This window comes from Nocardioides sp. Bht2, assembly GCF_047308515.1.
Taxonomy (GTDB): Bacteria; Actinomycetota; Actinomycetes; order Propionibacteriales; family Nocardioidaceae; genus Nocardioides.
In genome coordinates this window covers 1-114,549 of record NZ_JBLBWI010000003.1, presented here as the reverse complement: position 1 = coordinate 114,549, position 114,549 = coordinate 1, and the positions used below count along the sequence as shown (strand labels likewise).

Annotated in this window: 97 protein-coding genes and 1 pseudogene (1 of these 98 only partly in view); 69 read left to right on the top strand and 29 right to left on the bottom strand. The window is 68.3% G+C overall.

Annotation, left to right across the window (positions count from 1 at the left end; translation table 11 throughout):
- Together ACLM5J_RS07135 and ACLM5J_RS07130 are read left to right on the top strand one after the other, a co-directional pair.
- Positions 1–2,053 carry the 3' portion of a glycosyltransferase gene (locus tag ACLM5J_RS07135; protein ID WP_413655444.1) on the top strand. The gene continues 746 nt to the left of window position 1, outside the view, so the window shows 2,053 of its 2,799 coding nt (coding positions 747–2,799); its start codon lies beyond the left edge, outside the window; it ends in the stop codon at positions 2,051–2,053.
- Positions 2,050–3,447 (top strand): DUF5719 family protein, encoded by a 1,398-nt coding sequence (locus tag ACLM5J_RS07130; protein WP_413655442.1) that lies wholly within the window; start codon positions 2,050–2,052, stop codon positions 3,445–3,447. Before ACLM5J_RS07135 ends, ACLM5J_RS07130 begins: the two co-directional genes overlap by 4 nt.
- A 21-nt stretch (positions 3,448–3,468) precedes the next feature.
- On the opposite strand, the gene ACLM5J_RS07125 is transcribed toward ACLM5J_RS07130, so the two are convergent.
- Positions 3,469–3,711, bottom strand: coding sequence for a helix-turn-helix domain-containing protein (locus ACLM5J_RS07125; protein ID WP_413655440.1), 243 nt, complete (start codon positions 3,709–3,711; stop codon positions 3,469–3,471).
- 101 nt (positions 3,712–3,812) lie between these two features.
- Between ACLM5J_RS07125 and ACLM5J_RS07120 the strand changes: the two genes are divergently transcribed.
- Genes ACLM5J_RS07120 through ACLM5J_RS07110 form a run of 3 tightly spaced genes read left to right on the top strand, consistent with a single transcriptional unit; the run spans position 3,813 to position 7,180 of the window.
- Positions 3,813–4,451, top strand: a complete 639-nt coding sequence (locus tag ACLM5J_RS07120) for a hypothetical protein (RefSeq protein WP_413655438.1) — start codon at positions 3,813–3,815, stop codon at positions 4,449–4,451.
- Positions 4,452–4,454: 3 nt separating this feature from the next.
- Complete coding sequence (locus tag ACLM5J_RS07115; RefSeq protein ID WP_413655436.1) at positions 4,455–5,684, top strand: AAA family ATPase; 1,230 nt, start codon at positions 4,455–4,457, stop codon at positions 5,682–5,684.
- 59 nt (positions 5,685–5,743) lie between these two features.
- Positions 5,744–7,180 carry an SGNH/GDSL hydrolase family protein gene (locus ACLM5J_RS07110; RefSeq protein ID WP_413655435.1) on the top strand — a complete coding sequence of 479 codons (1,437 nt, stop codon included), beginning with the start codon at positions 5,744–5,746 and terminating at the stop codon, positions 7,178–7,180.
- Positions 7,181–7,183: 3 nt separating this feature from the next.
- Here the strand turns inward: ACLM5J_RS07110 and ACLM5J_RS07105 are convergent, their stop codons facing one another.
- Positions 7,184–8,503, bottom strand: a complete 1,320-nt coding sequence (locus ACLM5J_RS07105) for a hypothetical protein (protein ID WP_413655434.1) — start codon at positions 8,501–8,503, stop codon at positions 7,184–7,186.
- Positions 8,504–8,636: 133 nt separating this feature from the next.
- Between ACLM5J_RS07105 and ACLM5J_RS07100 the strand changes: the two genes are divergently transcribed.
- The 3 genes from ACLM5J_RS07100 (at position 8,637) to pruA (ending at position 12,188) form a co-directional block, all read left to right on the top strand.
- A complete protein-coding gene (locus ACLM5J_RS07100) occupies positions 8,637–10,085 on the top strand; it encodes a WS/DGAT/MGAT family O-acyltransferase (protein ID WP_413655433.1) in 1,449 nt (482 codons plus the stop codon).
- Positions 10,082–10,498 (top strand): DUF6912 family protein, encoded by a 417-nt coding sequence (locus ACLM5J_RS07095; protein ID WP_413655431.1) that lies wholly within the window; start codon positions 10,082–10,084, stop codon positions 10,496–10,498. The genes ACLM5J_RS07100 and ACLM5J_RS07095 overlap by 4 nt, the downstream gene beginning before the upstream one ends.
- A gap of 61 nt (positions 10,499–10,559) precedes the next feature.
- Complete coding sequence (gene pruA / locus ACLM5J_RS07090) at positions 10,560–12,188, top strand: L-glutamate gamma-semialdehyde dehydrogenase (protein ID WP_413655429.1); 1,629 nt, start codon at positions 10,560–10,562, stop codon at positions 12,186–12,188.
- A gap of 240 nt (positions 12,189–12,428) precedes the next feature.
- On the opposite strand, the gene ACLM5J_RS07085 is transcribed toward pruA, so the two are convergent.
- From ACLM5J_RS07085 to ACLM5J_RS07075, 3 genes are read right to left on the bottom strand one after another with little or no spacing between them, the layout of a single operon-like run.
- Entirely contained in the window at positions 12,429–12,905 is a 477-nt protein-coding gene (locus tag ACLM5J_RS07085) for a DUF2505 domain-containing protein (protein ID WP_413655427.1), read from the bottom strand.
- Positions 12,902–13,381: a DUF2505 domain-containing protein gene (locus ACLM5J_RS07080; RefSeq protein ID WP_413655425.1), complete on the bottom strand. Its 480-nt coding sequence runs from the start codon at positions 13,379–13,381 to the stop codon at positions 12,902–12,904. Before ACLM5J_RS07080 ends, ACLM5J_RS07085 begins: the two co-directional genes overlap by 4 nt.
- Positions 13,378–13,845, bottom strand: a complete 468-nt coding sequence (locus tag ACLM5J_RS07075; protein WP_413655423.1) for a DUF2505 domain-containing protein — start codon at positions 13,843–13,845, stop codon at positions 13,378–13,380. The genes ACLM5J_RS07080 and ACLM5J_RS07075 overlap by 4 nt, the downstream gene beginning before the upstream one ends.
- 129 nt (positions 13,846–13,974) lie before the next feature.
- On the opposite strand from ACLM5J_RS07075, the gene ACLM5J_RS07070 reads away from it, so the two are divergent.
- The 18 genes from ACLM5J_RS07070 (at position 13,975) to ACLM5J_RS06985 (ending at position 38,758) form a co-directional block, all read left to right on the top strand.
- Positions 13,975–14,751, top strand: coding sequence for an SDR family oxidoreductase (locus ACLM5J_RS07070; protein WP_413655422.1), 777 nt, complete (start codon positions 13,975–13,977; stop codon positions 14,749–14,751).
- Entirely contained in the window at positions 14,748–15,845 is a 1,098-nt protein-coding gene (locus ACLM5J_RS07065; protein WP_413655420.1) for an isochorismate synthase, read from the top strand. Before ACLM5J_RS07070 ends, ACLM5J_RS07065 begins: the two co-directional genes overlap by 4 nt.
- A complete protein-coding gene (locus tag ACLM5J_RS07060) occupies positions 15,842–17,533 on the top strand; it encodes a (2,3-dihydroxybenzoyl)adenylate synthase (protein WP_413655419.1) in 1,692 nt (563 codons plus the stop codon). The genes ACLM5J_RS07065 and ACLM5J_RS07060 overlap by 4 nt, the downstream gene beginning before the upstream one ends.
- Positions 17,533–18,432: an isochorismatase family protein gene (locus ACLM5J_RS07055; RefSeq protein WP_413655417.1), complete on the top strand. Its 900-nt coding sequence runs from the start codon at positions 17,533–17,535 to the stop codon at positions 18,430–18,432. The genes ACLM5J_RS07060 and ACLM5J_RS07055 overlap by 1 nt, the downstream gene beginning before the upstream one ends.
- On the top strand, positions 18,429–22,352 hold the full coding sequence (locus ACLM5J_RS07050; protein ID WP_413655415.1) for an amino acid adenylation domain-containing protein: 3,924 nt from the start codon (positions 18,429–18,431) through the stop codon (positions 22,350–22,352). Before ACLM5J_RS07055 ends, ACLM5J_RS07050 begins: the two co-directional genes overlap by 4 nt.
- Complete coding sequence (locus tag ACLM5J_RS07045; protein WP_413655413.1) at positions 22,349–22,990, top strand: 4'-phosphopantetheinyl transferase family protein; 642 nt, start codon at positions 22,349–22,351, stop codon at positions 22,988–22,990. The genes ACLM5J_RS07050 and ACLM5J_RS07045 overlap by 4 nt, the downstream gene beginning before the upstream one ends.
- A gap of 51 nt (positions 22,991–23,041) precedes the next feature.
- Positions 23,042–23,683, top strand: coding sequence for a FadR/GntR family transcriptional regulator (locus ACLM5J_RS07040; RefSeq protein WP_413655609.1), 642 nt, complete (start codon positions 23,042–23,044; stop codon positions 23,681–23,683).
- A gap of 13 nt (positions 23,684–23,696) precedes the next feature.
- Complete coding sequence (locus ACLM5J_RS07035) at positions 23,697–23,903, top strand: hypothetical protein (protein ID WP_413655412.1); 207 nt, start codon at positions 23,697–23,699, stop codon at positions 23,901–23,903.
- Positions 23,904–23,920: 17 nt separating this feature from the next.
- A complete protein-coding gene (locus ACLM5J_RS07030; RefSeq protein WP_413655410.1) occupies positions 23,921–24,931 on the top strand; it encodes an ABC transporter substrate-binding protein in 1,011 nt (336 codons plus the stop codon).
- The gene (locus ACLM5J_RS07025; protein WP_413655408.1) at positions 24,931–26,829 is read left to right on the top strand and encodes a hypothetical protein; all 1,899 of its coding nucleotides are present in this window, start codon (positions 24,931–24,933) and stop codon (positions 26,827–26,829) included. The genes ACLM5J_RS07030 and ACLM5J_RS07025 overlap by 1 nt, the downstream gene beginning before the upstream one ends.
- Positions 26,830–26,831: 2 nt before the next feature.
- Positions 26,832–27,671, top strand: coding sequence for a hypothetical protein (locus ACLM5J_RS07020; protein WP_413655407.1), 840 nt, complete (start codon positions 26,832–26,834; stop codon positions 27,669–27,671).
- Positions 27,664–28,662, top strand: coding sequence for a FecCD family ABC transporter permease (locus tag ACLM5J_RS07015; protein ID WP_413655405.1), 999 nt, complete (start codon positions 27,664–27,666; stop codon positions 28,660–28,662). Before ACLM5J_RS07020 ends, ACLM5J_RS07015 begins: the two co-directional genes overlap by 8 nt.
- A complete protein-coding gene (locus ACLM5J_RS07010) occupies positions 28,659–29,711 on the top strand; it encodes a FecCD family ABC transporter permease (protein WP_413655403.1) in 1,053 nt (350 codons plus the stop codon). Before ACLM5J_RS07015 ends, ACLM5J_RS07010 begins: the two co-directional genes overlap by 4 nt.
- Positions 29,711–30,505, top strand: a complete 795-nt coding sequence (locus tag ACLM5J_RS07005; RefSeq protein ID WP_413655401.1) for an ABC transporter ATP-binding protein — start codon at positions 29,711–29,713, stop codon at positions 30,503–30,505. Before ACLM5J_RS07010 ends, ACLM5J_RS07005 begins: the two co-directional genes overlap by 1 nt.
- Entirely contained in the window at positions 30,502–31,755 is a 1,254-nt protein-coding gene (locus ACLM5J_RS07000) for an enterochelin esterase domain-containing protein (protein ID WP_413655399.1), read from the top strand. The genes ACLM5J_RS07005 and ACLM5J_RS07000 overlap by 4 nt, the downstream gene beginning before the upstream one ends.
- Before the next feature lie 33 nt (positions 31,756–31,788).
- Positions 31,789–36,672, top strand: a complete 4,884-nt coding sequence (locus ACLM5J_RS06995; protein WP_413655398.1) for an NAD-glutamate dehydrogenase — start codon at positions 31,789–31,791, stop codon at positions 36,670–36,672.
- Positions 36,673–36,761: 89 nt separating this feature from the next.
- The gene (locus ACLM5J_RS06990) at positions 36,762–37,688 is read left to right on the top strand and encodes an ATP-binding cassette domain-containing protein (protein ID WP_413655396.1); all 927 of its coding nucleotides are present in this window, start codon (positions 36,762–36,764) and stop codon (positions 37,686–37,688) included.
- Positions 37,685–38,758, top strand: a complete 1,074-nt coding sequence (locus tag ACLM5J_RS06985; protein ID WP_413655394.1) for an ABC transporter permease — start codon at positions 37,685–37,687, stop codon at positions 38,756–38,758. The genes ACLM5J_RS06990 and ACLM5J_RS06985 overlap by 4 nt, the downstream gene beginning before the upstream one ends.
- A 97-nt stretch (positions 38,759–38,855) precedes the next feature.
- On the opposite strand, the gene ACLM5J_RS06980 is transcribed toward ACLM5J_RS06985, so the two are convergent.
- Positions 38,856–40,247, bottom strand: coding sequence for an HNH endonuclease signature motif containing protein (locus ACLM5J_RS06980; RefSeq protein WP_413655393.1), 1,392 nt, complete (start codon positions 40,245–40,247; stop codon positions 38,856–38,858).
- 541 nt (positions 40,248–40,788) lie between these two features.
- Positions 40,789–41,232: an alternative ribosome rescue aminoacyl-tRNA hydrolase ArfB gene (arfB, locus tag ACLM5J_RS06975; RefSeq protein ID WP_413655391.1), complete on the bottom strand. Its 444-nt coding sequence runs from the start codon at positions 41,230–41,232 to the stop codon at positions 40,789–40,791.
- Between the two features lie 48 nt (positions 41,233–41,280).
- Here arfB and ACLM5J_RS06970 point away from each other — a divergent pair, with 48 nt between their 5' ends.
- Complete coding sequence (locus tag ACLM5J_RS06970) at positions 41,281–42,183, top strand: SDR family NAD(P)-dependent oxidoreductase (RefSeq protein ID WP_413655389.1); 903 nt, start codon at positions 41,281–41,283, stop codon at positions 42,181–42,183.
- Here the strand turns inward: ACLM5J_RS06970 and ACLM5J_RS06965 are convergent.
- Together ACLM5J_RS06965 and ACLM5J_RS06960 are read right to left on the bottom strand one after the other, a co-directional pair.
- Positions 42,158–42,634 carry a hypothetical protein gene (locus tag ACLM5J_RS06965; RefSeq protein WP_413655387.1) on the bottom strand — a complete coding sequence of 159 codons (477 nt, stop codon included), beginning with the start codon at positions 42,632–42,634 and terminating at the stop codon, positions 42,158–42,160. The two genes, ACLM5J_RS06970 and ACLM5J_RS06965, sit on opposite strands and share 26 nt — an antisense overlap.
- A 45-nt stretch (positions 42,635–42,679) precedes the next feature.
- Positions 42,680–43,585: a Ku protein gene (locus ACLM5J_RS06960; protein ID WP_413655385.1), complete on the bottom strand. Its 906-nt coding sequence runs from the start codon at positions 43,583–43,585 to the stop codon at positions 42,680–42,682.
- A gap of 17 nt (positions 43,586–43,602) precedes the next feature.
- On the opposite strand from ACLM5J_RS06960, the gene ligD (ACLM5J_RS06955) reads away from it, so the two are divergent.
- The 7 genes from ligD (ACLM5J_RS06955) (at position 43,603) to ACLM5J_RS06925 (ending at position 51,060) form a co-directional block, all read left to right on the top strand.
- Positions 43,603–44,550: a non-homologous end-joining DNA ligase gene (ligD, locus tag ACLM5J_RS06955; RefSeq protein WP_413655384.1), complete on the top strand. Its 948-nt coding sequence runs from the start codon at positions 43,603–43,605 to the stop codon at positions 44,548–44,550.
- Entirely contained in the window at positions 44,550–45,449 is a 900-nt protein-coding gene (ligD, locus tag ACLM5J_RS06950; protein WP_413655383.1) for a non-homologous end-joining DNA ligase, read from the top strand. The genes ligD (ACLM5J_RS06955) and ligD (ACLM5J_RS06950) overlap by 1 nt, the downstream gene beginning before the upstream one ends.
- A 116-nt stretch (positions 45,450–45,565) precedes the next feature.
- Complete coding sequence (locus tag ACLM5J_RS06945; RefSeq protein ID WP_413655382.1) at positions 45,566–46,732, top strand: efflux RND transporter periplasmic adaptor subunit; 1,167 nt, start codon at positions 45,566–45,568, stop codon at positions 46,730–46,732.
- Entirely contained in the window at positions 46,729–47,418 is a 690-nt protein-coding gene (locus tag ACLM5J_RS06940) for an ABC transporter ATP-binding protein (RefSeq protein ID WP_413655381.1), read from the top strand. The genes ACLM5J_RS06945 and ACLM5J_RS06940 overlap by 4 nt, the downstream gene beginning before the upstream one ends.
- Positions 47,415–48,638 (top strand): ABC transporter permease, encoded by a 1,224-nt coding sequence (locus ACLM5J_RS06935; RefSeq protein WP_413655379.1) that lies wholly within the window; start codon positions 47,415–47,417, stop codon positions 48,636–48,638. The genes ACLM5J_RS06940 and ACLM5J_RS06935 overlap by 4 nt, the downstream gene beginning before the upstream one ends.
- Positions 48,639–48,655: 17 nt before the next feature.
- On the top strand, positions 48,656–49,345 hold the full coding sequence (locus ACLM5J_RS06930; RefSeq protein WP_413655377.1) for a hypothetical protein: 690 nt from the start codon (positions 48,656–48,658) through the stop codon (positions 49,343–49,345).
- Complete coding sequence (locus ACLM5J_RS06925) at positions 49,342–51,060, top strand: efflux RND transporter periplasmic adaptor subunit (protein WP_413655376.1); 1,719 nt, start codon at positions 49,342–49,344, stop codon at positions 51,058–51,060. The genes ACLM5J_RS06930 and ACLM5J_RS06925 overlap by 4 nt, the downstream gene beginning before the upstream one ends.
- Positions 51,061–51,062: 2 nt before the next feature.
- Here the strand turns inward: ACLM5J_RS06925 and ACLM5J_RS06920 are convergent, their stop codons facing one another.
- From ACLM5J_RS06920 to ACLM5J_RS06900, 5 genes are all read right to left on the bottom strand, one after another.
- Positions 51,063–52,442: an exopolysaccharide biosynthesis polyprenyl glycosylphosphotransferase gene (locus ACLM5J_RS06920; protein ID WP_413655375.1), complete on the bottom strand. Its 1,380-nt coding sequence runs from the start codon at positions 52,440–52,442 to the stop codon at positions 51,063–51,065.
- Entirely contained in the window at positions 52,439–52,984 is a 546-nt protein-coding gene (locus ACLM5J_RS06915; protein WP_413655374.1) for a glycosyltransferase, read from the bottom strand. Before ACLM5J_RS06915 ends, ACLM5J_RS06920 begins: the two co-directional genes overlap by 4 nt.
- Positions 52,984–53,343: a UDP-N-acetylglucosamine--LPS N-acetylglucosamine transferase gene (locus ACLM5J_RS06910; RefSeq protein ID WP_413655372.1), complete on the bottom strand. Its 360-nt coding sequence runs from the start codon at positions 53,341–53,343 to the stop codon at positions 52,984–52,986. Before ACLM5J_RS06910 ends, ACLM5J_RS06915 begins: the two co-directional genes overlap by 1 nt.
- 212 nt (positions 53,344–53,555) lie before the next feature.
- Complete coding sequence (locus tag ACLM5J_RS06905; protein WP_413655371.1) at positions 53,556–54,233, bottom strand: LuxR C-terminal-related transcriptional regulator; 678 nt, start codon at positions 54,231–54,233, stop codon at positions 53,556–53,558.
- Between the two features lies 1 nt (position 54,234).
- Complete coding sequence (locus tag ACLM5J_RS06900) at positions 54,235–55,611, bottom strand: sensor histidine kinase (protein ID WP_413655370.1); 1,377 nt, start codon at positions 55,609–55,611, stop codon at positions 54,235–54,237.
- Between the two features lie 483 nt (positions 55,612–56,094).
- Here ACLM5J_RS06900 and ACLM5J_RS06895 point away from each other — a divergent pair, with 483 nt between their 5' ends.
- Genes ACLM5J_RS06895 through ACLM5J_RS06875 form a run of 5 tightly spaced genes read left to right on the top strand, consistent with a single transcriptional unit; the run spans position 56,095 to position 62,503 of the window.
- Positions 56,095–57,561 (top strand): hypothetical protein, encoded by a 1,467-nt coding sequence (locus ACLM5J_RS06895; protein WP_413655369.1) that lies wholly within the window; start codon positions 56,095–56,097, stop codon positions 57,559–57,561.
- Positions 57,561–59,111 (top strand): polysaccharide biosynthesis C-terminal domain-containing protein, encoded by a 1,551-nt coding sequence (locus ACLM5J_RS06890; RefSeq protein ID WP_413655368.1) that lies wholly within the window; start codon positions 57,561–57,563, stop codon positions 59,109–59,111. Before ACLM5J_RS06895 ends, ACLM5J_RS06890 begins: the two co-directional genes overlap by 1 nt.
- Entirely contained in the window at positions 59,108–60,004 is an 897-nt protein-coding gene (locus ACLM5J_RS06885) for a sulfotransferase family protein (RefSeq protein WP_413655367.1), read from the top strand. The genes ACLM5J_RS06890 and ACLM5J_RS06885 overlap by 4 nt, the downstream gene beginning before the upstream one ends.
- Before the next feature lies 1 nt (position 60,005).
- On the top strand, positions 60,006–61,301 hold the full coding sequence (locus tag ACLM5J_RS06880) for a hypothetical protein (protein WP_413655366.1): 1,296 nt from the start codon (positions 60,006–60,008) through the stop codon (positions 61,299–61,301).
- Between the two features lie 14 nt (positions 61,302–61,315).
- A complete protein-coding gene (locus ACLM5J_RS06875; protein WP_413655365.1) occupies positions 61,316–62,503 on the top strand; it encodes a hypothetical protein in 1,188 nt (395 codons plus the stop codon).
- Here ACLM5J_RS06875 and ACLM5J_RS06870 read toward each other — a convergent pair whose 3' ends face one another.
- The 4 genes from ACLM5J_RS06870 to ACLM5J_RS06855 form a co-directional block, all read right to left on the bottom strand.
- Positions 62,504–63,859 carry a hypothetical protein gene (locus ACLM5J_RS06870; protein ID WP_413655364.1) on the bottom strand — a complete coding sequence of 452 codons (1,356 nt, stop codon included), beginning with the start codon at positions 63,857–63,859 and terminating at the stop codon, positions 62,504–62,506.
- Positions 63,860–64,149: 290 nt separating this feature from the next.
- Positions 64,150–65,088: a glycosyltransferase family 2 protein gene (locus ACLM5J_RS06865; RefSeq protein WP_413655363.1), complete on the bottom strand. Its 939-nt coding sequence runs from the start codon at positions 65,086–65,088 to the stop codon at positions 64,150–64,152.
- Positions 65,069–65,827, bottom strand: coding sequence for a CDP-alcohol phosphatidyltransferase family protein (locus ACLM5J_RS06860; RefSeq protein WP_413655362.1), 759 nt, complete (start codon positions 65,825–65,827; stop codon positions 65,069–65,071). Before ACLM5J_RS06860 ends, ACLM5J_RS06865 begins: the two co-directional genes overlap by 20 nt.
- Positions 65,824–67,917, bottom strand: a complete 2,094-nt coding sequence (locus ACLM5J_RS06855) for a hypothetical protein (RefSeq protein WP_413655361.1) — start codon at positions 67,915–67,917, stop codon at positions 65,824–65,826. The genes ACLM5J_RS06860 and ACLM5J_RS06855 overlap by 4 nt, the downstream gene beginning before the upstream one ends.
- A 215-nt stretch (positions 67,918–68,132) precedes the next feature.
- On the opposite strand from ACLM5J_RS06855, the gene ACLM5J_RS06850 reads away from it, so the two are divergent.
- The 5 genes from ACLM5J_RS06850 to ACLM5J_RS06830 all read left to right on the top strand — a co-directional run bounded on the left by ACLM5J_RS06850 (position 68,133) and on the right by ACLM5J_RS06830 (position 74,406).
- On the top strand, positions 68,133–68,855 hold the full coding sequence (locus ACLM5J_RS06850) for a helix-turn-helix transcriptional regulator (protein ID WP_413655360.1): 723 nt from the start codon (positions 68,133–68,135) through the stop codon (positions 68,853–68,855).
- Between the two features lie 138 nt (positions 68,856–68,993).
- Positions 68,994–72,062, top strand: coding sequence for a PKD domain-containing protein (locus ACLM5J_RS06845; RefSeq protein ID WP_413655358.1), 3,069 nt, complete (start codon positions 68,994–68,996; stop codon positions 72,060–72,062).
- A 77-nt stretch (positions 72,063–72,139) separates the two neighbouring features.
- Positions 72,140–72,922 (top strand): LamG domain-containing protein, encoded by a 783-nt coding sequence (locus ACLM5J_RS06840; protein WP_413655356.1) that lies wholly within the window; start codon positions 72,140–72,142, stop codon positions 72,920–72,922.
- Positions 72,923–72,952: 30 nt separating this feature from the next.
- Complete coding sequence (locus ACLM5J_RS06835) at positions 72,953–73,675, top strand: helix-turn-helix transcriptional regulator (protein ID WP_413655355.1); 723 nt, start codon at positions 72,953–72,955, stop codon at positions 73,673–73,675.
- Between the two features lie 176 nt (positions 73,676–73,851).
- A complete protein-coding gene (locus tag ACLM5J_RS06830) occupies positions 73,852–74,406 on the top strand; it encodes a hypothetical protein (RefSeq protein WP_413655353.1) in 555 nt (184 codons plus the stop codon).
- A gap of 91 nt (positions 74,407–74,497) precedes the next feature.
- On the opposite strand, the gene ACLM5J_RS06825 is transcribed toward ACLM5J_RS06830, so the two are convergent.
- Together ACLM5J_RS06825 and ACLM5J_RS06820 are read right to left on the bottom strand one after the other, a co-directional pair.
- A complete protein-coding gene (locus ACLM5J_RS06825) occupies positions 74,498–76,210 on the bottom strand; it encodes a hypothetical protein (protein WP_413655351.1) in 1,713 nt (570 codons plus the stop codon).
- Between the two features lie 59 nt (positions 76,211–76,269).
- Positions 76,270–77,439, bottom strand: coding sequence for a hypothetical protein (locus ACLM5J_RS06820; protein ID WP_413655349.1), 1,170 nt, complete (start codon positions 77,437–77,439; stop codon positions 76,270–76,272).
- 179 nt (positions 77,440–77,618) lie between these two features.
- Between ACLM5J_RS06820 and ACLM5J_RS06815 the strand changes: the two genes are divergently transcribed.
- From ACLM5J_RS06815 to ACLM5J_RS06805, 3 genes are all read left to right on the top strand, one after another.
- Positions 77,619–78,107: a hypothetical protein gene (locus ACLM5J_RS06815; protein ID WP_413655348.1), complete on the top strand. Its 489-nt coding sequence runs from the start codon at positions 77,619–77,621 to the stop codon at positions 78,105–78,107.
- Positions 78,108–78,440: 333 nt separating this feature from the next.
- Positions 78,441–79,115, top strand: coding sequence for a hypothetical protein (locus ACLM5J_RS06810; RefSeq protein WP_413655346.1), 675 nt, complete (start codon positions 78,441–78,443; stop codon positions 79,113–79,115).
- Positions 79,108–79,545, top strand: coding sequence for a hypothetical protein (locus tag ACLM5J_RS06805; protein ID WP_413655344.1), 438 nt, complete (start codon positions 79,108–79,110; stop codon positions 79,543–79,545). The genes ACLM5J_RS06810 and ACLM5J_RS06805 overlap by 8 nt, the downstream gene beginning before the upstream one ends.
- Positions 79,546–79,626: 81 nt before the next feature.
- On the opposite strand, the gene ACLM5J_RS06800 is transcribed toward ACLM5J_RS06805, so the two are convergent.
- Both ACLM5J_RS06800 and ACLM5J_RS06795 read right to left on the bottom strand, forming a co-directional pair.
- A complete protein-coding gene (locus ACLM5J_RS06800) occupies positions 79,627–82,128 on the bottom strand; it encodes a class I SAM-dependent DNA methyltransferase (protein WP_413655342.1) in 2,502 nt (833 codons plus the stop codon).
- A 551-nt stretch (positions 82,129–82,679) separates the two neighbouring features.
- Positions 82,680–83,068, bottom strand: a pseudogene (locus tag ACLM5J_RS06795) (transposase); the annotation flags it as partial.
- Between the two features lie 627 nt (positions 83,069–83,695).
- Between ACLM5J_RS06795 and ACLM5J_RS06790 the strand changes: the two are divergent.
- Entirely contained in the window at positions 83,696–84,028 is a 333-nt protein-coding gene (locus tag ACLM5J_RS06790; RefSeq protein ID WP_413655340.1) for a histone-like nucleoid-structuring protein Lsr2, read from the top strand.
- A 67-nt stretch (positions 84,029–84,095) separates the two neighbouring features.
- On the opposite strand, the gene ACLM5J_RS06785 is transcribed toward ACLM5J_RS06790, so the two are convergent.
- Together ACLM5J_RS06785 and ACLM5J_RS06780 are read right to left on the bottom strand one after the other, a co-directional pair.
- Complete coding sequence (locus ACLM5J_RS06785) at positions 84,096–85,166, bottom strand: ImmA/IrrE family metallo-endopeptidase (protein ID WP_413655338.1); 1,071 nt, start codon at positions 85,164–85,166, stop codon at positions 84,096–84,098.
- Complete coding sequence (locus tag ACLM5J_RS06780; protein WP_413655336.1) at positions 85,147–85,896, bottom strand: hypothetical protein; 750 nt, start codon at positions 85,894–85,896, stop codon at positions 85,147–85,149. The genes ACLM5J_RS06785 and ACLM5J_RS06780 overlap by 20 nt, the downstream gene beginning before the upstream one ends.
- 1,695 nt (positions 85,897–87,591) lie before the next feature.
- Between ACLM5J_RS06780 and ACLM5J_RS06775 the strand changes: the two genes are divergently transcribed.
- The 6 genes from ACLM5J_RS06775 to ACLM5J_RS06750 all read left to right on the top strand — a co-directional run bounded on the left by ACLM5J_RS06775 (position 87,592) and on the right by ACLM5J_RS06750 (position 93,096).
- On the top strand, positions 87,592–88,308 hold the full coding sequence (locus ACLM5J_RS06775) for a thermonuclease family protein (protein ID WP_413655335.1): 717 nt from the start codon (positions 87,592–87,594) through the stop codon (positions 88,306–88,308).
- Between the two features lie 233 nt (positions 88,309–88,541).
- On the top strand, positions 88,542–89,168 hold the full coding sequence (locus ACLM5J_RS06770; protein ID WP_413655334.1) for a hypothetical protein: 627 nt from the start codon (positions 88,542–88,544) through the stop codon (positions 89,166–89,168).
- Positions 89,169–89,188: 20 nt separating this feature from the next.
- Positions 89,189–89,965, top strand: a complete 777-nt coding sequence (locus tag ACLM5J_RS06765) for a hypothetical protein (RefSeq protein WP_413655332.1) — start codon at positions 89,189–89,191, stop codon at positions 89,963–89,965.
- A gap of 453 nt (positions 89,966–90,418) precedes the next feature.
- Positions 90,419–91,504, top strand: a complete 1,086-nt coding sequence (locus ACLM5J_RS06760) for a hypothetical protein (RefSeq protein WP_413655330.1) — start codon at positions 90,419–90,421, stop codon at positions 91,502–91,504.
- A gap of 1 nt (position 91,505) precedes the next feature.
- Positions 91,506–92,321, top strand: coding sequence for a hypothetical protein (locus ACLM5J_RS06755; protein ID WP_413655328.1), 816 nt, complete (start codon positions 91,506–91,508; stop codon positions 92,319–92,321).
- A gap of 142 nt (positions 92,322–92,463) precedes the next feature.
- Positions 92,464–93,096 (top strand): HNH endonuclease, encoded by a 633-nt coding sequence (locus ACLM5J_RS06750; protein ID WP_413655326.1) that lies wholly within the window; start codon positions 92,464–92,466, stop codon positions 93,094–93,096.
- Between the two features lie 271 nt (positions 93,097–93,367).
- Here the strand turns inward: ACLM5J_RS06750 and ACLM5J_RS06745 are convergent, their stop codons facing one another.
- A complete protein-coding gene (locus ACLM5J_RS06745; RefSeq protein ID WP_413655325.1) occupies positions 93,368–93,721 on the bottom strand; it encodes a hypothetical protein in 354 nt (117 codons plus the stop codon).
- A 591-nt stretch (positions 93,722–94,312) separates the two neighbouring features.
- On the opposite strand from ACLM5J_RS06745, the gene ACLM5J_RS06740 reads away from it, so the two are divergent.
- The 10 genes from ACLM5J_RS06740 to ACLM5J_RS06695 all read left to right on the top strand — a co-directional run bounded on the left by ACLM5J_RS06740 (position 94,313) and on the right by ACLM5J_RS06695 (position 102,423).
- Positions 94,313–95,227, top strand: coding sequence for a CpaF family protein (locus ACLM5J_RS06740; RefSeq protein WP_413655324.1), 915 nt, complete (start codon positions 94,313–94,315; stop codon positions 95,225–95,227).
- A complete protein-coding gene (locus ACLM5J_RS06735) occupies positions 95,227–96,090 on the top strand; it encodes a type II secretion system F family protein (RefSeq protein ID WP_413655322.1) in 864 nt (287 codons plus the stop codon). Before ACLM5J_RS06740 ends, ACLM5J_RS06735 begins: the two co-directional genes overlap by 1 nt.
- A complete protein-coding gene (locus ACLM5J_RS06730; protein WP_413655320.1) occupies positions 96,087–97,007 on the top strand; it encodes a type II secretion system F family protein in 921 nt (306 codons plus the stop codon). The genes ACLM5J_RS06735 and ACLM5J_RS06730 overlap by 4 nt, the downstream gene beginning before the upstream one ends.
- 25 nt (positions 97,008–97,032) lie before the next feature.
- Positions 97,033–97,215, top strand: coding sequence for a hypothetical protein (locus ACLM5J_RS06725; RefSeq protein WP_413655319.1), 183 nt, complete (start codon positions 97,033–97,035; stop codon positions 97,213–97,215).
- Positions 97,190–97,579: a TadE family protein gene (locus tag ACLM5J_RS06720; RefSeq protein ID WP_413655318.1), complete on the top strand. Its 390-nt coding sequence runs from the start codon at positions 97,190–97,192 to the stop codon at positions 97,577–97,579. Before ACLM5J_RS06725 ends, ACLM5J_RS06720 begins: the two co-directional genes overlap by 26 nt.
- On the top strand, positions 97,576–98,019 hold the full coding sequence (locus ACLM5J_RS06715; RefSeq protein WP_413655317.1) for a hypothetical protein: 444 nt from the start codon (positions 97,576–97,578) through the stop codon (positions 98,017–98,019). Before ACLM5J_RS06720 ends, ACLM5J_RS06715 begins: the two co-directional genes overlap by 4 nt.
- Positions 98,012–98,467 carry a pilus assembly protein TadG-related protein gene (locus ACLM5J_RS06710; protein WP_413655316.1) on the top strand — a complete coding sequence of 152 codons (456 nt, stop codon included), beginning with the start codon at positions 98,012–98,014 and terminating at the stop codon, positions 98,465–98,467. The genes ACLM5J_RS06715 and ACLM5J_RS06710 overlap by 8 nt, the downstream gene beginning before the upstream one ends.
- Positions 98,468–98,737: 270 nt before the next feature.
- Positions 98,738–99,754 carry a magnesium and cobalt transport protein CorA gene (locus ACLM5J_RS06705; protein WP_413655315.1) on the top strand — a complete coding sequence of 339 codons (1,017 nt, stop codon included), beginning with the start codon at positions 98,738–98,740 and terminating at the stop codon, positions 99,752–99,754.
- A 106-nt stretch (positions 99,755–99,860) separates the two neighbouring features.
- Positions 99,861–100,508: an SDR family NAD(P)-dependent oxidoreductase gene (locus tag ACLM5J_RS06700; RefSeq protein WP_413655314.1), complete on the top strand. Its 648-nt coding sequence runs from the start codon at positions 99,861–99,863 to the stop codon at positions 100,506–100,508.
- Positions 100,509–100,902: 394 nt separating this feature from the next.
- Positions 100,903–102,423 carry an acyl-CoA synthetase gene (locus ACLM5J_RS06695; protein WP_413655312.1) on the top strand — a complete coding sequence of 507 codons (1,521 nt, stop codon included), beginning with the start codon at positions 100,903–100,905 and terminating at the stop codon, positions 102,421–102,423.
- 22 nt (positions 102,424–102,445) lie between these two features.
- Here ACLM5J_RS06695 and ACLM5J_RS06690 read toward each other — a convergent pair whose 3' ends face one another.
- Positions 102,446–103,957, bottom strand: a complete 1,512-nt coding sequence (locus tag ACLM5J_RS06690; protein ID WP_413655311.1) for a YncE family protein — start codon at positions 103,955–103,957, stop codon at positions 102,446–102,448.
- A gap of 151 nt (positions 103,958–104,108) precedes the next feature.
- On the opposite strand from ACLM5J_RS06690, the gene ACLM5J_RS06685 reads away from it, so the two are divergent.
- Together ACLM5J_RS06685 and ACLM5J_RS06680 are read left to right on the top strand one after the other, a co-directional pair.
- Positions 104,109–106,154, top strand: a complete 2,046-nt coding sequence (locus ACLM5J_RS06685; RefSeq protein WP_413655309.1) for a PKD domain-containing protein — start codon at positions 104,109–104,111, stop codon at positions 106,152–106,154.
- A 244-nt stretch (positions 106,155–106,398) separates the two neighbouring features.
- Positions 106,399–108,300, top strand: coding sequence for a class F sortase (locus tag ACLM5J_RS06680; RefSeq protein ID WP_413655308.1), 1,902 nt, complete (start codon positions 106,399–106,401; stop codon positions 108,298–108,300).
- A gap of 57 nt (positions 108,301–108,357) precedes the next feature.
- On the opposite strand, the gene ACLM5J_RS06675 is transcribed toward ACLM5J_RS06680, so the two are convergent.
- Positions 108,358–109,524 (bottom strand): acyl-CoA dehydrogenase family protein, encoded by a 1,167-nt coding sequence (locus tag ACLM5J_RS06675; RefSeq protein WP_413655307.1) that lies wholly within the window; start codon positions 109,522–109,524, stop codon positions 108,358–108,360.
- 21 nt (positions 109,525–109,545) lie between these two features.
- Positions 109,546–110,397, bottom strand: a complete 852-nt coding sequence (locus ACLM5J_RS06670; protein WP_413655306.1) for a 3-hydroxybutyryl-CoA dehydrogenase — start codon at positions 110,395–110,397, stop codon at positions 109,546–109,548.
- 155 nt (positions 110,398–110,552) lie between these two features.
- Between ACLM5J_RS06670 and ACLM5J_RS06665 the strand changes: the two genes are divergently transcribed.
- A complete protein-coding gene (locus tag ACLM5J_RS06665; RefSeq protein ID WP_413655304.1) occupies positions 110,553–111,257 on the top strand; it encodes a TetR/AcrR family transcriptional regulator in 705 nt (234 codons plus the stop codon).
- Positions 111,258–111,288: 31 nt separating this feature from the next.
- Here the strand turns inward: ACLM5J_RS06665 and ACLM5J_RS06660 are convergent, their stop codons facing one another.
- Entirely contained in the window at positions 111,289–112,131 is an 843-nt protein-coding gene (locus ACLM5J_RS06660) for a TetR family transcriptional regulator (RefSeq protein ID WP_413655303.1), read from the bottom strand.
- An 87-nt stretch (positions 112,132–112,218) separates the two neighbouring features.
- Here ACLM5J_RS06660 and ACLM5J_RS06655 point away from each other — a divergent pair, with 87 nt between their 5' ends.
- Together ACLM5J_RS06655 and ACLM5J_RS06650 are read left to right on the top strand one after the other, a co-directional pair.
- Complete coding sequence (locus tag ACLM5J_RS06655; RefSeq protein WP_413655302.1) at positions 112,219–113,247, top strand: phosphotransferase family protein; 1,029 nt, start codon at positions 112,219–112,221, stop codon at positions 113,245–113,247.
- 29 nt (positions 113,248–113,276) lie between these two features.
- Positions 113,277–114,482: an acyl-CoA dehydrogenase family protein gene (locus ACLM5J_RS06650; protein ID WP_413655300.1), complete on the top strand. Its 1,206-nt coding sequence runs from the start codon at positions 113,277–113,279 to the stop codon at positions 114,480–114,482.
- Positions 114,483–114,549: the final 67 nt, after the last annotated feature.

Sequence of the window (114,549 nt, the reverse complement as noted above, 5' to 3'; positions counted from 1 at the left end):
CTGGCTGCGGCTGCTACTCAGCTCACTGCTCCGTTCGCTCGGGCTGCTGCTGGCCCGTTCGCCGCGGGCCGCCCTGGACGAGTTGGCCGCGATAGCCGCGGTTCATGGTCGTCCGGGCCGGCTGCGCCGTGCCCGCGCGGCCCGTCGGGGGCTCGGTGACGGCGACGTCGCGCTCGCCCCGTGGTGGCTGCCGCTGCGGCACGGACTCGACTTCGTCTCCGACGTCGGCTCCGCGGCGCTGGCCCATGGCCGTGATGTCGGTGAGCGGCGCCGTGCCGAGAGCACCGGCTCCGAGCACGACGATGAGGACGGCCCTGACGACGACAGCGGCCTGGTGGTGCGGCTGCTGACGAGTCCTCTGGCGCTTGCCGTGATCGCCACCGTGGTGGCGATGATCGTGGCGGCCCGGATGGCGTTCGGACCGCTCGAGGGAGGCGCGCTGTCGCCGACCCCGCCGTCGGCCGGCTACTGGTGGGATCTGCTCGGCTCCGGTTGGCACCCGTTGGGGCAGGGGACCGAGGCGCCCGCGCCCTCCTACCTGATCGGGTTCGCACTACTGGGATCGCTGCTGCTGGGCAGCGCGACCGCCGCGATCTCCTTGCTCTTCCTGCTCGGCGCGCCGCTCGCCGCCTGGGGTGCCTGGCGCTTCGTCGCGCGGGTCGCCGCGTTGAGTTCGGGCCGTGCACCGTCGCCGTGGTTGGCCGCCGGCGCGGCGTTGGCCTGGGCGATGGTGCCGATCGCCTCCGGCGCCTGGGGCCAGGGCCGGTTCGGCGTGGTGGCGGCCGCTGTGGTCCTGCCCTGGCTGGCCGGAGCCGCACTCGGCTTCCTCGACAGCGAGCCCGATCGGCGCCGCCGGGCCGGATGGCGGACCGGGCTTCTGCTCGCCCTGGTCACCGCCTTCACCCCGGGGGCCTGGGTGTTGGCCGTGGTGGTGGTGGCTGCCGTCTTCGGGATCCTGGCGGCGATCGCACCGACCCTGCTCCGGACCCGGTCGGTCTGGGGCCCGTTGCTCGTCGTTCTGGCGGTGCCGCCGGTGATCCTGCTGCCCGGTGCGGTCGGGATGCTCGGCCACGATCTCGGCGGTGTGCTGCTGGAGGCCGGACGCTCGATGCCGGGCCCCGACGGGGCGGACCTGCTCTTCGGCCGCCTGCCGGGGCCGTCTGCACCGGTCTGGCTCGGTGCCCTCCTCGTGCTTGCCGCCGTCGCGGCGCTGATCCCGGCCGCCAGCCGGATCGCGGTGATCGCCTGTTGGAGCGTGGTCGCCACGACCGCTGTGCTGGCAGCCGCGTTCAGCCGCCTCGAGGTGGAGCTGCCCTCCGGCGTCACCGGGCCCGGCCTGAGCTTCGGCCTGCTGATGATCCATGGGGCACTGATCACCGCTGTGGTGATCGCCGTCCATGCGGTGCTGGTGCCCGCTCCCGCCGGTGCACGTGGTTCTCGCGGTGCGACCCTGCCGCGACGCCTGGTCGCCGGTGGTGTCGGGGCGGCGCTCGCCGTGGTGCCGGTCGGTGCACTCGCCTGGTGGCTCTTCTCCGCCGATGACCTGTTGGCCCGTCCGGGCTCCTCGCCGGTGCCCGCCTACATGCGCCAAGCCGGTGACGAGGACCCGAACCGCGGCGTCCTGGTGGTCGCCGGCAGTGTCGCCGAGGGCCTGGACTGGACGGTGCAGCGCGGCGACGGTCCGTGGCTGGGCGAGGACGAGATCCTCGCCCTGACCGAGGTGGACACCGCCCTCGAGCAGCAGGTGACCGCGTTGCTGACCAGTCCGACCGAGCAGGTCACCACCGCGCTTCCGGGCCGTGGCGTCGAGTACATCGTGCTGCCGGCTCCCGCCGACCCCGGGCTGGTCGGTCTGTTGGACAGCGCCACCGGGCTCAGCCGCGCCAGTACCTCGGACCGGGCGACGCCGGCCTGGCAGTTCGAGACACCGGTCGCCGACGACGCCGTCACCGGTGAGGGGCCCTGGTGGTTCGGTTGGTTGCTGGGAGTCCAGGTGATCGCGTTGCTCGCGGTCCTGATCTTGTGTGGTCCGACGCGGAGGGAACAGCGATGAGTGGCGCAACCAGTGGGCGGGGCGGACGCCGTGCCGCTCCCCGCGCGAGCCGACGTCGGCCCTCGCCGCTGCTGGTCGTCGGAGCGGCCACCGTCGCCATCTCGCTGGGCGCGCTCGCGCTCCAAGCGACGCCGGCCACTCCGATCGAGGACGGCTCCCGCGCGCCCGAGAGCGCCCCGTTGCACGCCGTCGACCTGGCTTGCCCGTCGGGTCCCGGCTCGGTCCAGGTGGCCCGGTTGGGGGAGCCCGTCGACGGTGCCGCCGACGGCGCGGTGACCACCCGGTCCGGCGACGAGCAGGAGGCCGCGGCGCTCGCCCTGGCCGCCGGTGCCACCGCGACGGTGACCGGGTCCAGTCGGGTCCTGGTCCAGGGCACCGAGTCCGCGGCGCCCGGTCTGATCGCCGCGCGTACCGCCGAGAAGCCCGACCTGGGCGCGGTCGAGTGCCTGAGCCCGGCCGGGGAACAGTGGTTCGTCGGCGCCGGCGCCGGAGGGCTGCGGACCTCGGAGCTGACCCTGAGCAACCCCGACGCTCGAGCCGCCGTCGCCGACCTGGAGGTCTTCTCGGTCGATGGTCCGGTGAGCTCGGCGGCCATCCGCGGGATCAGCGTGGCCGGGAAGAAGACCACCAAGCTCGACCTGGCCGAGTTGGTGCCGCAGCGCGAGGAGATCGCGATCCGGGTGCTGCCGCGTCAAGGACGGGTGGTGCCGTCGATCCGGGACCGCGCCGGGAGCGGGAGCGCGGAGCGGACCGACTGGCTGCCGACCACCTCCGCACCGTCCCAGGTGCTGCAGATCCCCGCTGTTCCCGGCCGTTCCGGGAGCAACGTGCTGGTCCTGGTCAACCCGGGGGAGTCGGCCGGGCGGGCCAGGGTCACCGTTACCGGTGCTGCCAGCGAGTCGGCTCCGGTCGGGTTGCGCGAGATCGCGGTGCCTGCTGGTGCCGTGGTTGCGGTCGACCTGACCAAGCGGGTCGCGGAGCTGGTCAAGGCCGGTGACAGCGTCCTGACCGTGCGGGGCACCGTTCCGCTCGCCGGCTCACTGCGGGCCGAGGTGGACGGCGACCTGGTCCACCTGGCTGCCGTCGGCGGCGTCGAGGGTGCTTCGGGTCAGGTCGTGCCGAGCGCCACCCGCCGCCTACTGGTGCTCACCGCGACCGAACGGGCCGGCGCGGTCACCGTCCACTTCGTCGGGGGCGAGAGCTGGGAGGGGCGGCTCCGGCCGGGGCAGAGCACCCCCGTGCCCGTACCGAGTGACGCGGAGGCTCTCTGGGTGCAGACCAACGTGGCACACCTCGGCGCGATCCGGGCAGCCGGAAGTCGTGGCACGGCGTGGTTGCCGTTGCGTCCATTGCCCAGTGACCGGTTGATCCCGAGCGTCCGTCCGCAGCGCTGATCGTGCCTGAGTGGGCCGGGCTCACTCGCTCTCGGTGAGCTCGGCCTCCTGGTAGGGGTGCTCGGCGACGAAGGTGCGCGCCTCGTCGTACATCCGCTCGATGTACTCCTCCAAGCGTGCGGCCTCGACCCGCCACTGACCGCGCCCGCCGATCTTGATCGCCGGCAGGTCGCCCCGTCGGACCAGGGCGTAGACCTGGGCCGAGGACGTGTTGAGGACCTCGGCGACGTCGGCGAGGGTCAGGAAGCGGGGCGTGTCCTGCATGGCTCTACTCTGCCACCGCCCGTCGACACTGCCGCTCAGGGACCCGCGACTTCTGTGGAGAAGCGGCTGACGGAACCGGGAATCGGGCCGATGATGGCACGATGAATGAGCCTCTCGGGATGATCGAACCACCCAGCGCGCGACGATTAAAGACCCGCGGGTGGCGTGACCCCCGCCTCGGGGTCGGCCTCCTCCTGGTGGCCGGTTCGGTGTTGGCAGGTGCCTGGTTGGTCGCCGACGCCGACGACACCGTCGAGGTGTGGAGTGCGGCCCACGACCTGCAACCGGGCGAGCGGATCGATGCCGACGACCTGGTGGCGACCAGGGTCCGGTTCGCCGACGCGCAACGCCTGGAGCACTACCTGAAGGTCGTCGACGGGGTGCCGGACGGGGTGCTGCAGCAGGCGGCTCCCTCCGGGGCGTTGCTTCCGGCCCAGGCGCTCGGGGAGGCCGCCGACGACCAGATCGAGGTGGCGGTGTCGGCGCCGACAGCGGCGGTGCCGCCGAGCGTGGCGCCCGGTACGACCGTCGACGTCTGGGTGACCGCGGACGGCGCCGACGTCGCCGAGGCGGTCCTTCAAGGTGTCCGGGTGGTCGCGGCACCCGCCGGAGACGGTTCGTTCGCGGCGAGCACCGAGCGCCAGGTGGTGCTCGCGGTGCCGCCCGATGAGACCGGGCAGGTGGGCCGGGTGCTCGCCGCTGCGCAGGCCGGCCACGTCGCGATCACCCGAGCGGGCTGAACGGTGCGCCCGGCTCAGGGTGTCCTGCTCCTGGGACACGGTGCGGCGTGGGAGGCCGAGGCGGTGGCGACGCTCGGCGCTGCCAGCGGACTGGTGGTCCTCAAGCGGTGTCTCGACCTTGCCGACCTGGTGGCGAGTGCTGCCACCGGTCAGGCCCAGGTGGTGGTGCTCGGCGGCGAGGTGGCGATCGACGCCGCCTCCTGGCAGCAGCTGCACGTGCACGGCGTCGCCGTCGTGGTGATCGCCCCCGACGGCGACGATGCCGTGCTGGAGCGGTGGCGGCGGGCGGGGGCTCGGGTGGTGCTGGCTCAGACCGATCTCGGCCGGTTGGTCGAGGTACTGCGGGTGGCGGCTCAACCCGCGCCGACGCCGGCGCCGAGGGCCGCCGCACCTGCCGAACAGCCCCGCCGCTCACCTGGCACCGGGCGGGTCACCGTGGTCTGGGGGCCGGCCGGTTCGCCAGGGCGGACCACGGTGGCGCTCGGACTGGCCGCCGTGGCGGCGCGGCGCGGCAGCGAACCGCTGCTACTCGACCTGGATCCGTGGGGCGGGACGGTGGCTCAACAGTTGGGGCTGCTGGAGGAGGTCTCCGGCCTGTTGGCCTGCAACCGGAGTGTCGGTGAGCTGGCCACCCGGTTCGTCGGCCATCAGCGCCGGGCCGCGGGCCTGCGGGTGCTGACCGGCCTGCCCCGTGCCGAGCGGTGCGCGGAGCTGCGGCCCGAGTTGGCCGCCGACCTGATCGAGCTCGCCAAGCGGTCCGGCCCGGTACTGGTCGACACCGGCTTCTGCCTGGAGGAGGAACCGAGCGCCGCCTACCTGGGCCGGCCGGAGCGCAATGCGCTCACCTTCGACGCGTTGGCGCTGGCCGATCAGGTGGTCGTGGTCGGCACACCTGACCCGGTCGGGCTGGGGCGGTTGGCACGCGGCCTGGCCGAGCTCCGGGAACGGACCAGTGCGCCGGTGGAGGTGGTGGTCAACCGGATGCGACGCACCTTGGGGTGGCGTGAGGCGGACGTCGTCGCGATGTTGAGCGACTATCTGCCGTCGCCCGCGTTGCACTTCCTCCCCGAGGATCGCGAGACGCTGGATCGGGCGTTGGCGCTCGGCCGCACGCTGCCCGAACTGGGGGAGAGCCCACTGAGCAGGGCGATGGCGCGGCTGGCCGATGCGGTGCTCGCCGACGCCGGTGGCGCAGGTTCGGCGCCGGTCGGGAGTGCGCAAGTCGCCGGTTGAGACCGGCGTCACGTTGTAGCCTGATCCGGTTCTGAGTGACGGGGCACTGAGGAGTGAAGATGCGACAGGTCGTTCGACGGGGCACACGGGTGTTGGCGGTTGCGGTCACCACGATCGCGCTGGCGGGGTTGGGCGGCCCGGCGCTGACCGGTTCTGCGACGGCGACCGTAGCGGCGCAGGCACGGTCGGGGGCCGATGGCCGGACCCTCGACGTCGTGGTCCTCGGCGACTCCTACTCCGCCGGCAACGCGGCCGGACCGGCAGCCCGCCGCTACGGCCCGTCCGGGTGTGTGCGGAGCAAAGACGTCTGGTCCGAGCGGTACGCCGCCACCCTCCGGGCCCGCGGGATGAAGGTCCGGGTCGCCAACCATGCCTGCAGCGGAGGAGTCGCTGCCGACCTGACCGTGCCACGCGCGATGGGCTCGGCGAGCACGGGCAGTCACACCGTGCCGGCGACCGACTCCGACACCGGCGCGGCCGCACGGCTGCGCAGGGCCGACCCGTGCAACACCCGGCAGTTCCCCGCCGAGGAGTTCTGGCGCTACCAGGTGACCTCGCGTAACGGGACGACCCTCAACTACAGCTGCCAGCGCTACCTGCGCCCGCAGACCGACTTCGTCGACTCCAGTACCGACCTGGTGGTCTTCACGATGGGCGGCAACGACGCGGGCTTCACCAACATCGTGATGCAGTGCTTCCTGTGGAAGGCCGAAGGCGCCTGCCGAACCGCGATCGAGTCGGCCCAGGCCAAGCTGCCGGCGATCCGGGCCAAGGTGGCCAAGGGGATCGCGCAGTTGCAGCGTCGTGGCCTGCGCCGCGACGCGCGCGTGGTGCAGTTGGGCTATCCGCACCTGCAGGCCGACAACGGCTTCTCCGTCGGGCTCCTGACCAGCTACCCGGCCGGAGAGGCCGTGCGTGGGCTGGTCACCACCGGCAACCGGGAGCTGGCGAAGGTCGCCGCCGACGTCAACAAGCGCAGCGGGGTGCGCGGCCAGATGCGGTTCATCGCCGGTGTGCCGGCGAAGTTCGCCGGGCACGAGCCGGATGCGGGCGGCGGCAATCCGGACCGGTGGCTGATGCAGATCCTGGACCCGACCGCCGTCGATCTCAGCGACTACTACCATCCCAATCGGCACGGCCAGCAGGCGTACGCCGATCTGCTCTCGGTCCACGGTGACTTCGGGGCCGCGCATGGTCCGCGCCGGACCACCGTGACCATCAAGCGGCCCGGGGACCGGGTCGGCGCCCACCGCCGGTTCGCCGTGGTGGCGAAGGTCCGGGTCAGCGACACCGCCCGTCCGCGCGGTGTGGTCAGGGTCCGAGTGGCGAGGAGCGGCCGGCTCCTGGCGACGTCGAAGCTGACCCGGGCCGACGATGGCCGGGTGGTCCTCCGGGTCCGTGGACTCAAGCCCGGCAAGCACCGGCTGGTGGTCCGTTACCGCGGGGCCGACGGTGCCCGCGGTGCGGCCCGGATCACCGTCCGGGCCAAGCGGTGACGACTAGGCGCTGAAGAGCAGGGTCAGGCCGCCGACCGTGAAGGCGACCATCACCAGCAGCATCGACAGCTGACCGGTGAGCTGGTGCCGCTTGGGCAGCAGCGCCACCGCTCGGTCGTGCGCGGCGACGACGGCGACCACGTGACCGACCACCACACCGAGCACCTTGAGGGTGGCCAGCGTGGTCGGGTGCTCGGAGAGCCAGTAGTTGGTGGACCTGTTCGCCAGGCCGAACAGGTCGGAGCCGTTGGCGAACGGGTCGTTGAGCTGGAGCAGCGTGGTCTGCCCGTACTCGACGAAGTAGCTCAGGTAGTGGGCGAAGAAGTAGCCCGCGATGATCGGCACCAGGGAGTGGGCGAAGGCAGCCGGCAGGGTCCAGCGGTGCTCGGGACGCTCCACACCGGTCAGCATGCTGGCCACCACGAAGAGCACGCCGGCCAGCAGGATCAGGCCGATCAGACCACCGAGGTTGAGCAGGTTCTCCGAGATCCCGGGGTGGTCGAGGACGAAGGTGACCCAGAGCCGCGAGCCACGGAAGGAGTCGAAGGCGGTGCTGCCCAGCAGCACTGAGCAGACCGCGACCAGGCCTGCCGTCTGCGGAGTGGTGGCCAGGTTGGCCAGTGGCGAGCGGAGGACCAACCGGTCCTCCTCATCGCGGCCCCAGATCGAGAGCCGGCCGACCAGGGTGGAGAAGACCTCGAACGGGTCGGCGTTCTCGTAGAACTTGTTGCCGTAGATCGCGCCGCCGACCAGCATCACCGCCACGTAGATGCCGATCCAGAGCCGGACCGGGCCGAGTTCGTTGGAGAACGGGTAGACCAGCTCGAACCAGGTGAAGGCGAAGAGGCCGAGCGCAGCCGGCCACATCCCCAACCGTGCCGGGTAGTCGCGGAGCCCGTGCTCGACGTCGGAGCCGGCCACCTTCGCCAATGCGGAGTTGATCGCCCGGACCGGGCTGACCGCCTTGTAGAACGAGCCGAACGCCAACGAGGCCGGGACGATGCCGACCCAGAGCAGCACGAAGAAGACACCGAAGACGACGTTGAACTGGACGTCGCGCCCGAAGACGGCGGCGGCGCCGACGTAGCAGAAGAAGGCGAACCCGAGCAGGCGCAGCAGCGAGCGGAACCAGGGGTTGTCGACCAGGGCGGCTAGCCACTGCGGCGCGGGCCGCTCCTTCGGCTGCTCGAACTTCGCCTTGCGCCACGCCAGGGCCAGCACCGAGAAGGAGATGGCGAGTGCGGCGCAGGCGCCCGCCAGGGCGTACTCGAAGGGAATCGGCAGATCTTCGCCGCCACCCACACCGTGCGCCAAGAAGTTCATCGCGCGCCTTCCTCATTCCTCGGTTCGGTCTCCCCGAGCAGGGCGGAATCCTGCTGGAGTCGCCTCGACTCTGACACAATCCCTGTAAGGGACGCCTGTTGGGTCACCTGGGGGAAACGAGAGAGGTACGCGCATGAGTGAACGGCTTCGTCCCCGCGACCTTGCCTTCGTGGCCACGGATACAGCGGCAACGCCGATGCACAACGCCACCCTGGAGATCTTCGATCCGGGCGACTCCGGCTTCGACTACGTGGCGCTGACCCAGCTGATCACCGACCGGATCGCCTTCGTCCCGCGCTACCGGAAGGTGATCCGCGGCGTCCCGGGGTCGCTGGCCAATCCGGTCTGGATCGACGACGCCAGCTTCGACATCAGCTTCCACGTCCGCCGTTCGGGGCTGCCCCGTCCCGGCACGATGGAACAGCTCCGCGAGCTCTCCGCGCGGATCATGTCGCGCCGGCTCGACCCGAACCGTCCGCTCTGGGAGGTCTACCTGATCGAGGGGCTGGCCGATGGCAAGGTGGCGCTGCTCTCCAAGTCGCACCAGATCCTGGTCGACGGCGTCGAGACGGTCGACCTCGGCCAGGTCCTGTTGGACACTTCGCCGGAGCCCAAGCAGCTGATCCACGAGGACTGGGAGCCGCAGCGCGAGCCGTCACCGTTGGGGTTGGCGTTGGGGGCCGTGGCTGAGTCGTTGCGTGAACCAGCCACGGTCTTGGCCACCACCCAGAGCGCTGCCGAGCGGACCCTGCGCCGGATGGAGGAGGGGCGCACTCGCCTCGGCGCGGTGATGGGGGTCTTGGCGAACCGCCGGCCGACACCGGACTCGCCGATCTCGGCGGAGCTCTCCGAACAGCGACGCCTGGTCACCGTCCGGACCGATTTCGAGGACTATCGCGCACTGCGGTTGGCCCACAACACCTCGGTCAACGACGTCGTGTTGGCCACCTTGACCGGCGCGCTGCGGAGTTGGCTGCTGGCCCGCGGCACCTCGTCGTCGGCGATGCGGAACCTGCGCGCGATGGTGCCGATGTCGGTGATCGACGACGAGCTCGAGGCCACTTCGCTGGGCAGCCAGGTCACGCCGCACCTGGTCCAGTTGCCGATCGCCGAGTCCAGCCCGCTGGTTCGGCTGCATCAGGTCAGCTACGCCTTCCAGGCCCACCGCGAGGCGGGGCAGGCGGTCGCTGCCAACCGACTGGCCGGGATCGCCGGCTTCGCGCCGACCACCTTCCACGCCCTGGGTTCGCGGGTGGCTGCGGAGTCGCAGCGGCGGCACTTCCACCTGACCGTGACCAACGTCCCCGGTCCCCAGTTCCCGCTGTACGCCGCTGGGGCCCGGATGGTGGAGACCTATCCGGTCCAGCCGTTGCTGCCGGGGCAGGCGCTGGCCATCGGTGTCACCTCCTACGACGGCGGCGTCTTCTACGGGATCACCGGGGACCGCGACGCGCTGCCCGACCTGGCGGTGCTGGGACAATGCATCACCGAGGCGCTCGAAGAACTCGTCGACCACACCACCGGTGGTCGGACGCGAGCCCCTCGTGGCCGTACCGAGACCGCAAAGAAGCCGAGGACATGAGTCACCGCGTCTACCTCCCGCTCGACCTCGATCGCCTTGCGGTGTTGGTCTCTGAGCGTCACCTGCCCGGCCCGCTGGCTGCGCACGCCGTCACCGACGCGTTGGTCGAGGCCTGGCCGGACGGCGACCAGGAGGGGTGGGAGTACGCCGCACTGGCCGCGGCCGGTGACGAGTCGTTGGCTGCTCTGATCGCCGGCGACTCCCTGCGGCGCCGGGTGGTGATCGCCGCCGACGTCGACGAGGTGACGCCGCGCGACGGTGAGCCGACGGCTGTCTCCATCACCGGTCTCCAATGGCGCCAGGTCGCCGCCGGCCATGTCGATGTCGAGACGTTGGCGTCGTCGATCACCGACAGTGACGACGGCCCGGAACTGGCCTGGTTCGCCCGCCAGGAGCTCGCCGAACTGAGCTGACCCCGTCGTCCGCGCGCTTCGTCGCGTGATCGGCGTCACGATCCGTGCCACGATGCAAGGCATGGATGCCAACACGTACCCACCGGCTCCCATCAACGAGCCGAACCTCAGCTATGCCCCGGGCAGCCCCGAACGGGAGGCCCTGCTGGCGGAGATCGATACCCAGCAACGCCGTCCCCGATCGCTACGCGCGCATATCGGCGGACGTCGTCGCCCCGGCGGCGGCGAGGAACGCGCCGTGGTGCAACCCCACGACCACGCGCATGTCCTCGGGACCTACCGCAACGCCACCACGAAGGACGCCGAGGCCGCGATCAAGGCGGCCGGCGCGGCCGCTCCCGGCTGGCGGGCGTTGCCGTTCGATGAGCGGGCCGCGGTGCTGCTCCGGGCCGCCGAGCTGCTGGCCGGCCCGTGGCGGCAGAGGCTCAACGCCGCCACCATGCTCGGCCAGTCGAAGACCGCGTTCCAGGCCGAGATCGACGCCGCCTGTGAACTGATCGACTTCTGGCGCTTCAACGTCCACTACGCGGCTCAGATCCTCGGAGAGCAGCCGATCGCGAACAGCCCGGGGGTGTGGAACCGGAGCGACCATCGGCCGTTGGAGGGTTTCGTCTACGCGATCACGCCGTTCAACTTCACCGCCATCGCCGGCAACCTGCCGACGGCACCTGCGCTGATGGGGAACACCGTGCTCTGGAAGCCGTCGCCGACCCAGCAGTTCGCGGCGTCGTTGACGATGGAGCTGTTGGAGGAGGCCGGGATGCCGCCGGGGGTGATCAACATGCTGCCCGGCGACGGGCTGGCCGTCTCCGAGGTGGCGCTCGCGCACCCGGACCTGGCGGGCATCCATTTCACCGGCTCGACCGGGACCTTCCAAGGGTTGTGGCGCGAGGTCGGCGCGAACATCGGTGGCTACCGGAGCTACCCGCGGATCGTGGGGGAGACCGGCGGCAAGGACTTCGTGATCGCGCACCCCTCCGCCGACCCCGACGTGGTCCGGGTCGCCTTGCTGCGTGGGGCTTTCGAGTACCAGGGGCAGAAGTGTTCGGCTGCCTCGCGGGCCTACGTCGCCCGCTCGGTCTGGGAGCAGATGGGTGAGCAACTGCTGGCGGACGTCGAGGCGCTGCCGATGGGCGACGTCCGGGACCTGTCGAACTTCATGGGCGCGGTGATCGACGAGCGCGCCTTCGCCAAGCACAAGGCGGCGATCCGACGGGCCCGGCGGACCCGCTCCCTCCAGGTGGTCGCCGGCGGCCAGAGCGACGACTCGGTGGGCTGGTTCGTGCGGCCGACCGTGGTGCTCGGCACCGACCCGCGCGACGCCATGTTCAGTACCGAGTACTTCGGTCCGATCCTGGTGGTCCACGTCTACGACGATGCCCAGTTCGAGAAGGTGGTCCGCCAGGCCGAGAGCGCGGCACCCTATGCGCTCACCGGCGCGGTGATCGCCCGGGACCGGACCGCGATCACCTGGGCCAGCGAGGAGTTGCGGTTCGCGGCCGGGAACTTCTACGTCAACGACAAGCCGACCGGCGCCGTCGTCGGACAGCAGCCGTTCGGCGGGGGCCGGGCCTCGGGAACCAACGACAAGGCGGGCGCCGCCAGCAACCTGCTGCGCTGGACCTCACCGCGTTCGATCAAGGAGACGCTGGTCCCGCCGACCGACCACCGTTACCCACACATGGGGTGAGACGCTGGCCGGGAACTGGCTGCCGACCTGATGGCCGTGAGCCATGCCCGGAAGGCTCGTTGGTCGAGCTTGTCGAGACCGGCTTGGTGATCTCGGCAGGCTCGATCACCGGAAGGCTCGTTGGTCGAGCTTGTCGAGACCGGCTTGGTGATCTCGACAGGCTCGATCACCGGATGGCTCGATCACCGGAAGGCTCGATCACCGGTGGCTCGATCACCGGTGGCTCGATCACCGGTGGAGTCAGTTGCCGGCCAACCAGGCGGCGCCGACCCGTCCCTGCAGCTTGAGCAGGTTGCCCATCACCTGTCCGATCAGCTTCTCGATCTTGCCGCCGACCAGCGGGATCGAGACCTTCACCTCGGCGTTCACCGTCTGCACCGTCTCGGCGCCGTCGGCGGCGAGGGTGATCTGGCCGGTCAGGCTGCCGGGCTTGCCGGGCAACGTGACGTTGAGCGTCCCGGCCTGCCCGCGGTAGGTCTCCTCCTGGCGGATCGACAGCTGCGAGCCGACGACGCTGCGGGCGAAGCCGGGGAGGCCGGTCGTCGGTGCGGTGCTCTGCACCAGCGAGCGGACGCCGTCCGGGGTCTCGGTGACCTGGACGTCCCAGCTGGTGGCGCCTGCCTCTGCGGCCACCCGCTCCCGGAACTCAGGGGAGACCAGCATCGCGTAGACCTCGTCGACGGGCGCTGCGAACCGGATCTGCTTGTGGAACTTCATCGCTGCTCACCTTCCAGCCATTGGCGGCCGAGCCGCTGCTCGTTGGTCAGGACGTCGCGCAACTGGTCGCCGATCAGGGTGGCGATCTTGCCGCCGACCAAGGGGATCTTCACCTCGACGTCGAGTTCGACCTGCTCGACGACGGTGTCGCCGTCCTGGCGCAGGTTCGCGGTGCCGCGGATCTGGCCGGGCTTGCCGGGGATGGTGACGTCGACGTCGGCCCGGGCGCCGTTCCACCGTTCCACCTGGACGATCCGCAGTTCGTCGCCGACGAACTTCTTCGCGAATCCGGGGATGTTGCCGACCGACTGACGCTGGTCGATGGTGATCGTCGTCCCGGCGAGGCCGACCTCGGCGCCGAGCGCATGCTTGTCGGCGGCACAGACCGACTCTCGGAAGGACGGGGTCAGCAGCATGGCGGCGACCTTGTCGACGGTGGCGCCGGGGTAGGTCAGGGTGACCGAGACGCGGCTCATCGCTCACCCGCCAGCCAGGCTCGGGCGACGGTCTCCTCGGTGCGCAGGCCTTCGACCACCTTGGCGGCGATCAGCTTCTCGATCTTGCCGCCGATCAGCGGAACCTTGGCCTTGGCGTCCGCCTCGAAGACGTCGCGGGTGCCGTCGCCGTCGGCGACCAGGCTCCGGGTCCCGGTGATCCCGGCGGGCTTGCCCGGGGTCTCGATCGTCACCTGGGCGCTGGTGTCGCGCCAGACCTCGGTGATCACGGTGCGGGTGGTCTCGCCGGCGAAGGCGCGGGCGAAGGCGGGGATGTCGTTGTTCGGCTGCTCCATCTCCAGGCGGAGCGTGGCGCCGTCGATGGCGACGTTGATTCCGCTGGCCTGCTGGGCTTGCGACGACTTCGTCCGGAAGGCGGGATCGGTGAGCATCGCGAGGACGTCGGCGGGGGAGGCGTCGTAGCGCGTGGAGTGGGTGAACTGCATGGGGCACATCATCGCCGAGATCGGTGCTCGTGCGGGCGACTCGGGGAGGAAAGCGCGGAGCCGGGCGTGTCGGAGTTCGTCGGACGGACGGGGTTCGAAGTTAGGTTAGGGATGCCTTAGCATCATCGTATGTTTGCAAGGCGAGACTTCCTTCCGGGCTCGGTGGCGGTGGTGACCGGCGCCGGATCAGGTATCGGCGCCACCGTGGCGGCGGCCCTGATCCAGCGCGGACTGGCGGTGGCCCTGCTGGACCGTGACGTCGCCGCGCTGGCCGAGACGGTCGCCCGCTGCGCCCCGGGACAGACCCTGGCCGTGCCGACCGACATCACCGATCCGGAAGCGGTTGCGGCCGCGTTCGCGGCGGCGACCGAGCAGCTCGGGCCGGTCCGGCACGTGGTCGCTGCCGCCGGCGTGCTCCGGCCCGCGCCGTTGACCGAGATCGATCCGCTCGACTGGGCGATCAGCTGGCAGGTCAACGTGGGCGGCGTTCTGCACGTGCTCCAGGAGTCGGCCCGGCGCCTGCCGGAAGGCGGCTCGGTGGTCGTGGTCAGCTCGAACGCCGCCGTCGTGCCGCGGATCGGGATGGCGAGCTATGCGGCCTCCAAGGCAGCTGCGGCCGCGTTGACCCGGGTGGCCGGGCTGGAGCTCGCCGAGCACGGCATCCGCTGCAACCTGGTCGCTCCCGGCACCACGGCGACGCCGATGCTTGCCGCGCTCTGGCCCGACCCGGCCGCCGCCGAGGCGCAGGCCCTGGCCGGTGAACCGGCCAAACATCGCCTCGGTATCCCGTTGGGTCGGATCGCCGACCCCGAAGACATCGCCGACTCCGTGCTCTACCTGCTCTCGGACCAGGCCCGCCACATCACCCTGCAACAGCTCGTCGTCGACGGAGGAGCAACTCTGTGAACATCTTCACCAGTGGTCACCAGGCCGTGATCGGGCATGGGATCCGCGAGGTCTATCCGACCGGATCCGCGCGCGACGCCGGTTGGGCCGAGGCAGTACTCGAGGCAGCCGCCTACTCCCAGGTCCGCGCACACTGCGCGCTGAGCTTCGTCCCGGGGGGCGAGGGGGTGGCGGTGCTGCCCGAGCTCAGTGAAGTGGTGCCCTACGACCAGATCGAGATCGCCGACGTCGCCGGACTGGCCGGGGTCGAGGTGACGCCGGTCCCGGCGCCCGCCGACTATGCCGCGATGGTCCGGGCGGCCCTGGAGCGGATCGAGGCGGGCGAGGTCGAGAAGGTCGTGCTGGGGCGTCAGCTCCAGGTCCGAGCGCCCGGTCTGCGGCCCGAGCACCTGCTCCGTCCGCTGCTGGACGATCGGCCAGGCGAGTACGTCTTCTCGCAGACGGTGACCGGGGGCGAGGTCGCGGTCGGGGCCAGTCCTGAGCTCCTGGTCCGCCGCGTCGGCACGGCGGTCTCCTCGGTGCCGTTGGCCGGTTCGGTGCCCCGCGCGGCCGATCCGGACGAGGACCGGCGGCGAGCCGAGGAACTCCTCCGGTCGGCGAAGGACCTGGCCGAGCACGCCCACGTCGTCGAGGCGATCACGGCGGCACTTGCGCCGCTCTGCGGCGAGCTCGACTGGCCACGCACCCCGATCCTGCACCGGACCGACACGCTGTGGCACCTGGCCACGCCGATCCACGGCCGCCTGCTGGCCGACCGGCCACTGCCGTCGGCTCTGGAACTCGCTCAGTTGCTGCACCCGACCCCGGCGGTCGGCGGCGTCCCGGCGGCGCGGGCAGCGGCGTTGATCGCCGAACTGGAGCCCACGCCCCGTGGCTACCTGGCCGGTTGCGTCGGCTGGCTCGACGGGGCCGGTGACGGCGAGTTCGCGGTCACGATCCGGGCCGGGATCGTCGGCCACGACGAGCTCCAGCTCTTCGCGGGGGCGGGCATCGTCGCCGGTTCGGTGCCGGACTCCGAGGTCCGCGAGACCGGCGCGAAGCTCTCGACGATGCTCCGTGCCCTCGAGCGCAGCCCCGCCGGAGCACTGCGATGACCCGCGCCGCTCTGCCCACGAGCACCACCTGGCCCGAGGAGTTCCGCCGGCGCTACCGCGACGCCGGATACTGGACCGACGAGACCCTGGCCTCCTTCGTCAGCGAGAGGGTCCAGCGGTTCGCCGAACGGCCCGCGGTCCAAGGGATCGACGGCACCGGCAGCTGGCAGCGGTGGAGCTACCGCGAGCTCGGTGCCGCGGCCGAGAGCGCTGCCACCTGGCTCCGGGCTCACGGGGTGGAGCCCGGCGACCGGGTGGTACTTCACCTGCCCAACACGGTGGAGCTGATCGCGGTTCTCTGCGGCAGCTTCACCCTGGGTGCGGTGCCGGTACTGGGCCTGCCCAGCCATCGCGAGCTGGAGCTGGCCCAGTTCACCCGGCTCGCCGACGCCGCTGCGGTCATCGGGATGCCGGGAGGTCAGCAGGGTGTCGCTGACGCGGGCGAGCTGGCCGAACTGCACTCCCGCGTCGGCGCACGACTGCGGGCCGACGGCGCTGTGCTCCCGGTCTTCCTCGACGCCGCCGAACTGCCGCTCGGCCGCCCGGTGGGGGAGCTTTCACCGGTGCTGTCGGATGCCGAGCAGGTCGGCCTGTTGCAGCTCTCCGGTGGCACCACGGGGGTCCCGAAGTTGATCCCGCGGACGCACGCCGACTATCTGTACTCGGTCCGGGAGTCGGCCACCATCTGTGAGTTGAACAGCGAATCGGTGCTGCTGGTGGCGCTCCCGGCGGTCCACAATTTCGCGCTCAGCTCGCCCGGCATCCTCGGAGCGTTCCAGGTGGGGGCCAGCGTCGTGCTGGCCCCAGACCCCAGCCCACGTACGGCTTTCGGCCTGATCGCACGGGAGCGGATCACCTTCGCCTCCCTGGTCCCGCCGTTGGCCCAGGCCTGGGTGGCTGCCCAGCGACGACGTCCGGCCGATCTGACCAGCCTGGCCGTCGTCCAGGTGGGTGGTGCCAAGTTGGCACCAAGTGTCGCCGAGGAGATCGAGCCGGTGCTCGGCGTCCGGTTGCAACAGGTCTTCGGGATGGCCGAGGGGCTGGTCAACTACACGCGCTTCACCGACGACGAGGCCACCCGTCACACCAGCCAGGGCAGACCGATCAGCGCGGCGGACGAGATCCTGATCGTCGACGCCGACGACCAGCCGGTGCCACCCGGCGCCGAGGGCGCGCTGCTGACTCGGGGCCCGTACACGATCCGGGGCTACCTGCGACCGACGCCGGAGGCCGAGGCGTCCTTCACCACCGACGGCTTCTACCGGACCGGGGACCGGGTCCGGCAGTTGCCGAGCGGGCACCTGATCGTGACCGGCCGGGACAAGGACCAGATCAACCGGGCCGGCGAGAAGATCGCCGTCGACGAGATCGAAGAGGCCGCGCTCGTCCACCCGGCCATCCACGATGCGTTGGCGATCGGGGAAGCAGACCCCTATCTGGGCGAGCGGATCTGCCTGTTGGTGGTCCTCGTCCCCGGCGCCGCCGAGCCCGCCGACCTGCGCGACCACCTCCGTTCGCGGGGGCTTGCCGAGTTCAAGCTGCCCGACCGCGTCGTCTGCTGTGCCACCTTCCCCACCACCGCGGTCGGCAAGAACAGCCGCCGCGCGCTGCGCAGGTTCCTTGCGGAGCAGGGCGTCGAGCCTGCTGCCGCCCCACCCGTTCTCTCCACCACCGCTTCGGAGGCGTGATGCTGCCCCAGACCGTCGAGTACACCTTCACCCTGCCCACCCACTCCGCCCCCGAGGCGCGGGTCGGCTGGCACCTGGAACCCACGCGTTCCGCCTTGCTGGTGCACGACATGCAGGCCTACTTCGCCCGGATCTACGGCACCGGATGCCCGGCGTTCAACCAGGCGATCGACCGGACCGCCGCGCTGATCGCGGCCGCGCGCAGCGCTGGGGTTCCGGTCTTCTACACCGCACAGCCGGGCGACCAGGACCCGCAAGACCGTGGTCTGTTGACCGATATGTGGGGGACCGGCATCCAGGACCGTGCCGAGCAGACCCAGATCCTGGCGCCGCTCGCGCCGCGCGACGGCGACCAGGTGCTGGTCAAGCACCGCTACAGCGCCTTCGCCCGCAGCGACTTCGCGCAGCGGCTCGCCGACGCCGGACGCAACCAGCTGGTGATCGTCGGCATCTACGCCCACATCGGTGTCGCCACCACCGCGACCGATGCGTTCATGCAGGACATCGCCCCGTTCGTGGTCGCCGATGCCGTCGCCGACTTCAGCCTCGCCGACCATCAGCGGGCCCTGCACACGGTGGCCCGCACCAGCGGCATGGTGCTCAGCACCGATGAGGTGCTGGCCCGGTGGCGCGACGCATCGGCTGCGACGGGGGCGCTCGAGGCGAGCGCCGAGCTGCGCCTCGACCTTGCCGAGCTGCTCGGCGACGTCGAGCTGGTCGAGCGCGCCGTCACCGACCCGGCCAGCGACCTCTTCGAGTTGGGGCTCGACTCGTTGCGGGCCTTCGAACTCCTCGACCGGTTGGCCGATCGCGGCGTCGAGATCGACTACGCCGACTTCGTTCAACAGGCGACGGTGGAGCACCTGATCGCGGCCTCATCGTTGGTGACGGCGAGGTGACCAGCGCCCCCGAGGACGCGGGCTGGCTCCCGCTGACGGCGGCGCAGCGCGGCCTCTGGTTCGCCCATTCGCTCCGACCCGAGAACCCGAGCCTGACCACCGCCGAGGTGGTCGAGGTGGAGGGTGAGATCGACGTTGCCGCCTTGCAGCGTTCGCATCTGCGCGCCTACGCCGAGTTCGAGCAGCTCCGCGTCGAGGTCGGTCTCGGGCCGGACGGCCCGCAGCAGCGGGTCCGCACCGTGCTGCCTCAGCCGCCGGCCCTGGTCGATCTCAGCGCGCAGCAGGATCCCGCTGCCGCGGCACGGAGTTGGTTGGCGCAGCGGATGGCGGTGCCGTTCGGGCTCGAGGGTGAGTTGGTCGGCTCCGCGGTGCTCAGACTGGGCGCGGATCGACACTGGTGGTTCCATGCCGCGCACCACCTGGTCATCGACGGCACCGGTGCCCAGCACCTGCTCCGCCGGATCGCCGAGCTCTATGCCGCCGAGGTCGCCGGCCTGGCCGCGGCACCGAGCGCGGCACCGAGCCTGGCTGCGCTGGTCGCCGACGAGGCGCTCCAGGACGACGAACTGCTGGACGGGCAGCGGGCGCAGTGGCGCGCGCTACTCGGTGGCGGTGACGAGGCGACCGCGCCGGGTGGTGTCGCCGGCGAGCCGGCGCCGGCTGCGCGGCGGGTTCAGGTCGACCTCGATCCCGAGCTGGTGCGGGCCCTGGTCGTCCGGGCTCGTGAGCTGCGGATGCCTTGGCCGGACCTGGCGACGGTCGCTGTCGGTACCTACCTGGCCAGGATGGGCGGAGGTACCGGGACGCGGATCGGCGTGCCGCTGATGAACCGGACCCGCCCGGGCCGGGCACCGGGGCCGGCAGCGCGGACCGTCTGCACGGCGGTCAACGTCCTGCCGGTACGGGTGTTGGCACGTGGCCGGGTCGCCGAGGTGGTGGGCACCGTCAGCGCGGAGCTGGCCTTCGCCCGGGCCAACTCCCGGCTCCGGTTCGAGGAGCTGACCCGGATGGTCGGCGAGAACGGTGAACGGCTCTACGGCGCCCAGGTGAATGTGCTGCCGTTCGCGGACGCGTTGCCCCTCGGCGAAAGCGCCGGCCGGGTGCGGAACCTCAGCGCCGGACCGGTCGACGACCTGACCGTCTGCCTGCGCGGCAACGCGGCGCGCGGCCGCGTCTCTCTGGAGATCGACGCCCACCCCCGGCTCTGGGACGAGCGGGCCGTGGCCGGCCACCTGGCCCGGCTGCCGAGGTGGCTCGCCACTTTCCTACACGCCGACGACGAGGTCGAGGTCGCCACCCTGGAGCTGCTGACCCCGGCCGAACGCGCTGAGCTCGACGGATTCAACGACACCTCTCGCGCGCTGCCCTATCGGAGCCTCCCGCAAGCGTTCGCCGACCAGGTCGCGCTGACCCCCGAGGCGACCGCGCTGCGGTTCGGCGAGGAGGAGCGGAGCTATCGCGAGCTGGCCCAGCGGGCCGGGGAGCTCGCCGACGCGCTGCGTGCTGGGGGAGTCGAGGCCGGTGAGCCGGTCGGGATCGCGTTGCATCGTGGGTTCGCGCTCTACGAGGCGCTCTACGCCGTCCAGGCGCTGGGGGCGGTCTATCTGCCGATCGAGCCGGGGCTGCCCCCGGCCCGGGTCGAGGGGATGGTGGCCGATGCGGGTGCCCGCTGGGTGCTGAGCGACGCCGAGATCGCGCCCACCCTCCCACCAGGGTTGGCGGTCCTCGACGTCGATCAGGTCCCGACCGGAGACTCGGCACCGGTCGGTGCCGTCCGGGAGCTGGCCGAGGAGGCTCCCGCCTACGTGCTCTTCACCTCCGGGTCGACCGGACGGCCCAAGGGCGTCGAGGTCGGGCATGCGGCGATCGACAACCGGCTGGCGTGGATGCAGCACCAGATCGAGCTGACGCCGGGCAGCCGGGTGCTGCACAAGACTCCGATCTCGTTCGACGTCTCGATCTGGGAGCTCTTCTGGCCGCTCCAGGTCGGTGCCAGCGTCGTGATCGCGGCGCCCGACGACCATCGCGATCCACGAGCCCTCGCCCGGACCCTGGTGGAGCAGCGGATCGACGTCGTCCACTTCGTCCCCTCGATGCTCCGCGCCCTGTTGGCCGACCCGGTCGCCCGCCGGATCGCGACCGGCGCGCGGTTGCAGGCGTTGGTCTGTAGCGGTGAGGCGCTGGCGCCGGACCTCGCCGCCGACGCTGCCGCCGTCTTCGGGGTCGGGGTCACCAACCTCTACGGCCCGACCGAGGCCGCGGTCGACGTGACCTGCTGGGAGTGCCCGGCCACCGCCGACGAGGTGCCGATCGGTGGACCGATCTGGAACACCCGCTGCTACGTGCTGGACGCCGAACAGCGGCCGGTACCGATCGGCGTCCCCGGCGAGCTCTACCTGGCCGGGGTGCAGTTGGCGACCCGTTACGTCGGCGCACCGGAGCTCACCGCACGCGCCTTCGTGACCGATCCGGTGACCGGCGAACGGATGTACCGCACGGGGGACCTGGCCAGCTGGCGCGCCGACGGCGTCCTCCGCTACCTCGGCCGGATCGACCACCAGGTGAAGGTGCGCGGCCAACGGATCGAACTGGCCGAGGTGGAGGCCACGTTGCTGGACCACCCGGAGGTCGTCGATGCGGTGGCGGCTGCGGTCGGTGAGCCAGAGCGCCTGGTGGCCTGGATCGTGCCGGCGGCGCCCCTTGCTGATCCCGCGGCTTTCTCCCAAGCACTCCGAGAGGAGTTGCGGAAACGGCTCACCTCGGCGATGGTGCCGACCCAGATCGGGACGGTCGACGTGCTTCCGTTGACCGTCAGCGGGAAGACCGACCGCAAGGCGGTGGCCCGCTGGGCCTTGCCTGTCGGCGACGGTCGGGGCGCTGCGCCGCAGAGCCTGCTGGCCGAGCAGTTCGCTGCCTTGATGGGCGAGGTGCTCGGGGGCGGCCCGCTGGCGGCAGACGCCGACTTCTTCGACCACGGTGGCGACTCGCTGCGTGCGCTGCAGGTGGTCGCCCTCGCCGAGGATCGGTGGGGAGCTGAGCTCGGGGTCGCCGACCTCTTCACGGCACCGACACCCGCTGCATTGGCGGAACGGATCTCGGCCGGAGCGGCCGGAGGCAGCGACGTCGGCGACCTGCTGGCGCTGCGTGGCGGGGACGGCGTCCCGCTCTTCGCCTTGCCACCGGCGGGCGGCCTGGGCTGGTGCTACAGCGGTCTGCTCCGATCACTGCCCAGCGATCAGCCGCTCTGGGCGGTGCAGACGCCGGGGCTTGCCGACGGCGCCCCGGAACCGGTCGCGGACCTGCAGGCCCTCGCTCGTCGGCAGCTGGCCGCGATCCGTTCGGTGGTCGGCTCCGGCCCGTTCCACCTGGTGGGGTGGTCGGTCGGCGGGATGGCCGCCCATGAGGTGGCGACGCTGGCTCGGGCCGAGGGCCAGGAGGTCGGGGTGGTCGCCCTGCTGGACGCCTACCCGGCCGACCAGTGGCACGCCTTGGGCGAGCCGGACGAACAGGAGGCACTTCGCGGCCTGCTCCGGATGGCCGGGGCCGAGGACCGGGTCGCCGACGACGTCGAGCTGAGTCGTGCCGAGCTGGTCGAGATCCTGGCGGGCACCGGCAGTGCGCTGGCTGCCCTGCCCGAGCAGGTGCTGGCCGGCTGCCTGGCCTCGGTGATCGACTCCGCGCGGCTGGTGCGTACCTCACAGCAGAGTGTGGGCAGCCACCGCGTGCTGCTCTTCGCCGCGACCGCGCCGCGTCCCGAGAGCTGGTTGGAGCCCACCGGGTGGCGGCGGTTGGCGGGTGAGCTGCAGGTGCACGAGATCGCGACCACGCACGGGGAGTTGGTCCGCGCGCCCGCGATCGACGAGGTGGGCCGGGTGCTGGCCGAGCTGTTGACGGCGAGCCCGGTCCTGGCGGTGCGGTGAGGCTGCTCGGCGCCTGGGGCGGCTCGCAATGGCTGCTCCGGTTGGGCTGGGCGGAGCCGGGCGACGCCGCTCGGCGCGACGAACTCTCCGCCAGTGAGCAGGAGCGTGCGGCGGCGCTGGTCTCCGCGGCGGATCGCGCCGCCTACGTGGCGGCGCACCTGCTGGCGCGCGACTGCGCGCGGGCGTTCCTCGGATCGGCGGAGTTGGGGGAGTGGCAGCAACGGTGCGCCACCTGTACCGGCGATCGCGGCCGACTCCATGGACGTCCATCGTTCTCGGCCCGGCCGGAGCTCGCGGTGAGCCTGGCCCACAGCGGCCACGCGGTCGCGGCCCTGGTCGGCACCGCGCCATGCGGGGTCGACGTCGAGGTGGACCGGCGGATCGCCCTGCCTCGGCGGATGCTGAGCGACGCCGAGAACGCCTGGCTGGCGCAGAGCCCCGCGCCACAACGAGATCTGCTCCGGCTCTGGTGTCGCAAGGAGGCGCTTCTCAAGGCCGCGGGTGGTGACGACCCGGCCGGGATCGGAGTGCTCGACCCCACCGGGCCGCTCGACGTCATCGGTGACTACCGCCTGGTCGAATTCCCTTGGCCGGACGGCGTGCTGGTGGCGGCGCTCGGTGACTCAGGTCGACGCTGAGCGCCGGGTAGGCTCGCGCCGGGCCGACTGAGGAGACGAGACGTGCGGGCAATGGGCAGTGACCGGGCGCGGGAGACCGTGCGCCGGCTGAGGTTCAACATCAGTAGCGGCGCCTGGCCGGTGAACAGCAAGATCCCGAACGAGGCGGAGCTGGCCGCCGAGTTCAACGTCGGGCGGAGCACGATCCGGGAGGCGGTGCGGTCGCTCGCCAATCTCGGCATGTTGGAGCCGGCTCCGGGGCGGGGCACCTTCGTCCGGTCGCGGACGCCGGTCAGCAGGGTGCTGGCCGACTTCGCGGCGGACCATGAACTCGCCGATCTGCTTCAGGTCCGCCGGGCGATCGAGGTCGAGGCGGCGCGCTCGGCGGCCGCAGCGGGGGCCGACGTCAGCAAGCTCCGCGAGGCCCATGAGCGCGATCTGGCCGGCTCCGATGTCGAGCGCGGCCATATGCCGGGCCAGTTCCATGCGCTGTTGGTGTCGCTGGCCGGCAACTCGTTGCTCGACGATCTCTATGTGGGGCTGATGGTTCCGGTCCGGGCCGCGATCGTCAGCGGTCGGCTGGTCGGGATCGCCGACGACGCCGCGCGCCAGCACGATCACTCGGCCGTCCTGGACGCGATCGAGGCCGGTGACGCCGACGCGGCGGCTGCCGCTGCGGGCAAGCACGCGGACCGGGACCTCACCTCTCCCTGATCACCGGGCTTCGTTGGTCGAGCTTGTCGAGACCTCGTTCGTTGATCTCGACAGGCTCGATCGCCGGGTTTCGTTGGTCGAGCTTGTCGAGACCTCGTTCGTTGATCTCGGCAGGCTCGATCGCCGGGTTTCGTTGATCTCGGCAGGCTCGATCGTCGGCACGCCCGAGGTATGGGAAGGCTTGGCTACGGAACATCCGCTGAATGTTAGGATCACCTAAGTCCTGACCTTCCGCCGATGATCCGAGGTCCCTTCACCATGCACGCGAAGCTCCGGGTGGCGCTCAGCATCACCCTCGCCGGCCTCTGTCTCCTGGCGGGCTGTGGCAACTCCGAGACCACCGCCACCGTCGACGGCGCCAGCCGCACCGTGACCGATGTCGAGGGCAGGTCGGTCGAGGTTCCCGCGGAACCGAAGCGGATCGTGGTGCTCAGCGAGCCGACCCTCGACGGCGTCCTGGCGCTCGGTGTCACGCCGATCGGCGCGGTGACCGGTCGTGGCCAGAGCACCCTGCCGCACTACATCAACGACCTGGCCGGGGAGATCCCGCTGCTCGGCGGCATCGCCGCGCCCAACTTCGAGTTGATCGGCAAGGCGGACCCCGACCTGATCCTGGTCGACGGCACCTCGATCAACAACAACGCCGAGCAGTTGAAGCTGCTGGCCGCGATCGCGCCGACCGTCAACGTCGGTCTGGCCGGCGGCGACTGGCGCGACACCTTCACCCGGGTCGCCGACGCACTGAACAGGGTGGATCAGGGCGCCGAGGTGATCGCCGCCTATGACCAGCAGGTCGCCGACGCCGCGGCGTCGCTGAAGGGCTACGACGAGCAGACCTTCTCCGTGGTCCGCTGGCAGGGCGGATCCGCGGCGATGATCCTCAACGAGCTTCCGGCGGGCCAGGCGCTTACCGATCTCGGGTTGCGACGCCCTGCCGCCCAGGACCGGCGCGGCCGGGGCCACAGCGAGCCGGTGCCGCTGGAACGGCTCGCCGAGATCGACGGCGACTGGATGTTCTTCGGCACCCTGGGTGGATCGTCGGTCGGCAACCAGAACGCCGGCGGGACGGCCGACACCTCGGGAGCGGAGAAGGCGTACCGCGAGGCGGTGGAGGTGCCAGGTTTCGAGAAGCTCTCCGCCTACCGCTCCGGCCAGGTGGTCCTGGTCGACGGCTCCCTGTGGACCAGCACCGGCGGTCCGGTGCTGATGCAGCGCCTGGTCGCTGACATCGTCAAGGCGCTCGGCTGATGCGCCGCCTGAGTGCAGCACCGTTCCTCGCGCTGACGCTGCTGCTGGTCACCGTTTCCCTCGGGGCCTGGACGAGCACCGCCACGGCCGCCGTCGACGAGCCCGCCTGGGCACACGAGACCGTCCGGGCCGGTGAGGCGGTGGCGTGGGTCGAGCAGGCGGTCTCCACCGACTCCGGCGCCACCTTGCGGCTCCGCGGCACCGGCTGGACGACGACCACCGGGTCGTCGTCCACGGTGGCGATCAAGCTGAACAAGGCGCCCACCGCACAGCACGCCCGGAGCGGCGCCGGTGTGGTGGCACATCCGAGCGCCAGCGGCGACACCACGATCTGGGTGCTGCTGGCACCCGGTGGCGGCGCCCACCCCAACGTGCGGGCGATGCAGCAGGGCGGCGAGTTCGACATCTCGATCGACCTGCCGGCCGGGCTCAGCGCCGGTGACTACCTCGCAGTGCAGTTCCAGAGCGGGCGGTTCGACGACACCGACCGGCAGCGTTCGGTCGCCAGCGCTCCGTTGGTGGTCGGCGGTACGCCGTGGACCGGCGGCGGTGAGCCGGAGCCCGGTGTGGTCTGCGATCCCCAGGGCGCGGCGGCGTCGGTGACGATCGTCGACGACCAGGTCCAGATCGGCGGTTCGCTGCAGCTCCGCGGAGCCGGCTGGTGCCACCCGACCAACGGCGGCAGCGTGATCGGCGTCAAGATCGACGAGGGCGCCTACGAGCACCTGACCACCGGACTGCACACCAACAAGACGATCTGGGCGATCATCGAAGCCGAGGACGACGGCACCTTCGACATCGCCATGCCGCTGCCGGACGGTACCGCCGCCACTTCGAAGCCGGCGATGGTCAGCGGCGCCCATTCGCTGCGGTTGCTGACCGGTTCGTTGAAGGCCGGCGACACCGGCCGCACCTTGAAGAGCGCCGACTTCACCGTCGGTGCCTACCGGCCGACCGTGGCCCCCGACCCGGTCGAGGCGACCGAGCAGTTGACCTCGGCGACCCGCGGTGGCCTGGTGGTCCGGCAGAGCACGAGCGGCATCAGCGTGCAGCTTCCGGCGGCCGACCGCCCCCAATGGGCCTTCCTCACGGTCTACGCGGCCGATGGATCGCCGCGCTACCCCTGGGCGTCATGGATCCAGGTCCCGGCCTCGGGCACCCTGCAGGCGAGCCTGAAGGGCGTCACCCTGCCGGAAGGGCGTCCGCGCCTGGTGGTGCAGCGGGGCGACCGGGGCCGGGTCGGTGAACTGGTCGGCTGGGCCCGGCTGGTCGGGCCGAAGCCGACGAGCGAGAAGCCCGGCAAGGAGAAGGACCCGGAGTCGAAGAACGGCACCGACACTCCGGTGAAGCCGAGCCCGTCGGCTCCCGCCTCGCCCACCGTGGCATCGGTTCCGCAGGTCGTCGATGCGCCGCAGCAGCCCGTCGCCCCGGCCCCGGCGCTGCCCAGTGAGGATCAGGTGCTGGCCGCCCTGGCCGAGCCGGTCGCCTCCAGCCGCTCCGGCTCCGCCCTGCGACTCACCGTCCCCGACGGCAAGCCGGGCGAGCAGTACTTCGTCGCCGTCTACAACCCGCCGACGGCGATCGGTTGGGTAGAGCTCGACGCCGATGGCCGGTTCCGGATCGACGTCTCCGCGCTCCAGGGCGCCTCGCACCGGATCGTGGTGCTCGACGCCACCGGCAAGCCGGTGTCCTGGACCTGGAGTTCGATCCCGCCGCGGACCTCGGTGATCGCCGAGGAACTCACCGCCGCGCCCGCGCCGGTGGCCGGACCGGCCCAGGCGTCGGCAGCCGACGAGCGCGACCCGATCGGCGAATCCGATCTCTGGTTGGTGATCGCCGGCCTGGTCGGCCTGCTCGGAGCTGTGCTGTGGACCCGTCGTGGTGTGAAGGGAGCTTGAGGATGAACGCATTCGGACGAGCCGTGGTGATCGGGGTCCTCGGGCTCCTGCTCGGCCTCTTCGCCGCACCTCTCGGCGCTGTTCAAGCGATCCCGGACGACGGCGCCGGGGCGAACACGCCGGGCACCGCGTCGTCGGTCGCACCGCGGGCCGTGCGCGCCGGTGACACCCTGAGCTTCACCCTCTCCGGCTTTCCGGCCGGCGAGACGGTCTACCTCAAGATCGACGACGGCCAGAGTTGCAGCGCCGCCGCCGTACACGGCGCCTGCGTCCAGCACCTGCAACGGATCTCGGCCCGCGGCACGGTCAGCGGCTCCTTCACGTTGCCTGCCGATCTCAAGCCGGGCAAGCACTGGCTGCGGTTCCTGGCCAGTGCCGAGGTCCGCGACGCGGCCGGTGGCTACCAGGGCATCAAGGGCTACACCAACCGGAGCCCCGACTTCACAGTGACGGCGGGCGCGGCGTCCCAGCCCGGGACGACCACCTCGCCGGGCAGCAACCAGTCCAGCACCGATCCGGGGGCCACGGGCACCGACGACGGCACGTCGACAGGGACCTCGACGGGTACCTCCACGGGGACCGACACGGGTGTGCAGAGCGCCGGCAGGGAGAAAGCCCTGATCGCGCCGTCGATGCCGGTCGTCGGATCCGGGGCGACGCCGGACGACAACCCGGCCGAGACGACCAGCGACTCCGCGGCTGTTCCCCAACAGGCCGCGGCGGCGTCGGTCGAGCCAGCGGCGGGACGCTTCCCCTACCTGGGGGCCGGGGTCCTGGCGCTCTGCCTGCTCGCTGCGGCGTGGCTGCTGGTCCGCGGTCGCCGGGTAACCGTCGGTGGCTGAACGCGCCCGTACCCCGCTGGTCCTCACCCTCGCTCTGCTGGCGCTGCTGGTCGCTGTCCTGGTCAGCCTCAGTTTCGGCTCCAGTCAGCTGCCGCTCAGCCGGGTGTGGACGCTGCTGCTCTCCGGTGACGACAGCCTGGACTCCGACATCCTGCGCAACGAGCGGTTGCCACGGACGCTGTTGGCGATCGTGGTCGGGATCGGTCTCGCACTCGGTGGCCTGCTGATGCAGACGCTGACCCGGAACCCGTTGGCCGACCCCGGCATCCTCGGCGTCAACGCCGGCGCCTCGTTCGCGGTGGTGCTGGGGGTGGCGCTCTTCGGAGTGGTCTCGATCTGGGGCTACGTCTGGTTCGCGCTGCTCGGCGCCGCTCTCGCCGCGGTGGTGGTCCACCTGATCGGGGCCAGCGGCGGCCCCGGTATGGCGACGCGGGTGGTGCTGGCCGGAGTCGCGGTCAGCGCCGTGCTGACCTCCTTCACCCAGGGCGTGGTGCTCGCCGACCGCGAGGCCTTCAACGAGTTCCGGTTCTGGGTGGCCGGTTCGCTGGAAGGACGCGGCTGGCCGGTGCTCGCCTGCGTCAGCGCCTTCATCGCGGTCGGTGTCGTCCTGGCCCGGATCGCCGCGCCGGGGTTGGACGCCTTGGCGCTGGGGGAGGAGACCGGCCGTGGGCTGGGGGTCGACGTCCGCCGGACCCGGGCCCTGGGGATGGTGGCGATCACCGTGCTCTGTGGCGCTGCGACCGCTGCTGTGGGGCCGATCCTCTTCGTGGGACTGGCAGTGCCCTTCGCGGCCCGGGCGCTGGTCGGCCATGACCAGCGTCGGCTGATCGCGCTCTGCGCGCTGCTCGGTCCGATCTGGATGTTGAGCGCCGACGTGTTGGCCCGGTTGATCGTGCCCGGCCAGGAGATCCAGACCGGCGTGGTGGCCGCGCTGGCAGGGGCGCCGGTCTTCGTCGCCCTGGTCCGTCGTCGAAGGATCCCCGCGCTATGAGTGGTCTCGCCCCCGACCGTCGTTTCGTCGTCCTCGGCCCGGCGACGCGCCAGTTCCGGCTGCCGCGTCGCGGCCTGACGGTGAGCCTGCTGTTGCTGCTCGGGATCGCCGGCCTGAGTGCCTGGGCCCTGCTCACCGGCGACTATCCGGTCAGCTTCTCGCAGGTACTTGCGTCGTTCGCCGGGACCGCTGAGGACCCGCTGGGCGCCTACTTCGTGACCGAGGTGCGGGCGCCGCGGGTGGTCGCCGCCCTGGTGGTCGGTGCCGCGCTCGGCCTCTCCGGCTCGATCTTCCAGGTGGTCTCCGGCAACCCGCTCGGCAGCCCCGACATCATCGGCTTCACCACCGGTGCCGCCAGCGGCGCGCTGCTCAGCATCGTCATCCTCGACGGCGGCCCGGCGGTGATCGCGACCGGCGCGATCCTCGGTGGGCTCGGCACCGCCGTCCTGGTCTACGGCCTGGCCAGCCATCACCGCACGGTGGCGCCGTACCGGTTGGTGTTGGTCGGAATCGGCATCGGAGCCGGGCTGGCTGCGCTGAACGCGCTGCTTCTGGTCCGTGCCTCGTTGACCGCCGCCCAGACCGCGGCGCAGTGGCTGGCCGGCTCGTTGAACGCGATGACCTGGCCGCGGGTCGAGTTGATGATCGGCGCGCTGGTGCTGCTCTCGATCGCCACCCTCGCGATCGCCAGACCCCTGCACCTGTTGGCGATCGGCGACGACGTCGCGCGCGGCAACGGCGTCGAGGTGCACCGGGTCCGGCTGCTCGCCGTGCTGATCGGCGTCGCGCTGATGGCGACCGCCACGGCCACCGCCGGGCCGATCGCGTTCGTCGCCCTGGCAGCACCGCAGATCGCTCGTCGGCTGACCGGTGTCGCGGTGCCGCCGCTGATCGCCTCCGCGCTGACCGGTGCCTTCCTGGTCCTGGTGAGCGACCGGGTCGCGGTCACCGTGATCGCGCCCGACGAGTTGGCGGTCGGCGTCGTCACCGGCGCGGTGGGCGGTGCGTATCTCGTGGTCCTGCTGGTCTCGCAGTGGAGGAGGAAGTGATGGGTGTGACGGCTGCGTTGTCGGCGCATGGCCTGGCGGTCGGCTACCCGGGCCGCCGGGTGATCGAGGGGCTCGATGTGGAGATCGTGCCCGGCCAGTTGACGGTGATCGTGGGACCGAACGCGTGCGGCAAGTCGACCCTGTTGCGGACGATGGCCCGGATGCTGAACCCGGAGCAGGGCGAGGTCCGCCTGCACGGCACGCCGGTGACCTCGATGGGGTCGCGGCAGGTGGCTCGCCAGTTGGCGGTGCTGCCGCAGAGCCCGTCGGCGCCCGACGGCATGGTGGTTCGGGACCTGGTCGCCCGCGGACGGTATCCGCACCAGCGGCTGCTCAAGCCCTGGTCACGCGACGACGACGCCGCCGTCGAAGCGGCGATGCGGGCCACCGACGTGGTCGCCTTGGCCGACGCCGATGTCAACGAGCTCTCCGGTGGCCAGCGGCAACGGGTCTGGCTGGCAATGGCGCTGGCCCAGGAGACCGAGGTGCTGCTGCTCGACGAGCCGACCAGCTTCCTCGACATCGCCCACCAGATCGAGGTGCTGGACCTGGGGCGGGCGCTGCAGCGCCAGGGCCGCACCGTGGTGATGGTGCTGCACGAACTCCACCTCGCGTTCCGTTACGCCGACCAGTTGGTGGTGATGAAGGGCGGCCGGATCATGGCGCAGGGGAGCCCCGGCGAGGTGGTCACCGCGGAGCTGATCGAAGAGGTCTACGACCTGCCGTGCCGGATCATCGCCGACCCGGAGACCGGGAGCCCGATGGTCATCCCGTTGGCGGGACGCGGCCGATGATCAGGCGTACCCCGCCCAAGGTGCCCCGGCCGACCCCGGTCCGCCGAGTCACCCATCCCGAGATCGCCGCCCTCGGCGACCCGGCCGCGGCGCAGGCGTTCTACCAGGCGACGGCCGGCCGGCTGCCGCTGGTGGAGACCGTGGACGACGCCACGGTCCGGGTCACCTTCTGCTGGTGGGACCCCGACGCGGTGCGGGTACTGCTCTTCGTCAATCGGCTGACCGACGAGACCCGGTTGGACGACAGTCTGCTCAGTCGGGTCCCGGGCACCGCGCTGTGGCACGCCAGCTATCTGGTGGAGCCGGACTGGCGGGCCTCCTACTGCTTCCTGGCCGAACGTCCGGGCGGCGAGTCGCCGCTGCCCTCGCCCCCCGAACCGTCAGGCATACGCGCCGAACCGTCAGGCATACGCGCCGAACCGTCAGGCATACGCGCCGATCAGATCCGGATCAGGGAGCTGCTGGACCGTGGCGAGGCGGACCCGCACAATCCCGACCACAGTGTGAATCGGGCGGGCATCGAGCAGTCGGTGGCCAGCGGTCCGCACGCGCCTGCGCAGCCCTGGCACCGTAGCCGGGACGGCGTCCGGCCCGGAACCTTCGAGGCCGGTGAGGTCGATGGTCGGCGGGTCTGGTGGTACGCACCGGCGACGCCGGCCGAGCACCCGACGCCGTTGGTGGTGGCGCTCGACGGCGAGGTGTGGACCAGCAGCCACAGCCTGCCGACGATCCTGGACAACCTGATCGCGGACGGGCTGCTGCCTCCGACCCACGCGGTCCTGGTCGACTCCGGTGGTCGCGACCAGCGCTGGCAGGAGTTGGCCGGTGACGACGTCGCGGAGTACGACGCATGGCTGGCCGGGCCGCTGCTGGACGCCGCCCGGGCCCGGCTCCCGGTGAGCGAAAGCGCAGACGAGACCGTGATCGTCGGGCAGAGCCTCGGTGGACTGACCGCGCTCCGGGTCGGTCTCGGCTTCGGTGACCGGTTCGGCCTGGTGGCCAGTCAGTCGGCGTCGTTGTGGCAGGACGACCTCAGCGAGGTTCCGCACCGCGGTCGAGCTCGGATCCATCTGGCGCACGGTGCCCAGGAGTGGGTGCTGGCCCCGGACCACGAGCTGCTCGCCGTCCGATTGCGCGCGGCAGGGCACGAGGTCCTTGCGCCGCGTTACAACGGCGGCCACGACTACGCCTGGTGGCGGGGCGCGGTCGGTGACGCAATCGTTGCCTTGTTGTCGCCTCGCGATGGTTGAATCGGTCGTCGCGACCGGCCTAGTGTCAGGAGCGTGCCGAACACACTGGACGACACCAAGTCCGAGCTGATCGCCAAGGCCGCCGAGGCGGCCGTGCACGGGCGCGGAACCGGAGGACCACCGATCGAACAGGTCGGTGGACTGCTGCGGGCCTACTACCGCCACGTGCCGAGCGAGGATGTCGCGGCGCGGGAGCCGGTCGATATCTACGGGGCCTTCGCCGCCCACTACAAGATGGCCCAGCAACGACCTCAGGGCACGACGACGGTGCGGGTCTTCACCCCGACGGTGGCCGAACACGGCTGGTCGGCGAACGGTCACAGCGTGGTCGAGGTGATCACCGACGACATGCCGTTCCTGGTGGACTCGGTGACGATGGAGCTGGTCCGGCAGGGCCACAACCCGTCGTTGGTGATCCACCCGCAGTTCGAGGTGGTCCGTGACATCACCGGTGCGCTGCGCACCGTGGCGGTGGCCGATGAGCGGATCGCCGACACCCGGGAGGCGGAGGCGACCCGGGAGTCCTGGATGCACGTCGAGGTCGACCCGGTGATCGACCCGGCCGACACCGCCGGGATCGAGGACCGGTTGCGCGAGGTGTTGCGCGACGTCCGGGAGGCGGTCGAGGACTGGAGCCGGATGCAGGCCCGGATCCTGGAGATCGTGGCCGAGCTGAACGACGACCCGCCGCCGCTCGCGCCCGGCGAGGTGGAGCGTGGCGCCGCCTTCCTGAGTTGGCTGGCCGACGACCACTTCACCTTCCTCGGCTGCCGCGACTACCGGTTGGAGGCGGCGGACGGCGGCGACCAGGCTGACGTCGCGGCCGACGAGTTGGTGCTGCGTGCGGTACCGGGCAGCGGCCTCGGCATCCTCCGTTCCGACCCCGACCTCTCCGAGGCGTTCAGCCGGTTGCCGGAGATCGTCCGGGAGAAGGCACGGGAGAAGACCCTGCTGGTGTTGGCGAAAGCCAACTCGCGGGCCACCGTGCACCGGGCAACCTACCTCGACTATGTCGGCGTCAAGGTCTTCGACGCAGCCGGCGAGGTGGTCGGTGAACGGCGTTTCCTGGGTCTCTTCTCCTCGGCCGCCTACACCGAGTCGCTGACCCGGATCCCGTTGCTACGCGAGAAGGCGGCGGAGGTGATGGCCCGGATCGGGTTCGACTCGACCAGCCACGCCGGCAAGGCGTTGATGGACACCTTGGAGAACTATCCGCGCGACGAGCTCTTCCACACCCCGGTCGAGGAGTTGGCCGACATCGCCGAGGCGGTGATGTTCACCCAGGAGCGGCGGCTGCTGCGGCTCTTCGTCCGCCGTGACACCTACGGGCGCTACCTCTCCTGCCTGGTCTACCTGCCGAGGGACCGTTACAACACGACGGTTCGGCAGCGGATCGCCACCATCCTGGGGCAGCGGTTCGGCGGCGAGGTGGAGTTCACCGCGCGGGTCACCGAGTCCAACATGGCACAGTTGCACTTCGTGGTCCGTCCCTCGAACGGCCGCCGCGTCGAACAGGTCGACGTGCCGGAGTTGGAGCGTCGGCTGGTCGAGGCGACCCGCTCCTGGCAGGACGACTTCGCGGCCGCGGTCCGTGCCGAGTTCGGGGAACAACACGGTGCGGCGTTGGCGCGCACCTATGGCGGTTCGTTCCCCGAGGCGTACAAGGAGGAGTACGCGGCCCGGACCGGCGCGGTCGACCTCGGCCGGCTGGAGGCGATCACCGGCGACGAGGGTCTCGACCTGGCGCTGAGTGAGGAGCTCGATGCAGCCGGTGGTGAGGCGCGGCTCAAGGTCTACCGGGTCGGCGAGCCGCTCTCGCTGAGCCACGTGCTGCCGATGCTCTCCTCGATGGGTGTCGAGGTGGTCGACGAACGGCCCTATGAGTTGGAGGGTCTGGACCGCCGGACCTTGATCTACGACTTCGGGCTCCGCTATCCGCAGGCGTTGCCGACCGATGTGCGCGGGCCGTTCCAGGACGCCGTCCGGGCGATCTGGAACGGGCAGAACGAGGTCGACGGCTTCAATCGGTTGGTGCTCGGCGCCCGATTGACCTGGCGTCAGGCATCGCTGTTGCGGGCCTACGCCAAGTACCTGCGCCAGGGCGGCAGCCCGTTCGCGCAGGACTACATCGAGGAGGCGTTGGCTGCCAACGTCGAGATCACCCGGGGGCTGGTGGCGCTTTTCGAGGCCAGGTTCCGGCCCGGGGCCGCCGCCGACGACGAGACACGGGTCGCCGACATCGAGCGGATCGAGGAGGGGCTGGCCAAGGCGCTCGACGACGTCGCCTCGCTGGACCACGACCGGATCCTGCGCTCGTACCGCACCGTGCTGCGGGCGACGTTGCGAACCAACTACTTCCAAGCTGCCGCAGACGGCGGGCCGAAGAGCTACATCGCCCTCAAGCTCGACCCGGGGGCGATCCCGGAGCTGCCGGAGCCGCGGCCGAAGTTCGAGATCTTCGTCTACTCGCCGCGGGTCGAGGGCGTCCATCTGCGCTTCGGTTCGGTGGCCCGTGGCGGCCTGCGTTGGTCGGACCGCCGCGACGACTTCCGGACCGAGGTGCTGGGTCTGGTCAAGGCGCAGATGGTGAAGAACACCGTGATCGTGCCGGTGGGCGCGAAGGGCGGCTTCTTCGCCAAGCTGTTGCCGGATCCGAGCATCGATCGTGAAGCCTGGTTGGCGGAAGGGGTCCGCGCCTACACCACCTTCATCTCCGGGATGCTCGACGTCACCGACAACCTCCTCGACGGCGTCACCGTGCCGCCGGCCGATGTGGTCCGCCACGACGCCGACGACTCCTACCTGGTGGTGGCCGCCGACAAGGGCACCGCGAGCTTCTCCGACATCGCCAACCAGATCGCGATCGACTACGGCTTCTGGTTGGGCGACGCCTTCGCGTCGGGTGGCTCGGTGGGCTACGACCACAAGGGGATGGGGATCACCGCGCGTGGCGCCTGGGTCTCGGTGCAGCGGCACTTCCGCGAGCTGGGGGTGGACTGCCAGCGCGAGGAGTTCACCTGCGTGGGGATCGGGGACATGTCCGGCGACGTCTTCGGCAACGGGATGCTCTGCTCGCCGACGACCCGCCTGGTGGCGGCCTTCGATCACCGCGACATCTTCCTCGACCCGGACCCGGACGCCGCGGCCTCCTATGCCGAACGGCGGCGCCTCTTCGAGCTGCCGCGTTCGTCGTGGAAGGATTACGACGCCTCGCTGATCTCGGCCGGTGGTGGTGTCTTCTCCCGTGGGGCCAAGTCGATCCCGTTGACTCCGCAGATCTGCGAGCGGCTCGACATCGACGCCGAGATCACCTCGATGACGCCGGCCGAGCTGATCCGCGCCATCCTGACCGCACCGGTGGATCTGTTGTGGAACGGCGGGATCGGCACCTACGTGAAGGGCAGCGCCGAGTCCCATGCGGAGGTCGGCGACAAGGCCAACGACGCGATCCGGATCGACGGCGAGGAACTGCGCGTGCGCTGCGTCGGTGAGGGCGGCAACCTGGGCTTCACCCAGCGGGGTCGGATCGAGTACGCGGCGGCGGGTGGACGGATCAACACCGACTTCATCGACAACTCCGCAGGTGTCGACACCTCCGACCACGAGGTGAACCTGAAGATCCTGTTGGACCGGGTGGTCGCGGCCGGCGACCTGACCGGCAAGCAGCGCAACGAGCTGCTGGCCGCGATGACCGATCAGGTGGCGGCGCTGGTGCTGCGGGACAACTACGAACAGAACCTCGCGCTGGCCAACGCTGAGGCCAGCGCCTCGATCCTGATCCCGGTCCACGAGGAGCAGATGAAGGCGCTGGAGCACCGAGGGGTGTTGAACCGCGAACTCGAGGCGTTGCCCGATTCGCGGCGCGTGCATCGGCGGATGGAGCGCGGCGAAGGTCTGCACACGCCGGAGCTGGCGGTGCTGATGTCGTGGACCAAGATCGTTCTCGCCGAGGAGCTGCTGGACTCCGACCTGCCCGACGACCCGTGGCTGCGTCGGCATCTGCTGACCTACTTCCCGGAGCAGATCCGGGACGGGTTCGCGCAGCAGGCCGCCGACCATCCGCTGCACCGCGAGATCATCGTGACCCAGGCCGTCAACGACCTGGTCAACGGTGCCGGGATCACCTTCTGGACCAGGCTCGCGGCGGAGACGGGGGCCAACGCCGAGGAGTTGACCCGGACCAACTTCATGGCCCGCGAGATCTTCGGCTACCAGGCGTTGTCGCAGGAGTTCTCCTCGTGGGACAACAAGATCCCGGCCAAGGCCCAGACCCAGATGCGGCTGGAGTTGCGGAATCTGATCGAGCGCTCGACCCGGTGGTTGGTGACCAATCTCCGGCACCCGTTGGAGATTGAGAGCACCGTCGACAGGTTCGGCGAGGTCTGCCGGAGCGTCCTGGCGGAGTTGCCGGAGATCCTGACCGGCCGCGAGGAGAGCGAGGCGGGGCGCCGGCGTGACCTGTTGATCGCGCAAGGGGTGCCGCGGGAGTTGGCGACCCGGGTCAGCGTGCTGGCCTCGGCCCATGCGTTGTTGGGGATCGCGGAGACGGCGGAGCGTGAGGGGCTGCAACCCACGTCGGTGGCGCGGGTCCATGTGGAGCTGGGGGAGCGGCTCGGGCTCTCGGTGCTGGCCGCCCGGGTGCTGGGCCTCAAACGCAGCGACCGGTGGCAGACGATGGCGCGGGCCGCGTTGCGCGACGACCTCGACGACGTCCACCGTCGGCTGACCGCGCAGGTGTTGCAGGGCGCGGAGCCGGGGTCGTCGATCCAGGAACGGATCGAGGCGTGGGTGGCGGACAACGCGTTGCCGATCGAACGCGCGGTGGCGGCTCTCGACGACATCACCTCCGACGAGGACGCGGACCTGGCCCGGGTCTCGGTGGGGTTGCGGGTGGTCCGCGGGCTGCTGGTCTCCTGAACTCGTTGGTCGAGCGCTGTTCCGTTGGTCGAGCTTGTCGAGACCGTCGCTGGGCTGCGGTCATTGCCTGGCCTGGATAGCGTTGGCCCATGCCAGCGATCGAGGTCAGCGGCCTGTCCATGCAGTACGGCGATCTACGCGCCGTCGACGATGTCAGCTTCACCGTGGCGGAGGGCGAGTTCTTCGGGATCCTCGGGCCGAACGGCGCGGGGAAGACCACCACATTGGAGATCATCGAGGGGCTGCGCCGTCCCACGTCGGGATCGGTCCGGCTGCTCGGGGCTGCACCGTGGCCGCGCAACGCGGAGTTGTTGCCGCGGATCGGCGTCCAGTTGCAGGCGTCGGCGTTCTTCGAACGGTTGACGGCGCGCGAACAGTTGCACACCTTCGCGGCCCTGTACGGCGTGGCGGCGCGGGCGGCCGACGACTGGTTGGAACGGGTCGGGTTGGGGGACAAGGCCGAGACCCGGGCGGAGCAGTTGTCGGGTGGTCAGGCGCAGCGGCTCTCGATCGCGTGTGCGTTGGTGCATGATCCGGAGTTGGTCTTCCTCGACGAGCCGACCGCGGCGCTGGATCCCCAGGCGCGGCGGAATCTCTGGGATCTCTTGTCGTCGTTGAACGATTCGGGCCGCACGGTGGTGCTGACGACGCACTACATGGATGAGGCCGAGGAGCTGTGCGACCGGGTCGGGATCATGGATCACGGCCGGATCCTGCGGTTGGACGCGCCGTCGGCGTTGGTCCGCGGGTTGGCGGCGCCGACCCGGGTCTTCCTGGGTCATGGTGCGGCGGAGGTGTCGGCACGCGCGGAGTCAGCGGGCGACGGCGGGGTGGCCGGGGTGCCAGGGGTGGCTGCGGTGGAGTCCGAGGCGTCGGGGGTGGTGGTGACGACGTCGCAACCGGCGGCGCTGTTGGCGTGGTTGGCGCGGCACGATGCGTTGGAGGGGATTCAGGTGCGTGGTGCCACGTTGGAGGACGTCTTCCTCGACCTGACCGGGCGGGAGTACCGGGCATGAGCGCGGAGCGGAGTTCGTTCAAGGCGCTCTCGGTGGCGATGGCGAAGGGGTTCTGGCGCGACAAGTCGTCGGTCTTCTTCGCGGTGATCTTCCCGTTGATGTTCTTGGTGCTCTTCGGAGCGATCTTCGACGTGGACGAGCGTTCGCCGGCGGAGGTGATCCAGGTCGGTGCGGTGCCGTTGATCGACGACCTGCCGAAGGAGGCGCGGAAGGATTTCGACGCGGCGTTCGACGTCACCAAGACCGAGAATCGCGAGGCGGCGTTGGAGAAGGTCCGCAAGGGCGATGCCGACGCGGTGATCGAGATGGACGGCAACACACTGATCGCGCACTACACGGTGACCGATCAGGCAGCAGCGGCGATGACAGCGGGCACCCTGGGTGCGTTCGTGGACGGTGCGAACGTGGCGGCGTCGGGGAGTCCGCCGAAGTTCACCTTCCAGGCCGAGGCGGTGGAGGACGATTCGCTGGAGGTGATCGACCTTATGACGCCCGGCCTGTTGGGGTGGGCGGTGGCGATGAGTGCCGCGTTCGGTGCGGCGGCCACGTTGCAGGGCTGGCGTCAGAGCAAGTTGCTGCGGCGGCTCCAATTGGCGCCGGTGAGGCCGCGGACGATCGTGGGGGCGCGGATCTTCGTGACGGTGATGATCGCCTTCGTGCAGACGGCGATCTTCTTGGGTCTCGGCACCCTGGGCTTCGGGTTGAACCTGACCGGGTCGTGGTGGATGGCGGTGCCGCTGGTGGTGGCGGGCACGTTGTGTTTCATGGCCTTGGGCCTGTTGGCGGGGGCGTTGGCCAAGACCACGGAGGGCGCGGTCAACCTGGCGAACCTCTTCGTGTTGCCGATGGCGTTCCTGTCCGGATCGTTCTTCCCGTTGGACGACGCACCGAAGTGGCTGCAGATCGTGTCGCAGGCGATGCCGTTGCGACACCTGAACGACGGCATGCTCGACGTGATGGTGCGCGGCGAGGGCCCGTCGGCCGCGTTGCTGCCGATCGGGATCCTGTTGGCGTTCGCGGCGGTGGTCTGTCTGGTGGCGGCGAAGCTGTTCCGGTGGGAGAGCGTGTAGGCACGTTGGTCGAGCTTGTAGACACGTTGGTCGAGCTTGTCGAGACCCTTGGGAGTGATCTCGACAAGCTCGATCACCGGCAACCATGTTTTGTCGTTCAGTCGAGTTGGATGGTGCTGAGAGCGGTGACCAACCACGCGTTCTGGTGCGGGTCGGTCCAGAAGTAGTTGCCGTCTCGGGTGCGTTGATACTTCCAACGACCGTGGGTCTTGGCGAGGTGGTGGCGTCTGCAGAGCGGGGCTAGGTTCTCGGGCGTGGTTTGGCCCGGTGGGCCACGTAGTTCAGAGGTACCGGCGTCGTACGCGGTGATGTGGTCGAGATCTGCGTCGGCTGAGCTGCGGGCGCAGTGTGGGAAGACGCAGTGCGGATCGCGCTGACGTACCTGCTCAGCCATCCAGGCCGGCGGGTCATGCCGGTCGACGGCACCGGTGCGGTTCAGGTCGATCACCGGGGTGATCGACGCGATGGAGCCGTGGCACTTGAGCCAGTCGGTGAGCTGCTCCACGAGCACCGGGCCGAGGCGATCAGCGTCCGCGATCGCGAGGTCGTCAGTGCCGAAGAGATCCGCCAGCGTGGTGTGCACGAAGACCCGCAACCCGCGCCGCGGTGGTCGAGCCGTCGAAGCCGGGGAGTGATCTCGACAAGCTCGATCAACGGAACCCCGGTGGTCGAGCTTGTCGAGACCTCCCAAGTCGAGGGTGTCCTGCGCCTCCGCGATCGAGCCAAGGGCCTTCGCCTTCCGCTGCCCGAGCGTGTCGGCATCTCCAGCGCGGCGGAGCTTTTCGGCTTCTTCGCAGACCAGGTCGTGGAACCGGGCCAGGTCGAGCGAATCGCCGACCACGTCCAACGTGGAGGTGCCCCAGGCGGTGCCTTCCGGGCCGTACTTGTGGGTGAGCGTGACGTCCCAGTCGGCCTTGGAGAGCGGGCCGGTCTTGTCGCGGATCAACTCGGGGTGGAACTTGGCGACCGCCATCGCCAGCGTGCGTTCGATGGTCGGCCAGCCGTACCGTTCTCCGGCAGCGAGCTGGGTATCGAACCAGGCAGCGGCTTCAGCGGAGAGCTTCCTGGTCAGCTCCGCGACCCGGCGCGCTTTCCACCCCGGCACCTCCAACAGCTCGACCTTCGCCCAGAGCCGCGGGAGCCGGTGGTGCAGATCCAGGGCATCCGCGAGCAGGGACATCGTGCCCTGGCGGGTGAGGTTGGCGGCGACTGCAAACTCTTCCGCTGCGAACGCCGCAACCGCTGGCGTCCCAGGGCCGCCGAGGACGTCGTCGAGCTCCAGTGACGCCAACGCGGGGTCGTCCGACCACGAAGCCGCAGCGCCGCCGTCCACCACCGGGTTCAACACGCACCACTGGTGCGCCAACCGCAGCTGGCGCCGCATGGCTTTCAACGCGCGAACGTGATCCTGAGAGACCGTGCCCAGCAAGCAGCCCGCATCGAGGTCAGTGACCTCATACGGGGTATGCGTGGCGTCGATCTCGATCATGCAAACAGTCCACCACGAGGGTCCGACACAATCGTCGAGGTGGAAGAAGCTCCCGCCTCGACGCAGGGCCGTCGCCGCTACTCGCACTCGCTGGCCCTCGCGCTCCGATGTGGGCCGGACGCTGGTTGCGGTCCGTAGAGTGAGCCAAGCAACCACTTCCAGGCGGCGACACTTACAAGGCGGGTAGTTGGTCGACCGACGACGACGGCGTCATCAACGCTTCCCCGGTGAATGCGAGGTGATCAGGATGAAGATGTCCTACGACCACCTGAACACGGACGCACTCCGAGGAACCACGCAAGCCGACTACCTGATTGCCTTCGACGCCGTACTGCGCTCGTCATTGGCGATCAGACCGTTTACGCCGAACCAGGTTCCCCTTTTTCGAGTTCGCTCGAAGCTTGAGAATCTGGCTTGGCAACCCGGGCCGAGGTCGAGCAGTGTTGCCGTGGCCTGGTCTCCTGCATCGAAGCTGATCTGACGGCGCTGGCCTCGATCCCGACGGGGTGCTCAAGCAGTGAAGCGGTGGCGACACCGCAGGTCAGCCGTCGCGTCCCGGTCGCTGCCGGTTCCGCTTGGTCTCGGAGCGCTGACTTTTGGCCTCCAGACGCCGACGCTGGGAGCCGCGGGTGGGGCGGGTCGGGCGGCGTACCGGTTCGGGGGCGAGGGCCTGGCGGAGCAGGGCGGCCAGGCGTTCGCGTGCGGCGGCACGGTTGCGGAGCTGGGAGCGGTTCTCGGAGGCGCTGATGGTCAGCACGGTGCCGACCAGGCGCGCGGCGAGGCGTTCGATCGCCCGTGCCCGCTGAGCCGAGGTGAGCGCCGAGGTCGTGGCCAGGTCGAGGCTCAGCTGGACTCGCGAGTCGGTCGTGTTGACGCCTTGACCGCCAGGGCCGGAGGCGTGGGTGAAGGTCTCGACCAACTCTCCGGCCGGGATCAGCAGTCCTGTCGGGATGCCCGGCCCCGGCGGCACCCTGACGTCGTCCATGACCGTGAGTCTGCCCCACCGCGTTGACGACGGTCATAGGGTCACCCCATGAGCCTGCTCTTCCAGACCCCACGCGCGCTGGCCGGGCGTGCGCTCCGCCTGGTCCGACCGGATGCGCGCAGCCCGCTGGCGGGGCGCACCGTGCTGATCACCGGGGCGTCGTCGGGGATCGGGGAGGCGACCGCGTATGCGGTGGCTCGGCTCGGGGCCCGGCTGATCCTGGTCGCACGCCGTTCGGACGAACTGGCCCGCGTGGCCACCGAAGCCGCAGCGCTCGGCGCCGAGGTCGACACCTTCACTCTCGACCTCACCGACGCGGACGCCGTCGAGGCCGCCCTCGCTCAGATCACCGAGAAGCACGGTGCCGTCGACTACCTGGTCAACAACGCGGGCCGCTCGATCCGCCGCTCCCTCGACCTCAGCTACGACCGGATGCATGACTTCGAGCGGACGATGGCGATCAACTACTTCGGGCCGGTCCGGCTGATCCTCGGGGTGCTCCCCGAGATGCGTGCCCAACGCTTCGGCCACGTGGTCAACGTGGTCACCTGGGGCGTCCAGATGAAGGCACCCAAGTTCTCCGCCTACATCGCCTCCAAGGCCGCGCTCGACACCTTCTCCCGGATCGCCGGCCGTGAGACGTTCGGCGACAACGTCACCTTCACCAACCTCCGTCTGCCGTTGGTCCGGACCGGCATGATCACCGCCACCGAGGCGTACCGCAGCGCCCCGGCGCTCACTGTCGACCAGGCCGCGGCCAAGGTGGTCCGCGCCCTCGAGGACCGCCCGCTGACGCTCTCGGTCCCGGTCGCGGTGGTGGGGGAGATCGCCAACTTCGCGCTGCCACGGCTCACCGACGCGCTGGCCTGGCTCGGCTCCAGCCGGTACCCCGACTCCACCGCGGCCCGCGGCGCCAACGACCGGGCTACTTCGCCAACGTCAACCCGGTAGGTACCGCCCAGACCTGCACCTGCAGCGGCGCCCAGACGCACTGGATGTCCTTGGCGGTGCGAACGACGAAGCTCACCGTCTCGCCGTCCACCCGTGCCTCGCCCTGCTTCCCACAGTTGGCGAACCCCGCCACCAGCAACGCCTCCGTGGTCGCATCGACGTCCTGCAACGGCATCGCCGACTCGAGGAACTCCTCCGGGAGACCCGCGACGAACTGGTCGATCTCGCTGGTCCCCTCCAGCAGTTTCGGCTCGGTGTGAGCCTCCAACCAGGCGCTCTGGTCGCGCCACTTGCCCTCGCCCCACTCGATCACCAACCGCGGTTCGCTCAGCGTCGTCTCGGTGCTCGACGGCGTCTGCGCGGGCGGGTCCGAACCGGTCGAGTCGTCGTCGCCACACGCCACCAGGCTGAACACCAGCCCGACCGCGAGCACTCCCGAGATGATCCTCATAACGGTTCGACGGCTCCGATCGTTGCTGGGTTCCGGCTCAGCGGCTCAGCTGGCCTTCTTCTTCGCAGGTGCCTTCTTGGCGGTCTTCTTCGCGGCGGTCTTCTTGGCCGGGGCCTTCTTCGCCGCCTTCTTCGGCTTCTCCTCGACGTCGTCGCTCTCGTCGGCGTCCGAGGCCTCGCCCCGCGCATGTTTGGCGGCAGCCACCGACTTCTGCAGCGCGGCCAGCAGGTCGACCACCTCACCGGCGCTCTTCGTCGCGGTCGGCGTCTGCTTCACCTCACCGCCCTCGATCTTCGCCTTCACGACAGCCTCCACGGCGTCGGCGTAGTCGTCGGTGAACTCCTCGGGATCGAAGTCGCCGGCCAGGGTCTCGACCAGCATGTTGGCCATCTTGACCTCAGACTCCTTGATCTCCCCGGTCTCCACCGAGAAGTCGGGAGTGCGGATCTCGTCGGGCCACATCATCGTCTGCAGCACGATCACGTCGTCGCGGACCCGCAGCACCGCCACCGAGGTCCGCTGACGCAGCGCCACCGTGACCACGGCCATCCGGTCCGCGTCGAGCAACGCCTGGCGGAGCAGGGCGTACGGCTTGGCGCCGGTCTTCTCCGGCTCCAGGTAGTACGACTTCTCGAACAGCATCGGGTCGATCTGGTCGCTCGGCACGAACTTCTCGACCGCGATTTCGCGGCTCGACGACGACGGCAGCTCGGCGAGGTCGCGGTCGGTGAGGATCACCATCTCGCCGTCCTCGGTCTCGTACCCCTTCGCGATGTCGGCGTAGGCGACCTCTTCACCGTCGATGGCACAGACCCGCTGGTACTTGATCCGACCGCCATCGGCCGCGTGCACCTGGCGGAAGGAGACGTCGTGGCTCTCGGTCGCTGAGTACAGCTTGACCGGCACCGAGACCAGACCGAACGACACCGCGCCCTTCCAGATAGCCCTCATGGCTCTAGCATGCCTTCATGCGCCCCATGCTCGCCACCCGCGGTCACCACGTGCCGCAGGGCGCGGAGTGGACGCATGAGGTGAAGTGGGACGGAATGCGGATCCTGGCCGAGCTGCCGCAGCTCGGCACCCTCCGGCTCACCTCCCGCAACGAGAACGTTGTCACCGACGCGTTCCCCGAGCTCGCGGAGCTGCCCTCGCCGTTGCGCCGCCGCGACCTGCTGCTCGACGGTGAGGTCGTCGCCCTGGTCGACGGACGCCCCGACTTCGGTGCGTTGGCGTCACGGATCCACGTACGTGGACGGCGCAGCACCGCACTCTCCGCCGCGACCCCGGTGACCTTCCTGGTCTTCGACCTGCTCCGGCTCGACGGGCGCGACCTGACGGGCGAGCCGCTCAGCGTGCGCCGCGAACTCCTCGACGGGATCGGGATCAACGACGTGCACTGGCAGGTCCCCGGCACCTGGGACGACGGCGACGCGCTCTGGCATGCCACCGAGCAACAGCAGCTCGAAGGGATCGTCTCCAAGCGGCTCGACTCCACCTACCAGGCGGGGGCACGGAGCCCGCACTGGTTGAAGTTCCCGCACCGGCGGCGCTCCTCGTGGGTGATCGGCGGCTGGCGTCCGGAGACCGGCGCGGCGCAACGGATGGGCGCCGTCCTGGTCGGTGAGCCGACCCCGGACGGCGTGCTCTACCGCGGCCGGGTCGGCAGCGGCCTGACCGGGAAGGCGGCGGTCGCGTTGAAGCAGGCGCTGGCCGAGCATCCGCGCAGTAGCTCGCCGTTCGCCGACGAGGTGCCGCGGATCGACGCCGACGGCACCCACTGGGTCGAGCCGACCATTGTGATCGATGTCGAGGCGTTGGGGATCAGCGACGGCGGCCGGTTGCGGCAGCCCTCGTTCCGCGGCGTCCGCGCCGACCTGACGCCGGAGGATCTGCTCGACGCCGAGGACGAAGCCTGATGACCGAGATCCGCGCGGAGTTGGAGGGTCGCACCCTCAAGATCACCAACCTGGACAAGGTTCTCTACCCGGTCACCGGCACCACCAAAGCCGAGGTACTCGACTACTACCTGCGGATCGCGCCGGTGCTCCTGCCCCACCTCGCGGACCGGGCGGTGACCCGAATCCGTTGGCCCCACGGAGTCGGCGGGGAGTCGTTCTTCGAGAAGAACCGGCCCGCCGGGGCACCCCGTTGGATGCGGACCGCGAAGGTGCCGACCACCGGTTCGCGGACCGTCGAAGGCAAGGCGGGGGAGTTGGTCTTCCCGATCGTCGACGGCGCGCCAGCCCTTGCCTACTTGGTGAATCTCGCCAGTCTGGAGTTGCACGTCCACCAATGGTGGGTCGACGACGACGGCGAGGTGCAGCCGCCGAATCGGTTGGTGATCGACCTCGACCCGGGACCCGAGATCGGCCTGATGCAGTGCGCCGAGGTCGCCCTGTTGGTCCGCGACGCGCTGGCCGGTCACGACCTGGACAGTTGGCCGGTGACCAGTGGCAGCAAAGGATTGCACCTCTACGCACCCCTCGACGGGTCGCTCTCCTCGGACGACGCCAGCGACCTGGCCCGCGAGGTCGCCGAGGCGTTGCAGAGCAGCCACCCCAAGCTGGTCACCGCCACGATGACCAAGGCCCGCCGGCACGGGAAGGTCTTCTTGGACTGGTCCCAGAACGCCGGCTCCAAGACCACCGTCTCGCCGTACTCGCTGCGCGGCACCGAACGTCCCTGGGTGGCGACACCGCGGACCTGGGCCGAGATCGAGGCCGGCGCCGACGACGAGTTCGGCCTGGAGCAGTGCACCTTCACCGAGGTCTTGGACCGGGTCGCCGAACACGGCGACCTCTTCGGTATCGCCTGAGGTCAGCTCACAGGCTGCGCACAGGTTCTCCCGGGGTCGGGCACAGTCGCGCCCCGTTGACTGCTCGACGTCGCCCACTCCGGGCGACCTCGAGCAGGAGGTACCAGGTGCAGGCTGTGGCCAGACGGATCACCGCCATCCCCAGACGGTGGTGGATCGCCACTCTCGTGCTGGCGGTGGCTCTCGGTGCAGGGGCGTGGTGGATCAGCACCGACGACGAAGCCACCGCCGCACCGACGACCGCGACCGCGGCGCTCACCACGATGCGGACCACCGTCAGCGGTGACGGCTCCCTGGTCGCGCGCCGTCAGCAGGAGTTGAGCTTCGGCTCCTCCGGCGAGGTGACGGCGGTGAAGGTCGAGGCGGGTGACACGGTGACCAAGGGCCAGGTGCTCGCCCGGATCGACACCAGCGCGCTGGAGGCCGACCGGAGCGCCGCCCTGGCCCGGCTCGAAGCAGCCCGCGCAGCCTTGGTGGAGAGTGTGGCGGCCGGTGCGGAGAGCACCAGGGTCACCGCCGACCAGGCCGCGCTCAGCGCCGCGAGCAGTGCGTTGACGGCGGCCCGTGCGGCGGTCGCGGATGCCACCTTGCGGGCACCCTTCGCGGGCACGGTGCACAGCGTCGGCTTCGCCGTCGGTGACCGGGTCGGCAACGGCAGCAGTTCAGCCTCACCGGGCGCAGCCGCGACCGGTACCGATACGTCCACGAGCGGGATCAGCCTGGTCAGCACCGGGCGCTACGACGTGGAGTTCACCGTGGCCAGCAGCGACGTCGAGCAACTGGCGGTCGGCCAGCAGGCCGAGGTCACCGTCACCGGCGCCGACGAGACGGTCTTCGGCACCGTGCGGTCGGTGGCCAGGGTCGCCACCACCGACAGCACGGGTGCGGCCAGCTTCCCGGTCGTCGTCCGGGTGACCGGAAGCCCGAGTGGGCTCAACGTCGGGGCCAGCGCTCAGGCGACGGTGATCGTCGCGGAGCTCGGCGACGTCCTTACCGTGCCCACCAACGCGGTGCGCAGCGACGACGACGGCAACTACGTGCTGTTGGTGACCGCGAAGGGCAGCACCCGTCGGGCGGTCACCACCGGAACCGCCTACGGCATGCAGACCGAGATCACCGAGGGGCTCAGCGAGGGCGACAGCGTCGAGCTGGTCACCCAGCAGCGCGGCGGTCGGGGCGGCGGCGGGCAGGGCCAGCTGCCGGAAGGGTTCAGCCCGCCCGACGGCATGCAACCGCCGGCCGGCTTCAACCCGGGCAGTGGCTTCCCGGGTGGTGCCCAGTGAGCAGCCATCCGGTCATCCACCTCGACGACGTCCGCAAGGTCTATGCCACCGGTGCCGGTGAGGTGGCCGCAGTGGCCGGGATCAGCGCCCGCATCGAGCAGGGCGAGTTCGTGGCGATCATCGGCCCGAGTGGTTCCGGCAAGTCCACCCTGATGAACATCCTCGGCTGCCTCGACGTGCCCAGCTCCGGCACCTGCTTGATCGACGGCCAGGACGTGACCCAGCTCGACGAGCCGGAGTTGGCGCATCTCCGCAACCGGGTGATCGGCTTCGTCTTCCAACAGTTCCATCTCCTGCCGCAGTTGAGCGCGGTGCGCAACGTCGAGCTGCCGTTGGTCTACGCGGGTGTTCCGGCGTCCGAGCGACGGGAACGGGCGGAGCGCGCGCTGGCACGGGTCGGGCTCGAGGCCCGGGGCGGACACCGGCCGGGTGAGCTCTCCGGCGGCCAGCAGCAGCGGGTCGCGGTGGCCCGCGCGCTGGTCACCGATCCGGCTCTGTTGTTGGCCGATGAGCCCACCGGCAACCTCGACTCCACCTCGACGGCCGACGTTCTTGCCCTCTTCCGCGAGCTCCATGCGCAGGGCCGGACCATCGTCCTGATCACCCACGAGCCCGACGTGGCGGCCAAGGCGGACCGGGTGTTGACCATTCGCGACGGCCGGCTCAGCGAGGTGGCCGCGCGATGAGTTGGGCAGAGACCCTGCGGACCGCACTCGACGCCGTCCGCGCCCACCGCCTGCGATCCGCGCTGACCATGCTCGGAATCGTGATCGGGATCAGCTCGGTGATCGTCACCGTCGGACTCGGTCAGGGGGCGCAGCAGCAGGTCCGCGACCAGATCGACGCGCTCGGCTCGAACCTGTTGATCGTCTCGCCGGGCAGTAGTACCGACAGTTCGGGAACCAGAGCCGGCTTCGGCTCGGCCACCACGCTCACTCTGGCCGACGCCGAGGCACTGGCCGACCCCGAGGTCGCTCCGGATGTCGCCGCTGTCGCCCCGGTCAGCAGCAGCAACGCCTCGCTGACGGCGGGCAGTACCAACTGGAGCACGCGTCTGGTGGGGGCGACCCCGTCATGGCGCTCGGTACGAGCCCGCGAACTGAGCGCTGGACGGTTCTTCACCGCGGCCGAGTTGGCCGAGGCCGCGCCGGTCGTGGTCCTCGCCCCGGACACCGCTGCCGAACTCTTCACGGTCGGCTCGCCGGTGGGCCAGGAGGTCACGGTCAACGGCCGCACACTCACCGTGATCGGTCTCCTGGCGGGCTCCGGTGCCACCGACCTCGCGGCCAGTGAGGACGACCAGGCGCTGGTCCCGATGACCACGGCACAACAGCTCACCGGAGCTGCCGCCGACACCGTCAGCACCATCTACGTCGAGGCGACGTCGGCTGAGACCCTCAGCGCCGCCTACCAGGAGGTGACCGGCGCACTTAACGTCCGGCACCAGATCACCGACGAGGCGGACTTCTCCGTCAGTACTCAGGAGTCGTTGGTCAAGACGGCCAACGCCACCAACCGAACGATGACGGTCCTGCTCGCCGGGGTTGCTGCGATCTCCTTGCTGGTCGGGGGAATCGGCGTCATGAACATCATGCTCGTCTCGGTCTCCGAGCGGGTCCGTGAGATCGGTCTGCGCAAGGCGCTGGGGGCGACGCCTGCGTTGATCAGGCGGCAGTTCCTGACCGAGGCCAGCATCCTCGGACTGACCGGTGGCGCCGTCGGCGTGCTGCTCGGTGCACTCGTGGCGCGCCTGTTGCCCGACCTGATCGACCAACCGGTCGCGATCTCTCCGAGCGCCACGGTGCTCGCCCTCGTCGTCGCTCTCGCCATCGGCGTCGGCTTCGGCGTCCACCCCGCCAGTAGGGCCGCAGCGCTGGCCCCGATCGACGCGCTACGCAGCGAATGACCGTCAAGGAGTATGAGATGAAGCTGATCCGAACCACCCTGATCGCCGCCGCCCTCTGTGTGGCTGTTGCCGGCTGCGGCAACGACGACGAACTGACCGACGTGACCAGTCAGCTGGGCAGTTCCAGCAGTCAGAGCAGCACGGAGTCAGAGCAGGCCGACGGCCTCAACCGCGCCTCGGGCCAGGTCGCCGAGGTCGCCGGGACCACTGCCCAGGTGCAGGGCGACGGGACGCAGGTCGCGGTGACGTGGAACGAGGCGACCACCTTCACCGCTGAGAAGGCCGGCACCGTGGCGGACGTCGAAGTGGGCGCCTGCGTGATGGTCTCGAGCAGCGGTGACGCCGCTGACCCCGTCGCCGCAACCACGGTCCGGGTCCTGAGCCTGGACGGCGACTGCGCCATGCCGGGCGGCATGGGTGGTCCCGGCGGCGCAACCGGTCCGGGGGCGGGGGAGCGCCCGAGCGACCTGCCGAGTGACTTGCCGCAGCCCGGTGACGGCGAGGCTCCGGACGGCCAGCGACCCGGTGGAGGGCCTGGTCAGTGCGGTGAGGTGACGGCCGGCAGTTGCCTGCAGGCGAACGGTGAGCGGAGCAGCACCGGCACCCTGACGGCGACGACGGTGGCGATCAGCCAGCCGGTCGACGGCGTCTGCGAGCGCGGCTTCGGGGGCCGACGTCCTGGCGCGGACGACGAGGACGCATCGTGAGGCGGCTACCGGCCAAGCGTCTCGCCGCCCTCGGCGCGACGGTGATCGTGCTCGGTGGCGGGGCCGGGTTCTATGCGGCGACCAACGCCGACCCGGTGGCCTACCGGACGGTCGCGGTGGGCACCGGGGACGTCGAGGAGCTGTTGGCCACCAGCGGCACCGTCGATTCCGCCAGCCGGGCCGAAGCCACTGCGCAACTCACCGGAACCGTGGCTGCGGTGAAGGTCGCCGAGGGCGACAAGGTCGCGCCCGGGCAGGTGGTAGCGGTGCTGGATCGCACCGGCCTCAAGGCGACCCTGGTCGAGGCCCGGTCGACCTTGGCCGAAGCCCGGGCGAGGTTGGTCGAGGATCGGCAGGCGCAGGCAGCCGCGGTAACCGCGAGCACTGCCAGCGAGACGCGCGCCGATACCGATAACGCTGCCCCGAGCAGCCAGCCGAGCAGCCAGCCGAGCGCGGCCAACACCGACCAAGCGAGTACCGGTACCAAGCCGGACCAGGCCGCCGCGGCGGCGGAGACGGCCAAGCTCAAGAAGCTGCTCGCCCAGCTCGCGGCTCAGCAGGACGCCGTCACCTCGGCGGCGAGCGCGGCGAGCGCAGCGCTTACGGCGGCACACGACGCCCTGGAGACCCAGACGACGCTCTGCACTGAGGAAGAGACTGTCTCGGCAGCCTGCACCCAGGCGCTCCAGGACGTGCAGACCGCTCAGGGTGCGGCCGCTGAGGCCCAGGACGCCCTCCAGGCGGCGATCTCCACCCTGGCCGGGACCGTCTCCGCGGCGGCGTCGAACGTCACTCAGTCTGCGTCGAGTTCGACCGGCTCAAGCCAGTCGACCAGTACGAGTGGACAGTCCCCGAGCTCCCCGAGCAGCCAGAGCAGCCAGAGCGGCCCAGCCGCATCACCCGGTCAGAGCGCCACCACCGACAGCGATGCCACGGGCACTGAGTCCGCCGCTCCGGCAGGCAGCCAGGGATCCGCGGGCACCGTCACCGCCGCGCAGTTGGCCCAGGACCAGGCCGGGATCGACGAGGCGCGGGCGGCGGTGCTGCGCGCCGAGCAGGAGCTCGCCGCGGCCGTGGTCAGGGCTCCGCGCGCGGGCCGTGTGGTCGCGCTCTCCGCAGCCAACGGGAGCGAGGTCGACGCCGGTGACTCGGTGGCCGTGATCTTCTCCGGCAAGGCGCTCGCCGTCGAGGTGTCGTTGAGTGAGGAGGAGGTCAGCCGGGTGGCGGCCGGACAGCGGGCCACCGTCCGTGCGCCCGGCGCGAGCACCGCGAGCGAGGGAGAGGTGACAGCCGTCGGCTCGGTCTCGACCTCGACGTCGGGTGCCGCGACCTTCCCGGCCACGATCCTCCTCGACCACATCGACGGCGCCCTGCCCAGCGGCTCCAGCGTCCGGGTGGAGATCGTCACCGGATCGGTCGACGACGTCGTCCGGGTCCCCGTCTCCGCGCTCTCCCGGACGACCACCGGCGGCACCGTTCAGGTGCTCAGAGCAGGCGAACCGCAACGGCGGCGGGTGAGCGTCGGCAGCAGCGGTGAGCGATGGGTCGAGATCACCGACGGTCTCAACCCCGGGGAACGTGTCGTGCTCGCCGACCTGGACGCCGAGATCACCGGTGCTGCGACCTCACTGCAGTCCGATCGCGGCACGTCGGGACCGCCCGGCGGGTTCCGTGGCGCTCAGCCGCCGACGGGATCGGGGACCCGAAGTCGGTAGCGCTAGTAGGCGCCGCGGTGGCCGAGCACGGCCGGCACGGTCCGCAGCGCGATCTTCAGGTCCTGGGTCGGCGACCAGTTGTCGACGTACTCCAGGTCGAGCCGCACGGTGTCGTCCCAGCTGAGGTCGGAGCGGCCGGAGACCTGCCAGAGTCCGGTCATCCCGGGACGTACCGCGAGCCTGCGGTGTGCGTCGTCGGCGAACCGTTCCACCTCGTGCGGTAGCGCCGGCCGCGGTCCGATCAGGGCCATCTCGCCGCGGACCACGTTGATCAACTGGGGCACCTCGTCGATCGAGTACCGACGCAGCAGCCCACCGAGCCGAGTGATCCGCGGATCGCAGCGGAGCTTGAACAGGATCGTGTCGGGATCGATCTGGGGGTGCTCGGCGTCGGTCACCATCGTTCGGAACTTCAGCATCGCGAAGCGACGTCCGTGTTGGCCGATCCGGTCCTGGCGGTAGAACGCGGGGCCGGGGGAGTCGAGCCGTACGGCGATCGCGACCGCGACCAGGAGCGGGGTCAGCACGAGCAGCAGGAGCGCGGCGAGCAGGCGGCCGCCGACGTAGCAGAGGCCACGGCGCAGACCGCCGGTCTCGCTGGGCCGGACACCGACCAGGCTGAGCGTGCCGCTGGACTCCACGGTGGTTCGGGTCGCGCCGACCCCGAGCAGTCCGCTGGCGACGTGCAGATGTTGATGACGTTGTTCCAGCTGCCAGCCGAGGCGTCGCAGCTCGGCCCCGGAGAGGTGCTCACAGGCCAGCACCACCACGTCGTCGATGTCGTCCTGGCCGGCCCGCTCGGCGACGGCGGCGGCGTCGGGCTTGGTGCGGTCGACGAGGACGACGTCGTCGCCGTGCAGGTCGAGCAGCAGGTTGCTGAACCGGTCGGCGCGGGCGCGGTGTCCGACCACCAGGACCCGTCGTGGGGCTCGGGTACTCAACCACGCACCCCGTCCGAGGCCGGTCAGCGCGGCGGTGGTCAGGAGCACGCCGAGGATCTGGTCGGCGCTGACCGCGGCGGCCAGGAACCATGCCATGAACCCGAGTACGATGCCGGCGCGCAGCATCGCCCGCAACAACTGCCGGACGCCGACCTTGCGGTAACTGAGCAGGTCGGCGTGGCCGCGGTGTCCTTGGTACATCACGACCGGCCAGATCCCGACCAGGGTGGCCAGAACGGCGGTCGCTGCGTTGCTCGCGGTGGCGCCGAAGAAGACGACCACGAAGACCCCGACCGCAGCGGCTGCCGCGTCGATCCCGGCGAGCACCCGGATCGGTTCTGCCTTGGTCCGCGGCAGCGGAGTGTGCAGCGAGGTCAACCGTCGTGCCGACGCATCGACCGGATGCAGATGGGCGGCAGCACGCAGACTGACGATGCTCATCGGCGACCGGCCTTCTGACGGCGGAGCACGGTCGCGTCGACCAAGGTGCCGAACCGGGCGACGGTCTCGGCGTTGTCGAGGCCACGCAACGGCCGGTCACGCCGGAAGGCGGAGGCGCGCTGGACCTGGCTGCGCAAGGCATCCAACGTGTCGGCGGGCAGGATCCGGTCGCTGGTAGCCAGGTGTTGCACGAACCGCTGCTGATGGTTGTCGACGTGTTCGCCCAGCGCGGGATCGCGCGGCACCACGACCGGCGTGTGGCCGGCCAGCTGGGCGTCCATCAGCAGGCCCGGCCCGGCATGGGTGATCACGCAGGAAGCCTTGCTCAGCAGAGGATTGAGGCGATCGATGCCGAGGATGGCGTCGCCGTCGACTCCGGGTGGAAGGGTGCTCGGCCAGTGGCTGGTCCCGTACTGGATGAACCAGTCGGACCACCCTTCGGAGGCCAGTTGCAAGCTCCAGTCGACGAGGCGATCAAAGCGATGGTGGTCGGTGCCGACCAGCACCACCACCAACGATTTCGGAGCGTCGGAGTACCCCATCACCACACCGGCCCTAGCAGGACGGACGAGGCGTACATCGATCGTTGCTCAGCCCATTGGACGAGGAAGAGGTCGCTGACGGGACGGCAGAGCCGACCGGTCAGCGTCGGGGTGTCGACCCGGTCGTACACCTCGAGATAGACGGTGGTCGTCGACTTGTTCCGGGTGAGCCAGAAGAAGGGGACCGCGACCGCGGCGCCGGTCGAGACGATCACGTCCGGCTTCAGTTCACGGAGCAGACGATGGGCCAACCGTGTGTTGCGGATCAGGTTCCGCGCGTTGCGCGTCGTCGGATAGTGCGCCCACGTGACGGACTCTCCGGCCAGCTTGCTCGTGGCATCGGGTGTTTCAAAGGTCACCCAGTGCCTTTCGTGCTCACGCCACCAGGGTTCCAAACACATCAACTGAGCCAAATGGCCACCGGATGAGCCGACCAGAAGAACGCGCATATCCATTCCCCCCTTGGTCGCTCTTCGGCAAAGTCCCCGTACTTTGCCGTCACTAGACCCTAAGGAATGGGACAGATGGAATGCATACCCGAAATCAGCGAAATGCCTATCTGGGCAAGGGATTACTGGCTGGGCGGGCTCCATCGGGCCTGTCGAGCGACGCCCACTGCGGCGAGTTGTGAGGAGACGCCGAGTTTCGCCAGGATCGCCTTCACCTGGGTCCGCACGGTCGCTTCTGAGACCACGCTGAGGCTGGCGATCTCCTTGACCTGACGGCCTTCCAGGAAGTGTCCCAGCACCTCGCTCTCGCGCCGGGTGAGGCGCTCCAGTTTGGCGCGGGCTTCGCGGACCGTGGCCTGCTCGGCATGCCAGGCCCGGAGTAGTTCGGTCCGCTCCTCGATCGAGGTGACCGGCAGTCCCTGGCTGACCTTGCGGATGGTGGCCGCGATGTCGTTGAGCGGTGAACTCTTCGGCATCACCTTGCGGGCACCGTGGGCCAACGCCTCGCCCCACCGGCTGCGTTCGATGTTGCCCGTCACCACGATCACCGCGACGCCGGATCGGGTCAGCGGTTCGACCAGCCGGGCACCGTTCCCGTGGCTGCCGAGATCCAGGTCGAGCAGCACGATCCGTGGATTCGTCCGCAGGATCGACGGGAGCAGGGTGCTGACGCTGCGACCGGGATCACCCAGTCCGATCTGACGGACGTCGTAGCCCTCGAGGTTCAGGGCGATCACCAACGACTCGGCGAAGAGTGCGTGGTCCTCGACGATCGCGACCCGGGTCCCGGCGCGGTGCATCTCAGGCCGCCTTCGGGAGGATGACGACGAACTGTGCGCCCCGGGCCGACTCTTCACGGCGGAGCTCGCCGCCGGTGCGCCGGAGCCCCCGACGTGCCGCATAGAGGCCGATACCTTCACCTGGCGACTTCTCGCCGCGCTCACCGCGAGTGAACAAAGTCTCCTCCAAGCTGTCGGGAATGCCGGGACCGTCGTCCGAGACGTGCAGGGCGACCTGGTCGTGGTTCGTGGTGGACCAGAGGCTCAGGTGAGCGCCCGGTGCGTGCCGTTCGGCGTTGCCGACCAGCGCCAGCACTGCGCTGACCAGCGCTTCGGGCTGGACGAGGACGGCGCTCGAGCTGGGACGGTAGTCGACCTGCACACCGCGGGCGAGGGCCGAGAGGACCAGCGGTTCGACCACCTCGTCCAGGGCGACAGACTCGCGCAGCGGAGCCGGGTCCGGCGTGATGGTGGGGTCGAGAAGAGTCTGTAACCGTGCCATCTCCGAGTTCAGCAGTTCACGGAGCCGCACCGTCTGTTCCTCAGCCAATGCCTGGGGCTCGGTGATCAGCAACTGCGACGCCGAGCTGATCCCGGCCAGGGTCGAGCGGCACTCGTGGAGCCGCTCGGCGTCGTCGTTGACCAAGGTCTCGGCCTGGCTGGCGCGGTCGGCCAGCTGGGCGAGTCGCCGGGATTGAGTGGCGAACGCCTCCTGGACCAGGGCGATCGAGGCGGTCAAGGTGGTGATCGCGGTGGCCGCGCAGACCGTCGTGACCATGACGGAGACGTAGCCGAGCGGGTCGATGGTGGCCGGCACGAAGTGGTAGAAGCCGATCCCCAGCGCGAGCGGCAGGACCAATTGCCAGCGGTACTCGTCGGGGAAGGCGCGCGAGGCGAGGATCCGCTGGGCGCAGATGAAGGCGGCGACCGGGAAGGCCAACGAGACCAGTAGAGCGAGCAGCCGCTCGTAGGTGTCGAGATCCAGGGTGAACCAGGCGCTACGCAACACGGTCAGCGCGAGACCGAATCCGACTCCGACCAGGATCGGGTGACGCAGACCGGTCGGTGGCCGCTCCTTGGCCGCGCACCCCGTCACCCAGACCAGCACCAGCATGCAGGCGACGTCGGTCGGGGCGACGATCAGCTCCGACGGGCGCGGATGGGTGGAGAGATAGAGCTCCGGACGTAGATAGATGGCCAGGATGATCATTGCGGCTGCGATCCAGCCCGACGCGGCCTGGTTCAGCAGGTACCAGCGACAGAGGAGCAGGATCGCGGACGAGATCAGGACCAGGGCGAAGCAGAGTTGTGTCGCCTGGGCGATCAGGGCCAGGGCGTCGGCCTGGTCGGCGCGGCGTAGGACCAGCAGGGTGGAAGCGACGACGACCGTCGTCGCCACCAGGGCCAGCGCGAATCGCCAAGTGTGGGGAGTTGGCGACCGCTCTTCCGGTTGATCGTGCAGGACAGGCGCGAACTCTTTCGGGTCCGAACCCACGAACACAGGATCAGCACGAAAGGACTTCACCGCTCCCCGTGGCGGTTGGGTTCCTTCCACCTCTGCAGGATACGTGCGATTCGGAAACTCGTCACCAGTTGTGGGGAGCTTACCCAGTCTTGGGGGTGCATTTTGCAAATAAATCACTTCGCGTTACCGAGGAGTTCACGGATTGACGCTCCGGTCTAGATAGCTGAGGGACCCCTTCGTCATTACTTCCGAGTAATCGGCGACTCCGTGTGCTTCTCCCCAAATGTGGGGTTCTCTGCGGCTCTCGTGGGCAAATCCCGACGTCACGGCGTCACGATGGTGGCGAACGAGGTACACGCAACGCGCCAGCCGTCCGGGCGGTGCGCGCACGAGCAGGGGGAGTGCAAGAGCGTGGGTATGGGTGGACGCCGATGGGGTGCCTTGCTGAGACGAGGCCTGTTGCTGGCTGTCGTCTTCGCTGTGGTGCTGGGCGCCGCCGGAGCCTGGGCGGGCGCCAAGCGTGACGCCTTGCATCAGGCGACCGCGACGATCCTGGTCAACCCGTTGGAGGGCAACCCGTTCAGTCCGGACGGGCGCGACGGCCTGGTGAATCTCGAGACCGAGGCCCGGCTGGTGACTGCGGATGCGGTGGCCCGCGCGGTCGCCAAGAACGTCGGTCTCACCGAGCCCGGCAGCGCCCTGCAGGGCGTGAGCGTCGAGGTCCCGCCCAATACGCAACTGCTCAAGATCAGCGTCGAGCGCCGCGACGCCGGTCTGGCCCGGCGCCTCGCCAACGCCTACGCGCAGGAGTACCTCAAGTACCGCGAAGCACGGACCGCATCGACGGTCTTCACCCGTCAGGCCCACCTCAGTGAGGAACTGCGGTCGATGAAGGCGCAGCTGACCGGTCTCACCAAGGAACGCGCCGGCGTCGGGATCAGCGCGCAGCGCAAGGCCCTTCTCGATCAGCAGATCTCCGGCCTGGTCGCGCAGGTCGCTCAGATCCAGGCCGAGCAGACCACACTCGGCTACGTCTCCCAGGATCCCGGCCAGGTGGTCACACCTGCCGCCGAGGAGTCCACCGGGCCGTTGCCGACGGTGGTCCTCGGCGGAGTGGCCGGAGCTGGTCTGGGACTGGCCCTCGCCCTCGGCGTCCTCTACGTCCGGGCCCGCCGGGCCGACAAGGTGGGCTCGGTCCGCGACCTCGTCGCGGCCGGGTACGAGGTGATCGGGGCGGCCGACGACGTCGACGCGCTGCGGGCCCGCCTCCTCGTCGACCTGCCGCACCGCCCGAGTGTGGTCCTGCTCGCCGACGCAGGTGGATCGGGGATCGCCTCCAGCGAGACCGGTCGCGCCCTGGCCGACTCGTTGGCCCGGGCCCGGCTGCGCAGCGTGTTGGTGGTGTTGGAGGAGGAGAACCATGGCGACGCGGGACGGGACGCAGCAGGTCGCCTGATCCATCCGATGGCCGGCTCCGGAAAGCCGGTACGGGGCCTGGCCGAGGTGATCGCCGGAGAGGTCAACCTGGACAAGGCTCTGGTCCAGGTCGACGATTTCGGCTACCGGTTGCCGCCCGGAGGCAGCGCGCCGGTGGCGGCGTGGGGCGACCTGTTGGCGTCGCCGGAGTTCGCCGGATTGGTGAGTGAGCTGCGGGAGCGCGGCGAGGTGATCGTCTTCGCCGGCGTCACACTGCCCAGCGCGGACGGCCAACTTCTCGCCGGTCACGCCGATGCGGTGATGGTGCAGGCGACCACCGGGGCAAGCACGAACGCCGAGTTGGAGGCCGCCCTCCGAGAGGTTGGCGAGGGCCCGGCCCGGGCACTCGGGGTGGTGCACCGGAAGGCGGGCACAGCCGCTCAACACGTTGCGTCGAAGGACGCCTGATGGCGGGTCTGGACGTCAGTAACGCCACCCGTCAACATCTCGGCCAGATCGCCCGAGGTGGTGCCGCGGGTCTGGCCGGCGCGTTGGTCGCCGGCGTCGCGGGCTTCGTCCTGGTGGTCGTCGTCGCCCGTGGGCTACCCGCCGACCAGGCCGGTGTCTTCTTCGCAGTCACCGCGCTCTTCCTGATCGTGGAAGGGCTGGCGGTGCTGGGTACCGACACCGGACTCGCCCGCTTCCTGCTCCGGTTGGAGGCGACCAGGAGCTCGAAGGTGATCGTCTCGCTGATCCGGGCCACCATGCGGACCACCCTGGCCGGCGCCACCATCCTCGCGGTGATCATGGGTCTGCTCGCCGCGCCGTTGAGCCAGGCGTTCGGTTGGGACGACGACGCCGCCCGGGCACTGATGGTCCTGGCAGTCGCGCTCCCGGCGGCGGTGCTCGCCGACCTCTCGTTGGCGGCGACCCGCGCCTTCGGGGAGATGCGGAGCACGGTGCTCGTCGACCGACTGCTCCGGGCTGGAAGTCAACCGATCCTGGTCGGGGTGACCCTCTACGCCGGGGCTGGGCTGACCGGGGCCGTCGTCGCCTGGGCGGCGACCCACTTCCTCGGCGCCGGACTCGCGGTGCTCGCCCTGCAACGGCGGCTGCGCCAGCGCGGCCACGGCTCGATGCGGCGCTGCGGACCGTTGGCACCGGGGCTGCTCGGGGAGTTCTGGTCCTTCACCTGGCTCCGCGGACTGGCCCGGGTGGCCCAGCTGGGCATGCAGAAGCTCGACATCATCCTGGTCGCGGCGTTGGTCTCGCCGACGGCGGCCGCGGCCTACACGGTGGCCACCCGGTTCGTGCCGCTGGGCCAGATGGCGACCCAGGCGATCCAACAGGTGTTGCAGCCGCGGATGACCGCGATCCTGGTCCACGACGACCCGCGGACCTTGGGCGAGGTCTACCAGGTCTCGACGGCCTGGAACATGTTGGTGGCCTGGCCGCTCTACCTCGGCGTCGGGGCGTTGGCGACCACCTACCTCGACCTCTTCGGGGCGCAGGTGCTCCAGGTCGAGCACACCGAGCTGGTGGTCATGGTGATGGCGGCGACCATGCTGTTCGCGGTCGCCTCCGGACCGGTCGACACGCTGCTGTTGATGGCGGGGCGCAGCGGGATCAGTGCGTTCAACACCCTGCTGGCGTTGGTGATCGACGTCGTCGGGTGTCTGCTCCTGGTGCCGCCGTTGGGCATCCTGGGCGCGGCGTTCGCGTGGGCCGCCGCCGTGGTCACACGTTGTTCGTTGGCGTTCTGGCAGGTCCGGCGCGACCTCGGCGTCCATGCCCTCTCGCGGGTCACCCTGCGGGCGGCCTGGCTCCCGGCTCTGTGGGTCGGCCTACCGGCGGTCGTGATCGCCGTCCTCGACCCGGGCACTCCGTTGGTCTTCACCGCAGTCGCGGTGATCGTGGCCGGTTACGGCCTCGCGTTGTGGCGCCGTCGGCAGAGCCTGGGACTGGACGGGATGGCCCAGGCGATCCGTCGTCGTCACGTGGCAGGAGCACACCGATGATCACCCGCACGGTTCGCAACTACACCCGGCTCGTCCGCCAACATCTGCCGGCGTCAGCGGTCTCCGTCGTGCGCCGGCTGGCCCTGTACTGGGGGATGGCGACCGCGCGTTGGCGACGGCTGCCCGACATCGTCGTGGTGGGCGCGCAGCGCAGCGGCACGACCACCCTCTTCCGGATGTTGGAAGAACACCCACAGTTGGTCAGGCCGACGCTGAGCAAGGGGACCGGGTACTTCGACGACTCCTACCGACGTGGACCGCGGTGGTACGCCGCGCACTTCCCGCTTCGGCTCAGTACCCGCTGGCTGGCCGGAGGTGACGTCAGAACCTTCGAGTGCAGCGGCTACTACCTGTTCCATCCATTGGCCGCCGAGCGGATCGCCCGCGACCTGCCTGGCGCTCAGGTGGTGGTGATGCTCCGTGACCCGGTCGCGCGGGCCTACTCCGCACACCGTCATGAGAAGGCCCGCGGCTTCGAGAACCTGGAGTTCGCCGAGGCGCTCGCGGTCGAGGAGTCGCGGATCGCTGCCGAGACACCGCGCCTTGAACAGGACCCGAACGCGACCAGCTACGAGCACCGGCACCATGCCTATCTGGGACGCAGCTCCTACCAACCGCAACTCGAGCGGTTGGTCAAGGCGCTGGGCAGCGATCGGGTCCATGTGGTGGAGGCGGAACGGCTCTTCGCCGACCCGGTCACCGAGTTCGACACCCTGCAACGGCGCCTCGGCCTGCGCCGCCACCGAACCACCGTGCTGGAGGCGTGGAACGCGCGGCCCGGCGCGGATCTCGACCCCGCACTCGCCCAGCATTTGCGGCAGCGGTTCGCCCCCGACGACGACTACCTGGCCGGCTTGCTCGGCCATCAGCCTGCCTGGAGAGAGGAACACTGAGATGGCACTCGCGGTGATCAATCACCATCCCAAGTTCAAGCGGATGCGCCGGGTCACCCGGCTGCGCGCGCACCAAGTGGCGGCGGCCGCCTACGCCACCGCACAGCGCACCCCGATGCCAGCCGGCGTCCGCGATGCGCTGCGCGACCGGCTGGCGTGGCAGCCCGAACTGCGGATCGTCGGCGTCGAGCAGTTGCTGCTCGGCGGCCAGAACCGGTTGGACGCCGCCGAGTTCGCGGACGTGGTCAGCGACCCGCTCTGGCCCTCGACGCGGGTGGCCGACGGACCGCATGCCGATCTGCTGCGCAGGGCTGGTCGTGGTGACCTCAGCGATGATGAGATCCTCGGTTCGCGCTACGCCACGATGGCGCGGGCGTCGATCGCCGCGAGCGGCCAGTACTTCACCGCCACCGACGAGGCCGGGATCGTCGCGGTCGCCCGCGACTTCATCGCCGCCGACCGGTTGCAGGAGGCGACCCGCAAGCCGCACCAGAGCCACGCCGGCGCCCCGATCGAGGTGGCTCCGATCCGCGACTCCGAGTGCTACCAGGTGATCGACGGCCACCACCGGGTGGCGCGCGCCGCGGTCGACGGGATCGACCAGATCGCCGTCCGGGTGAAGCGGATCGGGGTCTACACCCCGTTGCAGGAGATGCTCGATGCGATGTCGTGGATCGGCGGGGAGCCGGAGCTCTACCAGCCGTTGACAGCACCCGAGGTGGCTGGCTGGCCGACGGTGCGTGGGTGCCAGGACCGGTTCGAGTCGATGGTCGCGGTGCTCGACGACCTGGGGCTGGAGCAGGGCAGCTACCTCGACGTCGCGAGCTGCTACGGCTGGTTCGTCGCAGCGATGGGGGAGCACGGTCTGGAGGCCTCCGGGATCGAGCAGGATCCGATCGCGCCGCGGCTCGGCGAGATCGCCTTCGGGCTGCGGCCCGGCGCGATCACCACCGGCGAGGCGGTCAGCTTCTTGGCGCAGTCGGGGCGGAGTTGGGACGTGGTCAGCTGCTTCAGCCTGCTGCACCACTTCGTGCTCGGCCGTAGCGAGGATTCGGCCCAGAGCCTGGTCCAGGCGCTGGACCGGGCGACGGGGCGGGTGCTCTTCCTGGACACCGGTCAGGAGCACGAGGCCTGGTTCACCGACTCGTTGGCGGGATGGGACACCGCGCGGGTCCAGGAGTTCCTGGAGACCGAGACCAGTTTCGATCGGGTGATCGACCTGGGCCCGGACCAGGACGACCGGCCGCCGTATCAGGGCAACTACGCACGCCACCTCTTCGCCTGCATCCGCGACTGAGTGCGGAGCCGGAGATGAGTGTCGATCGAGATCCGGCGACCGAACTGGTCGCGGCTGTCGCCGACCTGTGGCCGGCCGCCGACGTAGCCGGCGGGGCGGTCCAGGCGCGATTCTGCGTGGTGCCGACGGCCGGTGGTGTGGGTACCGCGCTGCCGCTCGACTCGCCGCGGGCCAGCGCCCGGGCGGTCCGCCGGTTCAACGCGGCGGCGACCACGCCGGCGGTGGCCAAGCGGTTGATCCTCGCCGCCGCGCTGCGGGTGGGGGTCGGACGGATGTTGCCGGCGTCATTCGCCGTCACCGGGGCGGACACCGATTCGCTGGCGACCCTGCTCGGCACCGTCTTCGGTGAACCGGTCACCTTCTCGGTGGCGATCGGAACCGCGCGGGTCAACCGCAAGCGGGTGCTGGAGATCTTCGGTGCCGATGGCCGGACCCTGGGCTTCGCGAAGCTCGGCGGCACCGCCGTCTCGGACGCCGACGTCGCGGCCGAGGCCGCTGCGCTGCCGCAATTGGCCGAGCACTCGTTGCCCGGTCTGAGCCTGCCGCGGGTGCTCTGGAGCGGGAGTTGGCAGGACGCTCGGATGGTGGTGATCAGCGCGGTCCCGCAGAGTCCACGGCAACGGCGTCACGATCGTCGCGACCCACCGCTGCCGGAGATCGCGGCACTGACCGACACCTTCGCCGAAGGGCCGGCGACGATCGTGGAGAGCGACTGGTGGAAGCGGACCGCGGAGACGTTCGACTCCCTCGCCGATCCCGGACGCCGCGGCCGGGCGTCGGCTTGTCTGGCACGGCTCGGCGAGCGGGCCGGGGCTCCGGTGCCGTTCTCGGCCTGGCATGGGGATTGGACGCCGTGGAACATGGCCCGGCACCCGAACGGGTTGAGCCTGTGGGACTGGGAGCGCTTCGACACCGGTGTTCCGGCCGGGCTCGACGTCCTGCACTACCTGCTCAACGCCCGACTGAGCGGCGGACTGGAGCCGGATCGCGCACTCGGTGTGCTCCGCGACGGTGAGTCGTACTGGCGAGCACTGGGGGAGCGCGTGGCGGGTGACCCGGAGGTCGGGATCGGGATGTACCTGGCCGAGATCCTGGCTCGGTACCTCCCGTTGTGCGAAGGCGCCGGTGGCGACATTCTGCTGCCGCGCACCGACGCCTTGCTCACTACGTTCGAGCTGTGGGCAGAGCTGCCCTCGCTCTGATCAGCTCAGGGGGATTCGCGGGGTGCCCTGCTGAGCAGCCCGGTAGCCGTCCTTCTTGATCTTGGTGCCCAGGTGCCACGGGGCGATGCTGTTCAACGTGGTGTTGAAGTAGGCCATCGCGACACCGTCCCGAGCGTCCAACTGCTGGTGCGTACGCCGGATCCAGTCCGGGTCCGCCTTCGCGGCGGCGTCGGTGAAGCCGGTCTCGGCCAGGCCCCAGGCGACTCCCTTGCTGGCGGCCCAAGGCTGGATCTTGGCGAAGTACGACTTGTCCATGTCGGTGGCCTTCATGGTCTTGCCGTTCTTGACCACGCCGAGCGAGTTGTAGATGTCGAAGCCGGCGACGTCGATCTTGGTGCGCGGCCACATGTTGGCCAGCGAGTATTCGCTGGGCCCGTAGAACTGGTGCCATCCGGTCAGCACGACCGTGTAGGCGACGTTCGAGGCGGTGCTCCGCACGATCGGAGCGAGTCGCTCCTGGGCGGCGCGCCAGTCGAGGATGTTGCCGTCGGTCTCGGGCTCGTGGTGGAACGCGACCCAGACCGGACCGTTGAGCGCCGAGAGCTGGGTGGCGATGTCGCGGGCCCAGTTGTCGCCGGCGCCGGAGGCCATCTTCTTCCAGTCGTGCGGGAACTTGAAGCTGATCCAGGGCAGACGGCCCTTGGCGAGGTCCGCGCGGGCGGTCTTGACCGCACCGGCGACCTGGTCGGCGCGGTAGTAGGTGCGGCGGACGCCGAGGCGGCCACCCAACTCGGCCTCGACCGTGCTCGGCTCGGTGTTGGAGCCGTAGGCCTGGCCGAGGTAGCTACCGCAGTTCGGCAGGCCACGCACGGTGTACTTGCAGCCGTTGGTGAGGGTGCCGGCGCTCGGGTCGACGGACGCGCTCGGGGCTGCGGTCGTCGACTCGGTGCGGCTGGCGGCGATCTTGACCTGCTCACCCTTGCGCACGGCAGGCACGCTGACCTGGAGCCGGGTGCGCTGGCCGGTGGCGGCCAGGGTCTTGGTCAAGGTGACCTTCTTCCAGGTGCCGGCAGGCACCCGGACGGTACGGCTGGCCAGGGTGGTGGCACCCGATCCGGTGAGCCGGACGGCGTTCACCTTCACCTGGTGGGTGCGGGCGACCCGGACCCAGACGCTCCAGCGGTGTCCGCGGGCGTTGGCCGAGGTCGGCTTGGTGTGCAGTCGGAGCGTGGTGGCGCTCACGGACTTGGCCTTGTGCACCACGGCGTTGTGGCGGACCTTGGCGGTGCGGGCGACGCGGGCCTTGTTGGCCGACGTGGCACGCCAGCCCAGCGAGGCTGCGGCCTGGGGGCTACTCTTCGTCTTCTGCGCGCTGGTCGGGCTGGTTGGCAGCACACTGTGTGCCGGCGCGGTTTGGATCAGCGCAGCGGTGATCGCGCTGGTTAGGACAACTCGGACAATAGATCGTGCAACTGCCACGAACTCACTACCTTCATCTTTGGCGGCGCCACCGGCTGAACCTTCTCGGTTCCGCACGGCGCACGGCGTTTGCTCCGTCTCGATGAAGGTATCGGCGCAGACGGATGCAGGCGATCAGTCATCGCCAAGATGAGGCATGTTTGGCGGACGATGTCCGCTTTTGTCCCTTAGGTACCCCCTCCTAAAGTGGGTAGCAGGTAGCTGGTCTAGATCCCGTGGCCCCGTCGATGGGCGAGATCGAGCAGTCGCTCGGCGGAGACCAGACGCAACGCCACCGCCGCGGCGAGGTAGGCACGACGCTCGCTGGGAGCGGTCCGGGCGGTCTGGCAGGCGGCCCGCAGCGCGCCGGGACGGCGGAGGGCGGCCAACGCGAACGCGCGCCGTCCCTGCAGGCGGGCCAGCGCTCGGCGGTCGGTGTGGAAGACCTGGTGCTTGACCAGGCCGTAGTCGATGGCCCGGACGATCACGTCCCAGTTCTGCGAGAACTGGGAGCCGCCCCAGCGGACCCGGACCAACGGCGCCGCCGCCAGCACGATCGGTCCGTGCTGGGCGGCCCTGATGATCCAGTCGAAATCCTCGCCGTAGCTGCCGGGGATCTCCTCGTCGACGAGGCCGATCCCGTCGAGGAGCGCGCTGCGGCGCACGATGACCGTGGACGGATGCGCCTCCATCACCCGGTTCCGGACCAGGGCGGCGAGGGCGAGGTCGGTCGCGGCGGGCACCCGCTCGGTCCGCTCGCCGTCGTACTCGACGACGATCCCGGAGACCACCGTGTCGGCGCCGCTACGGAGTAGTTCGGCGATCTGTCGCTCCGCCTTCTGCGGCAGCCAGACGTCGTCGTCGTCGCAGAACGCCACCCAGGGTGCGGAACCGGCGAGGATGCCGGAGTTCCGGGCGCCGGCCAGGCCGGGGGTCCGGTCGTTGCCGAGGGTGACCACCCGGCGGTTGGTCAGGCCGTCGGCGGCCGCGGCGAGGCTCTCATCGATGGGGGACTGGTCGAAGACGACGTGGACCGTGATCTGGCCCGGGTAACTCTGTCCGAGGACCGCCGTCAGCGCCTCGCGGAGTAACTCCGGGCGGTTCCGGGTGGCGATCACCACGTCGAGTGCGGGTAGGGCAGGCGGCTCAGGCTGCATCTCGGACATGGCGGCCGACCTCCCCACGGAGGGCTCGGCGCTGGTCCAGTTCGGCGGCGAGCCGAGCGATCCGGCGCAGATTGACCGCGACCACGAGCACGTAGCCGACGGCACCCGCGACCACGACGACCGGCAACCAACGCGCGGGGAGTACCAACGGCAGCAGGCCGAAGACGGCGATCTCCACCTCCAGCACCCAGGGGAAGGCCGCCATATTGATCTTGCGGCACCAGGCCAGCCAGGACCGGAGTACCGGCACCCGCGAGGTCAGGGCGTGGTCGGATCCGCCGTCACCGGCGCCGGCCGCTGCGGCCAGGTACTTGCGGTGGCTGAGCGCCCAGTTGTGGACACCGAGGATCGCCAGCAGGGCCAGGGCACCCGCGATCGCGAGCCCTTCCTCGCGGACGAGGTACCAGCAGAGCGCGGCGGCCACCAGGTGCAGGCCGAGCACATCGGCGCTGATGTCCAGGGCAGCACCGCGTGCCGAGCCGGTGCCCTGGCGCCGGGCCACCATGCCGTCCACGCAGTCGAAGAAGTAGCGTGCCAGGAAGAGCGCGCCACCGACCCGCAGCTGTCCGCTGGCGAAGCAGGCCGCCGCGCCGGTGGCCAGGGCGAGCGCTAGAACCGTGATCCGGTTCGGAGTGATCCAGGAACGGACGGCGAGCTTCCGGGCCAGCGGCTCGGCCACCGGGTCGACGGCGAGCCGCGCCCAGATCATCCGCGGTGGAGCGGTGCCGGTAGTGGTCATTGCTTCCTCCTTGCGAAGCGCCCGAGCCACGGCCGGCGGCGGGTGCTGGGTCGAGCGGCGCCGAACGCGCCGGTGGCCACCCCGACGAGGAGCCCGAGCGCGCCGCCGCTGGTGGTCCGCAGGGCGGTGGTGCGGGCGACCTCCTGCGGGGTGCTGACGTTGACCACCCGCCCGACGGTCCGGGTGTCGGCGCGGAGCTTGCGGTCCGCGGCGTTGAGCCTCAGCACCAGGGTCGCGGTGGTGGGGTCGGTGGGCAGCACCTTGCGAAGGTCCTGATTGAGCCGGGTCAACAGGTCGGTGCGGCGTTCATCGACGTACTTCTGTCGTGCGGTCAGATAGGTGTTCGCGATCGCCAGGCCACGGAGTCGGGACTGCTCGGCGCTCGGTGCTGTGACGTCGAGGACCAGGATCTGGGTGTTCGGCTCGGCACTGAGCCGGACCCCGTCGCGGAGTTGGGCCGGGGTGACGGTGGCCGCGGACGGATCGGAGCTCTGGAGCTCCTGGACGGCGTTGGCGAGGGTCTCCTCGGAGAGCAGGATCGCGGCCTCGGTGTCGATCGTGATCCGGATATCGCGCCGGTTCAACTCGGTGTCGCCCAGGACGTCGCCGATCACGGCCGGCGAGTACGGGTCCGGCGGACTGGTCAGCACCAGCCGGACCTCGGTGGTCCAGGTACGTGTCTCCTGTTGGAAGGTCGAGGCCAGCCCGACACCGGCGCCGAGGATCGCCAGCGCTAGCGCCAGCGGCGCCCCGCGACGGATCCGTTCGGCCAGCTGGGGCGTGGTCCAGGCATTGGCGCGCGGTCTCAGTTCCCGCTGCTCGCGCCAGACCAGGGCGATCGCGATGAAGACCAGCATCAACGGCAGGCCGAGGGTGTCGTAGACGAAGATCTGGACCAGGAAGAAGCCCAGGATGAAGGTCGCCAGGGTCTCGTTGCGGGTGCGACATCGCCAGCTCCGGGAGAGGGCGACGGCGAGGAAGGCGCCGAAGAGCGCGATCCCGATCCACCCCTGGGAGAAGAGCACCAGCCAGAAGTGCCCTTGGGTGCCCAGGGGCGGTACCCCGCAGGCCGGGCAGTCGGGGGTCGAGCCGCCGGAGATCGAGGCGAAGCTGCCCTGGACGTCTCGGGTGGTGCCGAAGCCGACCAACGGGGAGCCGGCGCTGACCGACTCGACGGTGGCGCTGGCCAGGCTGCCCCGGCGCGCGTTGCTGTGCTGATTGGCGAGCCGCTCGTTGACCAAGGTGATCAGCGGCCCCGCGGCGAGGACCAGCGCGACGAGGATCGCCGATGCCCCGGCGATGAGTCTTCCCGCCTGGCCGCGGCGGAGCGCCAGCACCACGACGCCGCCCAGGCCGAGCAGGACGCAGGCCCAGAGTCCCCGGTTGAGGGAGAAGACCACCGGAACCGTGGCGACGGCCAGCGCCAGCGCTACCAGCACCTTGGCGCGGAGCGATCCGGTGGCGGCCCAAGCGATCGCGAAGACCGCGGAGAGTGCCATCACGCTGCCCCAGGTGTTGGTGAACGCGAACGGCGCCTTGGGTCTGGCTTCGGGGCGGCCCAGGACCAGTTGCACATCCGCGGCCTGGGGATGGACCAGCGAGGCGACGAACGAGTTGGCCCGTAGCCCGCGGGGCAGGCCGGCCTCCAGCAGCGAGGTGAACTCCAGGTTCGGTGCGAGCAGACCCACCAGCCCACCGGCGATGCTGGTGGCGAAGAGGAAGGCGACGAAACCGTAGACGGTCCGGTCGCTGAGCCTGCTGCGGCTGGTGTTCCCCAGCCACAGCAGAACCGCGGTGCAGGCCAGGTACCAGGCCAACCGGTAGCCGAAGACCATCGCCCGGCCGGCGCCGTCGCCGCCGGGCGCTGCGCCGGGTGCGTCGATGCCGAGCACGAAGGCCCCGAGTAGTACCCAGGCCAGGAAGAGCAGCCAGAGGCTGGTCCCGCCAGGCAGGTGGAGCGGCTCGCGGCGACGGAGCAGCGAGACCGCGAGCAGCGCAGCGATCCCCAACGGCAGCAGGGCGGTGACGCCGAGCACCCACCAGAGCGGGAAGCCCAAGAAGATCACGGCAAACGGGAGGCGTGGATCCACGCCAACCACCGTCTGCCCCCGCATGTCCTTAGCCAACAGCGATCTGAGGTCCGGAACGTCACCGATATGAGGGATCTTGTGGTTCTGAGTAGTTCGACACCCTCAACGGCGACTTAACGTCGGGCTTGCCGGAGGTTCGGGCTCAGCGCGCGGAGGGGACGGGACGGGATCGCCATGCCGAATACAGCAATGGCCGCCGAGGGGGAGGTGACGCGATGTCACGGGTGACTCAGGCGGCACGGGAGAAGCAGAAGGGGTCGGCGGAGCCGACCCGGTCCCGGGTGGTGCTGCTCTCCGACCAATTGCTGACCCGGGAGGCGATGAAGGCGGCGATCTCCTCGCGAGGGGTGAGCGTGCTCGACCTGGGAATCCCCAGGGGGCGCCAGGAGCTCCGGGACCTGGCCCATGACGTCGACCAGTTCGGAGCGCAGATGGGCGTCCTGGTCCAGGAACAGTTCGACCCGTTCGTGGTCCGTGACGCCGAGCGGCTGATCAAACGTGGCCCAGCCCTGCACTGGATGGTGCTCACCTCCTGCGTGCCGGGCCCGTTCTGGGCCGCGTTGTTGGAGGCGGGCGCCGACGGCGTGCTGCCGTTGGACATCGGGGTCGATGCGCTGATCGCGGCCCTTCCCGCGCTCGCGGAGGGCGAGCCGGTGATGGACCCTGCGGATCGCGCGTTGCTGAGCCGCCACGACGTCGAGGATCAGCTGGTTCTGGAACGTCTGGCGCAGCTCAGCCCGCGTGAGGTCCAGGTCCTCAAGCAGTTGAGCCGGGGGCGGACAGTGGCGCAGTTGGCGGTCCTCGAAGAGGTCTCGGAAGACACGGTGCGCAGCCATGTTCGGGCGATCCTGCGCAAGCTCAAGGTCTCCTCGCAGCTGGCTGCGGTCGCGGAGTGGAATCGGGCTCTCAAAGGCTGGCCGTCGTCACGTAGTTGGTGACAGCAACCAAGCCGCGAGCGCTCACCGATATGAGGGAAGTTTTGGGTTCACGACCCAATGGCGCACAGGGGCGGGAATAGCCTCCCAGAAGCGTGATGAGGACTCGGGACCTCTGTGCCATTCACAAGGGGGAAGAGCATGCGCGGAATGAAGGTCTCGGCGGTCGTAGCGATCGGTCTGGCGGTGGTTCTGGGTTGGACGCCCGCCACCATGGCGGACTCCTCGCCGGGCGGTCGCTTGGTCAGTGAGGTGGCGGCCAGTGGCACGCCGCACGTGCTCGATGGTCGAGTGCTCTCGGTGACCCAGGTCGGCAACACGATCTTGCTGGGCGGCAGTTTCGACACCGCCCGTAACGACAGCTCCACCACGGTGCTCACCCGGAGCAACCTGCTGGCGTTCGACGCCACCACCGGGCAGATCTCCACCACGTTCGTACCGAACCCGAACGGGGCGGTCCAGAAGATCGTCGACGCCGGTGACGGCCAGACCGTCTACGTCGGCGGCAACTTCACCTCGATCAACGGTGTCTCGCGGAACCGGGTCGCCCGGATCCGGATCGACACCGGCGCGGTGGTCACCGGGTTCAACGCCGGCACGGTGAGCGGCCAGATCCGCGACATGGCGCTGAAGGACGGCCGACTCTGGATCGGCGGCGCCTTCACCCATGTGGCCAACGGCGCGCAGCGTGCGCTCGCCACCTTGAACCCGCAGACCGGAGCCCGGCTGCCGTTCATGACCCGGGTCCTGGACGGCACCCACAACGGCGGTGTGACCCAGGTGCTGAAGTTCGACCTGACCCCGGCCGGGGACCGGCTGGTCGCCGTCGGCAACTTCACCACCCTCGACGGGGTGGCCAACCGCCAGCTGCTGATGCTCGACACCAGCGGAGCCACCGCGGTGGCCTCGACCTTCCAGACCGGCTTCTACACCCAGGCCTGCTCGTCGTCCTTCGACTCCTACATGCGTGACGTCGACTTCTCACCCGACGGCCGGTTCTTCGTGGTCTCCACGACCGGTGCCTACGGCGGCAGCAGTGCACCGTGCGACACCACCGCCCGCTTCGAGACGAAGGCGGTGGGCACGAACGTGGCGCCGTCCTGGGTGAACTACACCGGCGGCGACACCACCTACGGTGTGGAGGTCACCGACGCGGTGGTCTACGTGGGTGGCCACTTCCGCTGGCAGAACAACGCCTTCCGCGGCGACAACGCGGGCCAGGGCGCGGTGCCGCGCGAAGGGATCGCGGCGCTCGACCCGATCAACGGCCTCCCGTACTCGTGGAACCCCGGCCGGACCAAGGGCGTCGGCGTCTTCGACTTCCTGGCCGGTCCCAACGGACTCTGGGTCGCCTCCGACACCGACCGGATCGGCAACTTCCAGTTGAAGAGCCGGATCGCCCGAATGCGTCCCGACGGTGTGGTCTTCCCCGAGGTCAGCACGCCGCAGATCCCCAACGACCTCTACCTGATCGGCAGCAGCATCGCGAAGCGGCCGATCACCGCCACCACCATCGGTGCCCAGGCGACGGTGCCCAACGGCGGGATCAACTGGTCCGCGGTCCGTGGCTCGTTCATGATCAACGGCTGGCTCTACACCGCCAACTCCGACGGCAGCTTCGTGCGCCGGACCTTCGACGGCACCAACTACGGCCCCGTCGAGGCGGTCAACGGGTCGGAGCAGGTGGTCACGTTCAGTGACTGGCGTTCGGATGTCGCCAACGCGACCGCGATGTTCTACGACAGTGGACGGATCTATTTCACCCGTTCCGGTTCGACCCAGCTGTTCTACCGCTACTTCACCGCCGAGAGCGGCATGGTCGGCGCGAAGCGTCTGGTCGCCGCCAACAGCATGGCCGGGATCAACTTCAGTTCGGTGCGCGGCATGGTCGGCACCGGTACCCAGCTCTACTGGACCGACAACCTCGGCCGGTTGAACCGGATGGCCTGGCAGCAGGGCGACCAGGCCGGTACTCCGGTCGGCGCCTCGACGGCGATCTCCGGGCTACTGATCGACGGGATCAGTTGGTCGGCGCGTTCCTACTTCCTCTTCCAGGACGCTGATGGTCACGGCTCGGGGCCGAACCAGTCGCCGACGGCCGAGTTCAGCAACAGCTGCGCGAACCTGGTCTGCTCGTTCGATGCCGGAGCCTCCGACGATATCGACGGCGACGTCGTCGACTACGCGTGGGACTTCGGCGACGGGACCACCGGCAGCGGAGCCACGGTGAACCACACCTACACCGCGTTGGGTTCGCGCACCGTCACGCTGACGGTGACCGACGACGACGGCGCTACCGCGCAGCGGGTCCGCACGATCGCCCCGAATGCTGCTCCGACGGCATCGTTCACGACCTCGTGCTCGGGTCTGGTCTGTGACTTCAACGCTGGAGCCTCGAATGATCCGGACGGCCCGATCGCCAGTTACAGCTGGGACTTCGGCGACGGTGCGAACGGAACCGGGGCGACTCCGCAGCACACCTATCCAGGTGCCGGGGCGCGGACCGTCACGCTGACGGTGACCGACGGTGCCGGTGCGACAGCGTCGACGACCGGTCAGGCCGATCCGGTCGCGCTGCCGGATGCCCAGATGCAGTTCGTCGGGGCAGCGTCGACCAACGCCAACTCGACGACCCAGCGGGTGACCATCCCGGCGTCGGTGCAGGCGGGCGACACGCTGGTGCTGCAGACGGCGATCAACTCGACGACACCGACGGTGACCGACCCGGCAGGCTGGACCCTGCTGCGGCAGGCTGGGGAAGGCAATGTCCAAGGACGGCTGTGGACCCGGACCGCAACTGCCGGTGATGCCGGCAGCGTGGTGACGGTGGCACTCTCCAGCATCGCGAAGGCGGACCTCTCGGTCGCCGCGTACCGCGCCGACCATGGCGGCAGTGCGGTGACGGATTCGGCGGTCCAGATCGTCCAGGGTGGCGGGCCCTTGTTCCAGGCGCCTGGGGTGACGGTCGCTCCGCGGGGTTGGGTCAGCACCTACTTCGCCGCCAAGGCGAGTGCCGGCGTCAGCTGGCAGGTCCCGGGAGGCACGACGTCCCGGGCGACGACGACGGGGAGCGGTGGAGGCGCCGTCTCGGCGTTGCTCGTCGATTCGAACGGACCGGTTTCGGCCGGTGCGCGAGCTGGGGAGAGCTCGGTGGGTGACCCGGTACCGGGTCGAGTGGTGATGTTCAGCGTGGTGGTCGCGCCGCAATAGGGGCGCGACATGTGAAGTCGAAGTGAGGGAAGCGAGCGGCGAGGGCAGTGACGAACCGAACCTGGTGGAGAGGACCGGTGGCTGTGGTGATGATGCTCAGCGCGTGCAGTGGTCCGTCCTCGGGTGCGAAGGACGCCGAGGAGTCGGCGACCGAATCCGACCGTCCGGAAGCTCTCTTCTTGAACTTCGACGAACTCACCGCGGAGTTCGATTCGGTGGTGCCATCGGTGCAGAACCTCGGGTCTGCACCGGTGCGCATCACCATCACGACCGCCTCCGGCGGTCGGGTCAGGTTGGCGCCGAGCCCGAGCGGGGTCGGCGTCAGGTTCCCAGAACGGGACGACAGCTCCTCGGGGGCAGCGGCGATCACGGTGTGGGACCGTGAGGGCGAGCTGTCGCCAGGTGCCCGTGACTTCCGGTTCGGCGCGCAGGTGATGCTGGATCAGGAGTCCGAAGGTAGTAGTAACGACAACGGTGACAACGTGATGCAGCGTGGCCTGTTCACCGATCCGTTGCAGGTCAAGATCCAGTTGGACCATGGCGTTGCTTCGTGTCGAGTGGCTGGCGACGAGGGCGATCTGCTGGCCAAGGCCAAGCGGCCCGTCGAACGCGGACGTTGGTACTCCGTGGACTGTGCACGGCGCGGAAGCCTGCTTCGACTGCGGGTGAAGTCGCTGGAACAAGGCGGTGGCGAGGATCAGGTCGCCAACGTCCGTGGAAACACAGGACAGGTTCAGTTCCCGGCCAATGTGCCGCTCTCGGTGGGAGCGAAGGTGGGTCCCGACGGCGACCTCATGCCTTCAACGACTGACCAGTTCAACGGTGCCGTCGATGACGTCTTCTTCGACGTCGCGCAGTAACTGTGCAGGGGAGTGACAGGGGAAATGAGTATGAGCGAGACGAGTGAGGTCACCACTACGCGGGTGCCGAGTCCGCGCGTGGGTCGGTGGCCGAAGATTGCCGTGGTCGCGGACCAGTCGTTGACCGGACAGGCAGTCGGTGAGGCGTTGACGTCGTTGGGGTTCAACTCCAGCACGTTCGCGGTGCCGCAACAGGGTTCGGGTGTGCGCGACCTTCGCGCCCGGCTCTCGCGGCAACGGGTTGAGGTAGCACTGCTGCTGCACGAGCGGCTGGACTGGGCGCACACCCTGGAGGCGATGCGCATCATCCGGGAGATCGGCGACGTGCCGTGGGTGTTGTTGTCCGAGAGTGACGACGACGCTCGATGGGGCGCGGCCCTGGACGCTGGTGCGGCAGCAGTGCTGTCGATCTCGGTCGGTGTCGACCAGTTGATCAACACCGTCGGCGTGATCTCCGCGGGGGGAGAGATCACGCCGGCTGATGAACGCCGTCGTCTGGTCGCGGTCTGGGAGGAGGTCGGCGAGGAGGAACGCCGGTTGACCCAGCGTCTCGATCGGCTCAGCTGCCGGGAACGGCAGGTGCTCGACGACCTGAGCCGCGGTCAGACGGTGGCGGAGATTGCCGCCGACTCCTTCGTCTCGATCGGCACCGTGCGCAGTCAGGTGCGCGCCGTGCTGACCAAGCTGGAGGTCCAGTCGCAGATCGCCGCGGTCGCGTTGTTGGAGCGGGTGAGTACGGTGCCCGCCGCTTAGGCGATTTGCTGGGACGGTGCAGGTAACACCCGCGGATTTTGCTCACTCAGGAGCCAACTTTCCGCGGGTGTTCCCCAGCTTTGCGGCCTGGGGTTCCCGAAGCGACGGATGCGGCATATAACTGCTGACACTCATACCGCCGCCTCGGGAGCGAAAGTTGATGTCAGCCGCGCAAATTGGAGACCCCTGCTGGGGTACTCGATGCTTTGGACGCCCGGGTACGGGATCTGGTCCGCCGCGATCGGCTCGACCCTCAGGTGCAGGGTGCGCTGGTGCGTTCCCTGGTCGAGACGGTCGTGCGCGAGCACGATCAGTTGAGTCTGACGGGTCGGGTCGCTGCCCTCGCCGACCCCCAAGCGATGGTCGCCGAACTGATGGCGCGGGTCGCCGGTTTCGGCCTGCTCCAGCCGTACCTCGACGACCCGAGTGTCGAGGAGGTCTGGATCAACGAGCCGAGTCAGGTCTTCGTGGCGCGGGCCGGGCGTCACGAGCTGACCACCACGGTGCTGACCAGCGCCCAGGTCGACGAGTTGGTGGAGCGGATGCTCAAGGCGAGCGGACGCCGGGGTACATCGCGATTCCTCTCAAAAATGATCGCGATTGCTCTGGCGAGGCAGCCGTCCCGCTTCCTGAGCCCTACAGATGAGGCTGGAACGCCCCTTCCGGGGCGTGAGTTGAGGGCCCAGACGCCGTGCGGATCTTCTGATCTTCGATCCACGCTGGAAACGTGAACCCCTGAACTCAGCGGCACGCTGTGTGCGCTGGCTTCAGGGGGTGACGGTTATCTATGAAGTTGCTGACTCGGTGTCTTGGTCGGCGATGTTAGTCGTCGGGCGGGGAGTCCTCCACGCTTAGGCGCACCCCTGTACGCGGTTCCTTTCGGACAAAGTCGGGGTCATCGCCTGGCGTCGGCGTAGTTTCGAGGTCGTCGGTCCAACCCGACTTGCGTCGGGAACGGGAACGGCTCGCGGCGCGGGAACGGCGGCCTTCGGCCTCCTCCGTCTTGCGTGCCACGAAGGTGTTGATGCGCTGCACATTCACCGAGGCAACGCAAAGTGCGCTTACCAGCGCGACGGCGGCGAAGCCTCGCAGCCGGATGCCGTTGCGACTACCAAGCGCGCTGTTCTTCAGGTCGTTGTTGAACGACTCGACCTGGCTGCGCTGCCCGTATGCCTCGAACCACTCGTCGGTCAGATATCGGTACTCCTGCTCGAACTTCGATGGTGTGCCGAACGTCGTTGAGTGCTTGTTGTCGCAGATTGCCCCGGCTGATGCGACTGGGAAGATGGGTAGACCAAGACGGTCGTTTGCCGCGGATAGGTCTTGTCGAAGGGAGCAGTCGAGTGTCCCTCGCTTGGCGGGGCACATCATGACCCGCTTGTCGCCGAACGGGGTCTTGTGCTTGTTCTTGAGCAGGTACGGCTCTCGCGCGGCGATGCGCTCGCGAACCTTGTCGCGGTCGATTCGCCCGGACATGTAGTCGTCGCCGACGTTGACGAGGTTGGGTGCGTCCAGGATGGAGGGGCAGTAGAGGTCGCCGTCGATGCGGACGGCGCCGTGCTGTGCTTCGCCCTGCAGGCCGCGTTGTCCTGACCGATACGAGGTCACGGGCTTGAAGCCCATGGTCCACAGTGGCTGGTGGAACTTGTCGATGTTCTGGCCAGCCCAGTACTGGTTGTCCGCGCGTAGGGTGCTGACCTTCGCGTTGTTTTCGAACAGGGTGCGTGCGGCTCGCACGACAATCTCGCTTGCTGCCTTGGCTGGCGGGTTGTGGGCCATGGCGTCTACGAGGAACGGGTACTCGTCGGGGTCGTTGGTGAACTCCTTAGTCCAGATGAAGAGCGTTGCCTCGTACCCATGGAACTTGGGCTTCGTGTTGTCGAGCTTCTTGTCCTTGGAGTTGCGGTTGTACCACCAAGCGTTCGGCTCGACGGACATGCGGTTGCTCTTTTCGCTGGTCCCTCGACAAGACGTCCGGTAGGACGTCCCGTCAACCGCGCGGGCACCTTGGAACTTTTCTCGGTACTTGGCGGGTAGGAGTTCCGTGGTCGCACGCAAGATTGCGTTGTTGAAGTCGTAGAGCCGCTCCATCTTGCGTTCGACAATGTCGGGGTCACGCGCCTGCATGTGGGCGTTCCAGTCGGCCTTGAGCCACCGGTTGCGTCGGTTCGGATTCCAGTGGGGGTCGATGAGGCGGAAGAGCGCGTCGAGGCTGGCATGGATGCGGTCTCGCCACCTCTTATGGGCTGCGCTGGAGCGCTTCTCGAAGACGGTCGGAACTTGGATGCCGAGTGCGGTGCACTGCTCGGGCGAGAGCCGTTGAAGCACATTGGTGGCTGCCGTGGTCACGTGACAGGCGCGGTCACCTTCCAGCGCTTGAATGAGCAGCAGAGTCACGGCGACGTGGCTCGGGATGCTCAATTTGCGCCCGCCGGTGTTGACGGGGCGGTCGGCAGTTTTGTAGCGCTCGATGCGGCTTGCGAGTTGTGCTCGTTCGACGATGTTCAGCGCGACGTTAAACATCGGGTCGCTCACGGGGCCGCGACCAAGGTAGGACCCGTCGAGGTGAAACTGGGGTGCGTGCTTCGGGCGCATCATCGGCTTGCTTCCTTGCCGTGCGGTCCGCGCAACCAGAGCCTGGACTCGTCCCAGTCTGGTTCCGGAACAAAGTCCATGTACCGATGCAGCGACTCTGCCGAGTTCAAGCCGGAAGCCAGAAGGAGTACTGAGGTAGGTGTTCCCCAGGTGAGGTGGCGAACAATCCATGTCGTCCGCAGGCGCGAGATGACAGGTCGGGTGCGTGCGTCCTCGAAGGTGCGCTTGAGGCCTTGGGTGAGTGCCTGGAGGTTCTCGCGAGACGCGACGACGTTCTCCCACACAACGAAGGCCTCAGGGTCCAAGCCGGGAGCGCTCAGAAGACCACGGATGGTGGGTTCGTACTGCCTCAAGAGCATGACCCGACGTGCCTTCAGGCTGGTTCGAGCGGTCCCGGCGCCTTGAGGAACATGGACAGTGATTCCCGAGTCCGGCCCGACGGCGTCGATGCTGACGTGCCGGTTACGTAGCCGTACGTAGTCAGAGGGGTTGAGCCCCGCACCCGCCGACAACGCGACGACGAGTTGCGCACTACGACGGCCGTAGGGACGTCCGAAGCCCGCTGCGTGCATCAAAAAACGGGAGATGTCGCCATCGGTGTACGGCGGATTGTTGGTCCCACGTCGCTGCCGGGTGGGCATGCTGACCACGCTGCGCGGGTTCACCGCCTTGGCGACGCCCAAGAGGCGTGACCTATATGTCGACACGTATCCCGCACTCTTGCCGGACAACACGCGTTCGGTGAAGTTCAAGATGAGCGGGACGTTGAAGATGGCCTCGCGCTCCAGGGGGCGACCGTGGAGATTGTGTGCCCAGTGAACGAACGAAGCCACAGCGTGGACGTGAGCGAGAGGGTCCTTGTGGCGCAGGTCGGTTGTGTCAGCGATGACGCCCTGGACAAAGAACTCGATGGCGGCGTAATCCGCAGGCGCCATGTCGCGCGGTCGGTAGTTCGCAATCTGGCGAACCATCTTGCCTCCGAGCCGTTCGGTGTGTGTCGCCAGGAAGTTGGCGAGGAACTCAGCCTGGGAGAGGGCGTGCTTGGCCGCTGGGCTGCGGCCGCGCAGCGGGGGTGTCGTGCAGACGAGTGCACCCTCGATGAGGCGGGCCTCGCGCAGCCCGATGGCAGCGTCGATGAGGGGCTCTGGAGCGAGTTGGTTGGCGTTCATGGGTTCCAGGTCTGCGGACAGGCCTTGAACGCTCCTCATGCATCACGCCCAGGGGTTCACAGCACACCTGAACATGGCACATCATGTATACGTGACATGTAATCACCAATATGTTGAGTATCGGCGGGCGTCTGCGCGTCGGTGCTTGTCGGCGTTCAGACGCTCCTACGGTGCCCTTCATGCGCAAACCGGAGGTGCCGAAAGACTGGTTGGTGTTCGGCATTCGTTGGGGCGTTCAGGTACCCGGCATGCAGCCGGAAGACCGCTGGCTTGGAGTCGGCCAGATGGATGGCGCTTCCGAGGCCACAGCGAGCACGCTCGCGCAGTGGCGGGCGTTGAGACGGTCGAGCCAAATCCAGGACGCCATCTGCGAGGAGATCAATCGCCGCCTTCCGCTCCACGGCTACCGCACGCGCAGCGAACTTGCCTGGAAGGGCGATGCGACGGCCGCTCAGGCGAAGCGCCGAACGCAGATCGGGCTCGGCACTCTCCGCAACATTTTGAGTGGCCAGCGGTTCATGACGCTCCGCGAGATCGCCGAGTTCGAAGCGTTGCTAGGCGGCAACCTGCTGACCATCGCACGGTTGGACTCCAGTCGTGATCGGCAGGAAACCGACCGCGTTCGGGAGCAGGCCCAGCAGAGGTACGGCACCCCGCCCGCCCTCTAGCGATTTCTGTCCACCGAGGCGGCTCAGAGCAGCTCGACAACACGATCGGGCCGACCTCCGCAGAGCCCCTGTCTGGTTTGGTAGCCGATGCTGGCAATCCTTACGCGTTGCAGATGGAGACGGTGTTCGGTGCGCATTCTGTCGCGGCGCCGCACTCGACCGGCGTCGACCGCGCTCGCGCGACCGGATCCGAGGGGCTGGAATCCGGTCTGCCGATGCGGCCACGCCTGTTCCGTGCGGTGACCCGCGTGCGGCTCGGCTTGCCGTGGCGCGCACCACGGGTGTCGCCGAGGGCCTTGCAGTAGACGACGCCGGTACAAGGAGAGCGTTCACATGATCAATGAGCCCCGTTTCATTGAAGTACCAAACCTGCCGCTGATCCCGTCGCATGCTCCCGCAGGATGGGCAGACCTGATCCAAGACGCCATTGAATTGCTGGACCGCGAGTTTCCCTCGGGGTGGCGGCTAGAACAGATCAAGCAGAAGTTCGGTGGCCTCCGCATTTATTACGAGCCCGGCGCGACAAACCAGGAGCACCGCGAAGGCGTGCGTGAGGCGATCAGCGCGATTGAAGCCCGCTCCTACCAGCAATGCGACATCTGCGGTGCCCCCGCGCGAGTCATCACCGACGGCTACGACCGCCGCGTACGCTGCGGCGACCATGAACATGCGACGGACATCGACATCGACATCGTCGAAAGCGCAGTGACTCAACTGAAGCCAGGGATGAGGGGTGTCTGGTTAGTCGAGACCCAGGGCTCTAGCCACATCTGGGACCTGGACAACATGACCTACACGCGGCGTCCGGGCCCCAGTAGCCACGCCGGTGGCATGAGGTTCGACGGGAACGCTATGCCAATCACTCGGGTTGAGGCATGGCCCAAGGTCGGTGAGTCGTTCTTCGTCTGGTTCGACGACCCCGACGAGCCTCAACTTGTCGAGCACTACCGGATCTCGTCTACGGTCTCCGGAATCATGCGCCATCACGGGTCCGAGTCCGATGGATGAGCCTGCCGCCTTGGCGCGCGCAACGCTGGCCGCTGAGCGCTACTGGCGTCGTATCGAGGAAGAGTTCGGGATGCTTACCGCAACCCAGGCGGGCTCGTTGCTCGGCGCAACTTCAGCGGCAGCAGGCCTGAGTCTGATTGCTGGCAAGCGGCGCGGAAGGCACGTGCTTGGCATCGAGCGCCGTCAAGGCGTCCTGTACCCCGGATTCCAATTTGACCATGCTTGCGGCGCAGTCCTGCCTGTCATCGCCGACCTGCGGTGCATCGGCGAGGAACACGGCTACAACGAGGCGAGCCTCATCCAATGGTTGTGTGCCCCCACCACGTATCTCGATGACGGCCGTGGGGTTCGGCGACCCGTGGACTTGCTCGCGACCGACCCAGACCGCGTGTCAGCGGTCGCGGCGAACGACTGGGGTGTCCAGTGGTGATTGCGCCAACGCGTGTTTCCGTGCGTCGGCGTTACCGGCCCGCCTAACTCTTTCGTCGGATTGGTCAGGCGGGCCCCGACGCTAGGAGAGACGCGTCGTCTTGATCCAGCGAGCGGCCTCGTCGATTCGCTCGCGCACGTCGTCAATGCGTCTCGAAACCTTGGCGATTGCGCGCTGGCGATCGAGATCAGGCCGCCCGGCTTCGTCAACGGGGACCTCGATGCTCAACTGCTGGACCCTGCGTACGTACAACTTCGCCTCGTACATGTAACCGCCCTGGGTGATAGAACGTGCCAACGCCACCGTGAGGTACTCGAGATCAATATCGTGCTTGGGAAGATCCCGCCCAGGGGCTGCGAACGGACCAGGGAGAGGGACTGAAGGCCACGGTTGAACGATTACAACGTCGTCGGTCATTACTGCCCCAGCCTCGCGTAGGTGGACAAGACCTACTGCCGACGCGCCAGTTGCCATCACGGTGGCTGAAGGGTACCTCTCAGGCAGGGCTCCCTTACTAGCAAATAGCCATTCTGGATCGACGTAACCCTTCACAGCGTTGGCTTTCGTGAAGACAGAGTACACAGGAACCGTGCCAGGGAAGTCCCGGAGATCAGTGTTTCTGACCCTTGTTCCCGAACGGACTTGGAAGCGATCGGAGTCAGCGAGACTAAAACGCTCCATTGGGCCCGCTTCGAGAGCGTCCAGTTCCGCGCGTGCGGTCCCCATCTCTTCTAGTAGGTCAGAAAAAGTGTTGGTTACCTGTTCGAGAAACTCGCGCCGGTCAATTGCTTCTGCACGCTGCCCCAGTGCCACTTGTTCAGATTCAGACCAATGCCGTAAGACGTCCCATCGATCGTCAGCGGAAAATAGTTCGGCGGGGACAAGTTTTGCAATCGATGAATCTGCATAAGGGCGAGCATTACTAACGGGATTCTGTAGATCATTCTCCACGTATTGAACAAAGAGTTCAGCAATGTCCATCAAGTCATTTTGGTCAGGTGTCGCGACACGCTCATAGTCAAGGGTTTCGCCAATGCTCCTAGCGATTCCGCAGAAGACGGGAGGTCGGGATTGGCTGGGTGTCCGACGTTTCTCAAGCGCGAGGATGTAAGTCGGCTGGGCAGTGTTAAAGAACGCGTTTCGCGGAAGTGCGATGCTCGCCAGGATGTTGCACTCTGCGATAATGTTCGCCTTCATGCGTGCGGCGGTTCGGTTGAGCAAGCCGAGAGGAACGATAATGAAGGCACGCCCGCCAGGCTTAAGTGCGCCTGTGACATAACGAAGGAATAGTGCTTCAACGCCGAGGCCGCCAGTGTCGTAATACTCCGAAAGTAAGACGCCGTTGCGAGGTCCCTCGACTTGCTCCAATTCCCGCCTATAGATCGATGATCCTTGAGTTACATAGGGAGGGTTTGTCAGGATTACATCGATCGAATTTCGTGGCGGCTGGAGGAGTGCGCCCAGTGTCTCATTCTGATTCATGAGCAAGAATGTGTTGACCAATGCCTGGTTGAGCGCTGACGGAGTCGTTTCAGGATCCCGGACCGACTCCGCCAGGTGAAGTAGCATGTTAGCCTTCGCCAGGATATTAGTGTGTTCGTCGACATCGACGCCAACGAGACGCACTTTCTGTTCGGCGAGACCGTCTCGGAAGTTTACATTTCCCGGTAGAGCATCGGAGAACAAGAGCGTCTCCAAAAGGAACCCGCCGACGCCTGCTGCGGGATCGAGTACGATACTCCCTTCTTCGAGGCCATTCAATCGCGCCATTCGAATCATCGGGCGTACTAAATTTCGTGGGGTAAAGAACTGCCCCAAGCGTTGTTGCCTGGCACTTTTTCGAAGAAAAGTCTCATAGAGACGAAGCTTAAATTCCGGCTCAATTGCGGTGAGTGTTCCGAAGTTCTTAAACTCCTGGAGGATTTCACAGAAGATCCGATTATATGTTGCTCCGCTTGTGGATCTAGGCGACTTGAGGAAGGCGAACCCGTTGATTACCGATGTAGTTGATGGTATGTCGTCGAGGCCGAATGCCGCGCTAATGACCTGGTCATTGACCTTGGTGTTCTCTGTGAAAATGCCCTTGATGCGAGGCCGGATAAGATCAACGTAGTACTCGATTTGGGTCTGCCCCTTCGAGGCAAGGAACTCGTTCGGATCGGCGAGTAAGACATCGAATCGATAATCTTGGGGAAGTAAATTGGTACTGAGGTTGTCCGAGAGAAATTTCAACATGAAGATCTCTACGAAAGTAAGCAAACACTCCTTGGGCTCGGCTTTGGTGGCGTGCCAGATGAGTTGCCATACTGACTCGGCTAGAGGCTTCGGATCACGCATAACGACACCGCCGTGCAGCAGGTCCGCCAGCACCGCTGGACTCAAGTCGCGTGGTTCGGCAAAGGGGACGATCTCCCCGTTGTTCGCGGACGCTGAGGCGTCGAGGAAGGTGCAGTGTGTGCCATCTGTCACGATGGCAACATTCACCCCCAACGCTAGAGCGTGCCAGACAGCTTGTTCTTGCGCCTTCAGGACTTGTCGCGGCGTTCGCAGCGCACTCGGATCCTTGAACTCTGCGACAGCCACCGGAACCAGACGTCCAGCGGTTCGCTGGCAGTAGACACGGTCGGGTTTGGCGCTGGTCGGCGTCCGTGGTGGCCGATACGACTGGCACGGGAAGGTAACGCTGGCTGAGGGCGTGCAACTCAGGCCCGACTGTACGAGCGCCTTGATGGAGGTGTCGCTTAGGTTGAGGATCTCGTAGGCCCCCCACGGGTCCCCTCGAAGTGCTCCGTCGACCAGGTAAGGAGACTGGTGCAACTGCTCTCGACTCAAAGTGCTCCGTTCGTATGTGCCCTGCACGCGAGCGGTCCGTCGCGTCGTTCTCCCCATCTATCTTGTACGACGGGGATCCGACACTTGCGCATTGGGGTTGCGGGTCGCGAAGGTGTGGTTCGGAAACTGAAGGAGTCATCTGGGCCTCTTGGGAAGGGCTCGGTGTGTGGTCCTGGCACCAGCTAGGTGTGCGGCGAGCGTGGGAACTCTCCCCACCCACCGCAACGGCGCACCAAGCTGGCAGAATTGCTCACGGCCCCGCCCCTTGCTCGATCCTTGAAGCCGATGGCCGCGCGAAGGGTGAACGCGGCTATTTCTTGTGCTGGCGGTCGAGCTCCGCCCCGAAGAAAGACGCGGCCCGCTTCAAGATTTCGTTGGCTCGCTTCAGTTCGCGGTTCTCTTGCTCGAGGGCCTTCAACCGTTCGGCGTCGCTTGTGCTGGTGCCCGGGGCGTGGCCCTCGTCGATGTCGGCCTGGCGTACCCACGAGCGGACCGACTCGGTGCCGTAGCCCAGTTGGGAGGCGACGCGTTGGACCGTGCCGTGCTCGGTGCCGAGTTCGGCTCGCAGGGTCCTGACCATCCGTGCCGCGGCGGCCTTCTCATCAGGGCTGTACCGACGCGTGGTCGGCTTCGCCGGGGTGGCGTCCTTCGGCGCAAGTACATCCTCGTTTCCAAACGATGGAGACTCCAACCAACCCAGTGCGGTTCAGATGAGTTCTGGTTCTTTGATAGGGGCCTGCGCCGTCCAAGCCTCGTCGGCGCAGGCCCAGGGACCAAGGGATCGTCTCCGTGCGACTTCGAATAGCCTTCGCCCCCTTTGCACGGTTAAGGACAAGCACCGGGCGATCGGTCATTGTCTAGCCCGGCGATCTCGAAGGCCGCGAAGGCACCCCTGCTCGTGCGCGGGTAGGGGGTGTACTTCCTCGCGACCTAGCGTCTCGTCGCGCACCGCCTTCACTCACCAGTGGAGCGCACGTGTGTCGAGGACGACCAGTCTGCCGGTGTCGAAGGGACCTCAGCGAAGAACCGCGACGCCGGGGCTACGGGGTGCTTGCTAGCCCGTTCTGTAGCATTCCCCGCATCCGGCCCGCGGAATCTGGGCGGTTGAGTGACTACTCACTAAGGGCGAAGGGCGACGCGAGTGAGAACGTAGCCCAACGCGACAATGAACTAGTAACCCTCAAGTTCCAAACCGGCAGGTGGCGCTTGGGCTTTGCTGTTTGTGTTCGTAGCGGGGGCGCGCACTGCCTATGGATCCAACGGGCGAGCACCCGATAACGTTGGCGATGCCTTACCCCTACCCGAAAGGCGTACAACGATGGCGCAGCGTGTAGTAACTCAGATGGTCAGCGATATCTCCGGTGTAGACATTGAGGAAGGAAGCGGTCAGACCATCGAGTTTGCCTACCGTGGGGTCACGTACCGGATCGACCTGACAAACCAGGAAGCCAACGAGTTCGACCAGGCGATTGCCCAGTTCGTGGAAAACGCGACCAGAGCGGGTGGCCGCCGCAAGGCCGCTGTCTTCGCAGCCAAGTCTGGTTACGTCGCTAAAGATGTCCGCGCCTGGGCTTTGGCCAACGGTTTGGATGTGCCCCAGCGTGGTCGGATTCCATCCGAAATCCTGGAGCGATACCAGCGCGAGCACTGAGAGAAGCGTTTCGCGCTTTGACCTTGCAGGTGTGCGGCGGCCGACCGGGCGCTTCTCAGGATACCGTTCACTCACAGTCGAGGTGCACCGTTCTCCCCGCACTGAGTTCGGCTGGCAGGAGTACCTGAAAGCAACAGGTGCACGCCGTGACCTTCGCTGGCTCACAGTCGCAAGAGGCGCAAGTCGGACAGCGCGCGGCCTTGCACGACCTACAGGTCGCAATCAACTCTGTGACGTCGAACGGATCGCAAGTTTCGTTGGAGCACTCTCGGGTGGCGCGCGACCACTGAGGGGTTCCATAGCGGTGCTCGCGGGTGCCGACTACGTAGACGTACGTGTCATCCAGTGGATGGAGGTCTAGGCGCACGTCATGTCGCGCGGCGCCGGAACCGTAGGAGATCCCGTGGGAGGTCACAGCATGCGTGGCACTGCCTGAGGAGCGTGCCGCGATCGCCGCGATATCGGGTTGATGGCTACCACGCGAGGGTGGGTAGATCTCGTCGCCAACGAGTTGGCTGAAAACGACTTCGCCGTCATAAGTGGCGAGCAGCAGGAACCCATGCTCGCGTGGGATGCCTTCGCGTGTCGTGAGGCGCCGAGCGGTCTTGGCCGCCCGAACCAGTACCGCTTGTCGGCTGGCCTGTGTGCTGAGGTAGAGGTCTGCGAGTTGGGTTGCGGTCGGCAAGCCGGTGATGACGCTGCCGAGTGTGGGATCCGGGATGAGAACACTGGAAGCGAACTCGTCTGCGATGGCCTCGTTCAACGGTCCATAGGTTGCTTTGGGCATGCACGACCAGATGTCCACCCAATCGGGGTCATGCTGCTGCAAATGGTGGGCGTACTCGTGCAGGAGCGTGAACTCGTCGCGCCCGACGGTCGAGGTCGCCCTCACAGTGATTGTTGGTGTCGGCGTTGAGCTGTAGTGGCCAAATACCGAGCAGCCTTCCCCGCTCATGGCTTGATCCACTTTGACCCGCACCGCGGGATTCTCACCCATGACTGCGAACGGGTTTGCCGATAGCGCATCAATATCAATTGATTCGGCTGACTGCGCAAACGCACGAAGGTGTGCGACGACTGCCTCGATGTTGTCAGCCTGCCGCCAGTCAGCGTGCGACTCAGGGCTCGGAAGGGTCATCGTTGAGAAGTCTCCTCAGCGCGGCGTCCATCAGATCTGCCGCTCCTCCGACGGAGCGGGTCGCCAGCGCGAACTGGCTCCGCGCTAGGCCACGGGCTCCCGATTCGTCGGTATTTCGCGCTTCCATGATCTGTCGAAGAAGCGGCTTGACGCGTGGGTTCAGCAAGGCGGCGATTCCGTCGTCGGCGGCAACCGTCAGGAATTCCGCCGGTTCGAGACCCCAGGAGTTAGCGAGAGCAATGACGTCGGCCGCGGTCGGGGCCCGATTGCCCGAGCGGAGCGCCGCTGCGTCAGGAACCGATAGGCCGAGGATTGCAACGAGATCGCTCGCCCTCAGGTGGCGTGCCTCCATGACGTCGGCATTGAGCACGACATCTCCGGTAGTTTCGGTAGGCCATTCGTGAAAGCAGAGGGACTGCATCCACTCAAGCAGGCCGTCGACGAAGTCCTGGTGCTCAAAGTAGTCGCCGGTCGCTATGTCGAGAGGCGGTTCGCCTCTGCCCTGGCCATAGAGTCGACAGAGTTCGACGGTTCTGGCCGAGATCAGGTTGCCTAACCGGCGATCGAGAAGGTGCAGGCCCAGGCCGGTTTCGGCGAACGTCCACACGGTGAGGGGAACACCCAGCGGGGTGTCCTGCCGAACAAGCGAGGGGCCACACGACGGGTCGCTAAGAGTCGTGACAGGAAACGCGAGTATGTGGTCGTGAACGACCTTGGTGATCACCACCATAGCTAACGCCTCGGCGTTCCAAGAGAGAAGCCACAGGTCACCTACCGCTGGGGCGCCAACGGTGCCATTGAGCCACGTCTGTGTGGCTTCTGGGGCGAGTCCGGGCGGGGCCTCGGTCAGGCTCAGCGTGGTCATTTCGTGTGCTCCGGGGGAGTGGCGAGTTGGTCAGTGTACTGCTGTCGGCGTGGTCAGGAAGACCCGTCGAACCATTCGAGGAGATTCATACAGGCCTCCACCGACAGTTCGCCTGCGTACTCGCAGGCTGGGGTGTTGAAGCGATCCGCGTTGAGAGTGTGCTGGAAACGCGTCGACCACCACCCATCCTTGTCGAGTTTGACGCCGGGCTCCTTGGGATGGAACAGGTCTCCGGGCCGGTGATCGGTCGTGCTACGCCCCACCGTGACCCAACCTGCCGGAGGCCCTTGGATCGGCCTGATGCACCCGATCCGCCTCTTTCTCCTGAGGTGTGCATCGCCACCAATAACGAGAAACGGCTCTACAAGGTAGACCGATCCGGGGTTCGGCGGGCCCGCCTCTATCGGTTCTGCCCTGGTCTGCGTGCGCCTTCGACGGGACGACACTCGTCACCATCCGCTTCCGGACACGCGATGCGGCGGAAGAGAGGCCGTGCAGGGACGGCGCGCTGCCGAACGCTGGCCAATCTCAGGTTTTCCTTTCCTTTCCACCACACCCGACCGCAGGGTCGTACGCGGTGAAGTCCGCCGGATCGATAGCGCCTCACAATGCAATGGTTGCCCTCCAGAATCATGCTTCGGTTTCGTGCGTAGCCACCGCACCCCGTTGGTCGGCTGTCTGGCCCCTATCTTGACGGACCATTCCGATTTTGGCGGCGCTTCGGTATATCTATGCCGCGCTATCGGGTATCGGGCGCAGCAGGCATCAGCGGCAGGGCGAGTGGATCACAGAACCCCGTTGAGGGTCGACCCTGGCCTGGGCTGCCCGAAAGGGCACATGAGTGGCGCCGCTGCCGAGCACTCGGGGCGTCGGGGGCGAGCCTGTGCCTGTCTCTGAGAGGTCTCTCACGCACCCAAGATGGGTCTTAGCAGCCCTTTCGTCGGCTCAGTGATTAGCTTCCTATCTTGACCGGGCGAAGCCCCCCTAAAGCCCGCGGCCGCGGTGCTCGACCCCGCGGAGGTGGACCACTCAGACCTGCCGACCTCGCGTGCCCGAAGCGCAGTCGATCCGACAACATTGTTGCTTGTCGCACCTCCGCCGGGGGTAGGAGCACGCTTACCGCATCGTGCGACGGCAGCAGACAACAGTGGTGTGGCAGTCCGACCCAGGCACGACCCGGTGATCGAAGGTGAGGATCTGTCGCGATCGGCTCGTAGAGATGGCAGAAGCCCTGGGACGGCCCGACTCGACGAGCGTGAGCCTCCGCGTGTGGTTCGTTTCCACGGGTTAGCCAGCCTGCCCGGTGCCCTACATGGGAGGCATCCAGGCCAACAGCCCAGAGACGATCCCCTCATGCGGGACGTACAGGTGTTTCGCGGCGTCTGTTTGCCCTCGGCAGGTCAAGGACTCATGTAGACGACTGGAAAACTTGTCACGCGCGTGACAAGTACGCGCTCCGACTGCTGGACATCTGAGTTGCTTTCTGCAATCCCGGGGCGGTCCAACGCTTCCTTGTCTAGCGTGTTCGGTTCTGGACAAGACCCGACACCTGGACAAGACATGCGTAGAACCACCATCCTCACAGCCCTCCTCGGCCTGCTCGCAACCGCGCTCACCGCGTTCGGCGTCGGGGCCATGACGGCACCAGCCAGCGCCTACGACCGTGACTGTGGCGACTTCGCCAACCAGCGCGACGCCCAGATCTTCTTCCTCAACGCCGGCGGACCGCACTCCGACCCGCACCGCCTCGACGCCGACGGTGACGGCGTGGCCTGCGACTCCAACCCGTGCCCCTGCTACTACGGCACCACCAAGCCCGGCGACCCGCCCAAGGGTGACGGCAAGAAGCCCAAGAAGAAGACCGTCGTGCAGTACGGACGCATCATTAGGGTCACCGACGGCGACACCGTGAAGGTGAGGTTGAACGGTGGCGGCACGAAGAACGTCCGACTGATCGGCATCGATACCCCCGAGGTCTACGGCGGCACCGAATGCTGGGGACCGCAGGCGTCACATTGGCTCAAGAAGCGACTCCCCAAGGGCACCAGGGTCAAGCTCACCTCCGACCCCACGCAAGAGCTCAAGGACCGCTACGGCCGCCTGCTGCGCTACGTCACCAAGCGCTCCAGCGGCAAGGACCTGAACTACGCCCAGGTCCGGGCAGGCAACGCCAGGGTGTATGTCTACGGCGGGAAGCCGTTCAAGCGAACCAAGGCATACAAGAAAGCCCAGTCGTCGGCGAAGAGCCGCGACGCGGGTCTGTGGGGTGCCTGCTGACTCGGGGCGCCATGAGCACACTGGAACGCTCCGGAGCCAGGGTGCTCCTAACGGACGGTGTCCTGGTCACAGCGGCGGGAATTGACGGCATGCGGGAACCAACTCCCGGGTCACGGAAGCCAGGGTGAACTGGGTGCACGTCTTGGAAAACGGCTCCGAACTGCAAGTATCGCCGTTATGCTTTTCAAAGGACAGTCAAATCTTTCAATGGTCGAAACGAAGGGTTGCAAGAATTGAAGCGTAGTTACATAGGACTTGCTGCTGCGATGATGAGCGCTTTTGGGCTCTCGTTCGGGATTGGTGCTGCCTCCGCAGCACCCGATAATCTTGTGCCAACCGGGAATCCAATCAGTGGCTGCGGCCAAGGATTCTCGGTGGGCGGTGCCTGCCAGACCGACAATAAGAACGTCTATTGGCACATGGCGGACGGCGGGGCGAAGGCCCTAGAGACGAATGACCGTGTTGCGCTTAAGGCCATGCTTGACGATCAGTTCCAAGGCCCTATGAATCTCACCTACGACTCGACTCCCGCCTTTACTGGTAGCGCTGAAACTGACTGGATATTCCAGGAGGATTCACCAGGGCCAGGTCTCGCTGGATATGTTTGGTGCAATGACAAAATTGGCACTTGGCGATGTGACCAGCACTACATCATGATCGATACTGGGGCGTACCTAAATCCGAAGATCACGTGTCATGAGACTGGGCACGCCGTGGGTCTTACTCACGGCGACTGGGCGACCCCGTCGACTGCAAATAATGCATCCTCACTTGGCTGCCTCCGCGGACCCTATTCGGCGATCACTTCTAATGCTTTGGGGGCTAACAACAAAGCCCAGATTGCTGCTGTCTACAACTGATTTTTGCTTAAGGAGCATGCATGAAGAAGATCATTAGCCTTGCATCTGGGTTTTCTCTAGTTCTGGCTGCGGTGGCTGGCGGTGCATACCTTGGAGGTAATTCGTCTTCGAAGCCGACGGCGAGTGATAGTCGCCTTGAGTCAGTTGTCTTGGGCTCCAGTCTGTCGTTATTGCCCAGCGAGTCTGCTGAGGACTGGGCTGCTTATGCGGATCTTGTCGCTGTAGTTTCGGTGACTAGCGAGCGTGCGGAGGCGATTCCTGAAGACGAATTGGAGCGCGGTGAGGGCAACATCAAGCGCTACGTTGGGCTTAGGATTGACGAATTGATCTGGTCGCGAAATGAATCGGCGGGGATTGAATCTCTGACGATGCAGACTCCCGGGTGGGTTTGGAAGGACCATGACCCGACCAGGCGTCAGAAGTTCGCCCTTGGGGAGAGGTCTCGGTTTGAGGTCGGGAATCAGTACCTGGTAGCCCTCGCAAAATTTCCTGGGATCACCGAAGCTCAAGCGGCCATTTGTGGCGACAGTGCCCGCCCGGCTCTTTGGGGGCCGGTCGGCGACGAAGCAATGCTGCCAATTGAGAACGGCATCTTGGGGCAAGGTGAGATGGAGGGAGTTGAGGTCTCTCAGAAGGAACTCCAGGCTTTCCTGGCGGCCCATGGTGACGGTGGCGGTACCTCCTTCAGGTCGCTTATCGTTGGACGGGATGTTGGCGACCTTGCCCCGCTTCTTGAGGTAGCGGCCAAGAATGCAGGGCAGAAAGAGATCCCAACATTTGATTGCGCGGCGAAATGAATCGCGCCTCTAGTGCCAGATGAAGCTTCTGTGAGTTCTCTGTCTCAATAGAGTGACTTCGTTTGGTTGCCTTTTCTTCGGAAGTATCGATTGGCGGGACGGTCGAGATTTGACCCTCCCGTCAATCGTTATTTGTTTCGCGAGACACCTGGTCCGGTGCCGCGTTCTGGGCGAGGAAACTCATGCTCGGAGTCGTGTCGCTGTTTGGGGAATCCTGATTTAGACCGGGCGTGCGCCAGGGAGACAAAATCTGCCACGGGCGAGACCGGGCCTACGCCACGGCAAAGTCACCACTTCCCAGGAGGAACTCATCCGTTGCGGTCACGTCTGGTAGGTGCGTGCGACGAGGAGGGGGTCGACCAACGCAATCCGCAGCGGAGCCTGACGCCTTAGCCTAAGTTCTGCATCAGGGTCAGGGAGTGGGCAGTCGCCCCACAGCGCAAGGAGCACTACGTGGCACTGGAGATGGGCCTGTGGAGGGCCGATGGTGACAAGCTGAGCCGGATCACGCCGAGCGCGGTCGGTCTGGAGTCGCAGTTGGAGGCCTACATCGAGTCCGACCCGACCCTCCTTGGGCAGCCATTACTGATCGTCGGTCGCCAGGTGCCCACGGCACACGGTGGGTTCGTGGACCTTCTTGCGATCGACGGCGAAGGGGTAGTTCACGTCCTTGAACTGAAGCGCGACAAGACACCGCGAGACGTCGTCGCCCAGGCGCTCGACTACGGCTCGTGGGTCTCGACGCTGAGCCGCTCGGACATCGTCGGCATTTTTGAGAAGTACAAGCCGGGACTTGCCTTCGAGGAGGCATTCGCCGAATCGTTTGGAGAGGCGCCTCCCGAAGACCTGAACGAGGCTCAAGTGCTAACGATCGTCGCAGCAAGCGTCGACCCCGCGACTGAGCGCATCGTCCGGTTCCTCAATGAGACCTTCGAGGTCCCCGTCAACGTCGTCTTCTTCCGGCACTTCGAAGACCAAAACACCTCCTACCTCGCCCGCACCTGGCTGGTCGACAACGAGACCCAGGTCGAGAGCAAGGCAGCCTCGCGCACCAAGAAGTCGAAGGAACCTTGGAACGGCCACGACTGGTACGTGTCCTTCGGTGAGTTCCCCGACGGCCGCCAATGGTCCGACGCGATGAAGTACGGCTTCGTCTCTGCGGGTGGAGACAAGTGGTTCTCGCGGACTCTGAAGAACCTTCCGGTGGGCGCACGGGTTTTCGCCTGCATTCCGAAGGTTGGCTACGTCGGCGTCGGCACCGTTCTCGCCGAAGCACGACGCTTCGATGACACGACGGTCGAGGTAGACGGTGCCGAGCAGCGGATAACGGACCTCCCGCTAGCAGGCAATTACGCCCGCCCGGGGGATGAGTCGGACGACGTTGCCGAGTGGGCCGTTGCCATCGAGTGGGACCATGTCGTGCCGCGGGAGCAGGGCTTCTGGAAGACGGGCATGTTTGCCAACCAGAACAGCGCCGCACGCATGCGAAACGCCTTCACCATCGAGCAGGTCACCGCAGCGTTCGGCATCGAAGACTGACATGGCCCTCGTCATGTGCCCGTTGTGCACCGATGAGGAAGACGTCGACTTGGTGAAACGGCTACCGGATGGCCGAAAGCGCGTGGTCTGCCGCCGCTGCGACTACACGTGGGAGCATGGAGAGCCGGAGACGGCAGTCCCACCGGCGGTGACCTCGTCGGCGTTGCTTCGCCAGCGCTTCCCGAAGCCAGAAGACGTCGAGCGCGAAGCGCGGGTGCGTGCAGAGAGGCTGAAAGATCAGTTCCTCTCCGACGTGCGCACTCAGCCGGACCCGAAGGTCGCACTGTACTGGGCCAAGTACCAGGAGATCTTCGGTGCTGCGGGACTGGCGCATGCCGATCCGGTGGACCTGAAGGCGTTCGCCAACGACCCCACCGGCGTCTACTCGGGGATCATGACCGAGTTCAACAAGGCGTGGAACGCGAACCCCGAGCGGGGCGCCGATCGCGTCCAGCAAGTGGTCGAATACCTCCTCCGTGGCCCCGACCCGTCGCTAGAGAACCGGCTCACCGACCTGATCCGCGGCAAGTTCTCCTTCTCGATGCCAGGCTTCAAGGAAGCGTTGCTCACGAAGGTCCTCGCGGTGGTCTATCCGGAGCGCTTCCTCACGATCGTCACCTACGATCAAAAAGCGATCATGGCCAAGTCCGTCTACGGTCTCGCTCTACCGAGGCCAGACAGCGTCAACTGGACGATTGGCCGCCTCATCGTGTGGAGCAACGACCTGCTCAACGAGTTGACCGGCGACGGTTTCGTGGACCGGCCGCACACAGGAGAGTTCCTCTGGTGGGCGAAAGATCAGCCGTGGGATCTCTGAACGAAGACCGCGGGATGCCGGTGTGCCGAGGCACGGCCGAGTCGCTCCTTGGCCAACAACGCGGCCCCGCGAGGGTGGCATGTTCCCGCGGTACCGTCGCGGGATGCACCGATGCAGCAGCGCTGAAAGGTTATGACGTGCCATGACCATCGGTTGGACGACTGTTCCCATCCCTCAGCGAGCGAAGAAGTCTTCCACTGCACGGCAGCGGAAGACCCGTCCACCACGAACACCCAAGGTCTACGCCTGCGTGTGCCCGAACTGTGGCGAAACGTTCGAAGCAACGAGAAGCAAGACCTACTGCACGAACCGTTGCAGGCTGGAAGCCGAAGTTGTGCGGTACACCCGCAAGAAGTTGACCGAGCACCCGGACGGTTGGCCAGAAGACATTGACGCTGTGGTCCGCACCAAGATGGCACATGCGGTAACGGGTACCTACAACAAGAACGCCCGGAGGCTGAGCCCCAAACGCCGTGCAGAGGTGATCGCCAGGGACGGTGGACGTTGTGTCCGGTGTAACGGCGAAGGAACCGAAATCGACCATATCGCCGGGGACTCAACCGACCTTGAGAACCTGCAACTGCTGTGCAACGCCTGCCACCGACACAAGACCAACAGTTGCATCACGGAGGCCACTGACCCCGAGAGCCGTGCTACAAGTAAGCGACTGTGGCTTCGGGTCTACGCCCGGGAACCGTTGCGCGTCTGCGACGCCAGCGACTGGGCCCAGAACCGCGTCACGTGGTTAGCCCAACATCGCGCTCAGGTGTTTTGATTCGTCGCACCACACCGCGAGGACAGGTGGTTCGCGCAGAAGGCGCGGCTACGGCGCTCGCGGCCCACTACGTCATGTACTCCAACCCGCCCTGCGGCTTCCTGCCCAGGCCACTCCGTGACAGGTGGCCTCCTACTTCATGGCAGCGCTATCTCTGTGCTCAACCTCGACTGTTGCACCTGCTCCTACCTGACGTAGACCTTCTCGGCGGCGTGGGTGTCAGCGAAGAATTCAAAGTCCTCACTGACACCCACGTTGGAGAGATCCTCCGTCAGTCAGCCCAGCCTGGAAACTCCGCCTCGCAGGACATGAACACCGGGCCATCGCCCTCGTCGCCGACGCCGTAGGAATTCATGCATTCGCGCACGTTGTTCGCGAGACGCGCTGCGTACAACGTGTGGACTTCGCACTCAAGGTAGATGTCCTGAGCGTGCTCGTTACTGATGACAGCCGAGGAAAGGCCACAGTCCGTGCAGACAACAGCGTCATCGCCGGAGTAGGTCATCCCGACGATCATGTAGTGGTCGCAGGGAGCTTCGATACGACGCTTCGCTTCGGAGTACGGGATGCCCGCTTCCTCCATCAGGAGGCGGATGAACTTCTTGTTGCTTGCGTTTTTAGTCATTACGCGTCTTCCCAAGGTCGACCCCGCGTCTCAACCCTGATTGGTTCGTGAAGGGTGAGTCCGATATCAAGTGCGATCTCGCGACCTTGTCCTCGACACCGTGGGCCACGCGGGGACCTGTCGGCTCGGAGACGGGCAAGCACGGTTGCCTCTGAGTGTGAGTCTAGCCGATGCTCTGGACTGCGTGAAGCGGTTCCGGCAGTTAGGTCATGCCGCAACGTCGCGCGCGGCCCCGCACGTTTGAAGGGAACCTGAGGCCTTGCGCTCGGAGTCGGATTCTCGCGTTCTTGCCGGTCGGGCCGTCGCGCCGGGTTCCGACTAGACCCGCATCGGGGCACTCGATTGCTTTGGTTGCCAGCACACTGACGGCGGCTGCCGGTCGTGCGAGGTGGTGATCCGGGGTCCGTCAGAGAGCGGCGGACGCCCTTCCGCAGTTCCGTTGGCTCGGCCGTGACCCTGCTCGACCACATGATGCATGCCCTTCGCCCCTGTCCGGGGCTCACCACCGACCTGTTCGTGCCCGGCACAGCTTGCCGGAATACCTTTCCGGTTGCCGCTTGAGCATGGGCATGGGATTTTGCCGTCCTGGCGATGGGATTGGCCCCAGTTGGGATCGCGAGTGCCCGCAGGTCAACCCGGTTTCGCGATCTACCCCGCCGACTCGATCTTTCGCAGCCCTTCGTCGATGCGCTCCTGCCCGAGGGGCACCGGCTCCATGTGGTGCTGCAGGGAATCGCGCACGGCTTCACCGCGGTCAACATCCGTAAGCACACGATGCGGGCCGCGCGAATCGACGACCTCGTCGAGCTGGGCACCCTGACTCCGGCTGCCGCGCGCTTCTTGGAGGCCGCCGTCCGCGCGGGGTTGAACATCCTGGTGAGCGGCGGAACCCAATGTGGCAAGACGACTCTGCTCAACACCTTGGCCGGCGCGATCGCCGGTGGGGAGCGGGTGATCTCAGCCGAGGAGGTCTTCGAACTCCGCTTCGCGCATCCGGACTGGGTCGCGCTGCAGACGCGGCAAGCCGGGTTGGAGGGGACCGGCGAGGTGCGACTGCGCGACCTGGTCAAGGAGTCGCTGCGGATGCGGCCGAGCAGGATCATCGTCGGCGAGGTCCGGGCGGCCGAATGCCTGGACCTGTTGCTGGCGTTGAACGCCGGCGTCCCCGGCATGTGCACGCTGCATGCGAACTCCGCTCGCGAAGCACTGGTGAAGATGTGCACGTTGCCATTGCTGGCGGGCGAGAACATCTCGGCGGGCTTCGTGGTGCCGACGGTCGCGGCCAGTGTCGACCTGGTGGTTCAGGTCGGGCTCACTCCTTCGGGGAGACGAGAGGTCGTGGAGATCCTCGGTGTACCCGGGCGGGTCGAGGGCAGCGTGATCGAGACCGAATCCATCTTTCTGCGCGACGGCGCTGGGCTGCGTCCGACCGGGGGCCAACCACCCCGCCGCGAGAACTTCACCCGGCTCGGCTTCGACCTGACCACGTTGACGGCGACGAACTGATGGGCGCCGCGCTGGGGCTCGCCGCCGGGATCGGCCTCTGGCTGATCTGGATCGCTCTGGTGACGCCGCGCGACGTGGCGGAGAAGGCGGCCCGAACCCGGCGTCCTTCGCCGGTGGGTCTGCTCCTGGAACGGGCCGGTGCCACGGGTGTCTCGGCACGGTCGGTGGTCCTGCTCTGTCTCGCCTGCGCACTCGCGGCCGGTCTGGTGCTCCAGATCGTCGCCCGGACGGTGCCGATCTCGCTCGCCTTCGCTGCGATCGCCGGTTGGCTCCCCGTCGCCGTGCTCCGGGGGCGGGCCCGTCGTCGGCAACGGGAGTTCGCGCTGGTCTGGCCCGAGGCCGTCGACCACCTGTCGTCCGGGGTTCGGGCCGGGTTGTCGTTGCCCGAAGCCCTTGCCGGCTTGGCGATCCGTGGTCCGGAGCCGCTGCGCCCGGCCTTCGAGAGCTTCGGGCGCGACTACCAGTCGACGGGGCGGTTCGGTCCCTGCCTGGATCGGCTCAAGGAGACGCTGGCCGACCCGGTCGGCGACCGGGTGGTGGAGGCGTTGCGGATCGCCCGTGAGGTCGGTGGTACCGAGTTGGGGCGGCTGCTGCGGAGCCTGTCGGGGCATCTGCGTGACGACGAACGGGTCCGTTCCGAGCTGGAAGCGCGCCAGGCCTGGACGGTCAACGGTGCTCGGATCGCGGTCGCGGCACCCTGGCTGGTACTCCTGGTGATGAGCTTCTCCAGCGACGCTGCGACAGCGTTCGCCTCCGGAGCCGGGGTGCTGGTGCTGCTCTTCGGAGCAGGCTGCTGCGTGCTCGCCTACCAGATCATGGTCCGGATCGGGCGGCTCCCTACCGAGCAGAGGATCCTGCGGTGAGCGGCTGGGGCGCCGTGGTCGGTGGCGCGGGCGGCCTCGGCATCTGGTTGCTCTGCTGGGGTCTGTGGAACCTGCGCCGGGTCGACGTCCGTGATCGGGTGCTGCCCTACGTGCGTGACGTGGCCACGCGCCACCCGTCGGCGCCGTTGCGCCAGACCAATGTCGTGGTTGGTGTCTTCGGGCCGTTGCTGACCGGCGCAGCCGGGTGGATCGACCGAATCCTGGGTGGCTCGGCCTCCGTTCGAAGTCGGCTCCGTGATGCCGGAACTGCGAAGACCGTGCAGGAGTTCAGGATCGAGCAGGTGCAATGGGGACTGGTGCCGCTGGCGGTGGTCGCGGTCTACGCGGTGTTGCGGGCGATCAGCGATCCGTCGCGGACGCTCGGCCTGGCGTTGCTCTGTGCGGCGGCATTCGTGGCGGGTGTGGTGGCGCGAGACAGTTGGCTGACCAGCCAGGTAAGGCGGCGCGAGCGTCAGATCATGGTCGAGTTCCCGGTCATCGCCGAACTCTTGGCGCTGGCAGTGGTGGCGGGGGAGTCACCGACCTCAGCGCTGGACCGGGTGGTGCGCCGGACTCGTGGTGCGTTGGCCACGGAGCTGAGTTCGGTGCTGGCCCAGATCCGGACCGGGACCCCGGTCGCGCTGGCTTTCGATGCGTTGGCAGCCCGTACCGGGCTGGCGGCGGTGAGCCGGTTCGCGGAGGGAGTTGCGGTCGCCGTCGAACGCGGCACCCCGTTGGCGGAGGTGCTGCACGCGCAGGCCGGTGACGTGCGTGAAGGCGCACGTCGGCAGTTGATCGAGGTGGGCGCCCGGAAGGAGGTGGCGATGATGGTGCCGGTGGTCTTCTTCGTACTGCCGGTCACGATCCTCTTCGCCTTCTGGCCAGGTGCCGTCGGGTTGTCGATGGTCACGCCGTGACCGCACAGGTGAAGGGAATCTCGGGATGGGTACAGGTGGACGGGGGACGTCGCGGACCAAGGACAGCTGGGGCAGTGAGCGTGGGGACGTTCCGGGCTGGGTCCTCCTGGCCGTGATGACAGCCGGCATCGTGGCCGGGTTGTGGGAGTTCGCCGGTGGCGAACTGCAGGCGATGTTGCGCGATGCGCTCGGCTCGGTCCGAGGCTGAGGGCGGCGCCGCCGTCGTCGACTTCGTGCTGATCTGTGTGATCTTGATGCCGCTGGTGCTCGGGATCATTCAGGTCGCCGTGGTGCTGCATGTTCGCAACACGCTGACCTCGGCCGCGACCGAAGGGGCTCGCTACGCGGGGCGTTCCGACGTCGGCCTGGAGGCGGGGGAGCGGTACGCGCGGGAACGGGCCGAGGCGGTGGTCGCGGATCGCTTTCTCCACGGCGTCGAAGCGCGCTCGCTGCGCCTCGATGGCGCCGAGGTGATCGAGGTCCGGATCACTGCTGAGGTCCCCGCGTTAGGGCTGTTCGGTCCCAGCGTGCGTCTCGAGGTCGAGGGCCACGGACTCAAGGAGCCACGGTGATCCGGGCGATGCCGCTTCGCGATGAGGACGGCAGCGCGATGGTGGAGTTCGTCTGGTTGGCGATCCTGCTCCTGGTGCCGTTGGTCTACCTGTTGCTCTCCACCTTCGAGGTGCAGCGCGGGGCGTTCGGTGTCAGCGCCGCCTCCCGGGCCGCGGGACGCGCCTTCACCCTCGCCGACTCCCCGGAGGAGGGGCGCCGCCGCGCGCGAACTGCCGCTGCGATCGCCCTGCGGGACCAGGGGATCAGTGACTTCGAGCTGGAGATCAGCTGTCGGCCACAGCCGTGCCTCTCGCCCGGGTCGGTGGCCAGCGTGGTGGTGCGTGCCCAGGTCCAGTTGCCGTTGCTGCCCGACGCACTGGGCGGCGGCTCGCCGAGCTTCGCGGTGACCTCGACGCACCGGGTGCCGAGTGGCAGGTACATCGAGGCGTCTCGTGAGTGAGCGACGGACACCGAGTCCGGAGACCGGCACCGTGATGGTGCTGATCATCGGCTTCGCGGTGGTGCTGGTCCTCCTAGTGGGGGTGGTCGTCGACGCCTCGGCCGGCTACCTGCAACGCCAAGCCCTCGACAATCTCGCCGACGGTGCGGCTCTCAGCGGTGCCAACGAGGTCCGGAACGCGGCGATCTTCACCGGAGGTCTGGACGGTGTTGGCAACGGTGACCGGGTGCCGCTGGCGACCGGGCTGGCCACCGACGCCGTCCACGCCTATCTCCGCGAGACCGGCGCCTTCACCGACCACCCCGGTCTCAGGGTCGCGGTCCGGGTCCGCGCCGACGCCGTCGAGGTCTCCCTGCGCGCACCCCTGGACCTGCCGATCACCGTCTCGGGGTTGACCGACGGTGAGGTCGGTGCGACGGCCGCTGCTGCGTTGCGAGTAGCCGGATAGCGGTACCGACCAGCGACACCGATGGCTCGCGCCTGCGGCCGACATGCGACACTCGAGGTCCATGCCCCTGGGCATGGCTCTCAGACCGAGGTGGAGGAGGTGGTAGCGGTGAGTACCGGTGGTGATAGTCCCCAACGCGTTTCGCCGCTGCCCTGATCCGCACTTCGTGGTTCTGCTGGCCCCGGCGTGACGAGTGCGCGTGTGTCGACCGCGCCGTCCTCTTCTGCACGCCCGCCAGGTCGGGGTGCTCCGGCCTGTCTAGGAGCCATCATGGGAACCATCGAGAACGCCGTCTACGTCGACGGATGCCGCCACGCGCTGTCCTCTTCGCACGAGGTCACCAACGAACTGGTGCGCGAGGTCAACGGGATGGATTGGATCGGCCTCTATCGCCCCACCCGCGAGGAGCTGGACACGGTCGCGGCCGAGTTCTCCTTCCATCCCTTGGCCCTCGAGGACACGATCAAGGCGCACCAACGGCCCAAGCTGGAGCGGTACGACGACCTGCTCTTCACGGTGCTCCGGCCGGCCCGCTACCTGGACGCCGAGGAGCGGGTCGAGTTCGGCGAACTCCACGTCTTCACCGGCCCCGACTTCGTGGTCACCGTGCGGCACGCCGAGTCGCCGAACCTGGCCAAGGTACGGCGCCGGATGGAGGCACACCCCGAACTGCTGCGGCTCGGTCCCGAGGCGGTTCTCTACGCGATCTTCGACGAGGTCGTCGACGCCTACGAGCCGGTCTGCGACGGCCTGGAGAACGACATCGACGAGATCGAGTACCAGGTCTTCGAAGGAGACCCGACGGTCTCCCGACGGATCTATGAACTGACCCGTGAGGTGATCGAGTTCCAGCGGGCCACCCGGCCGTTGCTCGGCATGCTGCGCAGCCTCAACCTGGGCTTCGACAAGTACCGGGTCGAGCCGGAGCTACAGCGGAACCTGCGCGACGTCGAGGACCACGTGATCAAGCTGATCGAGCGGATCGACTCCTTCCGAGCGCTGCTGCAGAACATCCTGACCGTGAACTCGACCCTGGTCGGGCAACGGCAGAACGAAGAGATGCAGCGGCTCACCGAAGCCAGCATCGCCCAGAACGAGGAGGTGAAGCTGATCTCGGCCTGGGCAGCCATCCTCTTCGCGCCCACCCTGATCGGCACGATCTACGGGATGAACTTCGACCTGATGCCGGAGCTGCACTGGCGCTACGGCTACGGCTTCGCGTTGGCGCTGATGGCGGGCGTCTGTGGTGGGCTCTTCCTGGTCTTCCGCCGTCGCGGCTGGCTCTGAGCCGCCGTCTCCGCCACAGACAGCAGCACCCCCGCCCAACAAGACCGGGTGGTTTTGGGCTGATGGCCGATGCTCGCGGCCCGGAGCTCGACCTAGCGTCACGGACATGTCGTCAACCACAGCAGTCGTCACCGGAGCCGCCCGCGGGATCGGGTTCGAGTTCGCTCGCCAACTCGCCGATCGAGGACACCGGGTGGTGCTCACCGACATCGACCAGGAGGCGGTGGCCTCCGCGGCTGCCACCATCGGTCGAGGCGCGGTGGGAATGGTCCAGGACGTCCGTGAGATCGCCTCCCACGACGAGGTCGCTCGACAGGCCGGGAAACTCGCGCCTCTCGGGATCTGGGTCAACAACGCGGGGGTGCTCGTCGCGGGCAACAGTTGGGAACACCGCGACGAGGAGTTGGCGACGATCCTCGACGTCAACGTCCGGGGGGTGATGGCCGGCTCGGCAGCAGCGGTCCGCGCGATGGGCACGCGAGGCGGCACCATCTTGAACGTCGCCTCGCTCTCGGCGCTGACCCCTGTGCCGGGACTGGCGCTCTACGCCGCGACCAAGGCGGCGACACTGTCGTACACGACGTCGCTGGCCGGGGACCTGCGCCAGGCAGGCCTGCCGATCCGGGTCCGGGCACTGTGCCCGGACGTCGTCGGCACCCAGATGGTGACTTCGCACGCCGCCGACCCCGCTGCGGCGACCCCTTCTCCAGCCCCAAGTTGCTCACCGAGGAGCAGGTGGCGCGCAAGGGGCTAGCCCTCGTCGACAGCCGACAGCTCTTCCGGGTGGTGCCGCGGTGGCGCGGCCTCCTGGTGCGTGGCCTCGATGTGATGCCGTCGGTAGGGCTCGGCGCACTGGAACTGATGCGCAGAGTAGGCGCATCTCGGCAAAGCAAGGCCCGGTGATTCGAAGGGGTGAACAGCGCCCGGAACGCCGCAGCGGGCCGTCTGATCGGTCGGAGCACGACCGGACCCCGCCAGCATTGGGTGGAGGTCGCAAACCCCCGGAGCACGCGCGGCAGGGTCGGTGTTAACACCGCGCCGTCGGCGCCCCCGCCCATCTCAGTTGAGCGGTCGTCGGTTCGGCTGAGGTGTTGACGAGGGCGCAACGGTGCCTGTGGTGGCCATCACAACTTGGCTACTCTCGGGCCATGAGCGATCCCCGAGGAAACACTGTCGACTCCGTCCTCCGGCGCAGCGCCGGTCGCCAACCGAACCGGGTGGCCCTGACCTTCGCTGACCGGAGTTGGACCTACGCCGAACTCGACGCAGCGACCAGCCGCGCCGCCGCCTATCTGCTCGGACTCGGCCTACGGGCCGGGGAGCGGGTGGCGACTGTCGGTGCCAACTCGGACGCCTACCTGCTGGCCTACCTGGGCTGTGCCCGGGCCGGTCTGGTCCACGTACCGGTCAACTATGCGCTCACCGGACGCGAGCTCACCTATCTGCTCAAGGACTCGGGGGCCAGGATCGCCCTGGTCGACGTCGAGCTCCAAGGGCCGGTCGAGGCGGTCCAGGCGGAGACCGATCTGGAGCAGATCCTGTTGCTGCACGGCACCGAGGACAGCGTCCTGGAGGCGTGGCGCACGGGTGATGTACCCGAGCTCGACGTCGAGACCGACGACCGGGACCTCGTCCAACTGCTGTACACCTCGGGCACCACCTCGGCGCCGAAGGGCGCGATGATGACCCACCGGGCGTTGATGCACGAGTATCTCTCGTCGGTGATCGCCCTCGACTTCGCCGAGGACGACGCCCCGCTGCACTGCATGCCGCTCTACCACTCGGCGCAGATGCACGTCTTCTTGTTGCCGTACCTGATGGTCGGCGCGACCAACCACCTGTTGCCCCGCCCGGATGTTCCGGAACTGCTTCGCCTGGTCGAGGTGAACCAGCACCGCGCGCTCTTCCTCGCGCCGACGGTCTGGGTGCCGTTGGCCAACCACCCGGCCTACGACCCGGCGAACCTCTCGTCGCTGCGCAAGGCCTACTACGGCGCGTCGATCATGCCGGTGCCGGTCCGGGAGCGGCTGGCTCAGGAGCTCCCGGACCTTGGCTTCTACAACTGCTTCGGCCAGTCCGAGATCGGTCCGCTGGCGACCGTACTGCGGCCCGAGGAGCACGCGCAGCGTCCGGACTCCTGTGGTAGGTCGATCACCTTCGTCGAGATGCGCGTGGTCGACGAGGAGGGCAACGACGTCGAGGACGGTACCTCCGGTGAGCTGCTCTACCGCTCGCCCCAGCTCTGCCTCGGCTACTGGAACAAGGACGAGGCCACCGAGGAGGCGTTCCGCGGCGGCTGGTTCCACTCCGGAGACATGGTGGTCCGCGACGCGGAGGGCTACATCACCGTGGTCGACCGGATCAAGGACGTGATCAACACCGGCGGCGTCCTGGTCGCCTCGCGTGAGGTCGAGGACGTCCTCTACACCCACGAAGCAGTGGCAGAGGTCGCCGTGATCGCCACCCCGGACCCCAAGTGGATCGAGGCGGTCACCGCCGTCGTCGTGCTCAAGGACGGCCAGCAGGTCACCGAGGAGGCGCTGATCGCGCACGCCCGGTTGAACCTCGCGCCGTTCAAGATCCCCAAGCGGGTGATCACCGTCGCCGAACTGCCCCGGAACCAGAGCGGCAAGCTGCTCAAGCGGGAGCTGCGCGACCAGTTCAGCTGAGCCGGTCGCGCCAGCGTCGTGCTCAGCGCCAGGCGCGCTGCACCCGGGCGCTGACGTGGCCCTCGCGGACGCGTTGCGGGTGGTCGCCGGTCTTCACCTTGGCGACCACCTTCTCGCGCTTGTAGTTGTAGACGACGACCTGGTCGGTGCCGCTCATCGACATCCAGCAGGTGTTCGAGTAGGGGCTGGTGGTGGCCCAGTACGGCTTCAGGCCGGCGTTGAAGATCTTCTGCTTCCATGCGCCGCTGGTCAGGTTGCCGATCCGCACGATCGCGCCGTAGTCCGACATCGTGCCCGCGACGCAGAGCTTGGTGCCCGCCTTGTTGATCGCCATTCCATGGTGCGCGGAGTCGAGGACGTACTCCTCGCGCGGCATCGTCTTCACCGACTCCTTGATGGGCAGGTGGACCAACCGGAGCACCCGGCCGGTCCGCGGCTCCGGCACCCCGCCGAGCGTGTAGTCGACGGTGTTGTTGAGGTCCTTGGCCTGGGTGTCGAAGACGACGACGCCGTGGAAGAAGGAGACCTGGAGGTAGAGGTAACGCTCGTCCGGCGAGATCGCCATCGGACGCACCGCGGAGCTCATCTGCGGATAGCCCGCCTCGGCGAGCTCCTTGCCGATGTCCCAGCGCTGCAGGATCTTGAAGTCCGAGTTACGCACGATCTGCAGCCACCGGTCGGCCTTGATCACGTTGCCGAGCTCGCCCAACTCGCCGGCGTCCAGTGGCGTGTAGACCCGGCCGATGCTGGCGTGCACGATCCGTTTGCCGCCGGCGATGAAGTTCGACTCGTGCGGCGTCTCGCCGGAGGGGAAGGTGCGCAGCTTCTTGCCGGTGTCGGGGTTCCCGCGTCCGCCGAGCACGTACTCGTGCACCTTCTTGGCGGTCGAGTCGGAGACCAGGAGTCGGGTGCCGTCGGGGGAGACCTCCATGTGGTCGGTACGGAAGCCCTCCATCTGCTGCTCGGCGACGATCCTGTTGGTGGCCATGTCGATCCAGACGACGTCGCCGAAGCTGGGCCGGGAGACGGCGACCAGGTTTCCGTCGCGGGTGGTGAAGAGATCGTCGACCAGTTGGTCGTGGCCCTGTCCGATCACCTGCTGGATCACCAGGTAGAGCGCGAGTCGGAGCGGGTTGGTCCAGATCTCCTGCATCTCCTGCGCCTTGTCCGGCACGATGTTGAGGGTGCGCAGGGTCCGGTAGGTGCGGGCGTCCACGATGCTCGCAGTACCGCCCCAGTTCGCGCCGATCACCATCACGTCGCGCTTGCGCAGCTTCTTCTTTTTCTTCTTCGCCACGACGGGCGTCAACCGGGCCGACCCGGGAGCGGCACTGAGGGGAGCCGACCGAGCGGCGTTCGACACGGCGTTGGCGGCGGCACCGGTTGCGGCACCGGTTGCGGCGGCGTTGGAAACGGCGCTGGAGATGGTGGCGCTCGCCGCAGCGCGCTCCGGGACGGCGGCGTCACCGATCGTCCAGGCGGCACCGACGGCGGCAGCGGTCAACAGAGCACAGAGTCCAGCAGTCCTTCGCATGGACTCATCAACGAGAAACGCCCTGCCCAGTCACGCTCAATGTGACGTGACGGCGCCAAAACGCCGGGAAATCGGACTGTGAGGTCACATTGAGCGGATTTCCTCACATTCCGGGGATGCTCGCGCCAAGGGTGCGACTTAGCGTGCGGAGATGGTCAAGGTTCGCGTGGGGCTGGGCTGCATGCTGGCCTGCTTGCTGACGATGCTCTTCCTCGTCGCCACCGACGGCGCCGCGCGGGCGGCGAGCGCGCCCTCGACGCCGTGGACCTGGGGCGGCAACTCCTACGGGGAGCTGGGGACCGGCGGCACCGCGCCCCGGTTGACGGCGGCCGCGGTCGGGCTCGACAACGTGATCGACCTGCACGGCGGGCGGGAACACGTGGTCGCGCTCCGTGGCGACGGCACGGTCTGGACCTGGGGGAGCAATCAGCACGGCCAGCTCGGTACCGGCGGCACCGCCAACCGGAGCACTCCGGCGCAGGTGCCGGGGCTGAGCAACATCGTGGCGGTGGAGACCGGCCACAACCATTCGATGGCGTTGGGGGCGGACGGCCGGGCCTGGAGTTGGGGCTACAACGCGGACGGACAGCTCGGCGACGGCACCACCATTCTGCGCCGGACCCCGGTCCTGGTCAGCGGCGTGAACGATGCGATCGCGATCGTCGCCGGCCGGGACATGGCCTATGCGATCCGGGCCAACCACACGGTCGTCGGCTGGGGCCGCAACGACGAGGGCCAGGTGGGGGATGGCACCACCGCTCGTCGCTTGACGCCGGTAGCGGTGCAAGGTCTCACCGGGGTCGTTCAGATCTCCGGTGGCAGGGACCACGCCCTGGCGGTGCGCACCGATGGCAGCGTCTGGGCGTGGGGGTCGAACGACTACGGCCAACTGGGGTTGGGCAACGCCGGGGCGAGCACTGATCGGCTCCTGCCCGCACAGGTGCTCGCCTCCGGGGTGGCCGAGGTCGCCGCCGGCGCGCACCACTCGTACGCCCGGAACGTCGATGGCACGGTCTCCTCCTGGGGCCGTAACTATCGATCGAACCTCGGCGACGGCACCACCACCCAACGGACCCGCCCGGTGGCGGTCCGTGGAGTTGCCGGCGCGGTCTCGATCGGTTCCGGCCGTGACCACGGGCTGGCCGTGCTCGGCGACGGTCGGGTGATGGCCTGGGGCGAGAACGGTGCGGGTCAACTGGGTGACGGAACGACCGTCGACCGTCCGCTGGCGATCGTGGTCCCGGGGGTGCAGAACGCGGTGCTGGCCGGGGGTGGCGGTGCCGAATACTCCGTGGTCCTGGTCGCCGACGCGCAGGTGCCCAATGCGCCCCCGGTCGCGCGCGCCTCGGCGGCCTGTGACGGTACCGACTGCACCTTCTCCGGAGCGATGTCGACCGACTCCGATGGCCAGATCGTCAACTGGGCTTGGGCTTTCGACGACGGCGGCAGCGCTAGCGGGGTGCAGGTCCAGCGACAACTCGCCCTCGGTCCGCATCAAGCGACTCTCACAGTCACCGACAACGACGGAGCCACTGCCAGCACCACGATCGACTTCGAGGTCGACCCGCCGACGACCGGAACCGAGGTGTCGTTCGTCGGCGCTTCAAGTCAGAACGCGAACACCACGCAGACGGCGGTGGTGGTGCCTGCGGCAGTGCAGGTCGGTGATCGCCTGCTGATGGTGGTCACCGTCAACCGGGCCGGCACGATCACGGTGCCGACCGGCTGGAGCAACCTCGGTGAGGTCTCCGACGGCACCGACGTGCGCTCCTGGGTGTTGACCCGCGCGGCGCAGGCGGGGGTAGCGGGCAGCACGGTTCGGGTCGGCCTCGACGCCTACTCCAAGGTGGTCACCCACCTGGTGGCCTACCGCGACGCCGGATTGCCGGTGGTCACCGGGCGCGCCGAGCCGGGCAGCACGGCTGTCCACGCCGCACCGGCCGCGAGCGTGTCGACTGCTGGCAGCGCTGCCCTCTGGTTCTGGGCCGACAAGGTCTCCGCTCCTCATGGCTGGACCCTGCCGGTGCCGTTGACCAGCCGCGGTGCCACTCAAGGCAGCGGCGGTGGCCTGCTGACCTCGGTCGCCGGCGACCGGTTGGCGCTGCCCGCGGGCCCACTCGCCGCCGTCAGTGCGGACGCCGGGATCGTTGCCAGCAAGGCGATCAGCTGGACGATCGTCGTCCCGCCGACGCCCTGAACGGGCTGGCTCGGGGCGAGCCCGGGTTGCCGGACCAGCGCCGGACCCGACTCGAAAGGCACCGTCACCCATCGCGCCCATGAGTGAGTTGCGTCACGTTCGGGGTATTCGTTCGTTACTTCTCAAAGCTATCGAACGGGGCACCCGGGGCGCCCAGGAAGGTACGGCGCGAATGAGGCAGGTAAGAAGCAGAACACGCTCAAGACGGCTGGGCATCGTGGCGGCCGCTCTTCTGATTGTGCCGGTGCTTGCGCTGGTGTCCCAGCAGTCGGCGCGCGCGGGGGATGCGCCGCCAGTGCCGGTGGCAGCCTTCAACGCGCCGCAATGTGATGGCACCACGCTGGACGATCCGGCCGATGCGGACCCCGCGTTGAACGCTGGCTACACCGATCTGACGCACGTATTCGGGGCGCGCCTCGACTCCTACAACGCAGGCAATGTCGTCCCGCTCTACGACAGCTATGGCGGCGCCTGGGACACCTATCCACCGCTGTGCGGCGCCTACTACGACGCGGAGTCAGGCGGCCCGGAGTCGGTCTGGATGTTCTGCACCGACATCACGAAGAAGGCCTGCGGCGACATCGGGGCAGGGGGCACGCTGAACAATGGCGCCACCGTGGTGGGCGACATGGTCGACCGGGCGAGCAACCCCCGACTGAACTCGGACCAGGAGCGAGTGATCGCCTGGTTGCTCACCCATGGCTATGACTACACGCCGACGGGGCTCAACGACGCGGGAGCCACCCGCGCAGATCAGACGACCACTCCGAACCGGTCGGCACTCCAGAACTTGGTCTGGTGTGTCTCCGATCCCACGTACGTGCAAGCGGCCTTCGAGGCGAACTGTGCGGAGAACTTCCCTCCCGCGGAGCAGGCGGCAGTGCTGGCCAAGGTGCCCGGCACCGCACTCGTCGACCTGAACCTCAGCGCGGGCTCGGCCGACGTGCTCGTGGGCCAGAAGCGGGTACTGCGACTGCGGACGAACGTGTTCAACCAGCCGATCACGCTCACCGCGACCGGTACCGCTGTCGGCTCGCTGCAGGTCTGCAGTGGCCCCGGCACGTTGAGCGGCAACGAGCTCACCGTTGCCGGCACGGACGTCAACACCCCACGCGTCGTCGAGCTGTGCCTGACCCCGAGTGCATCGGGGTCGTACGGGCTGAACGCTGCAGTGCGGGTCGCGCAGGCGGATCACCTGCAGTGGGCCAAGGCCGATGATGACGACTGCCAGGTGTTCGCGCGCTTCAGCCGAAGCGCAGCGGTTGACGTCGAATCCGCTGTCGCCTTCCGCGTCGTCGCGCGGCCGATCCTGACCACCAAGGCCTCGGCGCAGGTGGTCAAGCCCGGCGCCAAGCTCTTCGACACGGTGCAGCTCTCCGGCTTCGTGCCCGGGCACGGTGCGAAGGGGCGAGCCACGCTGTACGGTCCGTTCGCCCGGGTGACGAAGAACGTGTGTCGGCCGGCCAACGCGGTTGCCACGGTGGAGTTCACGCCACGCAACGGCAGCGTGCGGACGCCGGCAGTCAAGGTCACCGAGCCCGGCCACTACACGTGGGTCGCGCAGACCAGCAAGGACAGCCACAACAAGGCCGCGAGACACCGATGCGGTCTGGCAGCTGAAACGACGTTGGTGCGCAAGTCCACCTACACGGTGACGACTGTGGACAGTGGATTCAGCGGTGTCGCTCCGTCGACCGGTGCTCGCCGATCGGTGGAGACCCTGACCGCGGCAGCCGCGGACATCCAGGGTTCGGTCCGCGTGGTCGGCCACCGGAAGGGCAGGATGCTGTTGCCGGGGGTGGCACAGGTCGGCCGCCTGGGAAGTTCAGCGGATATCGGCGACGCGATCGGGACGACGGTGTTGGCCGGTCACGTCTCGGATCCTGCCGACCGCCCAGGCGCACTGTGGAACCTGCGGAAGGTGCGTCGTGGACAGGTGCTCAGCTACCGCATCGACGGCAAGGTGCATCGCTACCGGGTTACCGGCGTGGCGCGCTACTCACGCAGCAAGCCGCTGCCGTCCCAGTTGTTCCGGACCACCGGAGCGCATCGTCTGGTCGTGATCAGTTGTTCGGACAAGGTCGTCCGTAACGGTCGCTTCCACTACGCCAACAACCTGGTGATCACCGCCAAGCCGATCGGCTGAGAAGGACGAGGAAGCAGTCGGCCCCCGCCATCTGGCGGGGGCCGACTGCTTCCTACCTCAGCGAGCCAGGACGGCGCGCCCCATCACCAGACGCTGGATCTGGTTGGTGCCTTCGTAGATCTGGGTGATCTTCGCGTCGCGCATCATCCGCTCCACCGGGAAGTCGGAGGTGTAGCCGTAGCCGCCGAGCAGCTGCACGGCGTCGGTGGTCACCTCCATCGCGATGTCCGAGGCGTAGCACTTGGCGGCGGCACCGTAGAAGCCGAGGTCGTCGTCCTCGCGCTCCGACTTGGCGGCAGCCACGTAGACCATCTGGCGGGCGGTCTCCACCTTCATCGCCATGTCGGCGAGCATGAACTGCAGGGCCTGGAAGTCGGCGATCCGCTTGCCGAACGCCTGGCGCTCCTTGACGTAGTTGGTCGCGAACTCCAGGGCACCCTGGGCGATACCGACGGCCTGGGCACCGATGGTGACCCGGGTGTGGTCGAGAGTGCGCAGCGCGAGCTGAAGGCCGGTGCCGGGCTCGCCGATCATCCGGTCGGCGGGGATCCGCACGTTGTCGAAGAGGAGCTCGCGGGTCGGGGATCCCTTGATCCCCATCTTCTTCTCCTTCTCGCCGAAGGTGAAGCCCTCGTCGGACTTCTCCACGATGAAGGCGGAGATGTTGCGCCCGCGCGGGCCGTCGGGGTCGGTGACCGCGAGCACGGTGTAGTACTCGGAGATGCCGGCGTTGGTGATCCACGACTTCTGGCCGTTGAGGATGTAGTGGTCGCCGTCGAGCTTCGCCTTGGTCTTCATCGCGGCGGTGTCCGAGCCGGCGTGCGCCTCGGAGAGGCCGTAGGAGAAGCCGCCCTCGCCCTTGGCCAGCGGAGTCAGGTACTTCTTCTTCAGCTCCTCGGAGCCGCCGAGGATCAGCGGCATCGAGCCGAGCTTGTTGACGGCGGGGATCAGCGACGACGAGCCACAGACTCGGGCGACCTCTTCGATCACGATGCAGGTGGCGAGCGCGTCGGCGCCGACGCCGTCGTACTCCTCTGCCACGTGCGGGGCGAAGAAGTCGGTCTCGATCAGGGCGTCGTGGGCCTCTTGCGGGTACCGCGCGTTCTCGTCGACGTCGGCCGCGTGCGGCGCGATCCGGGCCTCGCAGACGGCGCGGACCGCGTCGCGGAGTTCGTCGTGGAACTCAGAGGTGCGGTAGAGGTCGAAGTCCTTGTTTCCAGCCATGATGAAGCGTTTCCCCGTTTCTCAGCGTGCGTCGTAGGTGTAGAAGCCCCGGCCGGTCTTGCGGCCGAGCAACCCGGCGTCGACCATCCGGTTGAGCAGTGGGGGAGCGGCGTAGAGCTGCTCCTTGAACTCGTCGTAGAGCGACTCCGCGACCGCCTTGGTGGTGTCGAGGCCGATCAGGTCGGCGAGGGCGAGCGGCCCCTGCGGGTGGGCGGCGCCGAGCACCAGCCCGTTGTCGATGTCCTCGGCGCTGGCGAAACCGGACTCGTACATCCGGATCGCGGAGAGGATGAAGGGGATCAGCAGGGCGTTGACCACGAAGCCGGCCCGGTCCTGGCAGTCGATCGCAGACTTGCCGAGGTCGTTCTCGACGAAGGCGCGCGCCTGCTCGGTCGCCTCCTTGGCGGTAACGATCGAGGGCACCAGCTCGACGAGCTTGAGCACCGGCACCGGGTTGAAGAAGTGGATGCCCAGCACCCGCTCGGGGCGTGAGGTGACCACGCCGAGCTTCATGATCGGGATCGAGGAGGTGTTGGACGCGAGGATCGCATCGGGGGAGGTGACGATGGCGTCGAGCTTGCGGAACAGGTCGGTCTTCGCGGCCTCGTCCTCGACGATCGCCTCGATCACCAGGTCGCGGTCGGCGAGCTGGTTCAGGTCGTCGACGACGCGGATCCGCGCCATCACGTCGGCGGCGGAGTCGATCTTGCCGCGGGACTCGGCACGCTGTAGCGACTTCTCGAGGCGAGCGTGCCCGGCGGCGACCGCCTGGGGCGAGGACTCGGCGACGATGACGTCCTTGCCCGCACGTGCACACACCTCAGCGATACCGGCTCCCATGAGCCCGCATCCGACTACGCCGATCCGCTCCATGCTCAGTCCCTCCTCGTGCTCGACCGGAGTCGAGAAATCTTCGTGGTACTGCGTACCTTAGTAGCGGAACTCAATACCACCAACTGTTCGGGCCGTACGCTCCTGCTACCGCACCAGCGCCGCCGACCCATGCCTACGACCCAGGAGGTCTGACGATGTCTCCCGCATCCAGCGCCCGCGACCGGATGGTGGCTGCTGCCTACGAGCTCTTCGAGGAGCACGGGTACGACGTCACCACCGTGGATCAGATCGCCGAGCGGGCCGGGGTCGGCCGCACCACGTTCTTCCGGATGCTGGGCTCCAAAGAGGCGGCGATCTTTCCGGAGCACGAGATCCTGACCGCGCGGATCAGTGCCCGGCTCGATGCCGCGACGCCGCGGAGTCGACAACTGGCGATCGTCGAGGCGGCGCGCACCGTCCTCGACCACTACCTCGCCGAGGGGGATCTGGCGCGGGCGCGCTACCGGTTGACCCGGACGGTCCCGGCGCTGCGTCAGCGCGAGATCGCCGGGATGCAGCGCTATCAACAGATCTTCCGTGAGCATCTGACGCTCTGGCTCGGCGAGCAGCACGCGCTGCTCGCCGAGGTCGCCGCCAACGCTGTGGTGACCGCGCACAACCACGTTCTGCGGCGCTGGTTGCGGGGGCTCTCCGAGCACCCGCACGAGGAGTTCGAGGAGGCGATGGACCAGTTGACGGCGCTGCTCGGGACCGCGATCGACCAAGCCGCGGGAGAAGCTTCTGTACCGGCCCGGGCGACTGCGGGCGAGGCGTCCGGATCGATCGTTCTGGTGGTGCGGAGCGACCTCACTCCGGACCAGGCGGCCGAGGCGGTCCGCTCGGCCCTGCGCAACGCCTGATCCACCTCCGCCTTTCGAGGTGGTGGGTGTCTCAGGTCCAGGGAGCGACCGGCACCCGAGCGCCGAGCATTCCGAGCGAGAGACGGGCGAACTCGTGCGCGATCTGGGCGGTGCTGAGTTCGCCGTCCGGCCGGAACCACTGGGGGAGCGAGGTGCACATCGTGGAGATCGCGCGGAGCGCCGGGCGTGGGTTCGGCGTGGTGAAGGTTCCGTCCGCGATCGCGGCCTCGGCCCGAGCATCGATCAGGTACTGGAGCTCGTTGCGCTGCTGCCTGATCCGGACCGCGGCGTCGCCGTGGAAACTGCGCATCTCGCTGGCGCCGATGAAGGCGAGGTCGGGGCGGTGGGCATGGAAGAGCGCCAGTGCCTCGACCATCCGGGCGAACTGCTGGGCCGCGGTGCCGCCCTCGTCGCGCGCCGCCCGGACCCGCCAGTCGAGCTCGGACATGGTCAGGTCGAGCCCGGCTTCGAGGAGGCGGTGCTTGCTCTCGTAGTGGTGGTAGATCCCGGCGACGCTGAGGCCTGCGGTTGCCGCGATCTCGCGCATCGTGGTGGCCGCGAAGCCGTGCTGGACGAAGAGGCGGAGCGCTGCGTCCAGGGCAGGGTCGAGTTCCAGGGTGGCGAAGCTGCGCCAGTCCTCGTCGGCAGTGGTGGCCGGCTCGGTGGGACGCGGTGCCGGCTGTAGGAGACGTTCGACGGTGGCCTCCAGTGCGGCAGCCAGTGCGTGCAGCCGCTCCACCGTGACGCCGACCTTGTCGTTCTCGATCGCGCTGATCGTCGCAGGGCTGAGTCCGAGGGTCGCGGCGAGAGCCCGGACGGAGAGCCCGCGCTGGGTGCGTAGAGCCCGCACCGTGCTACCCATGTGTTCAGTCATACTGAACACTCTAAGTCTCTAGCGCAGATCTGAACAAGACCGTACGATCACTAGGTCTGTTCAGTTGTCTACCGGGAGTGACCTGCGATGTCGCATAAGCCGCAGCTCGACGAGTTGATCCGCCCCACCGTTCTGGGGCCCGCCCTGGCCCGGGCCACCGGCGACGACCGCTGGGTCTCCTTCGACGCCTCGCTGATCAGCGGGGGCAAGTCGAACCTCACCTTCCTGATCCGCAGCGAGGCCGGTGAGCTCGTGCTCCGCCGTCCGCCGACCGGCAAACTGCTGCCCAGCGCGCACGACATGGGGCGCGAAGCCAAGGTGCAGCGTGCGTTGGCCGACTCCGCGGTACCGGTCGCGAAGATCGTCCTCAGCGACGACGGCGACCTGCTCGGGCTGCCCTGCTATGTGATGGAGCGGGTCCCGGGGCACATCATCCGCGGCGAACTCCCGGCCGGCTATGCCGACGACGCCGCCGGCCGTCAGGCGATGAGTTGGGCCTTCGCCGACGTGCTGGCCGACCTGCACGCCGTCGACTACGAAGCGGTCGGCCTCGGCGACTACGGTCGCCCCGCCGGCTTCCTGGAGCGCCAGGTCCGGCGTTGGACCGGGCAGTGGGAGGCGAGTCGCACCCACGAGGTCGCCGACGTCGACGAACTCGCGCGCCGTCTCGCCACCGCGATCCCACCCCAGCAGCGCAACTCGATCGCGCACGGCGACTACCGCTTCGACAACGTCGTCTTCGCCCCCGAAAGCCCGGGCCGGATCGGCGCGGTCCTGGACTGGGAGCTCTCCACGCTCGGCGACCCGCTAGCGGACCTCGGCCTGCTGATGCTCTTCTGGGCCGAGCCCGGCGAGCAGTTCCCGGCGCTGATCCCCGGGGTCACCAACCAGGAAGGGTTCCCGACCCGCGCCCAGATGCTGGAGCGCTACGCCACCCGTTCCGGTGTCGACCTCTCCGACCTGAACCCCTACATCGCCTTCGCGCACTTCAAGTTCGCAGTGATCGCTCAGGGCGTCGTCGCCCGTTCGGCGGCGGGCGCAATGGGCGGTCAGGACTTCGGAAACCTGGACGAAGAGATCCGCAACCTCGCCGCAACCGGCCTCACCTACCTCTGACCTCGTCGCACCGACCACAGGAGACTCCGATGGATTTCGCACCCTCAGCAGCCGCCGCCGACTACACCGAGAAGATGTGGGACTTCATGCGTTCCCACGTGCTTCCGGCCGAGAAGGAGTGGTACGCCTACCTGGCCGAGCACGGTGAGCACGCCTACCCGCCGATCATGGAGGAGCTCAAGGCCGAGGCCCAGAAGCGCGGGCTGTGGAACCTCTTCCTGCCCAAGCTCTCCGGGCTCTCGAACCTCGAGTACGCGCAGGTCGCCGAGGTCAGTGGCTGGTCGCCGGTGATCGCCCCCGAGGCGATCAACTGCCAGGCACCCGACACCGGGAACATGGAGACCCTCGAACTCTTCGCCACCCCCGAACAGCGGGAGCGGTGGCTGGAGCCCTTGCTGGCCGGCAAGATCCGCTCCGCCTTCGCGATGACCGAGCCTGAGGTGGCCTCCTCGGATGCCACCAACATCGCCACCTCGATCGAGCGCGACGGCGACGAGTACGTGATCAACGGGCGGAAGTGGTGGATCACCGGCGTGGCCGACGAGCGCTGCGAGATCTTCATCGTGATGGGCAAGACCGATCCGCAGGCCGATCCGCACCGTCAGCAGTCGATGGTGCTGGTGCCGCGCGATACCCCCGGCCTGACCATCGAGCGGCACCTGCCGGTCTTCGGCTACCAGGACCAGCACGGTCACTCCGAGATCGTCTTCGACAACGTCCGGGTGCCGGTCGCGAACCTGCTCGCCGAGGAGGGCGACGGCTTCAAGATCGCCCAGGCCCGTCTCGGCCCCGGCCGGATCCACCACGCGATGCGGGCGATCGGGATGGCGGAGCGGGCGCTGGCACTGATGGTGCGCCGCGCCCAGGAGCGGGTCGCCTTCGGTAAGCCCCTGGCCGAGCAGGGCGTGGTCCAGGAGTTGATCGCCAACTCGCGTCTGGAGATCGACCAGGCCCGGCTGCTGGTACAGAAGGCCGCCTGGCTGATCGACCACCACGGCGCGCGCGGTGCGCGGACTGAGATCGCCGCGATCAAGGTCGCCGCTCCGCAGGTCGCCTGCGCCGTGATCGACCGGGCGATCGAGGTCTTCGGGGCAGCGGGCGTCAGCGACGACACGCCGCTGGCCTACTTCTATGCCTGGGCCCGGGTGCTGCGGATCGTCGACGGCCCGGACGCCGTCCACCGCCGGACGATGGCCCAGCAGGAGTTGCGCCGGGTGCCGCCGTTCGTCGGCTGAGTTCATCTCGGAGGTCGAGCTTGTCGAGACCGCGAGCTTGTTCCCGGCGGTCGATCTCTTCCCGGTG

What these genes read in the sequence shown, in the direction of transcription:
- ACLM5J_RS07130 (WP_413655442.1), top strand. Translation starts at nt 2,050, where the DNA reads ATGAGTGGCGCAACCAGTGGGCGGGGCGGACGCCGTGCCGCTCCCCGC.
- ACLM5J_RS07125 (WP_413655440.1), bottom strand. Translation starts at nt 3,711, where the DNA reads ATGCAGGACACGCCCCGCTTCCTGACCCTCGCCGACGTCGCCGAGGTC.
- ACLM5J_RS07120 (WP_413655438.1), top strand. Translation starts at nt 3,813, where the DNA reads ATGAATGAGCCTCTCGGGATGATCGAACCACCCAGCGCGCGACGATTA.
- ACLM5J_RS07110 (WP_413655435.1), top strand. Translation starts at nt 5,744, where the DNA reads ATGCGACAGGTCGTTCGACGGGGCACACGGGTGTTGGCGGTTGCGGTC.
- ACLM5J_RS07105 (WP_413655434.1), bottom strand. Translation starts at nt 8,503, where the DNA reads ATGAACTTCTTGGCGCACGGTGTGGGTGGCGGCGAAGATCTGCCGATT.
- ACLM5J_RS07100 (WP_413655433.1), top strand. Translation starts at nt 8,637, where the DNA reads ATGAGTGAACGGCTTCGTCCCCGCGACCTTGCCTTCGTGGCCACGGAT.
- ACLM5J_RS07095 (WP_413655431.1), top strand. Translation starts at nt 10,082, where the DNA reads ATGAGTCACCGCGTCTACCTCCCGCTCGACCTCGATCGCCTTGCGGTG.
- pruA (WP_413655429.1), top strand. Translation starts at nt 10,560, where the DNA reads ATGGATGCCAACACGTACCCACCGGCTCCCATCAACGAGCCGAACCTC.
- ACLM5J_RS07085 (WP_413655427.1), bottom strand. Translation starts at nt 12,905, where the DNA reads ATGAAGTTCCACAAGCAGATCCGGTTCGCAGCGCCCGTCGACGAGGTC.
- ACLM5J_RS07080 (WP_413655425.1), bottom strand. Translation starts at nt 13,381, where the DNA reads ATGAGCCGCGTCTCGGTCACCCTGACCTACCCCGGCGCCACCGTCGAC.
- ACLM5J_RS07075 (WP_413655423.1), bottom strand. Translation starts at nt 13,845, where the DNA reads ATGCAGTTCACCCACTCCACGCGCTACGACGCCTCCCCCGCCGACGTC.
- ACLM5J_RS07070 (WP_413655422.1), top strand. Translation starts at nt 13,975, where the DNA reads ATGTTTGCAAGGCGAGACTTCCTTCCGGGCTCGGTGGCGGTGGTGACC.
- ACLM5J_RS07060 (WP_413655419.1), top strand. Translation starts at nt 15,842, where the DNA reads ATGACCCGCGCCGCTCTGCCCACGAGCACCACCTGGCCCGAGGAGTTC.
- ACLM5J_RS07055 (WP_413655417.1), top strand. Translation starts at nt 17,533, where the DNA reads ATGCTGCCCCAGACCGTCGAGTACACCTTCACCCTGCCCACCCACTCC.
- ACLM5J_RS07040 (WP_413655609.1), top strand. Translation starts at nt 23,042, where the DNA reads ATGGGCAGTGACCGGGCGCGGGAGACCGTGCGCCGGCTGAGGTTCAAC.
- ACLM5J_RS07030 (WP_413655410.1), top strand. Translation starts at nt 23,921, where the DNA reads ATGATCCGAGGTCCCTTCACCATGCACGCGAAGCTCCGGGTGGCGCTC.
- ACLM5J_RS07025 (WP_413655408.1), top strand. Translation starts at nt 24,931, where the DNA reads ATGCGCCGCCTGAGTGCAGCACCGTTCCTCGCGCTGACGCTGCTGCTG.
- ACLM5J_RS07020 (WP_413655407.1), top strand. Translation starts at nt 26,832, where the DNA reads ATGAACGCATTCGGACGAGCCGTGGTGATCGGGGTCCTCGGGCTCCTG.
- ACLM5J_RS07010 (WP_413655403.1), top strand. Translation starts at nt 28,659, where the DNA reads ATGAGTGGTCTCGCCCCCGACCGTCGTTTCGTCGTCCTCGGCCCGGCG.
- ACLM5J_RS07005 (WP_413655401.1), top strand. Translation starts at nt 29,711, where the DNA reads ATGGGTGTGACGGCTGCGTTGTCGGCGCATGGCCTGGCGGTCGGCTAC.
- ACLM5J_RS07000 (WP_413655399.1), top strand. Translation starts at nt 30,502, where the DNA reads ATGATCAGGCGTACCCCGCCCAAGGTGCCCCGGCCGACCCCGGTCCGC.
- ACLM5J_RS06990 (WP_413655396.1), top strand. Translation starts at nt 36,762, where the DNA reads ATGCCAGCGATCGAGGTCAGCGGCCTGTCCATGCAGTACGGCGATCTA.
- ACLM5J_RS06985 (WP_413655394.1), top strand. Translation starts at nt 37,685, where the DNA reads ATGAGCGCGGAGCGGAGTTCGTTCAAGGCGCTCTCGGTGGCGATGGCG.
- ACLM5J_RS06980 (WP_413655393.1), bottom strand. Translation starts at nt 40,247, where the DNA reads ATGATCGAGATCGACGCCACGCATACCCCGTATGAGGTCACTGACCTC.
- arfB (WP_413655391.1), bottom strand. Translation starts at nt 41,232, where the DNA reads ATGGACGACGTCAGGGTGCCGCCGGGGCCGGGCATCCCGACAGGACTG.
- ACLM5J_RS06970 (WP_413655389.1), top strand. Translation starts at nt 41,281, where the DNA reads ATGAGCCTGCTCTTCCAGACCCCACGCGCGCTGGCCGGGCGTGCGCTC.
- ACLM5J_RS06965 (WP_413655387.1), bottom strand. Translation starts at nt 42,634, where the DNA reads ATGAGGATCATCTCGGGAGTGCTCGCGGTCGGGCTGGTGTTCAGCCTG.
- ACLM5J_RS06960 (WP_413655385.1), bottom strand. Translation starts at nt 43,585, where the DNA reads ATGAGGGCTATCTGGAAGGGCGCGGTGTCGTTCGGTCTGGTCTCGGTG.
- ligD (WP_413655384.1), top strand. Translation starts at nt 43,603, where the DNA reads ATGCGCCCCATGCTCGCCACCCGCGGTCACCACGTGCCGCAGGGCGCG.
- ligD (WP_413655383.1), top strand. Translation starts at nt 44,550, where the DNA reads ATGACCGAGATCCGCGCGGAGTTGGAGGGTCGCACCCTCAAGATCACC.
- ACLM5J_RS06935 (WP_413655379.1), top strand. Translation starts at nt 47,415, where the DNA reads ATGAGTTGGGCAGAGACCCTGCGGACCGCACTCGACGCCGTCCGCGCC.
- ACLM5J_RS06930 (WP_413655377.1), top strand. Translation starts at nt 48,656, where the DNA reads ATGAAGCTGATCCGAACCACCCTGATCGCCGCCGCCCTCTGTGTGGCT.
- ACLM5J_RS06920 (WP_413655375.1), bottom strand. Translation starts at nt 52,442, where the DNA reads ATGAGCATCGTCAGTCTGCGTGCTGCCGCCCATCTGCATCCGGTCGAT.
- ACLM5J_RS06915 (WP_413655374.1), bottom strand. Translation starts at nt 52,984, where the DNA reads ATGGGGTACTCCGACGCTCCGAAATCGTTGGTGGTGGTGCTGGTCGGC.
- ACLM5J_RS06905 (WP_413655371.1), bottom strand. Translation starts at nt 54,233, where the DNA reads ATGCACCGCGCCGGGACCCGGGTCGCGATCGTCGAGGACCACGCACTC.
- ACLM5J_RS06895 (WP_413655369.1), top strand. Translation starts at nt 56,095, where the DNA reads ATGGGTGGACGCCGATGGGGTGCCTTGCTGAGACGAGGCCTGTTGCTG.
- ACLM5J_RS06890 (WP_413655368.1), top strand. Translation starts at nt 57,561, where the DNA reads ATGGCGGGTCTGGACGTCAGTAACGCCACCCGTCAACATCTCGGCCAG.
- ACLM5J_RS06885 (WP_413655367.1), top strand. Translation starts at nt 59,108, where the DNA reads ATGATCACCCGCACGGTTCGCAACTACACCCGGCTCGTCCGCCAACAT.
- ACLM5J_RS06880 (WP_413655366.1), top strand. Translation starts at nt 60,006, where the DNA reads ATGGCACTCGCGGTGATCAATCACCATCCCAAGTTCAAGCGGATGCGC.
- ACLM5J_RS06875 (WP_413655365.1), top strand. Translation starts at nt 61,316, where the DNA reads ATGAGTGTCGATCGAGATCCGGCGACCGAACTGGTCGCGGCTGTCGCC.
- ACLM5J_RS06865 (WP_413655363.1), bottom strand. Translation starts at nt 65,088, where the DNA reads ATGTCCGAGATGCAGCCTGAGCCGCCTGCCCTACCCGCACTCGACGTG.
- ACLM5J_RS06860 (WP_413655362.1), bottom strand. Translation starts at nt 65,827, where the DNA reads ATGACCACTACCGGCACCGCTCCACCGCGGATGATCTGGGCGCGGCTC.
- ACLM5J_RS06850 (WP_413655360.1), top strand. Translation starts at nt 68,133, where the DNA reads ATGTCACGGGTGACTCAGGCGGCACGGGAGAAGCAGAAGGGGTCGGCG.
- ACLM5J_RS06845 (WP_413655358.1), top strand. Translation starts at nt 68,994, where the DNA reads ATGCGCGGAATGAAGGTCTCGGCGGTCGTAGCGATCGGTCTGGCGGTG.
- ACLM5J_RS06835 (WP_413655355.1), top strand. Translation starts at nt 72,953, where the DNA reads ATGAGCGAGACGAGTGAGGTCACCACTACGCGGGTGCCGAGTCCGCGC.
- ACLM5J_RS06820 (WP_413655349.1), bottom strand. Translation starts at nt 77,439, where the DNA reads ATGAACGCCAACCAACTCGCTCCAGAGCCCCTCATCGACGCTGCCATC.
- ACLM5J_RS06815 (WP_413655348.1), top strand. Translation starts at nt 77,619, where the DNA reads ATGCGCAAACCGGAGGTGCCGAAAGACTGGTTGGTGTTCGGCATTCGT.
- ACLM5J_RS06810 (WP_413655346.1), top strand. Translation starts at nt 78,441, where the DNA reads ATGATCAATGAGCCCCGTTTCATTGAAGTACCAAACCTGCCGCTGATC.
- ACLM5J_RS06805 (WP_413655344.1), top strand. Translation starts at nt 79,108, where the DNA reads ATGGATGAGCCTGCCGCCTTGGCGCGCGCAACGCTGGCCGCTGAGCGC.
- ACLM5J_RS06790 (WP_413655340.1), top strand. Translation starts at nt 83,696, where the DNA reads ATGGCGCAGCGTGTAGTAACTCAGATGGTCAGCGATATCTCCGGTGTA.
- ACLM5J_RS06785 (WP_413655338.1), bottom strand. Translation starts at nt 85,166, where the DNA reads ATGACCCTTCCGAGCCCTGAGTCGCACGCTGACTGGCGGCAGGCTGAC.
- ACLM5J_RS06780 (WP_413655336.1), bottom strand. Translation starts at nt 85,896, where the DNA reads ATGGTGGTGATCACCAAGGTCGTTCACGACCACATACTCGCGTTTCCT.
- ACLM5J_RS06775 (WP_413655335.1), top strand. Translation starts at nt 87,592, where the DNA reads ATGCGTAGAACCACCATCCTCACAGCCCTCCTCGGCCTGCTCGCAACC.
- ACLM5J_RS06765 (WP_413655332.1), top strand. Translation starts at nt 89,189, where the DNA reads ATGAAGAAGATCATTAGCCTTGCATCTGGGTTTTCTCTAGTTCTGGCT.
- ACLM5J_RS06755 (WP_413655328.1), top strand. Translation starts at nt 91,506, where the DNA reads ATGGCCCTCGTCATGTGCCCGTTGTGCACCGATGAGGAAGACGTCGAC.
- ACLM5J_RS06750 (WP_413655326.1), top strand. Translation starts at nt 92,464, where the DNA reads ATGACCATCGGTTGGACGACTGTTCCCATCCCTCAGCGAGCGAAGAAG.
- ACLM5J_RS06745 (WP_413655325.1), bottom strand. Translation starts at nt 93,721, where the DNA reads ATGACTAAAAACGCAAGCAACAAGAAGTTCATCCGCCTCCTGATGGAG.
- ACLM5J_RS06740 (WP_413655324.1), top strand. Translation starts at nt 94,313, where the DNA reads ATGGGATTGGCCCCAGTTGGGATCGCGAGTGCCCGCAGGTCAACCCGG.
- ACLM5J_RS06735 (WP_413655322.1), top strand. Translation starts at nt 95,227, where the DNA reads ATGGGCGCCGCGCTGGGGCTCGCCGCCGGGATCGGCCTCTGGCTGATC.
- ACLM5J_RS06725 (WP_413655319.1), top strand. Translation starts at nt 97,033, where the DNA reads ATGGGTACAGGTGGACGGGGGACGTCGCGGACCAAGGACAGCTGGGGC.
- ACLM5J_RS06720 (WP_413655318.1), top strand. Translation starts at nt 97,190, where the DNA reads ATGCGCTCGGCTCGGTCCGAGGCTGAGGGCGGCGCCGCCGTCGTCGAC.
- ACLM5J_RS06705 (WP_413655315.1), top strand. Translation starts at nt 98,738, where the DNA reads ATGGGAACCATCGAGAACGCCGTCTACGTCGACGGATGCCGCCACGCG.
- ACLM5J_RS06700 (WP_413655314.1), top strand. Translation starts at nt 99,861, where the DNA reads ATGTCGTCAACCACAGCAGTCGTCACCGGAGCCGCCCGCGGGATCGGG.
- ACLM5J_RS06695 (WP_413655312.1), top strand. Translation starts at nt 100,903, where the DNA reads ATGAGCGATCCCCGAGGAAACACTGTCGACTCCGTCCTCCGGCGCAGC.
- ACLM5J_RS06690 (WP_413655311.1), bottom strand. Translation starts at nt 103,957, where the DNA reads ATGCGAAGGACTGCTGGACTCTGTGCTCTGTTGACCGCTGCCGCCGTC.
- ACLM5J_RS06685 (WP_413655309.1), top strand. Translation starts at nt 104,109, where the DNA reads ATGGTCAAGGTTCGCGTGGGGCTGGGCTGCATGCTGGCCTGCTTGCTG.
- ACLM5J_RS06675 (WP_413655307.1), bottom strand. Translation starts at nt 109,524, where the DNA reads ATGGCTGGAAACAAGGACTTCGACCTCTACCGCACCTCTGAGTTCCAC.
- ACLM5J_RS06670 (WP_413655306.1), bottom strand. Translation starts at nt 110,397, where the DNA reads ATGGAGCGGATCGGCGTAGTCGGATGCGGGCTCATGGGAGCCGGTATC.
- ACLM5J_RS06665 (WP_413655304.1), top strand. Translation starts at nt 110,553, where the DNA reads ATGTCTCCCGCATCCAGCGCCCGCGACCGGATGGTGGCTGCTGCCTAC.
- ACLM5J_RS06660 (WP_413655303.1), bottom strand. Translation starts at nt 112,131, where the DNA reads ATGACTGAACACATGGGTAGCACGGTGCGGGCTCTACGCACCCAGCGC.
- ACLM5J_RS06655 (WP_413655302.1), top strand. Translation starts at nt 112,219, where the DNA reads ATGTCGCATAAGCCGCAGCTCGACGAGTTGATCCGCCCCACCGTTCTG.
- ACLM5J_RS06650 (WP_413655300.1), top strand. Translation starts at nt 113,277, where the DNA reads ATGGATTTCGCACCCTCAGCAGCCGCCGCCGACTACACCGAGAAGATG.